The 115,343-nt window shown below is 37.7% G+C and carries 98 protein-coding genes and 3 pseudogenes (2 of these 101 only partly in view); 68 read left to right on the top strand and 33 right to left on the bottom strand.

All coding sequences use genetic code 11. From position 1 onward, the window contains the following. The 3 genes from QLG01_RS14305 to QLG01_RS14295 form a co-directional block, all read left to right on the top strand. Window positions 1-1,604, top strand: partial view of a TIGR01244 family sulfur transferase gene (locus QLG01_RS14305; protein WP_348994506.1) — the 3' portion only. 52 nt of this gene lie to the left of the window's left edge; 1,604 of the gene's 1,656 nt are visible here — the last part of the coding sequence; its start codon lies beyond the left edge, outside the window; its stop codon occupies window positions 1,602-1,604. A 175-nt stretch (window positions 1,605-1,779) separates the two neighbouring features. After that, the gene (locus QLG01_RS14300; RefSeq protein ID WP_162283263.1) at window positions 1,780-2,571 is read left to right on the top strand and encodes a sulfite exporter TauE/SafE family protein; all 792 of its coding nucleotides are present in this window, start codon (window positions 1,780-1,782) and stop codon (window positions 2,569-2,571) included. Between the two features lie 113 nt (window positions 2,572-2,684). Continuing rightward, complete coding sequence (locus tag QLG01_RS14295; RefSeq protein WP_282496791.1) at window positions 2,685-3,689, top strand: homoserine dehydrogenase; 1,005 nt, start codon at window positions 2,685-2,687, stop codon at window positions 3,687-3,689. A gap of 31 nt (window positions 3,690-3,720) precedes the next feature. Here the strand turns inward: QLG01_RS14295 and QLG01_RS14290 are convergent, their stop codons facing one another. After that, window positions 3,721-4,638 carry a DMT family transporter gene (locus tag QLG01_RS14290; RefSeq protein WP_282496790.1) on the bottom strand — a complete coding sequence of 306 codons (918 nt, stop codon included), beginning with the start codon at window positions 4,636-4,638 and terminating at the stop codon, window positions 3,721-3,723. A 166-nt stretch (window positions 4,639-4,804) separates the two neighbouring features. Here QLG01_RS14290 and QLG01_RS14285 point away from each other — a divergent pair, with 166 nt between their 5' ends. Continuing rightward, window positions 4,805-5,659 (top strand): AraC family transcriptional regulator, encoded by an 855-nt coding sequence (locus QLG01_RS14285; protein WP_199942115.1) that lies wholly within the window; start codon window positions 4,805-4,807, stop codon window positions 5,657-5,659. An 18-nt stretch (window positions 5,660-5,677) separates the two neighbouring features. Here QLG01_RS14285 and chrA read toward each other — a convergent pair whose 3' ends face one another. After that, the gene (gene chrA / locus QLG01_RS14280) at window positions 5,678-7,027 is read right to left on the bottom strand and encodes a chromate efflux transporter (protein ID WP_282496789.1); all 1,350 of its coding nucleotides are present in this window, start codon (window positions 7,025-7,027) and stop codon (window positions 5,678-5,680) included. A gap of 242 nt (window positions 7,028-7,269) precedes the next feature. Between chrA and QLG01_RS14275 the strand changes: the two genes are divergently transcribed. Genes QLG01_RS14275 through QLG01_RS14240 form a run of 8 tightly spaced genes read left to right on the top strand, consistent with a single transcriptional unit; the run spans window position 7,270 to window position 14,481 of the window. Continuing rightward, entirely contained in the window at window positions 7,270-8,013 is a 744-nt protein-coding gene (locus QLG01_RS14275; protein ID WP_192454293.1) for a GntR family transcriptional regulator, read from the top strand. Window positions 8,014-8,041: 28 nt separating this feature from the next. Further along, window positions 8,042-9,775 carry a fumarate reductase/succinate dehydrogenase flavoprotein subunit gene (locus tag QLG01_RS14270; RefSeq protein ID WP_282496787.1) on the top strand — a complete coding sequence of 578 codons (1,734 nt, stop codon included), beginning with the start codon at window positions 8,042-8,044 and terminating at the stop codon, window positions 9,773-9,775. Between the two features lie 20 nt (window positions 9,776-9,795). Then, the gene (locus QLG01_RS14265) at window positions 9,796-10,041 is read left to right on the top strand and encodes a ferredoxin family protein (RefSeq protein WP_002049790.1); all 246 of its coding nucleotides are present in this window, start codon (window positions 9,796-9,798) and stop codon (window positions 10,039-10,041) included. 19 nt (window positions 10,042-10,060) lie between these two features. Next, window positions 10,061-11,491 carry an ABC transporter substrate-binding protein gene (locus QLG01_RS14260; protein ID WP_282496786.1) on the top strand — a complete coding sequence of 477 codons (1,431 nt, stop codon included), beginning with the start codon at window positions 10,061-10,063 and terminating at the stop codon, window positions 11,489-11,491. A gap of 34 nt (window positions 11,492-11,525) precedes the next feature. Continuing rightward, a complete protein-coding gene (locus QLG01_RS14255) occupies window positions 11,526-12,380 on the top strand; it encodes an ABC transporter permease (protein ID WP_282496785.1) in 855 nt (284 codons plus the stop codon). A gap of 1 nt (window position 12,381) precedes the next feature. After that, window positions 12,382-13,221, top strand: a complete 840-nt coding sequence (locus QLG01_RS14250; RefSeq protein WP_013197983.1) for an ABC transporter ATP-binding protein — start codon at window positions 12,382-12,384, stop codon at window positions 13,219-13,221. After that, the gene (locus QLG01_RS14245; RefSeq protein ID WP_282496783.1) at window positions 13,218-14,216 is read left to right on the top strand and encodes a HEAT repeat domain-containing protein; all 999 of its coding nucleotides are present in this window, start codon (window positions 13,218-13,220) and stop codon (window positions 14,214-14,216) included. Before QLG01_RS14250 ends, QLG01_RS14245 begins: the two co-directional genes overlap by 4 nt. Beyond that, window positions 14,200-14,481: a gamma-butyrobetaine hydroxylase-like domain-containing protein gene (locus QLG01_RS14240; RefSeq protein ID WP_282496782.1), complete on the top strand. Its 282-nt coding sequence runs from the start codon at window positions 14,200-14,202 to the stop codon at window positions 14,479-14,481. Before QLG01_RS14245 ends, QLG01_RS14240 begins: the two co-directional genes overlap by 17 nt. Window positions 14,482-14,520: 39 nt before the next feature. Here QLG01_RS14240 and QLG01_RS14235 read toward each other — a convergent pair whose 3' ends face one another. Further along, on the bottom strand, window positions 14,521-15,807 hold the full coding sequence (locus QLG01_RS14235; protein ID WP_049836597.1) for an MFS transporter: 1,287 nt from the start codon (window positions 15,805-15,807) through the stop codon (window positions 14,521-14,523). A 526-nt stretch (window positions 15,808-16,333) separates the two neighbouring features. Between QLG01_RS14235 and QLG01_RS14230 the strand changes: the two are divergent. Next, window positions 16,334-18,539: pseudogene (locus QLG01_RS14230) on the top strand (TonB-dependent siderophore receptor). A gap of 55 nt (window positions 18,540-18,594) precedes the next feature. Here QLG01_RS14230 and QLG01_RS14225 read toward each other — a convergent pair. Next, complete coding sequence (locus QLG01_RS14225) at window positions 18,595-20,013, bottom strand: aspartate ammonia-lyase (protein ID WP_004792497.1); 1,419 nt, start codon at window positions 20,011-20,013, stop codon at window positions 18,595-18,597. 413 nt (window positions 20,014-20,426) lie between these two features. Here QLG01_RS14225 and QLG01_RS14220 point away from each other — a divergent pair, with 413 nt between their 5' ends. The 4 genes from QLG01_RS14220 to QLG01_RS14205 all read left to right on the top strand — a co-directional run bounded on the left by QLG01_RS14220 (window position 20,427) and on the right by QLG01_RS14205 (window position 23,518). After that, complete coding sequence (locus QLG01_RS14220; protein WP_005305057.1) at window positions 20,427-20,609, top strand: hypothetical protein; 183 nt, start codon at window positions 20,427-20,429, stop codon at window positions 20,607-20,609. Window positions 20,610-20,720: 111 nt separating this feature from the next. Next, window positions 20,721-20,942: a hypothetical protein gene (locus QLG01_RS14215; protein ID WP_080645707.1), complete on the top strand. Its 222-nt coding sequence runs from the start codon at window positions 20,721-20,723 to the stop codon at window positions 20,940-20,942. Between the two features lie 545 nt (window positions 20,943-21,487). Next, window positions 21,488-22,381: a LysR substrate-binding domain-containing protein gene (locus QLG01_RS14210; RefSeq protein WP_282496781.1), complete on the top strand. Its 894-nt coding sequence runs from the start codon at window positions 21,488-21,490 to the stop codon at window positions 22,379-22,381. Window positions 22,382-22,624: 243 nt separating this feature from the next. Further along, entirely contained in the window at window positions 22,625-23,518 is an 894-nt protein-coding gene (locus QLG01_RS14205) for a LysR family transcriptional regulator (protein WP_003651675.1), read from the top strand. A gap of 49 nt (window positions 23,519-23,567) precedes the next feature. Here QLG01_RS14205 and QLG01_RS14200 read toward each other — a convergent pair whose 3' ends face one another. From QLG01_RS14200 to QLG01_RS14180, 5 genes are all read right to left on the bottom strand, one after another. Continuing rightward, a complete protein-coding gene (locus QLG01_RS14200; protein ID WP_282496780.1) occupies window positions 23,568-24,740 on the bottom strand; it encodes a thiolase family protein in 1,173 nt (390 codons plus the stop codon). 65 nt (window positions 24,741-24,805) lie between these two features. Continuing rightward, window positions 24,806-26,215 carry a TIGR00366 family protein gene (locus tag QLG01_RS14195; protein WP_111853855.1) on the bottom strand — a complete coding sequence of 470 codons (1,410 nt, stop codon included), beginning with the start codon at window positions 26,213-26,215 and terminating at the stop codon, window positions 24,806-24,808. A gap of 114 nt (window positions 26,216-26,329) precedes the next feature. After that, window positions 26,330-26,971, bottom strand: a complete 642-nt coding sequence (locus QLG01_RS14190; RefSeq protein ID WP_282496779.1) for a 3-oxoacid CoA-transferase subunit B — start codon at window positions 26,969-26,971, stop codon at window positions 26,330-26,332. A 1-nt stretch (window position 26,972) separates the two neighbouring features. Beyond that, complete coding sequence (locus QLG01_RS14185) at window positions 26,973-27,677, bottom strand: CoA transferase subunit A (protein WP_282496778.1); 705 nt, start codon at window positions 27,675-27,677, stop codon at window positions 26,973-26,975. A gap of 245 nt (window positions 27,678-27,922) precedes the next feature. Further along, window positions 27,923-28,804 (bottom strand): LysR substrate-binding domain-containing protein, encoded by an 882-nt coding sequence (locus QLG01_RS14180; RefSeq protein ID WP_005305071.1) that lies wholly within the window; start codon window positions 28,802-28,804, stop codon window positions 27,923-27,925. Between the two features lie 276 nt (window positions 28,805-29,080). Between QLG01_RS14180 and QLG01_RS14175 the strand changes: the two genes are divergently transcribed. Then, entirely contained in the window at window positions 29,081-29,482 is a 402-nt protein-coding gene (locus QLG01_RS14175) for a J517_1871 family lipoprotein (protein ID WP_282496777.1), read from the top strand. 452 nt (window positions 29,483-29,934) lie between these two features. After that, the gene (locus QLG01_RS14170; RefSeq protein WP_282496776.1) at window positions 29,935-30,273 is read left to right on the top strand and encodes a hypothetical protein; all 339 of its coding nucleotides are present in this window, start codon (window positions 29,935-29,937) and stop codon (window positions 30,271-30,273) included. 179 nt (window positions 30,274-30,452) lie between these two features. On the opposite strand, the gene QLG01_RS14165 is transcribed toward QLG01_RS14170, so the two are convergent. Continuing rightward, window positions 30,453-30,716, bottom strand: coding sequence for a hypothetical protein (locus QLG01_RS14165; RefSeq protein WP_282496775.1), 264 nt, complete (start codon window positions 30,714-30,716; stop codon window positions 30,453-30,455). Between the two features lie 230 nt (window positions 30,717-30,946). On the opposite strand from QLG01_RS14165, the gene QLG01_RS14160 reads away from it, so the two are divergent. The 8 genes and pseudogenes from QLG01_RS14160 to QLG01_RS14125 all read left to right on the top strand — a co-directional run bounded on the left by QLG01_RS14160 (window position 30,947) and on the right by QLG01_RS14125 (window position 38,098). After that, window positions 30,947-31,390: a BLUF domain-containing protein gene (locus QLG01_RS14160; RefSeq protein WP_198496392.1), complete on the top strand. Its 444-nt coding sequence runs from the start codon at window positions 30,947-30,949 to the stop codon at window positions 31,388-31,390. Between the two features lie 77 nt (window positions 31,391-31,467). Beyond that, window positions 31,468-31,745, top strand: a pseudogene (locus tag QLG01_RS14155) (glutamate 5-kinase); the annotation flags it as partial. A gap of 1 nt (window position 31,746) precedes the next feature. Further along, window positions 31,747-32,259, top strand: coding sequence for a hypothetical protein (locus tag QLG01_RS14150; RefSeq protein ID WP_282496774.1), 513 nt, complete (start codon window positions 31,747-31,749; stop codon window positions 32,257-32,259). A 111-nt stretch (window positions 32,260-32,370) separates the two neighbouring features. Next, complete coding sequence (locus tag QLG01_RS14145; RefSeq protein WP_282496773.1) at window positions 32,371-33,207, top strand: DUF4882 family protein; 837 nt, start codon at window positions 32,371-32,373, stop codon at window positions 33,205-33,207. Between the two features lie 359 nt (window positions 33,208-33,566). Beyond that, window positions 33,567-33,989, top strand: a complete 423-nt coding sequence (locus QLG01_RS14140; protein WP_033852369.1) for a hypothetical protein — start codon at window positions 33,567-33,569, stop codon at window positions 33,987-33,989. A gap of 555 nt (window positions 33,990-34,544) precedes the next feature. Then, on the top strand, window positions 34,545-35,966 hold the full coding sequence (locus tag QLG01_RS14135) for a GntP family permease (RefSeq protein WP_216070188.1): 1,422 nt from the start codon (window positions 34,545-34,547) through the stop codon (window positions 35,964-35,966). A gap of 33 nt (window positions 35,967-35,999) precedes the next feature. Further along, window positions 36,000-36,785 carry a 3-hydroxybutyrate dehydrogenase gene (locus QLG01_RS14130; RefSeq protein WP_282496772.1) on the top strand — a complete coding sequence of 262 codons (786 nt, stop codon included), beginning with the start codon at window positions 36,000-36,002 and terminating at the stop codon, window positions 36,783-36,785. A gap of 326 nt (window positions 36,786-37,111) precedes the next feature. Further along, entirely contained in the window at window positions 37,112-38,098 is a 987-nt protein-coding gene (locus QLG01_RS14125; RefSeq protein ID WP_282496771.1) for an AraC family transcriptional regulator, read from the top strand. 66 nt (window positions 38,099-38,164) lie between these two features. Here the strand turns inward: QLG01_RS14125 and QLG01_RS14120 are convergent, their stop codons facing one another. Beyond that, entirely contained in the window at window positions 38,165-39,508 is a 1,344-nt protein-coding gene (locus QLG01_RS14120; protein ID WP_282496770.1) for an aromatic acid/H+ symport family MFS transporter, read from the bottom strand. Window positions 39,509-39,524: 16 nt separating this feature from the next. After that, a complete protein-coding gene (locus QLG01_RS14115) occupies window positions 39,525-40,778 on the bottom strand; it encodes an OprD family outer membrane porin (RefSeq protein WP_282496769.1) in 1,254 nt (417 codons plus the stop codon). Window positions 40,779-41,103: 325 nt separating this feature from the next. Here QLG01_RS14115 and QLG01_RS14110 point away from each other — a divergent pair, with 325 nt between their 5' ends. Genes QLG01_RS14110 through QLG01_RS14090 form a run of 5 tightly spaced genes read left to right on the top strand, consistent with a single transcriptional unit; the run spans window position 41,104 to window position 45,994 of the window. Then, window positions 41,104-42,354, top strand: a complete 1,251-nt coding sequence (locus tag QLG01_RS14110) for a dienelactone hydrolase family protein (RefSeq protein ID WP_282496768.1) — start codon at window positions 41,104-41,106, stop codon at window positions 42,352-42,354. A 12-nt stretch (window positions 42,355-42,366) separates the two neighbouring features. After that, the gene (locus tag QLG01_RS14105) at window positions 42,367-43,152 is read left to right on the top strand and encodes an SDR family oxidoreductase (protein WP_282496767.1); all 786 of its coding nucleotides are present in this window, start codon (window positions 42,367-42,369) and stop codon (window positions 43,150-43,152) included. 43 nt (window positions 43,153-43,195) lie between these two features. Further along, entirely contained in the window at window positions 43,196-44,434 is a 1,239-nt protein-coding gene (locus QLG01_RS14100) for a styrene monooxygenase/indole monooxygenase family protein (RefSeq protein WP_282496766.1), read from the top strand. A 28-nt stretch (window positions 44,435-44,462) separates the two neighbouring features. Then, window positions 44,463-44,993, top strand: coding sequence for a flavin reductase family protein (locus tag QLG01_RS14095; protein ID WP_282496765.1), 531 nt, complete (start codon window positions 44,463-44,465; stop codon window positions 44,991-44,993). 53 nt (window positions 44,994-45,046) lie between these two features. Further along, window positions 45,047-45,994 (top strand): transporter, encoded by a 948-nt coding sequence (locus QLG01_RS14090; RefSeq protein ID WP_282496764.1) that lies wholly within the window; start codon window positions 45,047-45,049, stop codon window positions 45,992-45,994. Window positions 45,995-46,048: 54 nt separating this feature from the next. On the opposite strand, the gene QLG01_RS14085 is transcribed toward QLG01_RS14090, so the two are convergent. The 4 genes from QLG01_RS14085 to antA all read right to left on the bottom strand — a co-directional run bounded on the left by QLG01_RS14085 (window position 46,049) and on the right by antA (window position 50,506). After that, on the bottom strand, window positions 46,049-47,107 hold the full coding sequence (locus QLG01_RS14085; RefSeq protein ID WP_282496763.1) for an AraC family transcriptional regulator: 1,059 nt from the start codon (window positions 47,105-47,107) through the stop codon (window positions 46,049-46,051). Window positions 47,108-47,556: 449 nt separating this feature from the next. Further along, the gene (gene antC, locus QLG01_RS14080; protein WP_282496762.1) at window positions 47,557-48,591 is read right to left on the bottom strand and encodes an anthranilate 1,2-dioxygenase electron transfer component AntC; all 1,035 of its coding nucleotides are present in this window, start codon (window positions 48,589-48,591) and stop codon (window positions 47,557-47,559) included. Window positions 48,592-48,596: 5 nt separating this feature from the next. Beyond that, window positions 48,597-49,088, bottom strand: coding sequence for an anthranilate 1,2-dioxygenase small subunit (gene antB, locus QLG01_RS14075; RefSeq protein ID WP_282496761.1), 492 nt, complete (start codon window positions 49,086-49,088; stop codon window positions 48,597-48,599). 2 nt (window positions 49,089-49,090) lie between these two features. Then, entirely contained in the window at window positions 49,091-50,506 is a 1,416-nt protein-coding gene (gene antA, locus QLG01_RS14070; protein WP_019459119.1) for an anthranilate 1,2-dioxygenase large subunit, read from the bottom strand. Window positions 50,507-50,724: 218 nt separating this feature from the next. On the opposite strand from antA, the gene QLG01_RS14065 reads away from it, so the two are divergent. The 4 genes from QLG01_RS14065 (at window position 50,725) to QLG01_RS14050 (ending at window position 53,357) form a co-directional block, all read left to right on the top strand. Next, window positions 50,725-51,075, top strand: a complete 351-nt coding sequence (locus tag QLG01_RS14065) for a LysR family transcriptional regulator (protein ID WP_282496760.1) — start codon at window positions 50,725-50,727, stop codon at window positions 51,073-51,075. Between the two features lie 182 nt (window positions 51,076-51,257). After that, window positions 51,258-52,043, top strand: coding sequence for a molybdate ABC transporter substrate-binding protein (gene modA, locus QLG01_RS14060; RefSeq protein ID WP_282496759.1), 786 nt, complete (start codon window positions 51,258-51,260; stop codon window positions 52,041-52,043). After that, window positions 52,040-52,732: a molybdate ABC transporter permease subunit gene (gene modB, locus QLG01_RS14055; RefSeq protein WP_000971585.1), complete on the top strand. Its 693-nt coding sequence runs from the start codon at window positions 52,040-52,042 to the stop codon at window positions 52,730-52,732. The genes modA and modB overlap by 4 nt, the downstream gene beginning before the upstream one ends. Before the next feature lie 4 nt (window positions 52,733-52,736). Then, on the top strand, window positions 52,737-53,357 hold the full coding sequence (locus QLG01_RS14050) for an ATP-binding cassette domain-containing protein (protein WP_282496758.1): 621 nt from the start codon (window positions 52,737-52,739) through the stop codon (window positions 53,355-53,357). Between the two features lie 46 nt (window positions 53,358-53,403). Here the strand turns inward: QLG01_RS14050 and QLG01_RS14045 are convergent, their stop codons facing one another. Together QLG01_RS14045 and QLG01_RS14040 are read right to left on the bottom strand one after the other, a co-directional pair. Next, a complete protein-coding gene (locus QLG01_RS14045; protein ID WP_282496756.1) occupies window positions 53,404-55,008 on the bottom strand; it encodes a PepSY-associated TM helix domain-containing protein in 1,605 nt (534 codons plus the stop codon). Continuing rightward, a complete protein-coding gene (locus tag QLG01_RS14040; protein WP_282496755.1) occupies window positions 55,005-55,301 on the bottom strand; it encodes a hypothetical protein in 297 nt (98 codons plus the stop codon). The genes QLG01_RS14045 and QLG01_RS14040 overlap by 4 nt, the downstream gene beginning before the upstream one ends. A gap of 413 nt (window positions 55,302-55,714) precedes the next feature. Here QLG01_RS14040 and QLG01_RS14035 point away from each other — a divergent pair, with 413 nt between their 5' ends. Next, window positions 55,715-56,446 (top strand): 4'-phosphopantetheinyl transferase superfamily protein, encoded by a 732-nt coding sequence (locus tag QLG01_RS14035; protein WP_282496754.1) that lies wholly within the window; start codon window positions 55,715-55,717, stop codon window positions 56,444-56,446. A gap of 42 nt (window positions 56,447-56,488) precedes the next feature. Here QLG01_RS14035 and entS read toward each other — a convergent pair whose 3' ends face one another. Genes entS through fes form a run of 4 tightly spaced genes read right to left on the bottom strand, consistent with a single transcriptional unit; the run spans window position 56,489 to window position 66,344 of the window. Next, window positions 56,489-57,739, bottom strand: coding sequence for an enterobactin transporter EntS (gene entS / locus QLG01_RS14030; protein ID WP_282496753.1), 1,251 nt, complete (start codon window positions 57,737-57,739; stop codon window positions 56,489-56,491). After that, a complete protein-coding gene (locus QLG01_RS14025) occupies window positions 57,736-64,887 on the bottom strand; it encodes a non-ribosomal peptide synthetase (protein ID WP_282496752.1) in 7,152 nt (2,383 codons plus the stop codon). The genes entS and QLG01_RS14025 overlap by 4 nt, the downstream gene beginning before the upstream one ends. Before the next feature lie 12 nt (window positions 64,888-64,899). Continuing rightward, window positions 64,900-65,115 (bottom strand): MbtH family protein, encoded by a 216-nt coding sequence (locus QLG01_RS14020; protein WP_005305165.1) that lies wholly within the window; start codon window positions 65,113-65,115, stop codon window positions 64,900-64,902. A 29-nt stretch (window positions 65,116-65,144) separates the two neighbouring features. Continuing rightward, window positions 65,145-66,344 (bottom strand): enterochelin esterase, encoded by a 1,200-nt coding sequence (gene fes / locus QLG01_RS14015; RefSeq protein WP_282496751.1) that lies wholly within the window; start codon window positions 66,342-66,344, stop codon window positions 65,145-65,147. 266 nt (window positions 66,345-66,610) lie between these two features. Between fes and QLG01_RS14010 the strand changes: the two genes are divergently transcribed. The 5 genes and pseudogenes from QLG01_RS14010 to QLG01_RS13990 all read left to right on the top strand — a co-directional run bounded on the left by QLG01_RS14010 (window position 66,611) and on the right by QLG01_RS13990 (window position 71,214). Then, window positions 66,611-67,381, top strand: a complete 771-nt coding sequence (locus tag QLG01_RS14010; RefSeq protein ID WP_174764941.1) for an SDR family oxidoreductase — start codon at window positions 66,611-66,613, stop codon at window positions 67,379-67,381. Between the two features lie 44 nt (window positions 67,382-67,425). Continuing rightward, window positions 67,426-68,664: an isochorismate synthase gene (locus tag QLG01_RS14005; RefSeq protein ID WP_282496750.1), complete on the top strand. Its 1,239-nt coding sequence runs from the start codon at window positions 67,426-67,428 to the stop codon at window positions 68,662-68,664. Then, window positions 68,661-70,325, top strand: coding sequence for an AMP-binding protein (locus QLG01_RS14000; RefSeq protein WP_282496749.1), 1,665 nt, complete (start codon window positions 68,661-68,663; stop codon window positions 70,323-70,325). Before QLG01_RS14005 ends, QLG01_RS14000 begins: the two co-directional genes overlap by 4 nt. 19 nt (window positions 70,326-70,344) lie before the next feature. Further along, window positions 70,345-70,962: pseudogene (locus tag QLG01_RS13995) on the top strand (isochorismatase family protein); the annotation flags it as partial. Then, window positions 70,945-71,214, top strand: coding sequence for a phosphopantetheine-binding protein (locus QLG01_RS13990; RefSeq protein WP_227556311.1), 270 nt, complete (start codon window positions 70,945-70,947; stop codon window positions 71,212-71,214). The pseudogene QLG01_RS13995 and the gene QLG01_RS13990, both read left to right, overlap by 18 nt. A 55-nt stretch (window positions 71,215-71,269) precedes the next feature. Here QLG01_RS13990 and QLG01_RS13985 read toward each other — a convergent pair whose 3' ends face one another. Beyond that, complete coding sequence (locus tag QLG01_RS13985; protein WP_282496748.1) at window positions 71,270-74,431, bottom strand: multidrug efflux RND transporter permease subunit; 3,162 nt, start codon at window positions 74,429-74,431, stop codon at window positions 71,270-71,272. 217 nt (window positions 74,432-74,648) lie between these two features. Between QLG01_RS13985 and QLG01_RS13980 the strand changes: the two genes are divergently transcribed. Both QLG01_RS13980 and QLG01_RS13975 read left to right on the top strand, forming a co-directional pair. Continuing rightward, window positions 74,649-76,610, top strand: coding sequence for a TonB-dependent receptor (locus tag QLG01_RS13980; RefSeq protein WP_282496747.1), 1,962 nt, complete (start codon window positions 74,649-74,651; stop codon window positions 76,608-76,610). 138 nt (window positions 76,611-76,748) lie between these two features. Beyond that, on the top strand, window positions 76,749-77,150 hold the full coding sequence (locus QLG01_RS13975; protein WP_005305185.1) for a transcriptional repressor: 402 nt from the start codon (window positions 76,749-76,751) through the stop codon (window positions 77,148-77,150). A 54-nt stretch (window positions 77,151-77,204) separates the two neighbouring features. Here QLG01_RS13975 and QLG01_RS13970 read toward each other — a convergent pair whose 3' ends face one another. Next, window positions 77,205-78,986: a bifunctional metallophosphatase/5'-nucleotidase gene (locus QLG01_RS13970; protein WP_282496746.1), complete on the bottom strand. Its 1,782-nt coding sequence runs from the start codon at window positions 78,984-78,986 to the stop codon at window positions 77,205-77,207. A 248-nt stretch (window positions 78,987-79,234) separates the two neighbouring features. On the opposite strand from QLG01_RS13970, the gene pqqA reads away from it, so the two are divergent. The 9 genes from pqqA (at window position 79,235) to QLG01_RS13925 (ending at window position 85,571) form a co-directional block, all read left to right on the top strand. Beyond that, entirely contained in the window at window positions 79,235-79,309 is a 75-nt protein-coding gene (pqqA, locus tag QLG01_RS13965; protein ID WP_001982218.1) for a pyrroloquinoline quinone precursor peptide PqqA, read from the top strand. 76 nt (window positions 79,310-79,385) lie between these two features. Further along, window positions 79,386-80,297, top strand: coding sequence for a pyrroloquinoline quinone biosynthesis protein PqqB (gene pqqB / locus QLG01_RS13960; RefSeq protein ID WP_262729799.1), 912 nt, complete (start codon window positions 79,386-79,388; stop codon window positions 80,295-80,297). A gap of 8 nt (window positions 80,298-80,305) precedes the next feature. Next, window positions 80,306-81,064: a pyrroloquinoline-quinone synthase PqqC gene (gene pqqC, locus QLG01_RS13955; RefSeq protein WP_032006186.1), complete on the top strand. Its 759-nt coding sequence runs from the start codon at window positions 80,306-80,308 to the stop codon at window positions 81,062-81,064. Then, window positions 81,061-81,345, top strand: a complete 285-nt coding sequence (gene pqqD / locus QLG01_RS13950) for a pyrroloquinoline quinone biosynthesis peptide chaperone PqqD (protein WP_004792407.1) — start codon at window positions 81,061-81,063, stop codon at window positions 81,343-81,345. The genes pqqC and pqqD overlap by 4 nt, the downstream gene beginning before the upstream one ends. After that, window positions 81,342-82,496: a pyrroloquinoline quinone biosynthesis protein PqqE gene (gene pqqE, locus QLG01_RS13945; RefSeq protein WP_282496744.1), complete on the top strand. Its 1,155-nt coding sequence runs from the start codon at window positions 81,342-81,344 to the stop codon at window positions 82,494-82,496. Before pqqD ends, pqqE begins: the two co-directional genes overlap by 4 nt. A 15-nt stretch (window positions 82,497-82,511) precedes the next feature. Continuing rightward, complete coding sequence (locus tag QLG01_RS13940) at window positions 82,512-83,561, top strand: dipeptidase (protein ID WP_282496742.1); 1,050 nt, start codon at window positions 82,512-82,514, stop codon at window positions 83,559-83,561. 578 nt (window positions 83,562-84,139) lie between these two features. Continuing rightward, entirely contained in the window at window positions 84,140-84,316 is a 177-nt protein-coding gene (locus QLG01_RS13935; RefSeq protein ID WP_004792403.1) for a hypothetical protein, read from the top strand. 233 nt (window positions 84,317-84,549) lie between these two features. Continuing rightward, window positions 84,550-84,786 (top strand): hypothetical protein, encoded by a 237-nt coding sequence (locus tag QLG01_RS13930; RefSeq protein ID WP_004792401.1) that lies wholly within the window; start codon window positions 84,550-84,552, stop codon window positions 84,784-84,786. 197 nt (window positions 84,787-84,983) lie between these two features. Further along, window positions 84,984-85,571, top strand: a complete 588-nt coding sequence (locus QLG01_RS13925) for a uracil-DNA glycosylase family protein (protein WP_087088664.1) — start codon at window positions 84,984-84,986, stop codon at window positions 85,569-85,571. Between the two features lie 17 nt (window positions 85,572-85,588). On the opposite strand, the gene QLG01_RS13920 is transcribed toward QLG01_RS13925, so the two are convergent. Continuing rightward, a complete protein-coding gene (locus QLG01_RS13920) occupies window positions 85,589-87,154 on the bottom strand; it encodes a phospholipase D family protein (protein WP_282496741.1) in 1,566 nt (521 codons plus the stop codon). A 223-nt stretch (window positions 87,155-87,377) separates the two neighbouring features. On the opposite strand from QLG01_RS13920, the gene QLG01_RS13915 reads away from it, so the two are divergent. The 3 genes from QLG01_RS13915 (at window position 87,378) to QLG01_RS13905 (ending at window position 89,108) form a co-directional block, all read left to right on the top strand. Beyond that, entirely contained in the window at window positions 87,378-87,812 is a 435-nt protein-coding gene (locus tag QLG01_RS13915) for a GFA family protein (RefSeq protein ID WP_282496740.1), read from the top strand. Window positions 87,813-88,004: 192 nt separating this feature from the next. Further along, the gene (locus QLG01_RS13910) at window positions 88,005-88,460 is read left to right on the top strand and encodes a hypothetical protein (RefSeq protein WP_151826613.1); all 456 of its coding nucleotides are present in this window, start codon (window positions 88,005-88,007) and stop codon (window positions 88,458-88,460) included. Window positions 88,461-88,802: 342 nt separating this feature from the next. Next, window positions 88,803-89,108, top strand: a complete 306-nt coding sequence (locus QLG01_RS13905) for a hypothetical protein (RefSeq protein WP_282496739.1) — start codon at window positions 88,803-88,805, stop codon at window positions 89,106-89,108. 38 nt (window positions 89,109-89,146) lie between these two features. Here QLG01_RS13905 and QLG01_RS13900 read toward each other — a convergent pair whose 3' ends face one another. Then, on the bottom strand, window positions 89,147-90,304 hold the full coding sequence (locus QLG01_RS13900) for a catalase family protein (protein ID WP_282496738.1): 1,158 nt from the start codon (window positions 90,302-90,304) through the stop codon (window positions 89,147-89,149). A 183-nt stretch (window positions 90,305-90,487) separates the two neighbouring features. Between QLG01_RS13900 and QLG01_RS13895 the strand changes: the two genes are divergently transcribed. Beyond that, window positions 90,488-92,359 (top strand): phage capsid protein, encoded by a 1,872-nt coding sequence (locus tag QLG01_RS13895; RefSeq protein WP_282496737.1) that lies wholly within the window; start codon window positions 90,488-90,490, stop codon window positions 92,357-92,359. A 230-nt stretch (window positions 92,360-92,589) separates the two neighbouring features. Continuing rightward, window positions 92,590-93,699, top strand: a complete 1,110-nt coding sequence (locus QLG01_RS13890; protein WP_033850079.1) for an S-(hydroxymethyl)glutathione dehydrogenase/class III alcohol dehydrogenase — start codon at window positions 92,590-92,592, stop codon at window positions 93,697-93,699. 57 nt (window positions 93,700-93,756) lie between these two features. On the opposite strand, the gene QLG01_RS13885 is transcribed toward QLG01_RS13890, so the two are convergent. From QLG01_RS13885 to QLG01_RS13860, 6 genes are all read right to left on the bottom strand, one after another. Beyond that, on the bottom strand, window positions 93,757-94,725 hold the full coding sequence (locus QLG01_RS13885; protein WP_282496736.1) for a DUF4882 family protein: 969 nt from the start codon (window positions 94,723-94,725) through the stop codon (window positions 93,757-93,759). A gap of 113 nt (window positions 94,726-94,838) precedes the next feature. Continuing rightward, complete coding sequence (locus tag QLG01_RS13880; RefSeq protein ID WP_151988163.1) at window positions 94,839-95,849, bottom strand: fimbrial protein; 1,011 nt, start codon at window positions 95,847-95,849, stop codon at window positions 94,839-94,841. Continuing rightward, window positions 95,846-98,404: a fimbria/pilus outer membrane usher protein gene (locus QLG01_RS13875; RefSeq protein ID WP_282496735.1), complete on the bottom strand. Its 2,559-nt coding sequence runs from the start codon at window positions 98,402-98,404 to the stop codon at window positions 95,846-95,848. The genes QLG01_RS13880 and QLG01_RS13875 overlap by 4 nt, the downstream gene beginning before the upstream one ends. 58 nt (window positions 98,405-98,462) lie before the next feature. Next, window positions 98,463-99,197 (bottom strand): fimbria/pilus periplasmic chaperone, encoded by a 735-nt coding sequence (locus QLG01_RS13870; RefSeq protein WP_004792379.1) that lies wholly within the window; start codon window positions 99,195-99,197, stop codon window positions 98,463-98,465. A gap of 87 nt (window positions 99,198-99,284) precedes the next feature. Next, complete coding sequence (locus QLG01_RS13865) at window positions 99,285-99,818, bottom strand: fimbrial protein (RefSeq protein ID WP_000731817.1); 534 nt, start codon at window positions 99,816-99,818, stop codon at window positions 99,285-99,287. Between the two features lie 495 nt (window positions 99,819-100,313). After that, the gene (locus tag QLG01_RS13860; RefSeq protein WP_049836651.1) at window positions 100,314-100,604 is read right to left on the bottom strand and encodes a hypothetical protein; all 291 of its coding nucleotides are present in this window, start codon (window positions 100,602-100,604) and stop codon (window positions 100,314-100,316) included. A gap of 1,047 nt (window positions 100,605-101,651) precedes the next feature. Between QLG01_RS13860 and QLG01_RS13855 the strand changes: the two genes are divergently transcribed. The 8 genes from QLG01_RS13855 to QLG01_RS13820 are packed head-to-tail and all read left to right on the top strand — an operon-like array spanning window position 101,652 to window position 111,364. Beyond that, on the top strand, window positions 101,652-102,710 hold the full coding sequence (locus QLG01_RS13855; protein ID WP_282496734.1) for an ABC transporter substrate-binding protein: 1,059 nt from the start codon (window positions 101,652-101,654) through the stop codon (window positions 102,708-102,710). A 13-nt stretch (window positions 102,711-102,723) separates the two neighbouring features. Next, window positions 102,724-103,434 (top strand): class II aldolase/adducin family protein, encoded by a 711-nt coding sequence (locus QLG01_RS13850; RefSeq protein WP_212511373.1) that lies wholly within the window; start codon window positions 102,724-102,726, stop codon window positions 103,432-103,434. Window positions 103,435-103,467: 33 nt separating this feature from the next. Next, on the top strand, window positions 103,468-104,661 hold the full coding sequence (locus tag QLG01_RS13845; RefSeq protein WP_282496733.1) for an LLM class flavin-dependent oxidoreductase: 1,194 nt from the start codon (window positions 103,468-103,470) through the stop codon (window positions 104,659-104,661). A 10-nt stretch (window positions 104,662-104,671) separates the two neighbouring features. Then, window positions 104,672-106,246 (top strand): ABC transporter substrate-binding protein, encoded by a 1,575-nt coding sequence (locus QLG01_RS13840; protein ID WP_282496732.1) that lies wholly within the window; start codon window positions 104,672-104,674, stop codon window positions 106,244-106,246. A gap of 5 nt (window positions 106,247-106,251) precedes the next feature. Next, window positions 106,252-107,403 carry an ABC transporter permease gene (locus tag QLG01_RS13835; protein WP_013197911.1) on the top strand — a complete coding sequence of 384 codons (1,152 nt, stop codon included), beginning with the start codon at window positions 106,252-106,254 and terminating at the stop codon, window positions 107,401-107,403. Continuing rightward, a complete protein-coding gene (locus QLG01_RS13830) occupies window positions 107,400-108,248 on the top strand; it encodes an ABC transporter permease (RefSeq protein WP_282496731.1) in 849 nt (282 codons plus the stop codon). Before QLG01_RS13835 ends, QLG01_RS13830 begins: the two co-directional genes overlap by 4 nt. 2 nt (window positions 108,249-108,250) lie before the next feature. Further along, window positions 108,251-110,068, top strand: a complete 1,818-nt coding sequence (locus tag QLG01_RS13825; RefSeq protein ID WP_282496730.1) for an ABC transporter ATP-binding protein — start codon at window positions 108,251-108,253, stop codon at window positions 110,066-110,068. A 27-nt stretch (window positions 110,069-110,095) separates the two neighbouring features. Continuing rightward, the gene (locus QLG01_RS13820; protein WP_151768289.1) at window positions 110,096-111,364 is read left to right on the top strand and encodes an acyl-CoA dehydrogenase family protein; all 1,269 of its coding nucleotides are present in this window, start codon (window positions 110,096-110,098) and stop codon (window positions 111,362-111,364) included. Between the two features lie 338 nt (window positions 111,365-111,702). On the opposite strand, the gene QLG01_RS13815 is transcribed toward QLG01_RS13820, so the two are convergent. After that, a complete protein-coding gene (locus QLG01_RS13815; protein WP_282496729.1) occupies window positions 111,703-112,755 on the bottom strand; it encodes an ABC transporter substrate-binding protein in 1,053 nt (350 codons plus the stop codon). 283 nt (window positions 112,756-113,038) lie between these two features. Here QLG01_RS13815 and QLG01_RS13810 point away from each other — a divergent pair, with 283 nt between their 5' ends. Both QLG01_RS13810 and QLG01_RS13805 read left to right on the top strand, forming a co-directional pair. Further along, window positions 113,039-114,850, top strand: a complete 1,812-nt coding sequence (locus QLG01_RS13810) for an ABC transporter ATP-binding protein (RefSeq protein ID WP_282496917.1) — start codon at window positions 113,039-113,041, stop codon at window positions 114,848-114,850. Further along, window positions 114,847-115,343 carry the beginning of an ABC transporter ATP-binding protein gene (locus tag QLG01_RS13805; protein ID WP_282496728.1) on the top strand. The gene runs 1,336 nt beyond the window's last position, so the window shows 497 of its 1,833 coding nt (coding positions 1-497); it begins with the start codon at window positions 114,847-114,849; its stop codon lies off the right edge, out of view. The genes QLG01_RS13810 and QLG01_RS13805 overlap by 4 nt, the downstream gene beginning before the upstream one ends.

The following is a 115,343-nucleotide window of genomic DNA, read 5'->3' as shown; positions in this document are numbered from 1 at the left end:
CCGACGATATTGCGAAAATTGCTGATCAAGGGGTAAAAACTCTGATATGTAACCGTCCAGATGGAGAAGGTGCAGACCAACCCAATGTGATTGAAATTGAAGAAGCAGCTCAACAATATGGTCTAAACGTAATTTATCAGCCTGTTATCAGTGGTAAAATTACCGATCAACAAGTTACCGAGTTTAAGCAGCTTTATCAGAATGCTCAGAAGCCCGTTTTAGCATATTGTCGCTCTGGTATGCGTGCAATCAGTTTGTGGGCTTTGGCTGAAGTTGCTCCACAAGATGCAGCACTGTTAGTTGAGTCGGGTAATAAGCTTGGGTTTAACTTAAAAGGCTTGGTGCCACGTATTTTAAAACGTGATCATGAACCAGCCGCAATTCCTTGTTATAGCGTTGTGATTGTTGGCGCTGGGGCAGCAGGAATTTCTGTAGCGTCGAGTCTTTTATGTCGTGAACCTCATTTAGATATTGTCATTATTGATCCCGCAGATACACATTATTATCAACCGGGCTGGACCATGGTTGGTGGCGGTATTTTCAAACCACAAGTAACCGCACGCTCAATGACAAGTGTGATACCTTCAAAAGTAAAATGGATGAAAGCTGCGGTTGCTGGATTCGACCCTGATCATAATCAGGTTATTTTGGAAGGATGCCAACCTATTCAATATAAAGCTTTGGTCGTGTGTCCTGGTTTAAAACTGAATTGGCATGGAATTGAAGGTTTAGTCGAAACCTTGGGAAAAAATGGGGTGACGTCTAACTATCGTTATGATCTAGCGCCATATACATGGGAACTGGTGCAACAGTTAAATAGTGGAACGGCAATCTTTACCCAGCCGCCTATGCCGATTAAATGTGCTGGTGCTCCTCAAAAAGCGATGTACCTTTCAGCCGACTACTGGTTAAAGCAAGGCAAACTTAAAGATATCTCTATCCATTTTTATAACACTGGTGCTGTTTTATTTGGTGTGAAGGAATATGTACCTGCACTAATGCAATATGTCGAAAAATATGGCTCTGAACTGCACTTTAACCATCAACTTGTCAAAGTAGACGGCCCTGCAAAAAAAGCATGGTTTAAGGTAGTGAACGATGAAAATGCAGCATTGGTCGAGACTGATTTCGATATGTTGCATGTTGTTCCACCGCAACAAGCGCCTGATTTTATTCGTGCCAGCACACTCACTGATGAAGCAGGCTGGGTGAGCGTGAATCCTCAAACCCTACAACATACACAGCATGCCAATATTTTTGCTTTAGGTGATGTGATGAATGCACCTAATGCCAAGACTGCTGCTGCGGCACGGGCACAAGCTCCTATCGTTGCTGTGAATATTTTAGCACAACTGAACGGTGAGCAAAACTTCTGCGAGTACAACGGCTATGGTTCATGTCCACTCACGGTAGAGCGTGGAAAAATCGTTCTAGCTGAGTTTGGTTATGGCGGTAAATTACTTCCTAGTTTTCCGAAATGGGTCATTGATGGGCAAAAGCCATCTCGTTTGGCTTGGTTACTTAAAGAACAGATTTTACCGCCGATTTACTGGCAAGGCATGCTCAAGGGCCGCGAGTGGATGGTCAAACCTGAGCGAGGTTAAGCAAAGCAACGCTTTGTACGAGCGCAAGACGAGAACTATGTTCGAGTTAAGAAGATAAACAAAGCAAAGCTTTGTCCTGAGAAGCGGCTGAAGCTTCGCAAGAAGACAAGAATTTATGTCCTCATTAACCAGCAGTCTACTGCAAATGATGTAAATGCAATTTTAGGCTTTTGATATGTTATTACTTGTCGTTGAAGGCATCGTGATTGGCTTTTTACTTGGTCTTACCGGTGCAGGTGGCGGTATTCTTGCTGTACCCGCTCTCATGACCAGTCAAGGCTGGAGCGTGGCTCAAGCTGCGCCGATTGGGTTATTGGCAGTTGCGCTGTCTACACTCATTGGAACCATTGAAGGCTTATTTAAAAAGATAGTTCGTTATCGCGCTGCTATTTGGATTGCCTTAATTGGTGCCCCTATGGCACATATCGGCATTTTAATAGCCAACGCGATTTCACCTGTTTGGCTCATGTTAATGTTTAGCTTGGTCATGTTTACAGTAGGTTATCGACTTATTAGTAACCGAGTATCAGACTTTCATAACCCGCCGTGTCAGGTCAACCCAAGTACGGGGCGCTTTATCTGGAATTTTAAAACTGGTGGTGTACTTGCCGGCATTGGAATTATTGCGGGGCTTTTAACTGGCATGCTAGGGGTGGGTGGCGGCTTTGTAATTGTACCAGCGCTTAGAAAAGTCACCAATTTGGATATGCATAGTATTGTTGCAACCTCACTTATGATTATTTTTCTCATTAGTGGCATAAGTATTGTGATGCATATTGCAGAGGGTTTCCATTATCCAGTCGCCATTACTAGTGCGTTTGCTCTTGCATGTGTAGCAGGCATGCTATTAGGTCGTCGAGCTATTCGCTTTATTCCACCTGCGATTGTACAAAAAGTCTTTGCTTTAATGGTTTTTGCTGTTGCAATTTATATGGTCATTAAGATTGTTAATCTAACTAATATTTAAGAAATATAGTATTTTAACTTATCTATATAAATACAAAGTTTCCAGAGATGATGCATTGACATTGTCTATGGAAACTTTTTGATTTAAATCATATAAATTTTTGAGAAAGCGAAATGAAGCGAGTTAACGTGGCAATTTGTGGTTTTGGACGGATTGGGCAACAAATTGCAGAGCTTCTTTTAAATCGATCAACATACTATAAACAAAAATATCAAATTGATGCCCATTTAGTGGGTGTCTGTAAATCATCATCAGGCTTAATTGATCAAGAAGGCTTACAAGCTGCAAAGTGGTTAGATAAAACACAATATCAAGCAGGCTTAACTGAGCAAAAGTTTTTAGAACAGGTGCAAGCAGATGTCATTATTGAGACCGGACCAAGTGACTATGTGACAGGTGGAAAGGGTTTATTTTATTTAAATTATGCGTTAACACATAGCATGAATGCGATTGCAGTGTCTAAAGGTGCGTTAGTCGTCGAAGGCAAAAAATTAATTAACTTGGCACATCAACATAATAAAAAACTATTTTTTAGCGGTGCAACGGCTGCGGCCTTACCGACTGTTGATTTGTTTGAATATAACTTGGCTGGCTGCCAAATTTTAGAAATAGAAGGTGTGTTTACAGGCACCACGAATTTTATTTTGAATGATATGTTGCAACATGAATGTGTGTTTGCAGAATCTCTTGAAAAAGCTCAAGCAAAAGGTATTGCGGAACCTGACAGTTCTTTCGATGTAGATGGATGGGATACTGCTGCTAAAATTACCATACTGGCAAATACTGTTTTAGGAGCTGATGTAAAAATTCAGGATATTCCAAAACAAGGAATCAGTCATGTTACTGCCGATGATATACGTGATTGGAAAAAAGAAGATCTAATTCCTCGTCTGGTCGGTTTTATTCATCTGAAAAATCAGCAAATTCAAACAGGTGTTGAATTAAGATTAGTTCCAGCAAATCATTCTTTTGCTCATCTGCAAGGTTCTAATAAATGCATTCGGGTGTTAACTCAAGAAATGGGTGAATTTGTAGTTAGTGGAGGAGCATCTGCACCTTTGGCTACAGCAGCCGCGGCTTTAAAAGATTTTGAGCTGATGCTAAAAACGTACTGCTGAAATTAATTATGATTTATAAAAAAGCAGGCTATTAAGCCTGCTTCTCACAATTTTTTTGACTATTAAATAACTTCTTTCCAATTTCAAATTTACTAAACATTAAGTAGTTACCAAGTAAGATTAGTAAAATTCCAAATACAGCATTTAAAGTCCACTCATATCCCTCAAAGAAAGTAGAAACTGTTAGAGCAACTAAAGGGAAGAGTAATGTGCTATAGGCTGCTTTGGCTGCACCAATTCGCCCAACCAAAGAAAAATAAGCTGAGAACCCAATAACCGTACCAAATACAGCTAAGTAAAGTACCGAACTTAAAAATGGGAAATTCATTGGAGGCATTAGATCCTGGCCTGTAAATAAAGCTAGACTTAACATTACCAATGCACCATAAGTCATGGCATAACAATTTGTTGAAAAGATATTTAGGCCACGTTTTTGGTGTCTAACACTAATCATATTCCCTAAAGAAAAACCGTAAGTACCTATTGCACATAACCCAATTCCCATCAATAACTGTGTATTAAACTGGCTATTAATGAGGTCATGCCAAAACAGTAAAACAATACCACCTAGTCCTAAAAGTGCAGCTGGAGCAAAGTTTGGGGAAGGTTTTTGCTTAAAAAAGATAAGCGCATTAATGGCATTAAAGAAAACAGCCATCGAAAAAATAACGGACTCTAAACCGCTATTTACATATTTAACGGCGGTATAAAAACAAATAAAGTTTAGGCCGAAAACACAAAGGCCTTGCAGCATACAAAACAAGTGATCTTTTAAAGCAATTCGCTGTAATTTTCCTGAAAATAGTAGAACAACCCAAAGTAATAAGGCTGAAATAGCAAAACGCCATAAAATTGCGACGACGGGTGTTGCATAATGGCTCTGAACGGCAATTCCAATCCATGTTGTTCCCCAAATCAACACCACCGCAACATAGAGAAAAATATTCATAAGTTCATCCTCGATTACCAAACTTAAGTATCTAGGAATGCTTCATTTTTCACGTATATATTCTTGTGTTATACATGCAAGATCTTGCGCTTTTTATATAACTGAACTAGCTGAATTTTGCTGAATATGGTTAACTTAAGCTCAATGATATTCGTTTTAATTTTGCATGGCCTATCAAACTTTAGAACAGCTACAGCAATCTAAAGCCAAGCTTCACGAAACTGTGGTGCTTGATGAAAATATGCAACTTGCATTTTGGTCTAATGAGCAAGATCGTGTAAGTGTCTGTAGCGATCACCATACTTTAAGTCTTTATATTCAAGATGGCTATGAAAGCTATCAAAAAACACCTGCTGGCTGGAAAAATGGCGGTGGGCCAGGTCGTTTTTGCTTATTGCCTGAACATCAGGAGTCGACTTGGGATATACGAGGCGGACTTAAATTTGTTCACTTGTATTATACCGACCAACATTTGCGTGATGTCGCCGAAAAAATATGGGACAAAGAGCCCAATCAAATTGAACTAAACGAAGTTGTCTTTAATGATGACGAAAAGATTCGTGCGCTATATCAGTTTTTCCTACTTGATTGTGATTGGAATGATTCATCAAACCATTTACAAATGAGTACAACTGCCAGTTTATTGTTGAATCATTTAATTCGAAGATATAGCAATGTTAAGTGGCAGCAGCCTGTCATTAAAGGTGGCCTTGCTCCTCATAAACTCAAATATATTCAAGACTGGATTGAAGGGCATTTAGACCAAGCACTCACTTTGTCAGACTTGGCAAATGTTGTGAATTTAAGTGAATACCATTTTGCTCATATGTTTAAGCAATCCATGAATATGGCGCCTCATCAATATGTTATGCAAAGACGTTTAACTAAGGCAAAGGGTTTAATTCAGTCATCTCATCTTTCTTTACAAGATATCTCTTTGGTATGTGGTTTTAGTTCAGCAAGCCATTTAAGCCATCGTTTTAAACAGTTTTATGGAATGAGCCCTTCGCAGTTACGTTAAAGGACTCATGGCTCATTTTTATAAAAGATAAATACCTAAACCAATTAGTGCTGATGCAAAAATGACATAGAGTACATTAATGTTAAAGTGGAATAAGGCAATAAATGCAGCCACAGTAATGATCGCCGAGATAACATCAAAGTGACCGGAAAAACCGTGCGGCCATAGCACGTGATAACTAAAAAATAATGCTAGATTTAAAATGACACCGACCACAGCCGCGGTAATCGCAGTGAGTGGTGCTGTAAACTTAATTTCATTGTGTGTAGATTCAATAAAAGGACCACCTGCAAAAATAAATACAAATGAAAAGAGAAAGGTAAACCAAGTCACAATGACAGCACCGAGCGCTCCAGCAAAAAATAGATGTTCAGGCCCAAGTAATGAATGATTAACACCTCCTAAAAAACCAACAAAGGCAACCACCATAATCAGTGGACCGGGTGTAGTTTCACCTAAAGCTAAACCATCAATCATTTGCGTAGGTGAAAGCCATCCAAAATGATTTACAGCGCCTTGATAGACATAAGGTAAAACTGCATATGCACCCCCAAAAGTCAGCAATGCAGCTTTAGTAAAAAACCACGCCATTTGGGTATAAGAATGATGCCATCCAAAATATGCGCCTAAAGCTAAAATTGGCAATAACCATAGAACGATTGCCACAAAAATAAGTTTAGCTAACCGCGACCAATGGAATTTAGCATGCTCTGGGGGCGGTGTATCATCATCAATAAATGCCGGACCATAATCCTTTTGACTGGCTTTATGACCAGCTGCTGAGGAAAATAGTTGAGGGTACCTTTTACTGGCTAAATAGCCAGCAATACCAGCTGATAGCACAATAAGAGGGAAAGGAAGCTTTAAGACAAAAATGGCAAGAAATGCTGCAATTGCGACGAACCATAAAAATTTATTTTTAAGTGAGCGGCTTCCTATACGGTACGTTGCATGAAAGACAATTGCTGTAACCGCTGGTTTAATCCCGTAAAAAATACCTGCAATTACGGGAACATCTCCAAATTTTATGTAAACCCAAGACAGCCCAATTAAAATAAATAAGGAGGGTAATACAAATAGAATACCTGCAACCAATCCTCCCGCAGTTCTATGCATAAGCCAACCAATGTAGGTTGCTAATTGCTGTGCTTCAGGGCCGGGTAACAACATGCAGTAGTTCAGGGCATGCAAAAATCTTTTTTCAGATATCCAGCGCTTTTGTTCAACGAGTTCCTGATGCATTACAGCGATTTGTCCAGCTGGCCCCCCAAAGCTAATAAAGCCGAGCTTCAGCCAAAATAAAAAGGCTTGCCAGAAGGTGACCTTTCCCACTGAATCATCAGGGGTATTTTGTTGTTTTTGTTGCATATTATCCCCTAAAAAAATAATAGTAATTTTTACGTTTATGGCATAACGGAGTATGTTTTATAGCATAACAAATACAAATGTATTTTTTATGATAATAATTCAAATTTTATAGATAACCATTTACTAATTTATTGATATTCATTGAAATTATTTTTTTAACTAAAGTTATCGCTTTAAATTATTTCCAAAGCTGAAACATTTTAAACATTATTTGCTCAAGTTGTTATAACAGGTTGTAAGCCGTGAGCCAGCTACCCCACGATCCCAAAAATCACAAGCCTCTTTATGATCAGTTAAGGGAACTCATCCTTAACAAAATTGTAAATGGTGAATATGCCGTGTTGAGTCAAATTCCATCTGAAAACGAGTTTGCTGAACAGTTCGGTGTAAGCCGAATCACAGTTCGCCAAGCACTCAACCAATTACAGTTGGAAGGCTATATTTTTAAGGTGCCAGGTAAAGGGACCTTTGTAAGTAAGCCAAAAACGTTCCAGAACATTTCAAATTTGCAGGGTTTTGCAGAAGCAATGTCATCTGCTGGTCACGAAATTTTAAACCGTGTCATCTCGGCCGAGCTTAAACAGATCCCGATGCACGTTGTGCCCAAATTAAAGTTACCTGTTAAAGCCAATGTATATGAAATTCAACGTGTTCGTTTGCTCAACCGTCAACCAGTGTCTTATGAGTTGACTTATTTGCCAGAACATATTGGTTTGAGACTCAAAGAGAAAGCGATTGATTTACGTACAACCGATATTTTCAAGGCATTAGAACAAGAGTGTGACATCCCTTTGGGACATGCGGATTTAAGCATTGATGCCACTGTTGCGGATGAAGAATTAGCGGCTTTGCTGCAAGTTGAAATCGGAACTCCTGTATTACGGGTCGAACGTTTGACTCATGACGCAAATGGTCAACCGATTGACTATGAATATCTCTATTTTTCAGGCGATACCTTCCAGTACCGTTTACGTATTCATCGTTAATAACTCAGATAAAAATAAGGATTTTACAATGGAAACTAAATATCTTGAGTTCGATATTGTGGTGATTGGTGGTGGAACTGCTGGACCAATGGCTGCGATTAAAGCAAAACAAGAAAACCCGAATTTAAAAGTCTTGCTCATTGAAAAAGCGAATGTAAAACGCAGTGGGGCGATTTCAATGGGAATGGATGGGCTGAATAATGCTGTCATTCCGGGCTACGCAACACCCGAGCAATACACCAAAGAAATTACGATTGCCAATGATGGAGTGGTTAACCAAACCACTGTATATGCATATGCGAAGCATAGTTTCACAACCATTCAACAGCTCGACCAATGGGGCATTAAGTTTGAAAAAGATGAGACAGGTGAATTTGCAGTAAAAAAAGTACATCACATGGGGGCATATGTTTTACCAATGCCCGAAGGCCATGACGTTAAAAAAGTTTTATATCGTCAGTTAAAGCGTGCTCAAGTCAAAATTAATAATCGGATTGTCACCACAAAGCTTTTAAAAAATGAGCAAGGTGCAATCAATGGTGTACTTGGTTTTGACTGTCGTAGTGGTGACTTTTATGTCATTAAAACGAAAGCTGCCATTTTATGTTGTGGTGCCGCAGGGCGTTTAGGTTTGCCAGCTTCTGGCTATTTGATGGGCACTTATGAAAACCCAACCAATGCAGGTGATGGCTATGCAATGGCATACCATGCAGGTGCTGAACTTGCCAACTTAGAATGTTTCCAGATTAATCCGTTGATTAAAGATTATAACGGCCCAGCTTGTGCCTATGTGACCGGACCTTTAGGAGGTTATACGGCCAACAGTAAAGGTGAACGTTTCATTGAATGTGACTACTGGAGTGGTCAAATGATGTGGGAGTTTTACCAAGAGCTGGAAAGTGGTAATGGCCCTGTTTATTTAAAAGTAGATCATCTGGCCGAAGAAACGATTCAAACCATCGAAGAGATCTTGCATACCAATGAGCGCCCAAGCCGTGGACGTTTTCATGAGGGGCGAGGAACCAATTACCGTCAAGATATGGTGGAAATGCATATTTCAGAAATTGGTTTTTGTAGCGGACATAGTGCTTCTGGTGTATGGGTCAATGAAAAAGCTGAGACTTCGGTTAAGGGATTATATAGCGCTGGCGATATGGCGGCTGTACCTCATAACTATATGCTTGGTGCATTTACCTACGGATGGTTTGCGGGTGTAAATGCTGCGCAATACGTGAATGCAATTGAAGATAGCGAATTAAACCAAAGCGAAATAGAAGCAGAAAAAGCTCGAATATTTGCACCACTGGATTGTTCTGAAGGTTTACCAGCCGAACAAGTGGAATATAAGCTGCGCCGTTTTGTAAATGACTATTTGCAGCCTCCTAAAACGCGGCAAAAAATGGAAATTGGGCTCAAACGTTTTGAAGAAATCAAACAGGATATTAAGCGAATCTCTGCAAGAAACCCGCATGAACTGATGCGTGCTGCTGAAGTTTCTTTTATTCGAGACTGTGCGGAAATGGCAGCCAGAGCCTCATTGTTTAGGGAAGAAAGCCGTTGGGGACTGTACCACTATAGAGCAGATTTCCCTCAAAAAAATAACTCGGATTGGTTCTGCCACGCGCATTTGAAAAAAGATGAACAAGGCAACATGGTCAGTTTCAAAAAACAAATCGAGCCTTATGTGGTTCCGATTAATCAAGATGAAGCTGTGTCTTATGACCGTTTACGCATTCAAAAAGACGTTGCTCTTGCAGACTAAATAAATCAGGAACTCAAATCATGGCTTTTATTTTTAAAGAAGTACAGCACCGTACTGTCGCACCCGTCATTATCGATGAAGATAAATGTATTGCTGATAAAGGATGCACAGTCTGTGTCGATGTTTGTCCAATGGACTTATTGGCAATCGATCCAATAACTCAAAAAGCTTTCATGCAGTTTGATGAATGTTGGTATTGCATGCCTTGTGAAAAGGACTGCCCAACGGATGCGGTCAAAGTAAATATCCCATACCTACTCAAATAATTAATTTGGAATACTCAATATGAGACAAAATAAATTGATCAATAAAAAACTATTACTCAGTAGCTTAATTGGTGCCATTGTACTTGGCACTTTGGGGTGCGGCAGTAAAACAGAAACTGTTCGTGTAGCTATTGGTACACAAGATACCACCATTAACTGTGCAACAGGTGGGTTGCTCATTCGTGAATTGAATTTATTACCAAAATATTTACCTAAAGATGGTGAATACAAGAATGTTAAATATGACATTCAATGGAAAAACTTTACCTCTGGTGCACCACTGACCAGTGAGATGGTGGCTGGGCGTCTAGATTTGGGAGCAATGGCTGACTTTCCTGCTGTTAATAATTTAGCGGCTTTTAAAAAAGCTGGAAAAGAAAGCATATTTTTAGCGCCATTGTCAGGCAGTATCAATGGCAGCGGTAATGCGATTGTTGTTCCAATTGACTCAAAAGTAACATCACTCAAAGAACTAAAAGGACAAACCATTTCTGTACCTTTTGCCTCAACTGCTCACGGACTATTATTGCGAGCAATTCAAGCTGAAGGCTGGCAACTTGATAAAGATATTAAAGTGATTGCTCAGGCGCCAGAAGTGGCGGGACCTGCATTAAAAAGTCATAAGATTGCTGCGCATGCTGATTTCGTACCATTTGGAGAGTTATTTGCTTACCAAGGGTTTGCTAAAAAAATCTATGATGGTTCACAAGCAAAATCACCTACATTTCATGGTTCACTTGCCAGCAAGGATTATGCACAGCAGCATCCAGAAGTCATAAAAGCTTATTTACAGGCAACCATTGAAGCGAATCGCCTGATTCGAGAACAACCTGAAAAATATAGTGAATTTATTGCTGAAAAAACAGGTATTCCTGCCGAAGTGGTCTATCTGTTTCATGGTCCATTAGGTCTGCAAACTCGTGACTTAACGTGGAAACCTGAATATCGAAAAGCGACTCAAATTGCGATAGACACCTTAAAAGTTTTAGGTAAAAACGACGGTACGCTTGATGTAAATAAATTTATTGATGATCAATATATTAAGGATGCATTTCAGGCATCTGGACTTAATTACAGCCAGCAACTAGCCGACTATGCAAAATCACCTTTGGTTGCCAATGACGCTTTAACGGGCCAACCCATCAAAACATTTGATCGGGTGACTCAAATTTGGGTAAAGGGTGAAGAAAAAGTGCGTAGCTATGAAACGCCTGAGCATGCTTTTTCTGATTTAAAGAAAATTCAAGCCGATGGAAAAACGGTGCGTGTGGTTTATAGCCAAGATCATCAGTCCGATATTAAGTTACTTGCCAATCTGGCATGGTATGCCACAGATAAAGCAGGACAAATTCAGGCCTTTTTATTAAAAGATGATGCTGAAAAATGGGCTAAACAACAGGGCGGAAAAGTATATGACTTTAAAGCTATTCAGCTTGTAACACAGAGCTGATGTGTTGTCTTACCTAATGAGCAGGAGGTGACGAATGAGTAGTTTAGTCCAAACAAAACCTAAAAACCAAAGTACATTTTTGGTTAAATTTTTCCAACAATTGAGGTTATATCCGGCGCATTTAAAAAACTATGCCATTGCTTTTACATCTATAGCTTTCTGGATAGTCATTTGGCAAGGACTTGCTCAGTTTAAAATAAATTTAGGCATTGTGAACTTTAGAAATGTCCCGACACCTTTAGATGTCATTCATGCGCTATGGGCTTTCTTTCAACTCAGCACTGCATTTGAACATGTTGAATCTAGTGTCTTTCGCGTAGTGGTTGGTTTTGTGCTCGCGGCTTTAATTGGTGTAGGTATTGGTTTGTTGGCAGGACGTTATCAAAAACTTGCTGCATTTCTGATGCCGCCATTAGAAGTATTACGTCCAATTCCAGCAGTTGCATGGATTCCTTTAGCGATTCTGATTTTTCCATCCTCAGAAGCTTCTATGATTTTTATTACCTTTATTGGGGCTTTATTTCCAATTTTATTAAACACGGTACATGGCGTTGGTGCAGTTGATCCAAGACTCGTTGCGTCAGCGAAAAGTCTAGGTGCTTCTGATCTAGCTATCATTTATGAAGTCATTATTCCGGGTGCATTACCGAACATTACTACGGGTTTATCTATTGGAATGGGTACTTGTTGGTTCTGTTTAGTGACTGCCGAAATGATTTCAGGCCAACATGGAATTGGATACTTCACATGGGAATCGTTCACCTTGCAAAACTATAGCAATATCGTGGTTGGTATGGTGCTGATAGGAGCGTTAGGTATGTTTAGCAGTACATTGGTACGTGTGATTGGAAACCGATTTACCCCATGGTATCAACTGAGGAAATCATAAAATGTCAATTACACAAGGCCATGTGCGTATACAAAATCTATCGCTACATTTAGGGCAAGCTAAAAATCGTTTTCAGGCATTAGATCGGGTTAATTTTGAAATACAACCGGGCGAGTTTATATGTCTACTTGGCCCATCTGGTTGCGGTAAATCAACATTATTAGGTGCTTTGGCAGGGCACTTACCCATTAGTTCTGGGACTTTAACGGTCGATAATGAATCTATACTTGAACCGCATCCAGACAGAGGTTTGGTGTTCCAGCAACATACCTTATTTCCATGGAAAAGCGTGCTTGAAAATATTGCCTTTGGTTTAAAAATGAAAGGCATCGCCAAACAAAAGCGTATTGAACAAGCTCAGAAAATGATTGATCTGGTCGGGCTTAAAGGTTTTGAGCATAAATTTCCAGCCGAACTTTCTGGTGGCATGCAGCAACGAGTTGAAATTGCGAGAGTACTGATTAATCAACCGCGCATTTTATTAATGGATGAGCCTTTTGGTGCGTTAGATGCGCAAACTCGTTTAAAAATGCAAATGCTATTACTCGAAATTTGGCAAGAAATCCAAACGTCGGTTTTATTTATTACCCACGATATTGATGAGGCACTTTTTTTAGCTGATCGAGTATTGATTATGAGCCATCGACCGGGGCGAATTATTGAGGAAATTCCGCTTAAGTTTGAACGTCCACGAGACGTTGAGCTTGTAACAAGTAGTGAATTTACAGCCATTAAAAAACATTGCATCCAGACTTTAAAAGAAGCTACTCAACAAGAAGAGTTAAGCCGCTTAAATCCATTAGGGCTTGGAAAGAAATCACAAATTAAGGAATACGAATGAGTTTTTATTATCAAGCTTTAGATGACCTCGATGAATATAATCAGGAATTTCTTGCACAGCTTAATCACGAAGATGAAAAGATTCGCTTTGTTGCTTTAATGAATATTGGCGATGAAGAAAATCCGGATTTACTTCCTTGGTTGCATGCGGCACTGCAACACGACTCTTCAGCTTTAGTTCGTCAAGAGGCGGCAAAAAAGTTAGAAAGCTGGGAAGATCCAACCAGTTTACAAGTATTAGCTCAAGCTTTATTTGATACTGATCTGAATGTGAAACAAGCTGCCAGTCAAAGTTTAAGTGAAATAAAAAATGCGGCATCAGCCCAGATTCTTGCGCCTTATTTAAAGCATACGGATACTTTTGCTCTTAGTGCAATTTTACGTGCTTTAAAACCTTTACGACCAAAGCAATTATTCACAGAGATATCTGCTTTGGTACACCATGAAGATGCTCTAGTACGCCGTGAGGCAGTCAGTGCATTAAGTTGGTTACAGCAAGACCAAGCGATTACGATATTGGCAAAAACTGCTGAAACAGATTTGGATGATGAGGTTCGCCGCATTGCAACAGGTGGTTTGGCTTATAGTCAGAGCATATCAGTTGAGGTGATCCAAGCACTTCAACACTCTTTAACCTCGGAAAGTTGGCAATTAAGAGTCGAAGCTGCACTTACGATTGGAAAATTACATATCGTTCAGCTCGAAACTCCCTTAATTCATGCTTTATCTGACTTATATTGGCAAGTACGTATTGCCACAGTTCGAAGCTTAGGGTTACTCAAGTCGCGTCTAGCAGTTAGTCATCTATTTGATAACTTTAATCATGAAATTAGCAATTTACGTAAAGAGGTCGCTTTAGCACTCGGTGAAATTGGCACATCAGAAGCTCAGAATCTATTAGAACAACATCAAAATGACTCCGACCCAGAAGTACGAAAAGCGATTCGTATTGGATTAAATCAAATTGGTGAGGTGAAATATGCAAGCCAGACCTGATATTCGTGTTGATACTACAAATAAACGGGTTCACTTTATATGGACTGATGATTTAAGTGTATCTCTGAGCTATCAAAATTTAAGAGAAATTTGCCCATGTGGCTTTTGCCGAGCGAAGCGAATTAAGCAAATTAAAATTGAAGAACAAAATGTTGAAGTAACAGCTATGTTCGATCAAGGTTACGGTGCCCAAATTTGTTTTAACGATGGGCATGATAAAGGGATTTTTCCGTGGGCTTTTTTAAAAGAATTTGCTAAGTGCTAAAAAATGCCTTCTGCTTGGGACAGAAGGCATTTCATTTATTTAATGATCATGTTCTAAATAATCTGGTTTTTTCGGAAGCGCAAGGCTACACAAGAAACAGATAATCAGCATGACAATGACATAAATAAAGAAGGTATTTTCAATTCCAGCAGCTTTGAATTGCAAAGCAACCGAAGGTGCAGAACCACCAAAAATAGCATTACCTACCGCATATGAAAATCCTACCCCGAGTGCACGTACGTGAGGTGGGAACATCTCAGCTTTTACTAAACCACTAATAGATGTATAGAAACTCAAAATCATCATCATAAAAATGAGTAGCAAGGTAATGATGATCGGTGAATCTATATAATTAGGCATGCCAATTGCCATTACTGGATAGATAAAAATTGCAGATAATAAGCTAAATGCCAGCATTGAAGAACGTCGCCCAATACGATCTGAAATGGAACCAAATACAGGTTGAGCACACATATAGACAAATAGTGCGAAGGTCATGATATAACCAACGGTTTTGCCATCCATACCTAAATTAGTTAAATAGGTTTTTGAATAAACAGTTTCTACATAAAACGTTAATGAACCAGCAGAAGTGTATCCGACCACCAATAAAAAGGTTTTCCAATGCTTTTTAAAGAGCTCTCTTAAGCTACCAGACTCTTTACGTTCACTATCTTGATGAGAAAGCGTTTCTTCTAAACGACTACGTGCAAGCAAAGATAGAATGGCAGCAATACCACCAATAATGAACGGAATACGCCAACCGCCATCAAGTAATTGTTGTTCACTTAAAAACGTTAATAAGATTACACCAAGTAGGCTGGCAAGTAACTGGCCACCAGAAAGGGTGACATATTGGAAAGATGAATAAAAACCACGTTGACCCTTTAAGCCTAATTCACTCATATATGTTGCTACTGCACCATATTCACCACCCACCGATAGACCTTGAAGTAAACGTACTACCAGTAAAAGGAAAGGGGCAAATAAACCAACTTGTTCATAAGTGGGTAGGGCTGCAAATAGAAAAGAGCTCAAAGCCATTAAGCAAATTGAGACAATCATTGATTTTTTTCGACCATGGCGGTCTGCAATGCGTCCAAATATCCAGCTACCAATAGGACGCATAAAAAAGCTTGCTGCAAATACACCCCAAACATAAATCGATTTGGTCGTACTATCCATGTCTGGTGCAGTTAGAGCCTGAGTAAAATAAGCAGCAAATACTGCATAGATATAAAAGTCGAACCATTCGACCAAATTACCTGAAGCTGCGCCTACAATCCCTCGTATTCTGCTGCTCTTTTCTTCCTTAGTATATGTCATAGATATTCCGTCAGTTAGCAGAAAAAAATAGAAATTTTCAGATGTACTGAACAGGAAATAGAATGAATCTTTAGATATCACTCAATCCTGAGTACTTTCTTAGAATTCCTCTCCATTTATTTTTTATAATTTTAAACTTCCATTCTAGTGATTCTATGATCTTTTGTTCGATTTAAAGATATTTTTACCGATTATCGAACAATTCCTTAATTTAGTGAGTTGATCAATCCACCATAAACTTTATTTAAAATCAAACATCTAATTTATCAAGCATATTGATTATTGTATTCCTCCTTAGTCTAGACCTATTTCTGAGCTTAGTTTTATTTTGACTATTTGGTAATACTTAAAAAGTTATAGTCTCAATTTCAAAGAAAATAAATGAAATTTATATAATGATGATGCTTTATTACACAAAATTTACTTAATCTAAAAACTATATAATTTGTTGTTTATGGCTATTTGTAGCTGTATTCTTGCGTGGCTAAAAATATGGAAACTTTCCGATTTTTAACACACTTATATTATGCACGGTATGGGCAGGTAGTTATTCAATGGACAGACACACGCTAAATCTTCACTTCATGACATGCTCTAAAACAGCATTGGCTTCATCTATTGCACTGATGACATCGGTCGTCTATGCAAATGAAGCGGAGGTTTCGCAGCTCCCAACCATTACTGTGAACGCTACACAAAATAGTGATGCGCTATATACATCAAAGAAAGTTAATTTATCTGGTTTTCAAACAGGCGATGTAAAGAAAGTTCCTGCATCTATTACCACCATTACCTCTGAGCGCATAGCAGATCAACATGCAAAAACGCTAACTGATGTTATTAAAAATGATTCATCGTTAGGAGATGGCTACGCTGCTATTGGCTACTATCCAAACTTTGTAGCGCGTGGTTTTGCCCTCGATTTAGGCTCTAGTTATCTCATTAACGGCCATACCATACGTGGCGAGCAAAATGTAGCTTTAGAAAATAAAGAGCAAGTTGAGATTTTAAAAGGCATTTCTGCGATTCAAAGTGGAATGTCGACACCAGGTGGTGTGGTTAACTATGTAACCAAAAGACCTGCCGATGTTAAAACTATTACGGTCGATGCAAATTCAGAAGGTGGTTATACACTTGCAACGGATGTAGGCGGCTTTTTAAATGATAATTTTGGTTATCGAATAAATTTAGCGCATGAAAGTATTCATCCAAATGTCGATCATGCAAATGGTAAGCGTGAGTTTGGTTCTGTTGCTTTAGACTGGAAAATTAATGATCGCTCTAAATTACTGTTTGATATTGAAGCACAGCATCAAAGCCAACGTTCAGTACCAGGTTATCAACTACTTGATGGGCAAGAAGTACCAACAAATGTAGATCAAGACCGTTTATTGGGTTATCAGTCTTGGAGTAAACCGGTTGTAAATAACAATGTAAATACGAGTTTAAAATATCAATACGCATTTAACGATCAATGGAATGGTAGCTTAAGTGCATCACAAAGCCGTGTTGTGATTGATGATAATAGTGCTTTCCCATGGGGATGTTATAACGATAATTGTGAAGTTACTGGTTTAGGTAATACTTTTGATAAACACGGTAATTATGATATTTACGATTTCCGTAGCCCAGATGATACGCGTATTACCAACCAGTTTGCCGCTGGGTTAAATGGACAATTCAACACTGGCAACATTCAGCATCAAGTAGCTTTCGAATTACAACGTACTTATAAAACCTTAAAACACCATACACCACTGAATGTAGCGGTAGGAACAGGCAATATCTATGAAGATACGATTGACTACAGTCCATCATCAGAAAGTCCAGGTGATCGTTACAAAGCTCTAGAGAGTGATCAAACTGCATTTACTGTATCTGACCGAGTTCAATTTAACGATCAATGGTCAACTTTATTGGGTGGAAAACTTATTCATCTTGATGAGCAAGCTTATAAGCCAGATGGTCAGCAAAGCCGAGACACAGATTTAAATAAGTTTTTACCGCAATTAGCGCTCCTATATAGCCCAACTGCTAAGACTAATCTTTATGCTTCATATGCAAAAGGTTTATCGGATGGTGGTGAAGCACCTTGGTTTGCTAATAATGCTCTAGAAGTTTTATCACCTAGAAATTCTGAACAATATGAAATTGGTGTTAAGCAACAAATTCGGAACTTCTTAGTAACAGCAGCTATTTTTGATTTAAAACAAGACAATCAATATAGCAAAGTAAATGCAGAAGGAACTTTCGATTTTGTTTCACAAGGTGAACAACACAATCAAGGTATTGAGTTAGGTTTAACTGGCGCTTTAACAGATACAGTTGACGTAAGCTCTGGCATTACCTACACCAAATCTCGTCTAGTTGATATTGATAGTGACAGCTATAAAGGTCATCAAACTCAAAATGTACCAAAAGTCCGTGCAACTGCGCAGTTATCTTATAAAGTACCTTCAGTTGAGGGGTTAAGATTACTCAGTGGTATGCAATACAGTAGCAGTAAATATGCAAATAAAGAGGGAACGGCAAAAGTAGGTGGCTATAGCGTCTTTAATATTGGGGCTGCCTATAAAACAAATTTTGCTGGGCATGACACGACATTCAGATTCAATATTGATAACTTATTTAATAAGAAGTATTGGCGTGATGTGGGGGCATTTATGGGGGATGACTACCTATTCTTAGGTAATCCACGTACAGCCCAGTTCTCTACAACTTTCAGTTTTTAAAATATAGAACAAATAAAAAAGGAGCTTATAAAAGCTCCTTTTTTATTTTCAGGAATTAAGCCGACATTTTTGGTTTAACCATATTATTAATCGACAAGATATCATCAAGCACTTGTGCTGATAATAAGCCTTCGTTCTGAACGAGTGCTAGTACACTTTGTCCAGTTTCATTTGCAGTTTTAGCAATACGAGTTGTAGTTTCATAACCCAAATATGGGTTAAGTGCGGTCACAATACCAATTGAGTTTTCAACTAAAGCTTTACAGTGCTCAGGGTTCGCCGTAATCGTATCAATACATTTACTTTGGAACATTGCCATCGCGTTACCAAGCAAATCCATAGATTCAAATAGTTTGAATGCAATAAGTGGTTCCATTGCATTTAACTGTAATTGACCAGCTTCAGCAGCTAAAGTTACAGCCAAATCATTTGCAATAATCTGGAAGCAAGCAAGGTTCATTGCTTCAGGAATAACTGGGTTTACTTTACCCGGCATGATCGAACTACCTGGTTGACGTGCTTCTAAGTTAATTTCATTAATACCAGTACGTGGACCACTTGAAAGTAAACGCAAGTCATTGGCAATTTTTGAAAGTTTAGTTGCGGTACGCTTTAATAAACCAGATAAAAGAACAAAGTCACCCATATCTGAAGTTGCTTCGATTAGATCAGGAGCAGACTTAATTTTCTTACCAGAAATTTTTCCAAGCGCTTGAATCGCAAGTTCACGGTAACTATATTCAGTGGTAATTCCCGTACCAATCGCCGTACCACCAAGGTTCATATAAGCTAGGACATTTGGAATAAGCGTATTAATTTGTTCAAGATCTTTTTGTAGAGTTACTGCAAAAGCACCAAACTCTTGACCTAATGTCATAGGCACAGCATCTTGTAACTGAGTACGACCCATTTTTAAGATGTGAGCAAACTCTTGAGATTTATTACGGAAACTTAAAATTAAGTTATTAAAAGGAAGATTTAGTTCATCTAAGCTTAATAACAAACCTAAGCGAATCGCAGTAGGGTACACGTCATTTGTTGACTGTGACATGTTAATGTCGTTATTTGGATGTAGATATTGATATTGACCTTTAGAATGTCCCATATATTCTAAAGCAACATTCGCCAATACTTCATTTGCATTCATATTGGTTGAAGTACCAGCACCGCCTTGCATCATATCAATCGGGAACTGGTCGTGAAAATTACCGCGAATAAGTTGATTACAACTGTATTCAATCGCTTCAAATTTAGTTTGATCTAAGCTTTTAAGATTATAGTTCGCTTCAGCACAAGCAAGTTTTACCATTGCTAATGCTTTAATTAAATGTGGGAAATTTCCAACTTTGCTTTGTGTTAAGTTAAAGTTTTCTAGAGCACGTAATGTTTGAACTCCGTAATAATCATTATTATTGATTTCTCTATAACCAATAAGATCCTTCTCAATACGGGTGGTAATTTCAGCGTTCATCATTAAACTTCGAATTAGTAGAGTAGATAATTCATATTAGATTTCGAAATGCTTCACTTCTAATGCATTTATCAAGTTAATTATGCATTTTTTGCATATCAGTTTTTTCCTTTTCTAAACCTAAAAATAAAAAAACTTTTTTCTTCACAAATTATATCGAAATTTTATTTTATAAATTAATGGTTTACTTTTTAGATAAATTAAAAATAAAAAGTTCGATGATGAACTAAATGAAGATGTAATTTGAAAAAGAGTGGCATGCAAAATTTTAGACTTGTTAATTTAAGTGAAATATCAACCAATTTAATCAGGGTAATTAAATCAGAAGTGTAGCTTGTCTAACAAATTTATATAAAAATGTGATGCATTTCACATAAAAGACACTATAATACGAAAAAATCTTAGTTTTTAAGTTTATGTTAAAAGTCACAGCCGCATTAATCATTTTGGGTAGTTTTACATACTATGTACTTTTTCATGGTGAAGAGAAAAGTGAGTCTAAAACTTCCCGTTTACTTAAAGATGCGGAGCAATCGATTGCTTCTGCTGAAAGTTCAGTAAACAAAGCCAATAGTATTGTACCAATATCTTATAAATAGCCACGGTTATTCAGCCTAACTATTTTATATTAACCATCAAAATATTGTTTTATCTAAATTTTCTTAAAATTTTGATAAAAGACTGTATGTATAGAGACAAAATTCATGAGAATGAAGTTTATCGCCTATGATCCCAATTCTGGGGAAAAAGTAAGCTTAAAAGAGCATATCCATCACATGGATAAATACACCACTTATATCTTTTTTAGTGATGAAAAAGATAATATGGTATTCAATCCGCAGAAAAAGCAAGTTTTTGAAATTACTCAATATACAGCGAATATGATGGTTGAAATTTCAAGAAAGCTATATTATCTGATTGGTGAATATTAAAAATTTATTTCAGGTCAATCTCGGATAGATACTTTAGTAGAATAGTCAGGTTTATTTAGTTGAACTATACTGCAAATATATCTTCTGATTTGAACTAGTTGATTAGGTCAGAAAGCTTAAATCCTGAAATAATCAAATTAGCAAAATTTTAGTTTTACAGTCCGTATTCTTCCCCAAGGTGCGGACTTTTTTTTATTAAAATTAAGACATGATAAAACGATGAGGGTATTTTTGGTTTTTATTAAAGCTTAAATGGTTATTTACTTGATTTATATCAACCTTACTTTTTGATTTAAAATAATTTTTAGAATAATAATTTTATATTTGTATGAGTTGTTGCGCTAAATGAAAGTCTTTTATTCTCTTACACTCTTTTCTATGTCAGAATTATTAAATACTTACTTTTATCGTTTGGCTTTGCCATCCTTCCATCGCATTTTTGCAGGTACTCCCATGTTTTATATTTTTCATTCATCTATTCAGCTATTTATTCAGCTTCCCAAGCAGACAAATTAAGGACATAACTATAAAAAGGGAATGCAAAAATGAACTTAGAAGTACGTTGGGTAGAAGACCTTTTGACACTTGAACGAGAGCGTTCTATTTCAAAAGCAGCCGAAAAACGATTTATTAGCCAATCTGCTTTTACGCGTAGAATTCAGCAAATAGAAGAGATGATTGGAGCTGAAGTTATTATTAGAAATAATAAAAATAATATTGAGTTTACAGACATCGGCCGAATTATGCTGGTCATGTCTAAAAATATTGAGAAGCAGGTAGAAGAAACAGCCAAGCTGATTAAAAACATCAAAAATGAAACCGAATCTACGATGCGTTTCTGTGTTGTTCACTCATTAGCATCTGGTTTTTTAACGACTTTTTTAAAAAAATTCCCAACGTTTATGCGTGATTTAAAAATCGAAATTGTCGCAACGAACAGTGGTGAGGGCTTATCTCTTTTAAAAGAAGGTGCCTGCGATTTTATGATTTGTTATGCAGATCGATCTAATATTAATCGTGTTGGTGATGATATTTTAAGCGGGATCAAGATTGCTGAAACAGAGATTGTTCCTGTGTCGGCTACGGAGGCCGACCATACGCCTAAGCATACGATTCAGAATAATTTTTCATTGCTTGCCTATAGTAAACACGCTTATTTACGAAAATTGGTAGATCAACTGATCGAAGGCAAGTTGAATTATAAAACCTTATACGAGACTGATAATGCAACGAATTTGAAAGAGCTTGTATTACAAGGTCTAGGTGTGGCATGGATTCCAAAAATTAATGTTGAGGAAGATCTTGCGAACGGAAAACTGGTCATGTTAGATCATCAAGAGTATTGCCTTCCTCAAGATATTTATATTTTTAAAAATAATTTGAGTGATAACAAATCAGTCCAGCAAATCTGGAAAGGTTTTCAAATTCAGCATGACTAAATTTTAAAAAATTTATAACAGTATGAGCTGTATTCACTAGATTTATATACAAAGTAACCAAATAAAGAGGCAATGCTTTTGTCTTTATGATGAATGGCTTTAAAAGCATTGCCCATGGTCTAGATTCTTTGTTAATTTAGGCGATATATCAATAATCTAAAAACAGGTTTAGCATTTTTATTTAAGTTATATCTGTTTTCAGTCCTTTTTTGAATGGGTTATTTGATCCAGACGGAGACAATTTTGTTTGATCTAGATAGTAGATTACTAAATATTTTTTATCATATTTATCGGTTTAAAAGCGTTTCAATGGCTGCCGATGCTATTGGCCTTACACAACCGAGCGTTAGTAATGGACTGAACAAAATCCGTCAGCATTTTAATGATCCACTTTTTATTCGTGTTGGAAATGAAATGATTCCAACCGAATTGGCTAAAGAAATCTTTCCTCTTATTAGTGAAGTGATTGATAAAGTTGAAAGCATTAATAACTTTAGTGTGAACTTTGATCCGCTAACTTCTGATCAGCTTTTTACAATTGCGATGACAGATGTGTCTCATCTGGTCTTATTACCGCAACTAACCAACTATTTAAAGGAGAAAGCTCCTTTAATTCGCTTGAATATTCGGCCGATTACACCAGAAACTAGCTATCAAATGGCAAATGGTGAAATTGACCTTGCAATTGGCTTTTTACCTCAATTAGAAGAAGGCTTTTATCAACAAAAGTTTTTTAAACAGCATTATGTTGTAATTAGCTCTAAGAGCCACCCTCGTTTAGACCCAAATAATTTCACTTTAGATGATTATATGCGTGAATATCATATCGATATTGATGCGGGAATCGGACATTACCATATTAAGAATGAATTACAGAACAAAGGATTAGATAGAAATATTTTAATTCGCTTACCGAGCTATCTTGGAGTGGGGTTAGTCGTTCAAGAAACAGATGCAATCGCAACGGTGCCGTATTATTTAAGCCAAGTCTTATTGGTGAGAGAAAATTTACAGATTTTACCAGCACCTCTAGACTTCCCAACGTATGATGTTAAACAGCATTGGCATATGTCTTGCCATCATAAAAGTAGCCATAAATGGTTCCGCCAAACCTGTTATGAACTTTTTAAAGTCTAAAAAAAGAAGGTGTAAGAAAAACTCTTACACCTTCTGCGCTGTTTGATTCTTAGATTTCAATTGCAACAGCTGTAGCTTCACCACCACCAATACATAACGCAGCAACACCTTTCTTTTTACCAAGGCGTTTTAAAGCATAGATAAGAGAAAGAATAATTCTTGAGCCAGTTGCGCCAATTGGATGTCCTAAAGCACAAGCGCCGCCATGTACGTTGACTTTTGCTTCATCGATACCTAAATCATGAATTGGTGCCATTGCCACCATTGCAAAAGCTTCATTAATTTCCCAAGCATCTACCTCGTCAACAGACCAGCCAGCGCGCTCAAGCACTTTTTGAATTGCACTAATGGGAGCAATGGTAAATTCGCTTGGGTGCTGTGAGTGAGTAGAGGTTGCAACTATTTTCGCCAAAGTATTTAAGCCATGGCTTTGAGCATATTCTTCAGTGGTAAGTACTAACGCAGCAGCGCCGTCAGAAATTGAGCTTGAGTTTGCAGCTGTAATTGTTCCGTCTTTACTAAAAGCTGGGCGTAATGTTGGAATCTTCTCAAGATTAGCTTTTAATGGCTGCTCATCTTGATCAATAACTTCAACACCTTTACGTGTTTTGACTTCAACAGGAACAATTTCTTCTTTGAAGTAACCTTTTGTAATGGCAGTTTGCGCTTTTTTCAAAGACGAAATCGCAAAGTTATCCATTTGCTCACGTGTAAAACCTTTGGTATTTGCCATGTCTTGAGCAAATGAACCCATTAAACGGCCTGTTTCTGCATCTTCAAGGCCATCTAAAAACATATGGTCCTTAATTTCGCCGTGGCCCATACGGTAACCACCGCGAGCTTTCGGCAAAATATAAGGTGCATTGGTCATAGATTCCATACCACCTGCAACAATAATATTGGCACTACCTGCTTTTAAGGTGTCTGAAGCCATTAACACCGCTTTCATAGCAGAACCACACAGTTTATTAATGGTGACTGCACCCACATGATCTGGTACACCAGCTTTACGCATCGCCTGACGAGCGGGGCCTTGACCTATGCCTGCACTCAATACGCAACCAAAAATAACTTCATCTACTTGGTCAGGTGCAACACCTGCACGTTGGATAGATTCACGAATTACAGCCGCGCCAAGTTCTGGTGCAGTTAAAACGGATAGGCTGCCTTGAAAACCGCCCATTGCAGTACGGCTACCTGAAACTATAACAATTGAACTCATCTTAATATCTCTTATTGATGTATTTGTTAAATTTGCCTTTAGCTGAAACTAAAGACTCCAGTAAATTAAAAAGTGGGTGGGGTGTAGCTAAGCGTTCTTCCAAAGAACCACAATAAAAATAAAACTAATGGAAAATGCACAACAAGCTGAGTGACTGTAAAACCAATCACATCTTTTGCTTTTAGTTTTAAAATACCTAACATTGGTAGCATAAAGAATGGATTGATTAAATTTGGTAAAGCTTCGGCTGCATTATAAATTTGTACAGACCAGCCTAAATGAACTTTTAAATCATTTGCTGCTTGCATGACATATGGTGCTTCGATAATCCATTTTCCACCACCTGAAGGTACAAAGAACCCAAGGATGGCAGAGTAAATTCCCATCACAATTGCAAAGGTTTCTTTTGATGCAATTGAAACGAAAAACTCGGCAACATAGTGCGACAGAGATAAATCCTGACTGTTTAAAGCTTGCGTCATAATGAAAGCGATGCTTCCGTAAAGTGGGAACTGAATCAAGATTCCTGATACGGCTGGAACTGCTTTTGCAACGGCATTTAAGAAGTTTCGTGGTGTTCCATGCAATGCTAGACCAAGCATTAAGAACACAAAGTTGTATGTGTTTAAGCTTGAAATAGCAATGATTGGATTACTTTTTGAAAATTCAAAAAACATCCAAATTACACCTAAGGCCACCACAATAATCGTTAAAATAGGCGAGTTTTCTAACCAATCGCCCGGACGCGTTGATTTCTCCTCATGTGGTTTGTCTTCTTCAAATTGCACATCAAAACTATCAATCGTTTTAACATTATTGCCTTTTGGAGCTGAAAAATATGCAATCGCGATTGAAACAATCACCAAAATAATGGTCATCGCAATTGATTGCCAAAGGAAAATCGTTTCGGTAAATGGAATAACACCTGTCAGATTGTAAATCGATTCAGGTAAGCTACTTTTATTAGCTTGAAGCTGGGCTGCTGAAGAACTGATTCCTAGTGCCCAAGTTGCACCCATACCAATAATGGCCGCTGCCGCAGCAGCGCGGTAATCCATGTTCAGCTCTTTACGTTTCGCTAATGCGATCACTAAAAGAGCAGTAAGAATCGTGCTTACTGCCCAATTGACCAGTGAAATTAACAAACTAACCGTTGCAACTAAAACAATAGCACCACGTCCAGAATTTGGAATACGTGCCATTTTTTGAATCAGAAATTTTACGGGCTTAGAAACAGAAACGACATAACCTACAATAATGAGCATCGTCATTTGCAGGGTAAAGGGAATAAGACTCCAGAAACCATTCCCAAAAGAAGTCGCGACATCGTGAATTGGCGCACCGATACCTAAAGCGGCAACTGACACGATAATGACGCCGAGTAATGCAAAAATATATGAATCAGGAAACCATTTTTCAGACCAGTCACTAATCCGAAGAGCAAATCTTTCAAAAATTCCTTGCTGTTTTTCCATAGCTGAAAAATCCTTCTCATTCTTATTTATAGACAGCACATCCGGTGCTTAAAAGGGTTAAGACTCAAGCTCACTTTCTAACTTAAGTCTTTATTTCTTACTAAAAATTTAATTTTATGCGACTAAGGTTTTATAAAATTCGACGCCTGTAACAGCTTGAATCTGTTCAAGCGTGACATCTTTAGCAAGTTCAATCAGCTCTAAGCCTTGTGGAGTAATGTCCATTACACCTAGGTCAGTAATTACGCGATGAACCACACCTTTACCTGTTAAAGGCAAACTACAATTTTTCACAATTTTTGGCGTACCATCTTTTGCGCAGTGTTCCATAAGCACTACAACTTTTTGGACACCAACAACCAAGTCCATTGCGCCGCCCATACCTTTAACTTTCTTACCTGGAATCATCCAGTTAGCCAAGTCACCATTTTTAGAAACTTCCATTGCACCTAAAATGGCAATGTTGACATGGCCACCACGGATCATGGCAAAAGATTCTGAGCTTGAGAAAAAAGCAGCACCAGGGCGAGCAGTAACTGTTTGTTTACCAGCATTAATCAAATCAGCATCTACAGTTTCTTCAGTTGGAAACTCGCCAATACCTAATAAACCGTTTTCAGATTGAAGCCAAACATTAATATTTTCAGGGATATAGTTGGCAACTAGAGTAGGTAAGCCAATACCTAAATTGACATAAAAACCGTCTTCAAGTTCTTTTGCAGCACGTTGTGCCATTTCATTACGTGACCAAGCCATTTTATACTGCCTCCGTGCTTAAAGTTTTATGCTCAATGCGTTTTTCAGGTGATGCATTCAGTACAATACGGTTTACATAAATTCCCGCTAAATGGATTTCATCTGGATCCAATTCACCAATTTCAACAACCTGTTCAACTTCTGCGATTGTAATTTTTCCAGCCATCGCACATTCAGGATTAAAATTTTGAGCAGTTTTACGAAATACTAAATTACCCGCTTTATCTGCTTTATAGGCCTTAACAAGAGCAACATCTGCTGTTAAAGATTCTTCTAAAATGTAGTTTTTGCCATGAAAAGTACGTTCTTCTTTACCTTCGGCAATGAGTGTACCGACGCCAGTCTGAGTATAAAATGCTGGAATTCCTGCACCGCCAGCACGTAACTTTTCAGCTAAAGTACCTTGTGGTGTAAGTTCTACATCAAGTTCACCATTTAAATATTGGCGCTCAAACTCTTTGTTTTCACCAACATATGAAGAAATCATTTTTTTGATCTGTTTGGTTTGAAGTAAAATACCTAAACCAAAATCATCTACGCCTGCATTATTCGAAATACAAGTAAGACCACTCACACCACTTTGTTTAACTGCAACAATCAGTTTTTCAGGAATTCCGCATAAACCAAAACCGCCAACGGCAAGTGTTTGATTATCTGCAATAACGTCTTTCAGTGCTGCCTCTGCATTGGCATAAACTTTATTCATTCTATTGTTATCCTATATCCCTTAGTGATCTTAGTTTTAGCATCTCAATTCGTGTTATAGAAGTTAATTTTTTTAAATGATTAATAAGTATAATCAATGAATACTATCAAATTACCTACAAAAGATCAGACGAACATAAAGCAAAATACTTTAAAAAATCATCTCATAGCATTGAAAATTATAATAATTAGTAAATTTAGCTTAAGCATCTGCTTAGCTCATCCTAAAATGCAGTCTTTAATTTTTTAAAATTTATATTGAACTAAAGCCTCAATAAATTGAGTCGAAATATTTGAAATTTCAAAGTTCTTTTTATAAACAATTCCTACAGTCTTATGAATAGATTCATCCTTTAATTCAATCAACACATTATGTTCTTTATCAATATGTTTAGCGAAGTGCCTTGGAATCGCACTTACTCCAATTCCGTAAGCAACGAAACTTGAAAGTGATGAAATTTGATGACATTCAACTTTCAAATCGAGCGTTATATTATTTCGCAAACAATTTTGCTCAACTAAATATCGGACAATTGAAGGTTTTTGTAAGGTCACGAATGGATTTGAACAAAGCTCATGCCATGTAATAGAGGACGATTGAGCAAGTGGATGAGTCTTAGGTAATAAAGCTAAGAAATCCTCTTCAAACAGAGGCTTGAATTCTAAGCCCTCGGTGAGATCAGGTTCAAAGCAAATACCAAGTTCAAAAATACCGTCTTGTACTTTTTCTATAATGGTTTCATTTGGAATATCTTGAATTGAAAAGTTCAGGTTGGGATGAAGTTCTAAAAATTGATGAATTACCTCAGGTAAAATTGCATGAGTCACAAAGGGCATTGAGGCGATACTTAAGGTTCCACGATTAAGCTTAAAACGTTGTTTGACATCATTTTCCATTTCATCCCAATTGGCGAGTAATTTTTTAGCATAGGGAATGAGAGATTTACCTTCTTGGGTAAGCTCAACACGACGTGTATTACGGTTAAACAATTTACCGCCTAACTCTTCTTCTAAACTCTTGATGGTGAGACTTAAAGCAGACTGGCTTAGATGTAGCTCTAAAGATGCATTAGCATAGTTGAGTGTACGCGCAAGTGCTAAAAAAGCTTTTAATTGTTTAAGCGTCATTTCATTCCTTTAGATTGCTCAGCTCATCTAGAAGGGTAATTTATACGAAAATTTATCTAATATGATGTTTTTTGACAAAAATTATGAAAAAGATGTAGAGAACAATGATACAGATTAACTCATAAAACATAAAACCGAACTTTCACCGCTAGTACCTACATTAAAAACTGAAATGTAAGATTAATAAATATTAAATACATTACTTAAACTACCTTCGTGTGGTTTTTCATTTTCTGAACTGTTAAATTTTATTCATAATTAAAATGGATAATTATCATGCAAAAGATCATTGCATTAAGCTTAGTTTTTTTATTAAGTGGGTGTGTAAGCCCAACTGCTCAAATGGTTAATAATAAATTTAACGAAGAGCAGCCTTCAACACCTTCAATATCAGGTATATGGACGATTTCAATTGGCCCAAGCATATCAACCATAAAACTTGATTCAGATGGCAATGGAGTACTTTGTGACGATACTAAAGGACATGTTGTATTCAACAAAGTTAAGTATGCAAATAATATGATTTACATTGAAAATGGTATGATTCTAGACGTTAAGACTCTTAACAAAGATATAATTGAAGCTAGAACAATTTTAAGCGCCTCTAGTTCAAATATGATCTACAAAGCTGATAATGACTTAAAGGTAGCTTCATTAAAGTGCGCTAAAGAAATATAGATAATGACCTTCGTAAACCTGAAATGGTTTTTTATTGCCTTGAGAAAAATAAAGTTGGCATAAGGATCCTGTCCGGCCATTGTTGTTGATCCTTAAGTTATATTGCCATTAAAAGATCTAAGAAAGGTTATTAAGTCTTACAAACAGCTTTTGTAATAAATTGTGGTAGATTCTTAACAGTTAAGGTTTTGATAGTATTTTCATGTACCATTGCGACATTAAAAAAATAAAATCTCAAAGGTAAAATGAAATGAATAAGATAACCCTAGTTTTGCTAGCAGCTCTTCTTTTTTGTATTTTAGCTAACTATGAAAGTTTCAACTTATTAAAACTTCATGAAACTGCCAGTAGTGAAATTAACAAAACTCTTCCTAAAAACTAATCTACCTAATGATGTTTTTTTTATATCTTAAGCTCTTAAATTTTAATTATTAATAATAAAGGGTAATTTTATGAGAAAAACTTTAATTGGAGCTTTATTCTTGACGTTTGGAGCCTCGGTAGGTGCAGCATCAAAAATTGAAAAAGAGGAAACAAAAAAATTCTCAACTATGAAGCAGTGTATTGAATGGTTAGATTCTAAATATCCAAATAGTAAATGGCATAAAGATGGAGGCACGTCTTGGAGTTTAGAAAATGATAATTCAAATTTTTTATCTGGGATTACTCATGTGCCTAGTGAAGAAAATAAAAAGCTGATACATCCGATTGCGATTTATTGCAAATTAAAAGAAACAAGTACAGATGGTGTCTTTTATGAAGGAAAATATATTGTCATAGAGGCTATTTAGTCTCAAAATTTAATTGAAAAAAACCACTCAATGAGTGGTTTTTCCATAACTGAAAAAAATTCAACAAACTCATTACCAAAAACAATTTCTATATGATTGGCTTGCTAATCCAGTAGTGATTTAAAAACTTTAAGGAATGACTATTTCCTAAGCTTTTATCTTATTCGTACAGCTATATGTTATGACGGCCTGACTTTAGTTTTCTTTGTCAAAATCTTGATAATTTTAAAAACTTGATTATCTAGCTTTATCTTTTGATGAACAGTTGCATTGTCGAGCTGATCCCACAACTCAAATGGGAAAAACTCTGAACTATGATCAAATACCCATAACCATTGATAACTATTGTTAAGGGTATTTACATCAAAACGTACATCCTGAACTTTGACAATCTTAAGTTGTTTATGATGTTCGTTTTGAAGAATAATTTCATGGTTCTCCATTAGACATCCACAAATTAAAGACAATTCTTGATTTTACTAATATTAAAAGTTTCTGATGAGTTGATTAGGTTGGTATTCATTTACAAAAGATTTCTGGTTGTTAAAGTTTGTCATTTTCAAAACGATAATAATCTTTACTCTTGAAATACAAGGTTTTAAATAGGTCAGGTTGTAAGCGTGGTGTGTAGCTGTCAGAATGCCCAACTGACATATATCTTCGAGTTATCGCTATGAGTTTAATAGGCTTTATGTATGCAAGTAAAACCAATAGTGAACATAGTCAAGTAAAACAAGATTTAATTGATATCCTCACAGAAGCAGTCAAATTCAACTCTTATAATGATATTACGGGAGTACTTTACTATGGTAATGGGTATTTCTTACAGTATTTAGAGGGTGAGAAAGAACAGGTTGAATCACTGTTTTATAATTCAATTTTGAAAGATTCGCGGCATCAGAACTGTGAAATAATCTTTTCAGAACCTTCCGAACAGCGGTTATTTAAGCATTGGAGTATGAAATTTGCTCCTATAAATACGAAAATAAAAGATTTCTTTTTTCATCATCATGTCGATGAATTTAACCCGTATTTGCTTAACACTACATCAATTCCTTCTTTTATTGAATTGCTTGTAGATCAACCAAATCTTAAAGCTGATCAATATCAAATTTAATCAACGATAGGATATGGATTAGAGTAGTTTTTCTACTTAAAAAGCCCTCTTTAGAGGGCTTTTTAAAGCGCTGGATGAAAAAAATAGCTAAAAAAACAACAAATGGGGACTCTAAAAATGAAGTTAACGAAAATTACTCAAATGTGTAATTCTATTTTGCTCATACAATCAATATAAAATCTAAACCCTTTTGAACTTGGCTACAGATAAAAAAGCAACTGTGATGCAGAATGAATTGACTATAATTCCAAAACTTGATGATGAATGGGTAACTATTACAGGTTCATTTCGAATTATTCATCTTCAACACGACCTAGTAAGTACAATCTGGAAATGTCAGTTGAGGAAGGTTTAGGTTGCCAATTATTATTAATCTAATAAAATCTGGTTTTTTATTTTCTAATAATATTATGTCTTATACAACAGTACATATGCGGCATACGAGTAGTGGGTCCAGTAGTTCTAGAGATGCTAAAGATGTCTTTATATCTGGTTGTCGTAATGATTTTGATTTTAGTCAAATTACTTCTGAAAAAATTACTAAATTAAGTAAAGAAAAACAGACGTATTTTTATAAATGTGATGATGCGATCAATAACAAATTTTCAGTAGATTCAGTGATTTATTACTCATCATTTATTTTGCCTATTATTTGTATTCTTATATTTATAAGAATGGGTAAAAAGCATTATCGAATTGCTGAAGAGAAAATTAAGAATGCAAAATATCCTGCGATTTTTGCTAGAAAACCAGAAAACAATCCTTCTAATTCCATGGAGATAGCTCTAGTAATCGGCGGTGTATTAGCAGTGCTAATCTATATATTAATTTATATCGTTCATATTATTGTAGTAGAAATTAAATATTGACATTACATAAGAGAAATTTTTTAAAGAATTAAAAGTTACCGCTTATCAGTTTTTGATTAATTTTTTTATATGCTTAGCTATACTGTTTGCTCAAATAAAAAGGAAGATTACATGAATAAAATTATTTTGGGTTTATTAATTAGTAGTGGAATTTCAGTAAATACTTATGCTGCCTGTACTTATAATTTTGATGTAACTCAGGCTCAAGTCGATGCAAAAAATGCTGCAGCTGGAAGACAGATTAAATTAATGTCTCCAATTAATATTGCTGAGCAAAAAGGAACTGCAACAGTTACTTATATTGGAAATATTCCTGTAGATCAGGTAGCAACATCTAACAAAATGATCAGTTCACCGTCTATACAAACTCCTCTAATTGATAAATCGGTTGTAGGAAATAACATAGTTGCTGCAGAATTTATTTTTGATGCTTCAAATCTAAAAAATATTGTACTTGGTAACAGTTACGAAGTTCAGCAAATGGCTTTTCAAATATTAGGAGCTTCTAATTTAAAAAATGAAATTAGTTTAGATCTGGGTTATGGATTAATAAATAAAGATACTAGTCTTGCTGATGGAAACTATGTGACACTAACTGGAGTTACAACAAAAAGAGATACTTCAGGGGTGGTTGTTGCCAAAGAAGTTGATCGAAAAGTAATCCCTGTTTCTATGCCAACAGATGGCAAATTTAGAGTTGGGCTTTACTTTAATCAGGTCAGTAAACAAATCGGGTATATCATCAACGGCACAAATTATGGATATCTTAATTTAGTTGCTGAAAATGCCCTTAAAAATATTGGCTTTAATGGTGTGGCTATACAATCACCAAATCCTAATTCTAAATTTTTAGGTAAAACTGTTTCAGTTCAGTTAGTAACTGATAAGTCAAATATGCAGTTCACATATCCAACTGGTTCCACTGATATTTGTGGAAGTACTATTTAAGAACTTTATTTGATTAAAAACCACTCATTTGAGTGGTTTTTAATTTGAGAAATCTATGAGATGGAAATAAAAAAACTGACTGATTTTAGTTTTGATGCAGATAGAACAACAGGGGATAAGATAAAAAATTACCATGAAGTTCGAGCAGTCTTTGATGTATTCAAGGCTAACTGATATAAGAACTTACGAGCTTCCCATATTTTTTCTGTTGGATCTACTGTACTGTATTTAACTTTAATTTAACACTAACTAAGTTTTTACTCTCACTACTAAAATATCATTAAGATTTAAGCCACCTTTGGGTGGTTTTCCGTTTTCTGAACTGTTAAATTTAACTCATTATTAAAGTGGGTAATATCATGAAAAAAATACTTTTATTGGGTTTTGTCGTTTCTTTGGTTGGGTGTGCCACAACGCCTATTTCGACAACTATGGCAAAGCAATCACCCAAAGAACGTTTATTAGCTTATCAAGAAAATAAAGATGGTTATGCTGAAGTTGAAATCACTAGAGATACTGGCTTTCTAGGTAGCGCTTGTTATTTAAGTGTTCTCTTTCGTAATGAAACTATTGGACGTTTTGATACAGGTGAGAAAGCAACATTTTATTTACCAGTAGGGCAATGGAGTATGGCAGTGGCACCTGATCCTGAAGGAAAAGGACTGTGTGCTGGATCAAGCTTTAACCCTGCCTTTGAGAAACAAAATATCAAACCAAATGTTAAAAATATTTTTCGCATAAGTTCTGGTCCATATCGTAGACCTAGATTGTTACCATTATAAATCAGATATAAGTATTGAATTTTATTGGATTACATTTATGCAGAATCAAAATAACCCAATTGTTAATAATATAGACTGATAAGTGTAAATCTGAACGTTCAATGCTAGCTGACTTTGCTACTGTAAAGCTCTTAAGTGAAATACTTTACAATTAATAAAACTAATATTTTGATAAAAGCCCTTATTAGGGGGCTTTTGTTTTTTATTTGATAAAGAATATTTTAAAAAATATATTATTTAATTGTATTTATTAAATAATATAGAAATATTAATTTAATTTATTCAATAATTAATAAGTTTTATTAAAAAATAAAAGCTTTTAAATGATAGTGTTTTACCATCTAAATAAAATAAGTAATTGTATTTTAATGATATTTTAAAATTTAAATAAATTACATTGTTTTTAAATATTTTAGTGATATTTTATTTTTAAGCTCATTTACCTATTATCACGCATAGATACTGTGATTTTTATCATTTTAGGTTTGGGATAACCTAAATATCTTTTGGTAATTTTATTGAACCTAATATTTATTCTTTAGGGAGAAGGAATATATGTGGGAATTATTTGTAATTCTACTTTCACTTGGGCTGTTAATGTATACAGCTTACAAGGGCTTTTCTGTCATTCTTATGGCACCAATTTGTGCCTTACTTGCTGTTCTACTTATTAACCCAGCTAATGTTTTACCATTTTATTCGGGTGTCTTTATGCCGAAAATGGTGAACTTTATTAAAGATTACTTTCTTGTATTCTTGCTTGGCGCAATTTTCGGTAAAGTCGTTGAAATGTCAGGAATTGCTGAGTCTATTGCTCGAACCATTGTGAGATGGATTGGGGCGAAAAAGGCAATTTTAACCGTTGTACTTTTAGGTGCAATTTTGACCTACAGTGGAGTAAGTTTATTTGTTGCTGTATTCGCAATTTATCCTTTTGCAAACCAGCTATTTAGACAAGCCAATATTCCAAAACGTTTAATTCCGGGAACCATCGCGCTAGGCGCATTTACATTTACCATGGATGCATTGCCGGGTACGCCACAAATTCAAAACGTAATTCCAACTACATTCTTTGGCACCAATATTTATGCCGCACCATTTCTAGGAATTATTGGTGCTATTTTTGTTCTATGCATGGGTTTGAGCTACTTAGAATGGCGTCGTCGTGCTGCTGCAAAAGCTGGAGAAGGGTTCTCTGGGTTTGGTGTAAACGATACACCATCTCAAGAAATTGAAGCCGATATGAACTTGCAAACCAATGGAAGTACGGCTCGTCAGTTTTTAGCGTTTGTACCTCTTATTCTTGTTGCAGTAATGAACAAATATTTGTCTAAAGCAATCAAAGAGTGGTACCCAAATGGCTTTGATTTTGCCACTGTTGGTTTAGCTGACTACACCGTAGATGTAGCAAAAACTGGTGCGATCTGGGCGGTTGGTCTTGCGCTCATTGTCGGGATTATTTCTGCAATTTTATTTGATTATCAACGTGTCGTGACGAATTTTAAAGAAGGTATTAATGCCAGTATTGGTGGCTCACTTTTAGCAGTGATGAATACGGCTTCTGAGTATGGCTTTGGTGCAATTATTGCGTCATTACCAGGCTTTGCCATGATTAGTCATGCAATGAGCAGTACTTTTACAAACCCTTTAGTGAATGGGGCTGTGACCACAACAGTATTAGCAGGTATTACCGGTTCGGCTTCTGGTGGTATGAGTATCGCTTTAAGTGCGATGGCTGAACACTATAATGCCGCGATTTTAGCTGCTGGTATTCCACCAGAAGTCATGCACCGTGTGGTTGCGATGGCGTCGGGTGGTATGGATACCTTACCGCATAATGGTGCTGTTATCACTTTACTCGCTGTTACAGGGTTAACCCATAAACAATCGTATAAAGATATTTTTGCAGTTACGGTAATTAAAACATTAGCGGTATTTGTGGTGATTACGGTCTTTACCGTAACGGGTATTGTTTAAATCAGCACGTTATAAGTATTAAGGAGTAAATAGATGACTAAACTTTTAGACGGTAAAGTTGCTTTTATTACAGGTTCTGCAAGCGGTATCGGTCTAGAGATTGCTAAGAAATTTGCTCAAGAAGGTGCCAAAGTTGTTATTTCTGACATGAATGCTGAAAAGTGCCAAGAAACGGCGAACTCACTTAAAGAGCAAGGTTTTGATGCGCTATCTGCACCATGTGATGTAACTGATGAAGATGCTTATAAACAAGCCATTGAGCTGACTCAAAAGACCTTTGGAACCGTTGATATATTAATTAATAATGCTGGTTTCCAACATGTTGCACCTATTGAAGAGTTTCCAACGGCAGTTTTTCAAAAGCTAGTTCAGGTTATGTTAACAGGGGCATTTATTGGTATTAAGCATGTTTTTCCAATTATGAAAGCTAAAAAATATGGTCGTATTATTAATATGGCTTCAATTAATGGCCTAATTGGTTTCGCTGGAAAGGCAGGTTATAACAGTGCTAAACATGGCGTGATTGGCCTAACAAAAGTTGCGGCATTAGAATGTGCACGTGATGGTATTACGGTAAATGCTCTATGTCCGGGTTATGTAGATACACCATTGGTTCGTGGGCAAATTGCAGATTTGGCTAAAACCCGTAATGTAAGTTTAGACAGTGCGCTTGAAGATGTAATTTTGGCAATGGTTCCTCAAAAACGGTTGCTCTCTGTTGAAGAAATTGCTGACTATGCAATTTTCCTTGCGAGTAGCAAAGCAGGTGGGGTAACAGGCCAAGCTGTCGTGATGGATGGTGGTTACACCGCTCAATAATTTAAGTATTTTATAAAAGCCGCTTATTTTAAATGGGCGGTTTTTTATTCGTTAAAATTTACGATAGTCTACTATTCGAAATAATGATTTATCTCTACTCTAGTTGCTTATAAAAAATCTAATAAAATAAGTTTGTTAAAGTATGAAATTATACTTTAAAGGTATTTAACTTATTTCCATTTTTAAAATCTAATAGAGTATGAGAAAGTAATCTTTACTCTCTTTCTTGATTCGATATTTTTCAGGAAAACTCGTCAATTAAAGGATATTAATTGGCATACAAGTTGCTTTTTAAGCAATAAGTTATTTAGCTAGGTGAAAAGGATATGAAATCACTCAGCCAACAGACGGAACTCAATCATTATTCACGCAAAGCTGAATTTGCGCAGAATTTGATGTCCACAATTTGTGGGGAACACCGTCTAGACACCATTTACAAAGATACTCTCGATTTTCACTATGACGGAATGCGTTTGCCTAATAAAAAAATGGCAATCGGTACAATCAGTTATGGTGCAAACGTTGCCATTAACATCTCAAATTTAAAAGCGTATAGCATTAGCTTACCTATACAAGGGCGACAAGCCCTCAACATTCGTGGTGCTCATTATCAATCTGATGAAAACAGGGGCCTTATTGTTTCAAACAACGATCAGCAAGATTTGATTATCGATAAAGATTGCAGAAAATTTCAGGTGGTTATTCCTGAACGAAGTATGCAGATTGTCCTTGCGGATCTACTGAATAAACCTATAGAAGCTCCCATTATTTTTAATCCTGAAATGCATTTAGACTCTGAGCAACTTATTGGTGCATGGTGGAAGAACATTCAAAATTTTGTACAGTTAAAATCGCAATATAGCAATTTTTATGGTTTGCAGATGTTGTCTGAAGACTATGAAAATTTTGTAATTAAAGCGTTATTGTTGTCTCAAGAAAATAACTACTCTGAAGCCTTAAAGTTACTCTCACATCAGGATGAGCCAGCGTATATTCGTAAGGTTCGTAATTTTATTATTGAACATGCGCACGAAGAAATCTGTGCAGAAGACCTACAACGTCTGGCTGGGGTTTCAAAATCAAAATTGTATGATGAATTTCAACAGTACTACGGCACCAGCCCAATGTCGTACTTGAAGAAATATCGTCTCCAACAAATTTATAAAATCCTGAGCACCACAGGAGCAGATAGAAAAGTTTCTATTTCAAAGCTTGCTTATGACTGGGGCTTTAACCATTTAAGTCGTTTTTCTCAAGAATATCGTGAAGAGTTTGGAGAAAATCCAAGTGAGACCAAAGGCAAAATTTTCTGATATTTAACTTTCGCAATAAAAAACTGATTTAGGCAACTAAATCAGCTTTTATTTATCGCTTAATATTTATAGACTTTCTTCTAGCTTTAACACTTGTTTGCTTTTAGATTTTTCATAGATCACTTTGAGGCTAAGTGCAATAAATGAGACGAAGGTTGGTAGTGCGAGAATAAAGAAAATACCGCTTAAGCTTAGGTTGAAAGTAAAAATAAGCGAGCCAAAGAAAGCACCTAAAATTGCACCGATACGACCAATACCATGCATCCATGAAACACCAACCGCGCGGCACACTGCTGGATAGAACATAGCTGCAAGTGGTAGTAATGAAGACTGAGCGCCAGCGAGTAATGCACCAATTAAGAAAATAGTAAGACCTAACAAGAAAATATTTGAGCTCACCAGACCAGCAACAATGAATAGGCCGAAAGCGATGAGATATGAATATTTAATCACTGTAGTTGGATTAAGTTTATCCATGTACCATCCCATAATGGTTGCACCAATCACACCACCAAAAGGGAAAATCGCTGCAATTAAACTAAACTGTTGAGTACTAAAACCTGCTGTTTTTAAAATCGTTGGCATCCAGCTTGTTAAAAGATAAAACACCAATAGACTGGTAAAGCAGCAGAGCCAAAGCATGCTTGAACCCCAAAGGTATTTTCCTAAAACCACTTTAACCGGATTTTCATCTGAGGCATTTTCTGCTTGAGTTAAAACAAGTTTTACCGGTTCTTGGAACGAATGGCCTTGAATGTTTTCTAAAATACGCTGAGCTTTATCTTGTTGATGACGTGTAATTAAGTATTGTGTTGATTCAGGCAATTTAAGTAATAAAACAACCACTAAAATTAGGGGAATACTTCCGCCAATAATAATCACTTTCGCCCAGCCATAACTTTCTAATAGATAAGCTGATAGCACACCGCCGCAAGAAATACCCAACATAAAACCACAGCCAGCAAGACCAGTTAGGAATGCTTTACGTTTTACAGGCATATATTCAGAGACAATGGTACTGATGTTTGGCATGGCTGCGCCTAAACCAACACCTGTAATAAAGCGATAAATCATTAAGTCTTGGGTTGAATTGGCAAAGCCACACAAAATTGTAAATATTGAAAATAAAAGGCTTGTAAAAACAATGACACCTTTACGTCCAAACTTATCGGACAAAGGCCCAGAAATGATTGCACCGATCGACATGCCGACTAACGCAGCACTTAAAACAGGAGCAAGTTGAGGCTTGGTAATACCCCAATCATCCAGTAAGGCTGGAGCAATAAAACCAATAATTCCCGTGTCTAGACCATCACAGAAAAAGACGAAAAAGCCTAGGATAAAAACTATCCACTGGAGTGGAGACAGTTTTTCGCGGTTGATAATCGTGTTTGCATCTATCGTTTTCATACGTATTCCTTATTCATTAAAATTTTTTGCTGTAATTGACGAAGAAACGGTTTTCAGAGAAATCGTTTCCATGCTTAACGTCGTAATTGATGAAGATGTACTGAAGAGCTAAGCCTTTGAGGAATGGCTGTTGAAGGGCATAATTCACAATAACGTTTGCTTCACTTTCTTTATTTTTTAAGCCATCTGCTGTTTTGAAGTGATCGCCATATACATATTTGAAAGTGGTATTTAAACCAGGCACATAATCTTTAAAGTCATAGCCATAGATGAAGTGATAAGACTTTTCATCTTGTTTGAAGAAACCAGTGGTGTTCCAGTTAATGAAATAAGTTTCAGGCAAGAAACCATCTGGTAACGGGTAAGCAGACTCACCAATAATTTGCTGATAACCCAAACCAAAGCTATGATTTTTTACTTTAAGCGTTTCTAGTAACCCTACATTTTGTGCATCGATGTCAAAAAGATTTCCATTATCTTTGGCATTGAAATATTTGAATTTTGAATTAACTGAAAAATTAGATTTTTTCCATAGGTGGTCAACGCCGACATAATGTTTGTTATATAAATCCTCCATATTTCCAAAGTAATATTCACCCTTCAACGTAGGCGTAAATTGATAGCGAAGATCTATGTAGTTAAGTCCATCGGAGTAGCCAGTCACACCTTTTGAAGTAAAAGAAAATCGATGAAAATCTTCTTCATTTCGCGGCGATACTTTTTCAATACGACCAATTTCTGCAAAAAGCTTATCGTTTAGCTGACTCTTAAGATTAGTTCCCAAATAAGACGTCAGAAGTTGTCGGCTTGCATCTACAGTTGTTACGGGTAAATCCAGCCATAATTCACCAATGCTTAGTAGTGTCTTGTTATAGCCTAACTTTAAAGTCGCGCCATATTTTAGATAATCAGGTGCTTGGGACTGCGTGGCTTTATCAAAAGGTAATACCGTATCTGCAACATGTTTATCTTGGCTTAAACGAACCGCATATTGTGCTGAAGCATTTGCGCCAATTTGAATCGGGGTTCCTCCAATTTCTAACGGCGTATCATGCATATTTGAGTTGAAAAATAGAGAAACTGATTGTGACCAGCTACCTGTATCTTTTACATCTGGATTGTCATAGTTTCTGTCTATATATGCATTTTTTGATGTAAATTTCCATTCTTCATCCGCTGAATAAGCCTGAGTAGAAAATGCACTACAACATAAAATATTGATGAGCATTAACGTTTTTTGTTGTCCATAAATTGGCCATGGTCGATGCATAAATAAACGCCTTAATTTAGAAAATGACTGGGCTTTTTTATGTAATCAAATTAATTACATGACTTGATTGAACTATTTTTAGCCAATCGTCACTATCCAATAAGTCCTAATCTTCATCCATTTTTTCCAAATTAGATAAAAAGTATTAATTTAATTTTTTAATTTAAAGTTATGAAATTTATTAGTTTTCTTATTTTTAGTGTTTTATCCATTTTTATTGATTTTGATAATTGCGCAGAGATTGGATAGTGCTTGCAGCTTTTGGACAGCCTAAAAAAATATTCGGATAGAAGATAAAGCCATAACAATGTCAGGAGTTGACACTATGGCTGGTCAAATCGTTCAAATTAAAACAGCATCTGGAAAGCAGTTCAGTGCATATCTAGCAACACCAGAAACAGGAAAAGGACCTGGAGTTGTGCTTTGTCAGGAAATCTTTGGGGTGAATGCAGCCATGCGAGAAAAAGCAGAATTTCTTGCAGAAGAAGGCTATACCGTTTTAGTTCCTGATTTATTTTGGCGTGTAGCACCTAATATAGAACTGGGTTACACACCAGAAGATTTTCAAAAAGCTTTCGAGCTTTATCAGCAATATGATGAAAATCTTGGGGTTGAAGATATTCAGGATAGCTTAGCTTTTTTAAAGACTCGACCAGAATGTGACTCCTCTACAGGCCTCGGTGTGGTGGGGTACTGTTTGGGTGGAAAGCTAGCTTACTTGGCAGGTTGTCGACTTTCGGAAGTGGCATGTGCTGTAGGTTATTACGGTGTAGGCATTGAAAAAGAGTTAGATGAGTTAGCTAACGTAAAGGGTCGTTTGGTTTTACATATTGCAGAACTGGACCAATTTACACCGCCAGATGCGAGACAAGCGATTGTTGATGCGGTCAACCAATATTCAAATGTACAAACTTATGTTTATGAAGGTGTTGATCATGCTTTTGCACGCCCTAAAAGCAATCATTATCACAAACCGTCAGCACGTTTTGCCCACGAGCGTACAGTAACCGCTCTACATGACACGATTGGACCAAAATATGACTTAGTTGCGCTATGGGAAGAGCATATTCGTCATGAGTTTGATACGCGTGATGTGCCAGCAACCATGGCAACGATGGTCGCAGAACCTTATGTCAACCATATTCCAACTTTAACTGGTGGTGTAGGCCAAAGCCAGCTTGCTCGTTTTTATCAATATCATTTTGTTCACCAAAACCCGAAAGATATGAAGATTACTTCGATCTCTCGTACGGTTGGCTCAACACAAGTGGTCGATGAGTTCATTATGAGCTTTACCCACGACGCTGAAATTGACTGGTTATTACCGGGTGTAAAACCGACTGGTAAATATGTCGAGATTCCAATGTTGGGTGTAATTCAGTTCAGAGGTTCAAAGCTGTGTCATGAGCATATTTACTGGGATCAAGCATCGGTGCTTGTTCAAATTGGTTTATTAGACCCGGCAGGTTTACCCGTTGCAGGTGTAGAGACCGCGCGAAAACTTCTTGATGAAGATCTTCCTTCAAATACGTTGATGCCATCTTGGTCAAGTAGTGAAGGCAAACCAGTCAATTAAGGAGTATCTACAATGAATATAGATTTAAAAGGAAAAGTCGCTGTGGTAAGTGGCGGTGCAACACTGATTGGTAAAGCTGTTGTACAAGCTTTGGTAAGTGCAGGTGCTCATGTCGCTATTTTAGATATTGATGCCAAAGGCAAAGTGATTGCAGAAAGCTTTAACCATGACGTGATGTTTATCCAAACCGATTTAACCAGTGATGCAGCTATTCAACAAGCTGTGGCAGATATTCACCAACATTTAGGTGAAGTGAGTTACTTAGTCAATCTGGCATGTACATATTTAGATGACGGTTTTAAATCCTCACGTCAGGATTGGTTACAAGCACTCGATATTAATTTGGTCTCTACCGTTGAGCTGAGCCGTGCTTTTTACAATGACCTAAAAAAGCAGCAAGGTTCAATCGTTAATTTTACTTCAATCTCGGCCAAAGTGGCACAAACAGGGCGCTGGTTATATCCAGTGTCTAAAGCCGCGATATGTCAACTCACACAAAGCATGGCAATGGATTTTGCTGCCGATGGTATTCGCGTCAACTCAGTTTCACCGGGTTGGACATGGTCTCGTGTTATTGCAGAAGTCAGCGGTAATAACCGCGAAAAGGCCGATAGCGTGGCAGCCGATTATCACTTGTTAGGTCGATTGGGTCATCCCGAAGAAGTTGCCAATGTTGTTTTGTTTTTATTGTCACCCGCTGCGAGCTTTGTGACCGGAGCAGATTACGCAGTCGACGGTGGCTATTCAGTAATGGGCCCTGAAGGATCACAGCCCGCTATTCCACGTTTAGCCGAATAGCACAGCGTTTTAAAAGCACATTTAGAAAATTATGGAGAATATTATGCGCCGTATTGCAATTGTTGGAGCAGGACAGTCTGGTTTACAGCTTGGTTTAGGCTTATTAGATATAGGCTATGACGTGACAATGATCACCAACCGAACTGCCGATGAAATCCGCCAAGGCAAAGTCATGTCAAGCCAGTGTATGTTTCATACCGCTTTACAAACTGAACGTGACTTGGGACTGAATTTTTGGGAAGAGCAATGTCCAGCGGTAGAAGGTATTGGGCTGGCTTTAGTTACTCCTGAAAATGGTGGTAAAGCATTTGAATGGAGTGCTCGTCTTGAGCGCTACGCTCAATCGGTCGATCAACGTGTCAAAATGCCATATTGGATGGAAGAATTTGAACGCCGTGGCGGTCGATTAGTAATTCAGGATGTGGGTATAGAAGAGTTAGAACAACTCGCAAATGACTACGAGCTTGTATTACTCGCGGCTGGTAAAGGTGAAGTCGTTAAACAGTTTGAGCGTGATGATGCACGCAGTGTCTTTGATAAACCTCAGCGCGCTTTGGCTTTGACCTATGTCAAAAACATGAAGCCAATTTCCCCATACTCTCGTGTGACTTTTAACATTATTCCTGAAGTCGGTGAGTACTTTTCATTTCCAGCACTTACCGTGAATGGTCCTTGCGACATTATGGTGTTTGAAGGAATTCCAAATGGACCAATGGATTGCTGGCAAGATGTGAAAACACCTGAACAGCATCTGCAATGTAGTTTGGACTTACTCAAGAAATTTGTACCTTGGGAATATGAACGCTGCGCAAATGTTGAGTTAACCGATGCTGGTGGATATTTAGCAGGGCGTTTCCCACCGACAGTACGCAAACCCGTTTTAACCTTACCGTCTGGCAAGAAAATTTTTGGTATGGCAGATGCCTTGGTGGTGAATGACCCGATTACTGGTCAAGGCTCAAACAACGCTGCTAAGTGTAGCAAAATCTATTTCGATGCCATTTTAGCCAATGATAATCAAAACTTTAGCGAACAATGGATGGTTCAAACTTTTGAACGTTATTGGGCTTATGCAGAAAAAGTGGTGGCTTGGACCAATAGCCTGTTAGTACCGCCGCAACCCCATGTTGTTGAGCTATTAGCAGCCGCAAGCCAAAACCAGAGCATTGCTTCCATTATGGCCAATAACTTTGATGACCCTCGTGCCTTTGCTCCTTGGTGGTTTGATGCAAATCAGGCTCAAGCATTCATGGCCTCAAAAACCGCAGCAAAAGTGGCTTAATAGCAAAACAGCAAAGGGAGATATGAAAATGGACACAATTGAAACTTTAGCTTTACAAGCAATTAATGCAGAAAACACAAGAGAAATCCGTAATTTGCTTGGACAGTTTGCAACTGGCGTTACCGTGATTACAACTCGTGGTAAAAATGGTCGAAAAATAGGAATGACAGCCAATTCCTTTTCATCACTGTCTTTAGATCCGCCATTAATTTTGTGGAGTCTTTCAAAAACAGCGCCAAGTTTGTCTGATTTTGTTGAAGCTGAATATTTTGCCATTCACATGTTGGCACAAGAGCATCATCAGCTTTCAGGACATTTTGCTCGAGGTGCTGAAGATAAATTTGCAGGCATTGCCCATCAGCAATGCAATGCAGGCATTCCAATTTTATCCGATGCACTCGCAACCTTGGTTTGCCGCAATGTAAATCAGTATGAAGGCGGCGATCACCTGATTTTCATTGGTCAGATTGAACAATACCAACAACGCCAAGGTGAACCTTTGGTATTCCATGCAGGAAAGTATCGGATTGCCGCAGAGCATCCAGAATTAGCACATTAATTCACCACAATCACGATCAATCCGGTCGTGATTTTTTTATAGGAAATAAGAAGATGAAAAGCACTTTAATTAAACATGGCTTTTTAGCAGGGACATTGTTGGGTTTGCCATTAGTTTCTCATGCCTACGATTTACCGACCGTAAACTTAGGTATGACCAGCTTTCTCGATGGAGGTTTACCCGCAGGGCCTGGCTGGTATGCTCAAACTTACTTTCAAAATTACGATAGTAATAAACTGGTCGATGCCAATGGACAAAAATTAGGTTTACCTAAAACAGATTTAAATTATCAAGTACTGGTTGAACAGATTAGTTATTTATCGAATGTCCGAGTAAAAGATAAAGCTAGCCTAGGCATGAATTTTTTAATTCCTTTTGTCAGCAAAATGGATGTGGATGATGGCTTGAATAATGCTGCAATTAAGGCCCAAAGTGGCTTTGGGGACATTATGATTGGACCTTTTATTCAGTTCGATCCAGTCATGGGCGCGCAAGGACCGAAGTTTGTACATCGTTTTGAGTTTCAGGTGAATTTACCTACTGGCGAATACGATCAACAAAAAGATATTAACCCCAGTAATAATGCTGTTTCATTTGACCCTTATTGGGCTGCAACGTATTGGTTTAATCCTAAATGGACTGCATCCACACGTATTCATTATCTCTATAACTTTAAGAATAATGACCCAAGCTATGCTTTTGCTGGAGCAAATGATATGCAAGCTGGGCAAGCAATTCATGCAAACTTTGCAACAGACTATGCCATTACTGAACAGTTCCGTTTAGGACTAAATGGCTATTGGCTAAAACAAGTCACTGATACCGAAGTCGATGGTGAAAAAGTTAAAGGCCGACGTGAACAAGTTTGGGCTATTGGCCCAGGCGCAATGTATAGTTTTTCTAAAAATGATCACTTGGTTGCAAATGCTTATTTTGAGCAAGATGCTGAAAACCGCCCAGAAGGTACGCGACTACAAGTTCGTTATGTTCATCATTTTTAAGTCATAAAAAAAGCCTTTTATATCTAAAATATAAAAGGCTTTTATCTATTTGTTTTAAGAAAAAATTGAAGTAATTAAACCCGAGCCGTCGACTTGCCCTGAACGGCGTGTAGAAGAGGGTAACTCACCATAACGGCGTTTGTACTCTTGAGAAAAACGGCCTAAATGGGTAAATCCCCACTTAAATGCAACGTCTGTGACTGATAGATTTTCATTGTGCATGAGCTCTAAATGAGCTTGTTCAAAACGTAATTCTTTAAGATAAGACATTGGGGTAGTCCCCAAATAATTTTTAAAGCCAGTAAATAGTGTTCTCACACTCACGCCCGCATGTTCAGCTAAAATTTCGACATTAAGTGGCTCATGTAAATGTTCTTTAATATAGGCTTCTGTGCGCTTCACGAAATAAGGAGAGACTGTTTTTTCTTTATGCTGATCTATTTTATGTAATGCATTATTGGGTTGACCATAAATGAGAGCATTAAACAAATTTGACTCAAATTGTTTAAAGGCTAAAGGATGATGGAGTGGATGTTGATCACATGCTAAAGCATCCATCAGTGTTCTAACGAGCTGTAAAAAGTAGCTTCCACTTTGTGTAGCAAAGTCTAATTTTGGGTCGAAAACAAGTAAGTTATTTTCTGAATCAGCAATGTGTTGACGGCAATGGTAGGTAAAATCATCCTTTGAAACTTTTAGAATAAGCTGTGGTGAGTTCGCATGCCAGCACATACGTAAAGATTGCTGAGGAGAAATAAGAGAAGCAACTTGAGAATAAGAAATAAACTTTTGTGAACCGAATTCGATTTCTGCGTAGCCTTGAGTTGGAATTTGAATTAAGTAAAAGCTATCAAGGTGATCTGGTTCAATAATGACATCCGCACCATATTCCAAGCGACTAATAGATAGTGCGCCTGTTTTAACATGGTGCATGGTTGCACTGAAATCTCGCTTCTGCTGAGAGATTTTAAGATCATGCGGTTTAAAAATTTGGCCTACATTTCGGCAAGTTTCGCTTAAATCGTGGTGATCGAACACCAGATTATGATTGGTAAAGATAGACTCATTTTGAAAATGACGCCCACTGAGTTCTGGGGAGTTGGCTTGGTTCATATTTATCCCTTTTGGCTCACTCCTGTATTTACTTGTATTGCAAGAGCTTTAAAACTTCGCTGCACAGCAAGTAAATACGGCACTTAAAAAATTAAGTTACTCGCAAATTACAATGAGATATAAGCAAAATACAGACCAATTTAACCGCTAGTTAATGTGATTTTCTCAAATTTTTACATCGGATTTTGTCCATCAATTTAATACATTTGAGAAATAGAATAGAGGGATACAAAAGGTGCTATAAGTTAATCTCATCATGATCTTATTCCTTAAGATCTATCAAAATTTATAGCAAATCCGAGTGAGCTGGTCAATTTATTTTGTCGGAATTTGTTATTTTATGTTGTTGATATATAAAAACTTTTAATTTAAATGCAAAAATTCAATATACCCCCTACAGAGTATATTGAATCATTTCAGGTTTTAGTGGTTTTTAAATTATTTATACTTCAACGTGAGGTATTACTCTGTAAAAACTTCTCGCTGTAAATACGGTAGTTTTGCAAAGATTGTTCATCTAACCAATTTTTAACAGCTTCAATCATTGGTGGTGGACCACATAAATACATATCAAAAGCCTGCTCGGCCAATTGATCTTTATTTAAGTGCTCATGAATATAGCCTGCTTTGCCTTGCCATGTTTCAGTTGCTTTAGTCACAATCGGGTGATAACTAAAGTTTGGTAGCTGCTCCGCGTAGGCATGTAAACGTTGTTGTTCACACAAGTCAGTTTCATTATTTACGCCGTAATACAACTGAACGGCAGGTGAGTTAGGCTGCTCGACCAAGTTATCAAGCATTCCTAAAAATGCGGATAAACCTGTTCCACCCGCCACAAAAACTAGTGGTCGTTCTACTTCACGTAAGTAGAAACTACCAAGCGGCGCTTCGATGAATAGGGGCTGTCCAACCTGACAACGATCACGCAAATAATTACTCATCACACCATCAGGCAAGAGACGAATTAAAAACTGTAATTGATTGGTTGCGTTTGGTCTATTTGCAAAAGAATAAGAGCGCCAGTCTTCAGTATCTGGAATTTGCAAACGAGCATATTGACCCGGCAAAAACTGAAGTTGTGCGGTATGACTGCTCGCATCAAGATGTAAAATTGCTGTTGTTTCAGAAACCAGCTCAACCGCAGTCACTTTGGTTTCAATTTTTAAGGTATCACCAGCATTACAGATAGCAGAATCATGATCGAAATAAAAAGCTGCATCGGATTTCACACGTGTCTGGCAAGCTAACATTTTACGCTCAGCCAAATCACGCTCACTTAATGCATCTTCATCAACATATTCTTGTTCATAAATACCAGTTTCACACTGACCCTGACAGGTACCACAAACACCTTCACGGCAGTCTAGCGGTAGGTTAATTCCTTGGCGAACTGCTGCATCAAGCAACAATTCGTCGTTATTTACTGAAATGAAAAAGGTTTTGCCATCGGCAAAGTTAAGTGCAACTGAATGTCCCATTTTCATTCCCCTTAAACGTGATAGAAGTCTAAAACGGAATCAATTTTGTCATTAAGCAAAATGCTGTGCTGAAGACGAATACGGAAACCATCTGCAGTTTGGCGTAAAAGATAAGTGGCATGTCCGTAAAAACATCCTTCTAAACCTTGACGGTTATAAAGCGTTTGCCATGCAACTTTTGCTTCAATTAATCCATCATCCAGTGTTTTAACTCGAATGTTGTTTATGCTGTGCAAAGTACGTGGTAACGGTGTTGCAGACGCCGCTTTTCCGGTACGAATACGGAATACACGATCTTCAAGTCCCGTACGGTCCGCATAATAAATATAAGACAAGCCCTGATTTGGATCTTGAACATAGTTATGGTCATCAATCCACTGTGGAATATGATATTCACTATCTTCATCGTAAAGCTCTAGGTAGGCATCCCAGTCATAAGCGTCACAAAGTTCTGCTTTTTTGTACAAAAACTGAGATACAGCAAAATATAGTTCTTGTGACATGGTTACACCTCATCCATTACGGCATTGTTTTCAAAAGTAATATCCTGCATTTTCAAGGCTTTCTTATTTAAGCCATCGAGCATTAGACGTTGCCAGTGTCCATGTTGGTTTACATAGAGTCCTTCATGGGTAAACTCTCGGCCAGTAATAACGGGTTGAATACCTAAATCTTGTGAGTTTTTAGTTGCGCCGTATTCCCAAGACTGACAACCACGAGAAATATCGCTCCAACGTTCAAGACGTGCCTGAAAACCTTTTTGCTGCTCACGGAATTCAACTAAATCATCTGGTGTACCAAGGCCCGACACATTAAAGAAATCTTCAAACTGGCGAATACGGTTACGGCGTGCTTCTGCAGATTCACCTTTAACGCCAATACACTGACTAATGACTTCGGTTTTATTCCATGCCACAGGGCGAACAATACGAAGCTGAGAACTAATTTGGTCCATAAAAAATAGGCTAGGGTACAAGTTCAAGTTTCTTAAACGGTGCATTGCCCACTCAGCATATTTGTCGCCATATTTTTCGACCATATACGGCATAACTGTGCTGTAGCCCGGACGAACAGTTGGGTTCGGCATGTCACTAAACAGCACGCTATGACCATTTTTGAAACTAAACCAGCCATCGTCAGTTTCTGAATCACCAGCACCTAACTTGCTATAGTCAAGCGTATCGAGTTCTTCACCTTTTGATGCATTGACTTGTTGGCGGTGTTGGACTGTAGAAACATAGTTATAGTGAACAGTACTTACATGGTAACCATCTAGGCCATTTTCATTTTGTAGCTTCCAGTTACCTGCAAAGGTATAAGACGACTTGCCTTGAAGTACTTCCAGTTCACCTGTTGGCGACTGATTAACCATTAAATCAAGGAACAGTTTTGCATCACCTAAAAAGTCTTCTAGAGAATCTGTTGCTTGAGTATCAAGGCTTACAAATACAAATCCACGGTAGCTGGCAATACGGCCTTGTTTTAAGCCACGGCTTGATTTATCAAAATCTTCACAATATTCACCAGGTGCTTTGACTTTCACCAAACGGCCATCTGACTTATAGCACCATGCGTGGAATGGACAAGTAAATGTAGATTGGTTGCCTTTAGCAACCCGTGTTAAGGTCGCTCCACGATGCTCGCAAGCATTGACCATGGCATGTAGTTCGCCTTTACCATCACGGCTCACAATAATCGGTTGACGACCAATTTGAACTGTTAGGAAATCATGATTGTTTGGAATCTCACTTTCGTGACATGCATAAATCCAAACCTTTTCAAAAATAAGTTCCATTTCCAAGTCAAATAGTTCAGGCTCAGTAAACATATTACGTGCAATACGAAACACGCCATCGTTAGGACGGAAGTCGATACATCCATCTACAAAATCATTCCATTGTTTTAAATTAGATGAGGTCATTTGCTCAATCCTATTCATTCAGCTTTTACCTGATTGAACCGCGATTAGGCTTTGGCCTCTATCCGTTTTTTCCAGATCTTTATCCACTTTGTGCAGTTTTGATTTTTAATAAGACTATTTTTAAGAGTTAATCGAGATTTAAATTTGTATATGTCTTAGCTTGTTAAACTTCCCTATAATGTTAGCGAGCATAAAATAAACTTTTGTGAACTAAGTCTATGAAAGAACAAAACTTAAAATTACAGATTAGAATTCTTTTAGAGCAGAACATTGCGTTTGGTCCGGGTAAGGCAGACTTACTTGAAGCAATTGAGAAAACTGGTTCGATCTCACAAGCTGCAAAATCTATGAATATGAGTTACCGCCGTGCATGGCAGCTGGTAGACACTATGAACCAGTGCTTTGAAACAGCTTTAGTTGAAACTCAAACAGGCGGAACACATGGTGGTGGGGCAGCTGTTACAGCTTTAGGCGAGAAAGTCTTACAGCATTATCGCCAAATGGAAATCAATGCTCGACAAGCCTTAGAACATGATTATCAAATTATGAGTAGCTATTTAAAGAAATAAGATGAGAATTATTTTATAAATCAAAGAATTTAAGCGAGAATCAGTTTTGCTTAACTATAGGTTTTTAGTTGCTCAGAAAAAATATCCATCTTTATAAATAATTTCTACTTTTCATCGTCTATGGTTATCGCTATATTCTTGGGTATATATCGCTGCAAAAAACGACAAAAAGGTAAAATATAATGGTAAGTGATACGAAGATAAAAAAGTTGGTTTTAGTCTGTTCAGTCCTCAGCATAGGATTGGTCTTTAATGTTGCAGCCAAAGCTGAATCGGTTACCGTTTATGCAGCAGCGAGCTTAACCAATGCGATTAACGATTTAGAAAAAATTTATGAAAAACAAAATAAAGTAGAAGTTAAAACTTCATATGCAGGCTCATCGACATTAGCCAAACAAATTGAAGCTGGGGCGCCAGCTGATGTATTTATTTCAGCAGATACCCAGTGGATGGATTATCTGCAAAATAAAAAATTAGTTGCAACAAATGACCGTATAAATCTATTAGGCAACCGTCTGGTTCTAATTACCCCTAAAGGGCAGTTACTAAATATAAAACTAGATAAAACGACCGATCCCAATAAAGTATTTACAGGCAAGATTTGTACAGGGGATACCAAAAGTGTGCCTGTCGGCAAATATGCTAAACAAGCTTTTAATAATTTAGGTTGGTGGAGCCGTATTGAGCCAAAGTTAGTTGAAACAGAAGATGTTAGAGCGGCATTAAACTTTGTTGCGCGAGGTGAATGTCAGGTTGGCATTGTCTATGCAACTGATGCAGCGATTAGTAAAGATGTAACAGTAGTTGGTGTATTTCCAGAAAATACCCATTCGCCAATTACTTACCCTGTAGGGATAGTTAAAAAGAATCCAAACTCAACAAAGTTATATCAATTTTTACAAAGCAACCAAGCCAAAGCTGTTTTTAAAAAATATGGCTTTAGCGTATTGGCTCCAGCAAAACCATGATGTTCTCTTTAACCCCAGAAGAACTCAGCGTGCTACAACTTTCTTGTAAGGTAGCGGCAAGTTGTCTTGTGGTCAGCATTATTCCTGCAATTTGTGTGGGATGGTTTTTGGCACGTAAAGAGTTCTGGGGGAAGTCATTCATTGAAACATTGGTGTTCTTACCTTTGGTGTTACCGCCAGTTGTTCCAGGTTATTTGTTATTACAAGTTTTTGGGAGTCGCGGCATTATTGGGCAATATTTGGCACCGCTCGGAATTGATTTTGCATTTAACTGGAAAGGCGCCGTTCTTGCCTCGGCAGTGATGGGTTTCCCGCTATTGGTTCAATCTATTCGATTAGCAATTGAACTGGTCGATCAGCGTTTAGAAATGGCAGCCAAGACATTAGGTGCCTCATCTTTAGGTGCCTTTTTTCATGTCACGTTGCCACTTGCCAGCAGTGGTATTTTAATTGGTGCTATTTTATGTTTTTGCCGTAGTTTAGGTGAGTTTGGTGCGACCATTACCTTTGTGGGTAATATTTCAAATGAAACGCGTACTTTGCCTTTGGCTATGTATAGCTTAATGCAACAGCCCGATACAGAAGCAGCTATTCAAAGGCTTATTGTTTTATCATTAAGTGTGGCTTTTTTAGCCTTATGGTTTGCACAGTGGTTTCATCGTTATCAAAAGAAGCGTTTAGGACGGTAAGGTTATGTTGATTGATTGCCGTTTTCAGCTACAGATGGGTCAATTTCATATTGAGCCTAGTTTCCAGTCAGATGCTTCTGTTATTGGGCTATTTGGTGCCTCTGGGTCAGGTAAAACATCAATTTTACATGCCATTGCAGGGCTGAACACTCCGCATAGTGGACTCATTAAAATACAGAATCAAACATGGTTTGATTCAGATCAAAACATTAACTTAAGTACTCAAAAGCGGCATGTTGGATTGGTTTTTCAAGATGCTCAGCTTTTTCCGCATAAAACGGTAAAGCAAAACTTATTATTTGGTCTTAAGCACTTGTCCCAACAAGAACGTCACTTTGAAGCAGATTATATTATTGAATTATTAAAGTTAAGGCATTTATTAGAACGTATGCCCATCAAACTCTCAGGTGGTGAAAAACAACGCGTAGCACTTGGTCGAGCATTGTTATATTCACCTAAGCTGTTACTACTTGATGAGCCATTATCAGCACTAGATGCGAATCATAAAGCTGAAATTATTCCTTTTTTTCAGAAGGTAAAAGAGGAAATAAAAATTCCGATGATTTATGTGAGTCATGATATTCAAGAAATTAAACAACTGACCGAAACAATGTGGATTTTATAATTTTTCATATTTCGCACATTATTTCAGTCTAGTTTGTTCATGGTTGTTAGCTAGCCCATAAACTGCCAGCTGGAGCCGATTTTAGGCGATCTTGGGCTTGTTGATAAAAACGCCAGAAAGCGAAAGCAAAAATGATAGCTAAGAAATCAACTACTAAGATTTCTCCACCATGTACCCATAAGCCACTTTGAGGAATAAAGTAGGCTAAAAGGGATGTAAGCGGAATTGCAAATAACACCAAAACCAAGGTTAACAGGAGTTGTGGGAGAGCTTTTGCATAGCCAATCACAAAGGTATAAATCAAACTCAGTAGGAAAATCGCATAATAACCATACATAAAGAGGTTATTCATGCTTTCAATGTTAAGCGCTGCGAAAAGCCAACGACTGGCCAACATTGTACCTACGACAGCTAAAACACACCCTAAACATGCACCTATCGTTAAGTTCGCAAGGAACACTACATCTTTACGTTGAACAGGAACAGGATCTTCAGCACGCTTTTGCTTACGTGCTCGAGTTTCAACCCAAAGGATGTTACCTGTATAAAATAAGAAAGCGCCACCGACACCTAACACAAAATAAATCCAACGTACGCCCGTACCACCAAAACTTCCAAAATGTAGACTAAACATGGCGTTGATTAACTTATTCCCAGCATCAGTCTGTGTGTTAATGCCTTTATGATTAAAGTGCTCAACTGCATATGGATTCATACGCATAAAGTCATGATTTGCACCACGCAACATCTGATCTGAGCTATAGAGAGCAATACGTGCATTGGCTTTTTCAGGTTTATCTAGGCCACTGAACTGGATGTAGTCAACTGAATATTCAGGTGCTACTTTTTTAGCTTGAGCTAGTATTTGCTGCACATCAATCTGTGTTTGTTTAGGCTGAATAAGAGCTGGGGGGGAACGCTGAAAAACAGGCTGGCCTTTGAGTGCAAGTTGTCCAATCGCATCATAAAAAAAGTCATGAAAAGCAAAGACAATAACGCTAATACTAATAATGATGTGAAACGGTAAACTGGTAATTCCAATTACATTATGCGCATCTAACCAAAAGCGCTTTTTATTTTTACCAGGCCGAATGACAAAGTAGTCCTTTACCAAGGTTGGTAAAAGAATAATGACTCCTGAAAGCAAGGCAAGAAAATATAAAATTGAAACCACGCCCATCACATAGAGACCTAATCCGTGATGACCTGACATGCCTGGTATGCCTGCTGTTTCATGTAACTGTTCGATTAGCCAGCCAGCTTTAGATAAGTTTTCTTGAGCAACAATTAACTGACCTTTATCATCTAAGCTTGCCATCCACGTAGACTGAGCCGCATTAAAGCCATCTCCACGTTCATGTTCACTCCAAGTAATGGGTGCATAGTGAAATTCATTGGACGATAAATTGAGTGTGAAGTTCTTTTGCACAGCAGGATAGGCAGTCTGTACTTTTTGAATAAGCTCATTATATTGATCGGGTGAGACTTTCGGTAAAACTTGCTGTGTTGGCGTAGCCCACTTACTAATATGGTGCTGAAACATGCTGAGCCCACCAGCAAAGAAACAGATAAAAAGCAAAATCCCAGCACATACACCCACCCAAGTATGCATGCTTTTTGCTAATTTCATGATGTCTGAACGTACTTTCATGTTGAACCCCGTAATACAAAAATACAGCTATACGCTAGGGCATTAGCAATGGATAAATAGATAAGCGCTTTTCGTCCAGTCGTAAAAAAATAACTGCCAAACATAATAGGCATCCAAACCCAAGGAACACTCCACATACCAACTTGCACCAATAAATCCATGGCAACATAAGGCTGGCCTAATAAAACAATTAAATTACCAATCGCGATAGAAAAACTTAGACCTAAAACACCACCTGCAAAAGTTTTACTCCACCAGTCTGGCTGGATCGGAGACTGAATTTTAGCTTTCATGAAACCAGTTTCCGTTTAAAAAGCGCCATAAAAGGGAGGAAGGACCACGCAAAAATGATGAGCATGAACCAGCAAAAAGCGGCAACCACTTTCGGTAAGCTTGCAAAGAGCGTAATAAATCCAATGCCTAATAGCACTAGACCCAAATACTTAAAGAAAGTAGGAAGATGTTGAGACAACAGATTTTGGTTGCTATGACTACAATAGATACTGACGGCTCCCAACAGGGTCAAAAAAAGTCCTATAAGTTTCATAATCGATGTTTATAAGTAAATTAAAGTCAAAATTTACCCAATAGTATAAGTAAATAATAATTATTATCAAATGATAAGTATAATTATTTATGAATTTACAGTAAGTAAGTTAAGATAGGAGATAAGTCATTAAAAATATTTATTTTGAAGTCGAATCCAGTGAGTCATTATCTATATATTCCTGAACAAATCAGTAAATCAATTTATGAAATTTCGAGTCCTATTTTTCTTGCATCAGAGCTATTTTGTTATGGGCTGGATTTATCGCAAACAAAGCATTTGCATATAGACCAAAGATTAGAGCATCCCCTAAAAATTGCTCAAGCGCGTGTCGAACGTAAAAATGAGTACTTATGTGGCAGGGTCTTAGCTCAAGCTGTTTTAAATCATCATTTTGGTTTAGATCAGCCAATAACCTCTATGCACGAACCTTTGCCCATCTGGCCAAATCATGTTTTGGGGAGTATTAGTCATTCACAAAATAAGTTAATTGTTGCGTTATCTAACAATGCGGTTTGTTTGGGAATTGATATTGAGCACTGGGTGACCTCTGAATTTGCTCAAGAGAGTGCACATCTTGTTTTAACACCATCTGAGTTTGATTTATGGAAAACTAAAGCCTGCGAGTTTTTTGATTTTGCCCACTATGTAAGTTTAATTTTCTCTGTAAAGGAAAGCCTTTATAAAGCGGTTTATCCTACTGCAAAGCAATATATCGATTTCTTAGAAGCATCTATCGTTGATATTAATTTTGAAAATCAAACATTAACGCTAACTTTTCTGCCAGAAATTCAGCAGCGCTATCAACTCTTAGAACAATATCAAGGTGGCTGGACCATAGAACAAGACGATATTATGACTTGGGTTTTTCAGGCACGTCATTCTGCTTAAAACAAAAGAAGGCAAATAATTGCCTTCTTTTTTATTTAGAGTTTAATTTTCTTGTAATTTGGGATCTTGGAATCCTGTTTCACGTATATCTTGAGAGTTGAATAAGAACATAAATCCTACTGCAAAGCTTAATATGCCAAAGAAGAGGATACTTCCTGAGATTGGTAAAAAACGAGTTAAGAGACCCAAAGTTGTGGTTGCAATCGAGTCGCCTAACGCATCTTGTGCGAGCCAGATTGCATTAATACGCCCTAGATATTCGTCAGGTGTATGTCCTTGCACAATGCTGTATTGAAGCAAGTTGGCAATCGACATCAAATATCCAAACACACATAAAATTGGTAAAGTCACGATGAGCCACGGTGAAAGTCCAATCATAATCATGCAACTAAAAACACCTAAGCACGTATAGAGCATGACTAAGCCGGGTTTGAGTAACTTTGTTGTCCATCCACTCAATAATGCACCTAAAGTTGAGCCTAAAGGCACGGCCGAATACATAAGTCCGAGTTCAAATGCGCCGCCGTGAAAAATTTCATCTGCCATTTGCGGAAAAATAATACGAATAGCGCTGCTAAAACTGAGCAGCGTTCCAATTAAAATGGTGCTACCGACCACTTTATTTTTAAAAACAAACTTAAACCCTTGAACTAATTGGCGAAGAGGACTCTCACCATTTGATGCATGTTGCGGTTTAAGCGCAGGTAGCCCCATCAATAAAAACACAGTGAGTAAAGTACCCACCGTTGAGACCCAATATACGGTTGCAACACCACTAGCAGCAATTAAAATACCGCCGATTGCTGGTGAAATAACGGTTGCAAGCCGTACGGATACCATACTAATGGCACGGGCTTGTACAATATTTTCGCGCCCTACAATCACAGGCATGATCGCCATCATTGCCGTTACACCCAGTGCACCAAAGAAACCATCCCATGCCGATAAAAAATAAATCGCATAGAGCGAAGGGTGCTCAAACATGGCATTGATGGCGAGGCCAGCAAAGCCTAAGCCACACACACCACGTGCCAATAAAATCAGCCATTTCCGATCTTTGCGATCTGACAGCAAACCACCAAGTAACAAGCCAATAAACATAGCAATGCCTTCAAAAGCCATTGCGACAGCAACGTTAAGCGAGTTACCCGTAATGTCATAGACTTGTTTTGGAATAGCCACGACCAACATGCCAATTGTTAATAATGACAATGTGCGGGCAATAAATACATGTCGGAAATGTGCATTACGTTTTAAAAGACTAAAATCGGTCAATATAGATTTGAAACTCATGGCGTGTGCTCCTCTAAAGCGCGCGCCTGACAAATCATGCGGTTTAAAATTGGACCCAGTGTTTCAAGCTGCTGCGGAGACAATATATCGGTATGGTCCGCTTCGCTTAGTCGAACAATATTAAGTTTTTTAACTAAAGGTGACCATTGTTGTTCTGGTTGGATATACGGTAGCAAGTCTTTTTCAGCGACAACTAAGTGTAGTTCACCATCAAAGTGCGGCATCTTATAAGGTTTTAATAAACGTACCGCATCGCGATAGTTTGCGAAAATATCCTCTTGTAAACGGCGGGTTTCTTCACTTAAAGCCGTATCTGCATCGGCTAAAATATTATTGAAGAATTGAAGCTGTTCTTGTTCAGCTTCAGCATTCATTTCCTCTACGGATAAATCTAACCACTGATGAATTTCAGCAGGGTAAGTGTCTAATAAGCCGAGATAATCAACTTTTTCACCTTGTTCAGTTAACTTCGCTGCAACTGCATAAGCCACAGTGCCGCCAAGTGAATAACCTAATAAAGTATAAGGTCCGGTTGGTTGTTGCTTACGCATAATCTCAAGTTGTTTTTCAACCAGTTCGTCCATATCAGTACTATTTGCCAATAGGCCATCTGGTCGAGGTGACTGCAATCCAATAATGGGTAAATCAGAATGCAGATAACGATTCAGAACCGTATATTGCCATGCCGAACCAGAACCAGGGAAGAAACAGAACAATGGATGCCCTGAGCCAGAACGGATTGGTAAAATAGGTTGCATACCAGTTTGTTCAACTTCTGCTAAACGTTCTTGTGTAAGCAATAAAGCTGCTAAACGTTGAATCGTGACATGACTCATTAACTGGCCAATTGGAATGGTCCGTTTAAATACTTTTCGGATTTCAATTGCAAGCTTCATCACCAAAATGGAATGCCCACCAATGGCAAAGAAATCTTCGTTAACACCAATATTCTGATCTGTATTTAAAATTTGCTGGAAAATACGTGTCAGTTCATGTTCAAAAGCAGTGGTGGCGTACTGTTTTTCTGTATTTGAAGAGTTAAGTTGTGGTTGCGGCAGTGCTTTACGGTCCAGCTTACCATTATGACTTAATGGGAATTGCTCGACCAACATATAGTGTGTCGGCACCATATATACAGGAAGCTGTTTCGCCAATTGTTTCTTTAATTGCTCAATGTCCACAGGTGCTGTTGTTTGTAAGTAAGCGACCAATTGAACATCAGCTTTATTTTGTTCAGAAGAAATAGGGTGTACAACCACATCAAGACTACTAATTAAGCGTAATTGCTGTTCAATTTCACCTAGTTCAATACGTTGTCCACGTATCTTTAACTGGTCATCAGCACGGCCTACATATTGAATACTGCCGTCTGCATGCCATCGGGCAATATCACCAGTACGGTACATGCGTTGACCTGCTGCGAATGGATTTGCCACAAAACGAGTTGCCGTTAAGTCTGCTCGATGCAAATAACCCATGGCGAGTTGGTGGCCTGCTAAATAAAGCTCACCGTCCACTCCAACAGGAACAGGGCGTAAGTATTGATCTAAGATATAAAGCTGGGTATTCCAGACTGGATATCCAATTGCAACGCTACTTTCTTCTGGGTGTAATCCCAGTGTTGCATCCATATAACTCACATCTACCGCAGCTTCCGTTGGGCCATATAAGTTATGTAGCTCACAGCTAAAGTGCTCGGTAAATGATTTTGCTAAAGCCGTTGGTAACGCCTCACCACTACAGAACACTTGGCGGATTGGCAAACTTTGACGCTGAGCAAGAGATAAAATTTCGGTAGCAGCATTTTCAAAAACAGCCAACATTGACGGTACAAAATGTAATGTTGTTACCTGATATTTTTGAATGAGGCTTAATAATGCCAATGGATCACGGTGTGCATCTACAGGTGCCATAACCAATCGTGCACCCACTAAATATGACCAGAAAAACTCCCATACAGAAACATCAAAAGTACATGGCGTTTTTTGTAAAATTGTATCGGTTGCTGATAGTGGATACTTTGATTGCATCCATAAAATACGGTTCACAATGGCTTGGTGAGAAACCATAACACCTTTTGGCTGGCCTGTTGTACCCGATGTATAGATTAAATATGCCGGATGCTGTGGCGTAATGACTGTTGTTTTATAGCTGCTTAAATCAACCTTTGTTTCATGAAACAATTCATTAAAAGCAAAGGTGGCTATAGATGGAAAAGCAATAGCAGCTAGATCTTTTTGTTCGCCAATCACAAGTTTAGATTTGGCATCCTGCAACATAAATTTGATGCGTTCAGATGGATGTTGTAAATCAATAGGTAAATAAGCTGCACCTGCTTCAATCACCGCTAAAATAGCAATACTCAGTTTGATTGATCTTGGTAGAGCAACCGCAACAATATCTCCAGCCTGTACACCGGCGCTTTGTAATTGCTGTGCTAAAGCACAAACTTGCAAACGCACTTCACTGAAACTGAGCTGATGATTTTCATCTGATAACGCCGTTTGTTCAGGCGTAATTCGAGCTTGTTCTCTGAGTAATTGCTGTAATGTGCTCTGGCGAACATAGTATTGGGTTTGATTCGTTTTCTGGATTAAATCGCGCTCTTCAGCCAGCTGCAAGCGATAGTGAGCTAGAGACGTCTCTGGTTCATTTAATGCAATTTCAATCAATTGAACCATTCGCTCAAGGAAGTGTTCAGGCTGATCAATTACACCACGCTGTTCGAGTAATAGCTCAATTTGATGATCAGGAATAACCAGCAAAGCAAGCGGGTAATGGCTATAACCACGATTTGTGAGTTTTGAAATCGCAGCATCACCAAGTTTTTGCTGTAAATACTGGTTATCAGGGTAGTTTTCTACGACTAACAAACTATCGAAAAGATTGCCTTGCCCCACTAATTGCTGAATTGCGCCCAGACCCAAACCATCATGTTCTAAATGTTCAACATGTAATTGCTGTAATTGAGTCAATTGCTCCCAAAATGTTTGCTGCATGTTGAGCTTTACACGTACTGGAATCGTATTTAAAAACAATCCAATCTGTTGCTCTAAGCCATTGATAGGTGCTGAACGTCCAGAAACAGGTGTGCCAAACACAATATCTTCACGGTGAGCATAAATATTTAAAGTCATTGCCCAAATCATTTGCATGAAGACATTGAGCGTGATGCCTTGCTGGCGTAATTTGTGTTGAAGTTTCGCGCCCAACTCAGCACTTAAACGATATGAAGTTTCCTGTACAGCTTGCTGTGCTTGATTAAATAAAATAAGTGGCTGTAAATCTGCTAAATCACGTTGCCATATTACTTTTGATGTTTCATGGTCACGTGCAGATAAAGCTTTAATTACTGTTTCATAACTATATTCAAGCACTGGCAATTGTTGATTAGTTTGCTGATAAGCCTTAATAAAGTCTTGTAAAAACAGCGGAGTTGACCAACCATCTGTTAACAGATGATGCACCATAATCAATAATTCTGAATGTTCTGGAGCATGTTGAATTAAGGTTGCCCGAATTAAACCATAGGGTTGGTCGAAGTGAATCGTTTGCTGCAATGCTTCTTGAATGGTTTGCTCAAGCAGATCGGGAGTGACTGAGGAAAACTGAACTGGCCAAGCTTGAGTAGGATGTAATGAATAGATAAAAACAGGTTCTTCAGTTAATTCACTATCGAAATGTCCGCCTAATTGAGGGTGACGTTTTAATACGGTAATCAACGCTTGCTGCAAACGTACTGGATCAATATCTCCATTTAAACTAAGACGAGTAAAGGCATTATAGTTCGATTGATTTTCTACTTGAGATAAGAACAGCATGCCTTTTTGCAAAGGAAGCAAAGGTAAAATAGTGCTGTTTTTTCCATATTTTTCTTGAACTTTTTGTTCTAGCTCTGCTGAAAATAAAGGTTTTGAAACGGCTACTTGTTGTTCATCTAAGCGAGTGAGTTGCGGTGCCATAGCCGCGACTGTTTTAAATTGGAATACATCACTTGGTCTTAAGCCGTAACCACGTTGGCGTAATTGAGTACAAACCATAATGGCCGAAATACTATCGCCACCTGTCATAAAGAAGTCGTCATCAATTCCAATTGCGTCAAGCTTAAGAACAGATGCAGTAATTTGACATAAAAGCTGTTGTTCAGGCGTTTCGGCCATTCGGCTATGTGTACGAATTTGAGGTTTTGGTAGTGCTTTTTTATCAACTTTACCACTTACATTTCGTGGAAATTCGGACATAACAGTCAGGGCAGAAGGCACCATATATTCAGGCAGGTTTTGACGTAACTGACTTAAATATTGTTGACTTAATTGCTCACTGGTTTTTTCATCAAGTTCAATGTCTTTGACCACACAATAACCGAGTAAACGATGACTGTTATTAATCGGTTCTGCAATCACGACTGCGCTTTCAACATTGGCTAAAATCGAAAGTGCATTTTCAACTTCACCAATTTCAACTCGATAACCACGAATTTTAATCTGGTCATCACAGCGCCCCATAAATTCAAGTTTACCCGAACTATTCCAGCGGACTAAATCACCCGTACGGTACATGCGCTGTCCATGTTCAAATGGATTCGCTACAAAACGGGCAGCACTTAAATCAGCTCGACCTAAATAACCATTGGCAATACCAAAGCCAGAAATATAAAGTTCACCAATCACGCCTGTAGGGCATCGTTGTAAATGACGATCTAGTACATAGGCCTGTGTATTACCAATAGGGTTACCAATTACAGGGCGAACTGTCTGTTTTAATTCTGCTCGGAAAGTATCAACCGTATATTCGGTTGGGCCATACAGATTATGAGCAAAAAGAGCTGGCTGAGCATTGAGCTGTTGCCATAAAGCTAACGGTGCAGCTTCACCACCAATCAAAATAAGACTTGGATGATGCTGATTTTCAGCAAATAAACCATTCGTCATCATTTGCGCACAAAAAGATGGCGGTAAATCAAGTGTATCGATTTGTCGTTGCTGAATTTCTTGCACTAAACCAAATGCATCACGACGCATGTTTTCATCAAAAATATGTAGCTCTTGGCCCCATAACATCCAAAAAACTTGCAACCAAGATGAGTCAAACGAGAAAGAGTGTGTATGCGCTGCACGTAACGGACGTTCAGGGAAACGCTCCTTTACAGCTTCTAATACAGGCCAGTAAATGGTTGGTTTATGTGACAAAATGAGGTTGAGTAAAGAACCATGTGTGTTCATTACTCCCTTAGGACGGCCAGTACTACCTGAGGTAAAAATGACATAAGCAACATCTTGGAAATCAAATTTGCGATTTTCGGCGGGAATATCACTCGCATCTTGCTTTCGAATTTGTGTTTGAACATCTTCATGATCAAGATATAACTGCTGAATATTTTCTGGTAGTTGCTGTGCGAGTGCTTGTGTGGTTAATACAAATAATGGATTTGCATCTTCACACATCATTTGCATACGATCGATTGGATAATCTAAATCGAGAGGTAAGAAACTTGCACCAGAATTGAGTATAGATAACATCACCACAACTGAGTCAATCGAACGAGGAATAGCTCCAGCAATGACCGTTTGCTTTTTGGCCCCATTTTCTTGTAAAAAACGAGTGAGTTGATTTACTTGTACTGCAAGCTCAGCAAAACTAAGATGCTGAAGGTTTGGACGTTCACCACTCACAATTGCGGTACGTTCGGGATACTTCTTAATTTGCTCATAAAAAATATCTAGAACATTATTATATTGTTCAGGATGGCTAACATGTGGACCAATACCACTTTGAGTTAGGGCAGCAAGCTCTTGTGGTGTCGTAACATTAAAATTGCTACATGCCTGTTCTGGACGAATTAGAGCTTGTTCAAGCAATAAAGTTAAGCGTTGACCATGGTTAAATAGTTCATCTTGTGTATAACGCTGCGAATCTGCACGTAGTTCAATAATGAGTTCATGATCTTGAACAATAAAAGAAAACTCAAAATCATCAATTGGTCCTGTAGAAATATGGTGTGTTTTGACCTTTTCACCATCTAACATCAAGTCTTGATCAAAAGCTTTATAGTTTAAAATAGGGCCGTACATTCGTTCATGAATATCGATACTATTTAAATCTCTTAAAATTTGTTCGGCATCATATTTCTGATGTGGACGAATTTGTCGTAATTGCTCTTGTACATGTTGAGCCAAGCTCACCCAACTGTCTTTTTCAGCAACTTTAAACTTCACAGGCAACACATTTACCGTCGGTAAGGTTGAGCGAATCGCTTTTGAACCTAAACGGCGCATAAATGGAATACCGTTAACCAAATCGGCTTTATCTGTCATTTTGTAAATATAATGTAATGACAATGACATCATCATGTCATTCAAGGCTAATTTAGATTGTGCAGCTAAAGCCTGAATTTGCTCTAAAATTCCTGTCGAAAAACGGAGTTGATGCTTAATAAATGTCGCTGTAGTTTTTGCCGCTAAATGATGAGTACTTAAACTAACTGGACTAGGTAAGTCTTCACAATATGCCTTCCAGAAAGCTTGGTCTATTTTAAATTGATGGCTATTTTCATAAGCCTGACGTTCCGAAATAACATCATTAACGCCAATGAACGGAGAAATCGAAAGGTCTTTTTCTTCTTGTAATTGTTGATAGAGTTCAACAATACGTTTGGTCAGGTTAATCATGCTAAAGCCATCCAGCATGATGTGGTGATAACGTTGATACCAATACACTTTATCATGCGTCGTAAATAACACCTGACGAAACAGTTGAGATTCACCAGCTTTAAGTGATTTAGCACATTGACGATCTGATGGCATCCAGTCCCATAAACGTTGCTGAGCTTTTTTAGGCGTTAAATGACAAAAATCAAATTCTTCAATTTGAAACTGAACTAGGTTATTAAGCTCAATAAACGGTTGAGACGGGTCGGATGAATATGTAGCAATGACCGTATCGGCTTCATTTAAGCCGATCTGAATCGCTTTTTTAAACGTTGGGATATCGACAGTTTTTGGTAGTTCCAAACAATGCGCAATGGTATATAAATCTTCAATTGAACTTAAATGATCGGCAAGGAAAATACCGAGCTGAGTAGATGCCAATTCAAAACGAGCTGGTTGAGAAAGGTCCGGAGTAAATTCATTGTTTAATGCTTGATTCATGACAATACTCCTTTACGCTTGTTGAAAGGGGTTAATTGCAAGCCAGTGCTTTTCTACATATGCAATACATGAAGCTCGTGTATCTGGTCCATGCTGAATATCCCACCCCGATGGCACCTGATGTTGAGCAGGCCATAAACTGAACTCACCTTGTTGATTTTTTAAAACCTGAAAAGACAAACTTTCGTTATCGAAAGGATTGATATAATTTTCCTGTAAGTTGCTCATGATATTGTTATCCTTGATGAAACAAATGGTTATAGTGAAAGAGTTTGTTGCAATGCCTTAAGCAAGTCGGTACGCCAGTTCACAGCATCATGTCCGCCTGAAAAACTGTGAAAACTTACTTGATTGAATGATTGCAATTGTTGATAAAGCTGAAGGGCATCGTCCCGCATATCGGTTTCATACGTGCCAGCACTGATATAAATTCGAGTTGTTTTTGATAATTGATGAGATACGTTTTGAAGCAGTTCTAAAAGATTACCTTTGTGTTTTTGCCCTAAAATACTGTTTGAAAAATCTGACCACCAATAAGATCCAGATTGCAAAATCAGGGAAGTAAAAATGGTCGGGAACAACAAAGTACTATGTAAAGCACATACACCACCTAAACTTTGACCACATAACGTAATGTCTGTTTTAGAAATAAAAGAATGTTCTTTTATAAGTATTTCAATGAGTTCATTAACCAATGCCTGACTAAACGAATCATGACAACCATAATCTTGTTGGCGTTGTTGACTATTTAAACTATGAACAAAAACATAAACTGCTGGGCGAATCTTGTTTGAAATAGTTAAATGTTGAATTTCGGGCAGAATTGAAAGCTCTCGACTCCATATTTGGCCATCAAGCAATATGACGAGTGGCAAGACTTCTTGAACCAATTGATGACTAATAAAAATGTCAACTAAATAGTCCTGTTGGCATAAGCGACTTGACCATTGAAATGTCTTTGTAATTGGGCAATCGTCTATGAAAGATTTTGTGTTTTCGAGTTGAATTTGATTGATGTATCGGGCCAGATGTCCCGTATAAAACTCATGATGATTGAATGAGTCAATTTGAGCATTTTGTTTAAGCTGTGTTTGCCACCATAAGCGTCGTGTTGCCGCACAATCTGTTTCTGGCGCTTCTTCACTAGCAGTCACTACAACATAACTACCAGTCCAAGCTAGGGGCAGCTCTATTTCAAAGAAATACACATTTGTTCCAGCTATATGGCTAAAACGATTCCACTTTTGATAGATAGAAGGACTCTGTGAATAAATATCAATATAGACAAAGATACTTTCTTTAGGCTCAGGACTACGCCATACAAAGGTACAGAGCGCTTTATTTTTTTGTAGGTTAACTAGCGGACTACCTAATTTTTTAACGGTATTCCACCAGACCTCACTCCCAACATTGAGTTGTTGAAATAGGGGATGTAAGGGATGAGAAAATGGCTTCATTTTGAGTCCATCTCGACAAGAAAGCGCGGTCAAATTAACAAAATGATTCTCATTAGTAAATGAAAACAATTATCATTATAATCAATAAAAAAAGAAGCGTTTTATTAAAATTTTTAAAAATCAATAAAATAGATCGAATTCTTGGTTAATAAATAACTTGATTTAGATTGTAATCTTATGTTTGATATTTATCGCACTTGATAATAATGATAATTATTTGCAATTATGTGGCGGAATTTACTATTCGAGTCAAACTGGAGTAAAACATGAGCTCTACCATCGTAGTCACAGGTGCTGCAAGAGGTATTGGAGCTGCTATTACAAAAAAATTATTGCAGCAAGGGTATCAAGTGATCGGCATCGACCGACAGGAAAATCCCGAACAATGGGAAATCACACAAAAGATAGAAAGCAGTGAAATATCGCGTTGGCATGGCTTTCAGCAAGATATTACTGATCAAGAAACAACAGCGAAGCTCATTACAGATATTTTAAACAAACATAGCGTAACGGGTTTAGTGAATGCGGCGGGCGTATTGATTATGCGTTCTATGCTTGAGGCAAAAACAGAAGACTGGCAAACACTTTTCGCTGTAAATGTCATGGCACCCATCGCAATAAGTCAACAACTTGCCAAGCACTTTTGTGAAAAAAAGCAGGGAAGTATTGTCACGATTAGCTCGAACAGTTCACGTATGCCACGTATACAACTTGGCATGTATGCAACGAGTAAAGCTGCACTGAGCCATTACTGCCGTAATCTTGCACTTGAAATCGCACCCCACCAAGTAAGGCTTAATATTGTTTCACCAGGCTCTACGCTAACTCAAATGCAGCAGCAGCTTTGGACAGATAATTCACCTCCGCCTGCGGTAATCGATGGAGATTTAAGCCAATACCGTACAGGCATTCCCTTAAGAAAATTAGCCCAGCCTGAAGATATTGCGAATACGGTCAGCTTTTTACTTTCTGATCAAGCTGCACAAATTACCATGCAAGAAATTGTGGTTGATGGAGGAGCCACTTTAGGCGTTTAAACATTCATTCATTACAACAAAATAACTGTATAAGGAGTTGCGAGATGTCGGCACAGCATCCGTATTTTATCCAACGAGAAAATTTTACTGAAAGCCGCGTTGCATTAGCCCAAGAAATTTTAAATTGTGGAAATGACGCAGGTTTTATTTTTACCACGCCAGAATACACCATCAATAGTCATCAAAAATTACGAGATATTCAAGTTGCTAAAAATAGCCTTTTAAAAGATTGGTTAGATGAAGCACGAGCTCAATTAGAACTTGCAATGAATGACGGTTATAAAGACGTCAAGATTATGGGTGGACTACCATTTTGTTCGGCAGCCGATGTCAATTTAATGCTGATGCAAAATGCAAAAATCTATCAGAAAGTACTCTATGCACAATCTGATATTGATTTTGGTTCTTTATCTTTAAAAAAGGCTGATTATTTCCCTTTAGGTGAACATTACCAACAGCAAGTTGAGTATTTAGTTCAGCAAATGCAAGCAAAAAAACTCGATAAAGCCGTACTTGCTCGTATTTTACAACTTGAATTTGAAAAAAATATTCCCGTCTCGGACCTATTTTATAACTTAGCTAAGCATAATCCCGAAGGCTATAACTATGCAGTCGCGAGGCATCCTCAAAGTGAAGGGTGGTTTGTCGGTGCAAGCCCCGAACTTTTAATTGCAAAGCAAAATACAAAAATCTGGAGTAAACCGGTTGCTGGCACATTGGCTCGTGATGACGATCCAACCCTAGACCAAAACAACGCCAGAGCATTACTTGCTTCACAAAAAGATCAACATGAGCATGCACTCGTCATCGAAATGATTGCCGATGAGCTCACACCTTTTTGTAAGGAATTAAAAGTACCTAAGCAACCATCCCTGATTCGTACTAAACGCCTTTGGCACTTGGCATCACATATTACGGGCGAACTTAAGAAAGCCGATACACATGTTTTTGACTTAATTGAACGCTTGCACCCAACACCTGCAATTTGTGGGGAGCCTAGTCCAATTGCGAAAGAACTAATTCAGCAACTTGAACCATTTAACCGTGAATTATTTGCAGGAACTATGGGTTGGGCAGATGAACAAGGTAATGGTGAATGGTCGGTGACTGTTCGCTGTGCCCGAATTTATCAGAACATTGCCCGTTTATTTGCCGGTGCAGGCATTGTTGAAGCTTCTCGACCACAAGCTGAACACGCTGAAACTGCCGCTAAATTTCGTACTGTACTGGACGGATTCCAGATTTCACCAAATCAATTGCCAATACAAGGACCAAACACATGACAACACAGGTTTATCTGGATGGTGCCGTGCCATATCCAGCAGAATTTGCAGAGATTTACCGTAAAAAAGGTTATTGGCTTGGACAAAACTTGAGTGATTTCTTGCGTGAAAGTGCTCAAAAATACCCGCAAAACATAGCAGTATATGATGGTGATAAAGCCGTTAGTTACGCTGAGTTTGATCATTTAGTTGATTACTGTACAAGCCACTTATATCAACACGGACTAAGAGCCGGTGATAAAGCAGTTGTACAAATGCCGAATCACTATCAGTTCTATGTTTTATTTTTTGCACTGATTCGGCTTGGTGCTTTACCTGTTATGTCTTTACCTGCACATCGCTTTGCAGAACTCAGTAGTTTTTTCAAGCAAACTCAAGCAAAAGCTTATTTCTGCGCTGATTTTGGTGCACAAAAATTTGATTACCGAGAGCTTGCCGAAAAGCTTCAGCAAACTGCTCCTTGCTTAGAGCATGTATTTGTACTTGGAAATGCCGACAAATTTGTAGCGATTCAAAATCTCTTAAAAGAAACCCATATTTCAGATGAGGCGATTTCGCCAACTACAGCAGATCAGGTTGCTTTCTTACAACTTTCAGGTGGAAGTACTGGTGTTCCTAAACTGATTCCACGTACCCATGACGACTATCTATATAGCGTACGTGAGAGCGCGAAAATCTGCCGTCTTAATCAGTCATCACGTTTACTCATGGTTTTACCTGCGGCACATAACTTTTCAATGAGCTCGGCAGGTTCTTTAGGTATTTTTTATTCCGGTGGAGCTGTGGTTTTAGGCACTGACCCAAGCCCTGAAACTGCTTTTTCATTGATCAAAAAACATGGTGTGACAGATGCTTGTTTAGTTCCTGCATTGGTTCGACCGTGGATGGATAAAGCAGCCAAAGATCAAGATCCAATATTGTCGACTCTACGTTGCTTACAAGTCGGAGGAGCACGTTTACCCGATGCAGTTGCCACACGCTTGATTGATGAGTTCCATGTCAATTTACAACAAGTTTTTGGCATGGCTGAAGGGCTGGTAAATTACACCCATTTTGACATGACGAAAGAGCAAATTATCCATACCCAAGGTTTAAAAATCTCACTAGATGATGAAATTTTAGTACTGGATGATAATGATCAGCCCGTAGAAGCGGGAGAAGTGGGGCATTTGCTGACTCGCGGTCCCTATACTATTCGCGGCTATTACCAAGCACCAGAGCACAACGCTCGTTCTTTTACACCAGATGGTTTTTATCGTACAGGCGACCTAGTTCGTATTCGTGAAGATGGCTGCATTGTTGTGGAAGGGCGTTCAAAAGAACAAATCAATCGTGCTGGTGAAAAAATTGCGACTGAAGAAGTGGAGCAAGCTTTATTAACTCATCCACAAATTCGCCTTGCAGCGCTGGTTGCTATGCCTGATGAGATTATGGGTGAAAAAAGCTGTGCCTTTATTGCATGGCAATCACAAACAGATGATCCAAGTCCAATTCGCCTTGCGATGTCAGTTCGTCAACATCTGAAAGACTATGGGCTTGCTACCTACAAAATTCCCGATAGTGTCAAATTTATCGAGCAGTTTCCATATACAGCCTTTGGAAAAATCGACAAAAAAAAACTACGTCAACAATTTGAAACCAACCCCAATATTCTTGCTTAAAGATAAAAGGAAAAATTTGATGAGTATTCCTAAAATTGCCAGTTACAACATGCCACAAGCGCACGAATTTACCGCGAATAAAACACATTGGCAGTTGCATACCGATCGCGCCGTTTTATTGGTACATGATATGCAGCAATATTTTTTAGATTTTTATGATCAAACTCAAGCGCCTATTCCAGAGCTTATTAAAAATACCAAAGAACTGATTGAAACTGCGCGTAAGTTTAATATCCCTGTCGTCTATACCGCACAGCCCGGTAACCAGACACCTGAACATCGCCAGTTATTAACGGACTTTTGGGGAACTGGTCTAAAAGATGACCCATATATTACCCAAATTTTGCCGGAAATTACGCCTGATAAAAATGATACTGTCTTAACAAAATGGCGTTATAGCGCTTTTAAATTTTCTCCACTCGAACAACTTATGCGTGAATCAAACCGCGATCAACTCATCATTTGTGGTGTTTATGCCCATATTGGTTGCCTCATGAGTGCGGCAGAAGCCTTTATGCTAAACATTCAGCCGTTTTTATGTGGAGATGCACTTGCTGACTTTAGCCGTGAAGAACATGATATGGCTTTAAAGTATACAAGTACTCGTTGTGGGCAAGTCATGACAACTCAGCAAGTCACACGAGCTTGGGCGCTTGAACAAGCAGTCTCACCACTCACTGAAGAAGGTATTGTTTTGGCAGTGAGTGAACAGCTTCAGATTCCAGCTTCAGACATTCAGTTAAATGATGATTTACTCATGCTTGGACTTGATTCTGTACGACTCATGACATTAGTCGGTAAATGGCAAGCTTACGGCGCACAGGTAAGCTTTGAAGATTTAGCTGAACAACCAACACTAGAAGTTTGGATTGATAAGCTAGTCGCTTAAATTGAAAGAATAAAAAATGGCAGATTTAATATCTGCCATTTTTTTATTCTAACTTTTAAAAGGATGTATTATCCTTTTTGATACGGCTGTTAAATCTCAAAGTTCGACTCAACCATGGTTTGCTCATTGACCACTGAAAACTCGGTAAACTATGAACCACAACAAAGAAGAACACAGTAAATAGCGGTACCAGTAAAGTACCAAACACGACACTACCAAATACGCTCATTCCAATTTCATATCTGCTCGCAGCACCTGCACCAGTTGCAAAAATTAAAGGAACCACACCCGCACCAAAGGCAAGAGATGTCATTAAAATCGGACGTAAACGTAGTTTTAATGCTTCACTTGCTGCATCGATTTTACTTTTTCCTTGTTTGAGTGCTTGAGTCGCAAACTCAACAATTAGAATTGCATTTTTACAAGATAAGCCAATACCTGTTAATAGGGCAATTTGAAAGTAAACATCGTTAGGTAACTTAAAAATCCAAGCAAAAATAATAGTGCCTGTAATGCCTAGAGGAAGCCCTAATAAAATAATAAAAGGAACTTTCCAGCTTTCATATAAGGCAGCCAAACATAAGAAAATAAACAAAATAGAAATGAGATATAAATAAATTGCTTGGCGGCTAGATTGTTGCTCTTGTAAAGAAAGACCGCTCCATGCGACATCTATACCAGACTGTTTACTGACCATATCACTTAACTGTTGCATTGCCTGACCTGAGCTAAAGCCAGAACTTACATTTGCTTCAAGTTGAATAGCAGCTAGCCCCATAAATCGGGTAAGAGCTTCTGGGCCACCAGTCCACTGACTTTGTGCAAAATGGGCGAGGGAAAGCATTCCACCTGTATTATTTCGTACATGCCAATACGCTAAGTCTTCGGGTTTAGAACGAAACTCTGAATCACCTTGCATAATGATTCTCTTAATTCGACCTCGCTCAACAAAATCACCAATATAGTTTCCACCCCAAGCAGTCGATAGTGTTGAACGAATTGCTTGTTGGTCAATTCCTAACATTTTGGCTTTATTTTGATCGAGTTGAATAAATACTTCAGCTTTATCTTCACTCACAAGAGGACTTAGATTTTCAAAGGCTGAATAATTTCGAGATTCTTTTTCTAAGGCTTTATATTGTTTAATTAATTCATCGCGCCCTTGACCATTTACATCTCTAAGCCAAAGTTCTAAAGCATCAGATTGACCTAACCCAGATACACTTGGTGGCATTCCTACCATGACTTTAGCTGGCAAGTTTTTTTGTAAATATGCTTGGGCACGTTCACGAATAGCACTCGCCGTATTGGCTTCTCCTTTACGCTCATTCCAATGTTTAAGCGAAACAAAGGCCATACCTAAATTTGGACCGCTCCCTGAAAAGTTTTGTCCATTCACGACCAGTACGGTATTAATATTTTTACCTTCATGTTCAAAGAAATAATTATTGACGAGTCTTCCAATTTCTTCGGTTTGGCTCATTGAAGCACTGTTATGCAAACTATAGGGAACAGCAAGTAATCCTTGATCTTCATTTGGAATAAAGCTTGTAGGTAAACTGCGGTAAATCATAAATAGAATAACCGCGATGCCCACAACCAATAGACTGGAAAATACTTTAAACTGGATTAAACGAACTGATAAAAAACTAAAAGCTGATCTGACTTTTTGAAGAGCAAGCTCAAGCATTTGTCCCCATTTTGGTTTTTTATTATATTTTTTTAATAGAACTGCGCACATTGCAGGTGTAATGGTCATGGCTACAAATAGCGATAACAACATGGCTGCTGCTAATGTAATAGAAAACTGACGGTAAATCATACCCGTCGAACCACTAAAAAAAGCCATTGGAATAAATACCGCGGTTAAGACCAGCGTAATACCCACCAATGCACCGCTAATCTCTTGCATCGACATTAAACAAGCTTCACGTACACTTAGCTGTTGTTCGTGCATAAGCCGTTCAACATTTTCTACGACTACAATCGTATCATCAACCAATAACCCAATCGCTAAAACTAGAGCAAATAGCGTAAGTGTGTTAATGCTCATTCCAAACAAATACAACACCACAAATGTGCCACTAATGACGATGGGAACCGTAATAGTTGGAATAAGAGTTGCACGCCAATTTTGTAAAAAGAGATACATCACAATAACAACAAGCACGATTGCTTCAAGCAAAGTGATTATGACCTGCTTAATTGACTCTTCAATAAATGGTGTATTGTCTCGAGGATAAACGACTTTATATCCAGCTGGTAAATGCTGGCTAAGCTGAGCCATTTTTTCTTTAATAAGGGCGGAAGTCTCGATTGCATTGGCATCAGGGCTTAGCGAAATCCCTAAACCTGCCGATGGATAGCCATTAAGTGTGTTAATACTTTCGTAATTTTCTGCCCCTAATTCGACTCTCGCGACATCTTTTAAATAAACAAGGCTACCGTCAACATTTGCTTTAACCACCACCGACTTAAAGTCATCTATTGTTTTTAAACGTGAACCTGCTTTTACTTTTGCATAAATATTTTGGTCAGAAGCAGAGGGCATTGCACCAATCGAACCCGCAGCAATCTGGGTATTATAATCTTCTAGGGCTTTTTCAATATCACTCGGCACAAGTTGGTAATTTCTAAGCTGATTTGGATTTAACCAAATGCGCATGGCATAGCTTGAACCAAAAACATTCACCTCACCAATGCCTTGCAACTGACTTAAAGGTTGTTCAAAGTGATTCACCATATAATCAGACAAATCAATATTGCTGGTTTTACCTGTTTCATCATATAGCCCCACAATAAGTAGCATATCGCCCGTGGTTTTCCATATGTTTACACCTTGTCTTTGAACTTCCTCAGGTAAACGGTTTAATGCACCATTAATTCGGTTTTGTACTTGGAGCTGTGCTTTATCAATATCTGTGCCAATTTTAAAATGAATATCAAGGCTGCTCGTTCCGGACGATTCACTATAGGACGTAAAGTAAAGCAAATTATCCAGACCTTTTATTTGTTGTTCTAAAATTTGGGTCACACTTTCTTCGACTGTGTCAGCAGCTGCACCACGATAGTTAGCAACAACCGTAACACCCGGTGGAGCAAGGTTAGGATAGCGTTCGACAGGCATTGCTAAAGTGGCAAGAAAACCAAAAATAAGAATAGTGATTGCAACGACAGAAACAAAGATAGGGTGATAGATAAAAAATCGAGAGAGCATTGTTATGTCTACTTTAAGATTGTTTTAAATAGGTTTTTAGGCACACGAAAGTGTAATGGTAACGCTTTTTTACAGCACAAACAATAATGATTATCATTATATAACTAATAATTATTTTTATCTTGATCAGTAAAAGTCATGCGTATATGATGCTCGGCACATCATAAATGATAATAATTATCATGTGGTAATCATTATCCAGAATAAGGGCCGAGAAATGACGTTAACGAAAAAGGCGCTGGTGGTCGCCATCTCAACACTGCTTCCTTTCGCCGTTCAAGCAAATACAGATAGTGAACAGCAGGGTAATAGTGAACCAGTTCAAAAACTTAAAACTATTGTGGTTTCTGCTGCATTAAAAGAACAAGACGTAGATAAAGCACCCGCATCCATTAGTGTGATCACGAGTGAAGAGATTGAACGCAGTGCGGCGCTGAGCCTCGCAGATGTTTTACAAAAACAGGCTGGGGTTTATAACTATAACAGCGGTCAAGATAAAATCGTTATACGGGGAATGCTAAATACATCAGGTAACTACACTCTCATTCTACTTAATGGCAAACGCATGTCATCTAATGGTGCCATGTGGCGAGGTAATGACTTTGACTGGAGTGCAATTCCTTTAAATAGTATTGAACGTGTTGAAGTTATTCGAGGACCTATGTCATCTCTCTATGGAGCAGATGCCATGGGTGGTGTAATCAATATTATTACTAAAAAAGCCGAAGACGGGCAGCTTCATGGTTCGGTCTTTGGGCAATATAACCGAGCAGATCGTGGGAATGGTAAAGATCAATTCCGTTACGGATTTAACCTATACGGCGGTTTAACCGACAATGTAAGTTTTACTTTGGCTGGAGATGCTTATAATCGCGATGCATGGTATCGAAATGGCAAACCAGATCCAGATGGCGCTTACTTTGTAGAAAAAGATACCAAAAATGTAAATGGTACATTAAGTTGGAATATTAATGACCAACAAACTTTAGACCTAGATTTAGGCTATAACAATGATAAGCGCCCACTTACTCAAGACGCTGCGACCTCAATTCAAGAATCGGAAATGAAGCGTACCAATGTAGGAATTGCTCACCGCGGGAAATGGGCTTGGGGGAAAACAGAAGCTTATATTGGAAAAGAAACCGCTAAAATTTATGACTACGACAGCGAATATGATGCACCACAAAGTCGTAATTATAAGCAAGAAAATTTAATTGGCCGTGCTTTCGCGAATTTTGACTGGATGATGAATAACACTACAGCTGGTTTTGATTATAAAGATCAAAAAATTACAGACGTTGTGAGTTATATCGGTACTGGGAAAAACCAGCAAAAAAGTTACGGTGTATTTGTTCAAAACGATACCCATATTAATGATGCACTGACCTTAACTCTAGGTGGCCGTTACGACGACTTTGATGATTTTGATGGCAAATCGACTGGTAAAGCTTATTTAGCTTATCAGCTCGCTGAAGGTGTTGTTTTAAAAGGTGGTGTAGGCCAAGCTTATAAAGTTCCAGCTCCTGCTCAGTTAGACATTAACTACTCAATGATTTCATGTGGTGGTAGTTGCCACATTCGAGGCAATCCAAACTTAGAACCAGAAGAAAGCACCAACTATGAAGCATCTTTAATTGTAACCCGTCCAAACTGGAATGCCGGTGTTACCGTTTTCCAAAATGACGTGAAGAACTTGATTGAAGCCATTACCTTAAGTGATGGTGACCCACGTTTAGTGGGTGATTTTAGAAAAATCTGGACCAATGTAAGCCGTGCAGAACTCAAAGGAGTTGAGCTTACAGGTGGTTATGACTTTACGGATAATTTAGGTGTTAAAGCAAATGCCACTTACCTTGATGCAAAAAATAAAACTACAGGTAAAGACTTAACTGAACGACCAGAATGGCTGGCTAATGGTTCAGTTTCTTGGGCACCCGTTGAAGACTTCCGTGTAAATGCAGGTGTAAGCTACGTGGGTAAGCAAATGTACTCCGCAACTAAAGAGTTACCGGCCTATACCACTTATGATGTGACATTTACGTCACCACTTTCACCACGTTTAACATTGGACTATGGCGTAAAAAACCTGACCGATGTTGATCTCGAGAATGAAGATGCATCATTTAATACCAAACTTTATGGACGTAACTACTTTGTAAAAGCGACTTATAGTTTCTAAGTTAAAACTAAGCACAAAGCCTATTCGTAGGGGAATAGGCTTTGTTTTTTATTAAACAAATATCCATAATTTTCAAACCAGTATAGACAAAATAATTTTAAGAATTTCTATACTTTTCAACATTAAGGCTAATTAATCATGACGGCAACTTCAAAATCATTATTAAATGGACTACCAATAAAAAAATCGAGAATACAGGTTTTTGAAATTTTAAATCAAAATCCACAAGGCTTAAGCGCGGTGAGCATTTATGCACAAATTAAAAATGAACATAAAATTACGCTCGGAACAATTTATCGAATCTTATCTGAATTTGAAAATCGGAAGCTCATCAAAAGGGTGTTCTTAGGAAAAAGTAAAAGTATTTATAAGATCAGAAAAGATAAAATGAGCTGTAACTTGATTTGTCTAAAAACCGCAGAAGCAACTAGCTATGAACATGAAAAAGTAAAAGAACTACTGCATGAAGTCATAGATGTTATTTTTGCGAATACAGGAACTAATATCAGTAGTATTGAACTTAATCTCTATACAGAATAAAAAGTTCAGATAGAAAAAAGGACAGCCTAAACTGTCCTTTTTTTATTAAATTTGCTATTTGATGACTTTAATTCGAGTAGTCGCTGGAATAATTAACGGTGAATTCTTAGCGACATAGCTTTCAAGGGCATCAATATCTTGACCACCACCTACACGGTTTTGGCCTTCTTTTAATACCGTAAAGTTGTCACCACCATCTGCCAAGAAGCTATTTACTGTCACGCGGTATACCTTGGTGTCAACCAATGGTGAACCAGCAACCATGATGTTACTTGCTCTTGGCGAAACAGATGTATTTGCCGCATATTGATAAGTTAATTCTTTAGACGGCTGTAAAATTCTAGCTGAGTTTGCATTTGCACCAGACCACTGCTGCTCAATTACATCTCTAATTTGTTTGCCAGTTAAGCTTAGAGTCACAATAGAGTTACCAAAAGGTTGCACCGCAAAAACATCACCGAAGGTAATCTGGTTATTACTATTAATGAGTAGATCGGCACGAACACCACCTGGGTTCATTAACGTAAAGTCAGAGCCTTGGTTACTTGCCTTTAACGCAGCCGCTTGCTGAGCATCTGCAATCATAATACCCAATGGGCTTTCACCACTTTCAACTTGAGTACGACTGACTACAGCTGTTGCAGTTCCAACCACACGACTTGAAATGGTGGTCACCGCTTGGCGGTATTTATCTAAAATGGCTTCAATGCTTGGGGTTTTACTAAATTTTTGATAGAGATCGGTAAGGCTTACCGTGGTTGTACCAGACGTATAGGCCTCACTTTGTATAGGAACTTGTTTAGCATCCTTCTTAATCACATCACCAGTTTTACCATCTAGCTCAACCTTGATGTCAGTAATGAGCGTGCCATATTGTCCAGCTGAAGTAAGTAAGAACGGTTTTGCAGGATTTTTGGTTGCATAGTCACAAATATAAGATTGATGCGTGTGGCCTGAAACAACAATATCAACTGCCGGATTAAGCTTATCCAAAATTCCTAAAATTGGGCCGCTTAAACCATCACATGTTTTCTCATTAAACTTAGTACTTGGCGCTGCACCTTCATGTACCACCACTACAATTGCTTCAATTCCTTGTTTTTGTAACTCAGGAATCAATGCATTTACCGTATCGGCTTCATCACGAAACTCAACGTCTTTAATGCCAGCAGCAGAAACAATACTTGGCGTTGCTTTAAGGGTTAAACCAATAAATGCAACCGGAATTCCACCATAAGTTTTGACTTTATATGCAGGAAAGATCGTTTTACTGGCATCATTTTTCATTGCTACGTTAGCCGCAAGGAAATCAAATTTTGCACCACTAAAGTTTTTATTAATTTGGCAAGGCGCAGTGCTTGTATATTGCTGACATCCACCGTTCTTTAAACGGCGTAATTCATCTGTACCACGGTCAAATTCATGGTTACCGACAGCATTAAAGTCAATTTGAATATCATTCATGACTTCAATGGTCGGTTCATCTAAAAATAAAGAAGAGGTTAGAGGAGAAGCGCTAATTAAGTCGCCCGCCGAAACCACAGCATTATTTGGATTTTCTGCTTTAAGTTTTTTAATTGCATCGGCGAAGTAACTCACTCCACCCACAGGAATACGAACAGATTGAGCAGCATCATTTGGATTTGGTGCTTCGACGTAACGCTTCGGTGGCTCAAGATTTCCGTGAAAGTCATTAAAAGCTAAAATATTTACGGTTTGATTGCTTCTTTGAGCAGGTGGCGCGGTGTCATTATCATCATCGTCATTACATCCAGCCAATAACGTTACTGCCAGAGAAAGTGTTGTTACTCTAAAAAGTGTTGTTAAATTTTTCATTTTTTTATCATTTGATCAATTAAGACGGATAAAAAATACGCTTTTAGTATGAATGTTTGATGAAACCTTCAATGAGCAAATATGTTCGAAATATTAAAATTTGGACAAAAAACACAATTATCGAACAATATCTTGGCTAGGGGTGGTCTACAAACCCAAATTTTTTATTTAGAATAAATTTTTAATGACCTTATAAGATTTAATCAAGTGATTCATTTCACAAGATTAATATGAACCGGAGATAATTTATGCAATGGACTAAACCAGCTTTTACTGATTTACGCATTGGTTTTGAAGTTACTATGTACTTCGAAGCACGTTAATTCAGTTTCATCCAAATATGTCATAAGCCCTAGTCTTGTTCTAGGGCTTATCTCTTTCTAATAAGATATTAATTTTATGTATATTTATGTTTTAGGTTCAGCTGCCGGAGGCGGGTTCCCGCAGTGGAATTGTAATTGCCCGAACTGTCATGGTGTGCGCACGGGTTCAATCCAAGCCAAAGCTCGTACTCAATCATCAATTGCTGTTTCTGAAAATGGAACAGACTGGGTTTTATTAAATGCATCACCTGATATCCGCCAGCAACTTTTCGAATTTAAAGCAGCTCAACCAGCGCGTAAATTGCGTGATACCGGAATAACAAGCGTTATTTTAATGGACAGTCAGTTAGATCATACGACTGGGCTTTTAACCTTACGTGAAGGTTGTCCAATGAATGTATGGTGTACAGAAATGGTCCACCAAGATTTAACAAGCGGCTTTCCAGTATTTAATATGCTCAAACACTGGAATGGTGGTCTTCAATACAATGAAATTAATCCTAAACAAGCCTTTAAAATTGATGGTTTCGAAAATTTAGAATTTTTACCTTTAATTATTAAAAGTGCTGCGCCACCATATTCACCGCATCGAAATGACCCACATGACGGTGACAATATCGCTTTAATTATCAATGATCATAAGACACAAAAACAGTTGTTCTATGCACCGGGTCTTGGAAAAATTGACGATCAAATCATGCAGATTATGCAGAGTTCAGACTGCGTCATGATTGATGGTACGCTTTGGACAGACGATGAAATGCAACAAACAGGGGTTGGAACTAAAACTGGCCGTGAAATGGGGCATTTATATATTAGTGGCGAAGGTGGTTCACTGTCTTATTTAAATCAGCTAAGTACGCCTAAAAAAGTGCTGATTCATATTAACAATACCAATCCAATTTTAAATGAAAACTCTAGCCAGTTTGCTGAGCTTAAAGCAAATGGTGTAGAAGTTGCCTATGACGGCATGCAGATTGAACTCTAAGGTGAAACATGACTCAAACACCTGAAGCTTTAACGACTGAACAATTCAAACAAGCCATTATTGATAAAGGCCAGTATTATCATATCTATCATCCATTTCATGTGATGATGTATGAAGGTAAAGCCACCCAGCAACAAATTCAGGCTTGGGTTGCAAACCGCTATTACTATCAAATTAATATTCCGCTTAAAGATGCGGCCATTATGGCAAATTGCCCCGACCAACGAGTCCGTCAAGAATGGATTCAACGCATGATCGATCAAGATGGTGAATATCCAGATGGCGGTGGTCGAGAAGCATGGCTACGCTTAGCCGAAGCTGTGGGCTTGAGTCGTGAACAAGTTATTTCTGAAGAGCTGGTATTACCGGGTGTGCGCTTTGCCGTAGATGCCTATGTAAACTTTGCACGCCGTGCTTCATGGCGTGAAGCAGCAAGCAGCTCTTTAACTGAACTTTTTGCCCCACAAATTCATCAGTCGCGACTTGATTCATGGCCGCAGCACTATCCATGGATTGATGATAAAGGTTATGAGTATTTCCGTTCTCGTTTAAGTCAAGCACGCCGTGACGTTGAACATGGTTTAACAATCACACTTGATTCATTTACAACTCATGAGCAACAAGAGCGAATGCTTGAAATATTGCAGTTTAAGCTGGATATTTTATGGAGCATTTTAGATGCTTTAACACTTGCACATGTTCACAATGAAGCGCCATATCACACTGTGACGAGCAAACGAGTTTGGCACAAAGGACTATTTAAATGAATAAAGAACAGTTTGATTTAAACCTTGTGCCGACATGGCGACAAGGTTACCGTTTTCAGTTCGAGCCAGCTCAAAATGGTTTTGTGATTTTATATCCTGAAGGCATGATCAAGTTAAATGAAAGTGCAGGGGCAATTGGGCAATATATTGATGGGCAGCAAAATGTTTCTGCAATTATTGCTCAGTTAAAGCAAAAGTTTGGTGATATTGCTGAGATTGATCAGGATGTAGTGGATTACATGCTGGTCGCAAAGCAGCAACACTGGATTGATTTAGTATGACAGAAGGTGTTGGCCTACCTTTATGGTTATTAGCGGAACTCACTTATCGATGTCCGCTACAATGCCCATATTGCTCAAACCCCTTGGACTATGCTCAGCATAAAAATGAGCTGACCACTCAAGAGTGGTTTGATGTTTTTGATCAAGCACGTCAGATGGGTGCTGTTCAACTCGGTTTCTCTGGTGGTGAACCACTGGTACGTCAAGATTTAGAACAACTCGTTGCACATGCTCATCAACAAGGGTTTTATACCAACTTAATTACATCGGGTATGGGGCTTACCGAACAACGTATTGCTGATCTAAAACAAGCGGGTTTAGACCACATTCAAGTGAGCTTTCAAGCGAGTGATCCTGTGGTAAATGATGCCTTGGCAGGTTCAAAGCATGCTTTTGAACAAAAGTATGAAATGTGCCGACTGGTTAAGAAATACGATTATCCGATGGTGCTTAACTTTGTTATTCATCGACATAACATTGACCAGATTGAACAAATCATTGAACTTTGCCTAGAGCTGAATGCAGACACAGTTGAGCTAGCAATTTGTCAGTTTTATGGTTGGGCTTTTTTAAACCGCCAAGGTTTATTACCCACACAAGAGCAACTGATACGTGCAGAACGGATTACCAATGAATATCGAGAAAAATTAAAAGCGCAAAATCATCCTTGCAAACTCATTTTTGTAGTGCCTGATTATTATGAAGAGCGACCAAAAGCCTGTATGAATGGCTGGGGTAAAATCTTCTTTACAGTTGCTCCAGATGGTATGGCGCTACCTTGCCATGCAGCACGACAATTGCCAATTTCATTTCCAAACGTCCGCGAACATAAATTGTCAGATATTTGGTATAAATCAACTGGATTTAATCATTTCCGTGGTGATGCATGGATGCCAGAAGGTTGCCGTAGTTGCCCAGATAAAGATCGAGATTTTGGCGGATGTCGTTGTCAGGCCTATATGTTGACTGGAGATGCAGCTAATGCCGATCCTGTATGTGGGAAATCGCCGTATCATCAAATGATTGAACAAGCACGTACAGAAAGTCAGTTGGCTGCACCACTGCAAAACTTAGTATTCCGTAATAGTAGAAACTCTAAATCTTTAAGCCCCACACAAAATATTCCAGTCCACACAATTACAGACATATAGCAAGTAGGAATGCTCATGAAGTGTAGCCATATTCCAGTTTTTGATGGGCATAATGATGCTTTAACACGCTTATGGCTAAGTGATCATCCAGATCCTGTACATGCTTTTATTCATGAATGTTTAGCAGGCCATCTTGACCTAAACCGCTGTCAACAAGCTGGTTTTACTGGAGGAATGTTTGCGATTTTTTTACCTCCGTATGGCTATGTTCAACAAAACCATCCTAATAAGCTATTTGATCAAAATGCTTTTGATTTTACCCAACAGCAAATTGAACAAATTTGCTTGGAACAACTCGATTTAGCTCATCAACTTGCTCAGCGCTCTGAAAATATTAAAATTTGCACATCAGTTCAAAATATTCAAGATTGCTTAGCAGAGCAAAAGCTAGCAATTATGTTGCATATGGAAGGTGCCGAAGCTTTACAACATAACCCTGATTTACTCGATGTATTTTATGAAAGAGGCCTGCGTAGTATTGGCCCACTTTGGAATAGACCGAGCCGCTTTGGACATGGTTTAAACGCAAAATTTCCTCATTCGCCTGACACTGGAGCAGGTCTTACCAGCGATGGCAAAGACTTTATAAAACGCTGTGCTGATAAAAAGATGGTGATTGATGTTTCACACATGAATGAACAAGCTTTTTGGAATACGGTAGATATATTGCAACAGCCTATTGTAGCAACGCACTCAAATGCACACGCTTTATGTGCTCAAGCACGCAACTTAACTGACTCGCAGCTTAAAGCAATCCGAGAAAGTAAAGGTATGGTAGGCGTAAATTTTGATGTCGCGTTTTTACGATCGGATGGGCAGCGCAATGCGGATACACCCATCGATGTAATTTTAGAACATTTAGAATATTTAATGGATCATTTGGGCGAGGAACATGTGGGCTTTGGCTCTGATTTTGACGGTGCACTTATTGGTACTGAACTTGAAGATGTGACAGGGCTACATCGCTTAATTGAGCGTATGCAACAGCGTGGTTATTCTAAAACACTGATTGAAAATATATGCCTTAATAATTGGGTGAGGATGTTTGATAGAATTTTGGGTTAACAATGAATGACTAAACAGAGTTAATCTACAGAATCATAACAGTTTTTTTATTGGCCGAAATGACTAAAAAAAATACAAATAGTTTAATTGTCAACCATTCGGTATATTCACTACACTCAACCTTACTGAATGTAAGAACATTTGGTATTTCAGGTTTTTTGTGGTTTTCACATTACCCATTTCTTCATGAGAAGTAGAAATGGGTTTTTCTTATCTCAAGCAAATAAACGTGATATCCATCACAATAACTACTGATTATTGGTATAACCACTCAACTCCATCTTGACTAAAACTTCAGCATTAAATACATTTGTAGTGTATTCAAAGATAATAAGATTGCTTAAAGCAATTCATAATACTGCTTAATCCTGAAATACAGTAAGAAGCCTATTCAAAATATAGAATAGGCTTTTTGCTTTGTATCAAAATTTATTTTTTAACTATTACACTATTCAATTAACATAAAAATTAAATACCTTACAAAAGCGGAGCAAATGAAAGCCGCTAAATAACAAATTATGTGCTATTAATTAAAGCTGATTTTTCAAAAGTTACTCCATCAATCGAAGAGGTGCAAAATGTTAAAGTCAATTTTAGTGATAGGAACAGGTATTGCGATTGGGATGTGTGTCTACAAGAAGAAGCAAAAGAACAGTAAGAGTTTTAACACAGATCACGATAGCGACTCAGTGACCAGTAAAGATAGAGTCCAAAATCAAGATGACGGCTCAATTGATAACGCTGTACAAGTTTAAAATTAAATAAAAAGGGGTTCAAATAATGAACCCTTTAATTTTATTAAAACTCATAATTATTTTAAATAGATTAACTTAAAGATAATAATTAAATTAATAATTACTCAACTATTCATTTAATTATTACAAAAGTATGATTAAAACAAAAAAAACACTTTCATTATTAAAAATTACATATTGTATCAGTGGAGTCTTTATTATTAGCGATGCGGATAATAAAAAAGGAGACTAGAATGTCAAAGCGCCATATTTTAAAAGAAGTAAATGCCAAAAGTATGTGTGGTATGGAAATTGTAGTTGAACAAATTTATGAAAATATTTATGAAAAAAATTTTGTCCAAGCTGAGCAAGAGCAAAGCTGGTTGCCACTCTCTAAAATTGTGATTTCGGATAAAGTCATTAATTTAGATCCAGATAACAGTTTTGCTCATCCAAGAACAGGTAAAGTTTTTAAAGTCTTGAACTCTTAATAAATTTGAGTCCACCAGCACACTACACGTTAAATGATTGAGGTGATTCCTACAGAGGTATCACCTGAATGTTTTTCAGTAAGAGCTGATTCTTCCCATTAACGCTTTAATTAAGAGAAATTGCATTTCATGACTCGTGATTAACTAAAAAATAGGTTAATTTGTTTATAAAGTTTTTAAGTAAACACTGATTTTTTATGATAATTGAGATAGAAACACATCCACTAGAACCCTTTTTACCTGAAAATGCGCGTTTACTCATGTTAGGTAGCTTTCCACCACCGCGTAATAAATGGAAGATGGATTTTTACTATCCAAATTTCCAAAATGATATGTGGCGAATTTTTGGTTTAATTTTTTTCCAAGACAAAACTTACTTTTTAAGTGAAAACCAAAAAAATTTTAATGAAGAACGTATCCGAAATTTCTTAATTGAAACAGGTATTGCAATCTTTGACACGGCTTATCAAATTAAGCGGTTGAAGGGGAATGCCGCAGATAAATTTCTTGAAATCGTAACGCCAACAGATCTTACTGTTTTGCTTCAGCAGATTCCTCTATGTCAGACCATCATGACCACTGGTGATAAAGCAACTGATACCTTAATTTCAGTTTTACCCGAGAACACTGAAAAACCGCTTATAGGGACATCTACATCGACTTACTTTGCAGGAAGAGATATTAATTTATATCGCTTACCATCTTCGTCTCGAGCTTATCCATTAGCGCTAGAGAAAAAAGCTGAGGCTTATCAGAAATTTTTTAAAGAAATTGGGATTTTATAAGTCAAGTTGAAGTGTTATTACATCATCCATTCAACGGGTAAATATGAAACGGCTTTAATCATTGTACGTTGGAAAAGGCTCGTATCTGGGTCTTTTTCATATTCAACAACTTGTCCATTTGACTGATAATCTAACCAAATAATTTTACCTTCACTGTTTAACTTAAGCTGATAAGCGACTTGAGGTAAATGCTGATCTAGCATGACCGAAATTTGTGCTTGTAATTGACTTGACTCAATAACAAGACCAACCTCAGTATTTAAGTAAGTCGAACGTGGATCAAAGTTAAAAGAACCAATAAATACTTTACCGTCCACATCAAAAAATTTGGCATGCAAGCTCGATTTATTTTTACCTTTTGCTGGAATCACACTTCCAGTTACCACTTCATACCAAGTTCTACGTCTGCGTTCTAAAAATGGCTTAAACTCAAATAGTTCTACACCGCTTTTAAGCATTTCGACCCGATATTGACTATAAAAAGCATGCACAATTGCTACATCATTTGCAGCAAAAGAGTTCGTTAAAACCCTAACTTTAACACCTTGAACTTTTAACTGTTTTAAATAGTAAGCGCCTTGTTGTGTAGGAACAAAATAAGCTGAAGCCAATTCGATGTGCTGTTTTGGTTCGCCCATAATGGCCATAACTTGCTCATAAAGCATCTCTTCTTTAGAGGCTGTTCCTAAGATCTTTTTCGGTGAATCTGCAACAAAATATGCTTTTGACCATTGAATTGGATAGTGCTCTAGAAGCTCTTTTAAATAAGTTTGAGCATCATAAAGCTTATCTTCGGTTTGGGTATGATTTTCACTTTCATGAAGCAAATCATGATAATGCTGTCGTAAAGATTGCAAGTGGTGGACAGCGCAAGTTCCGACCAGCTTGGTCGCATCTTGGCTTAACTCACTTTGCCAAAAATCATTAAAAACTGCTTGGGCATGCTGTACTGTATGCCCATAAAATAGGATATCTAGATCTGTAAACTGAAACTTACTGCTTGCATCAAAATACTCACTACTGATGTTACGACCGCCTGTTACAGCAATCACGCTATCTGCAATAATTAATTTATTATGCATACGATGATTTACTTTCTTGAACCGAAAAATATAGTCCAAGATTCTTATATATCTAAATTTGTATGGATTAAATAAACGAATTTCAAAGTTAGGATGGTGTAGAAGGCTTCTTAGAATACCATCAAGTTTTACTCCATTTTGATCGTCAATGAGTAACCGAACTTTTACACCACGATCTGCCGCCGTTAATAACTCGTGCAGCATCAAGTTTCCAACAAAATCATTTGTCCAAATATAGTATTGTAAATCGATTTTTTCTTTTGCATTTCTAATCAGATACATACGAGAGGCGATACTGATAAAAGCATCATCCAATGCAACAAAAGCAGTTAATCCTTGTTTAGTTTTTTCTGTAGCTTGTTCATCATTCAACCAATTAAAGCTATTTGTCACTGTACCATTCTCATCAGGGTCGTATGTACTGTCATACGAAGGTGTATGTGTAAAGCCCCAGGCATTTAATGCCATATTACTGTACTGCTGATAGAACTGATTAATCATGTAAGCTTTTAAGTCGCATCCAAGATAAGCACATCACAGCATTTTTATATTCAATTTATATGTCAAAATTCATATTAAACGGTATAAATGCATTCTGCCAAGCCTCAACTCTAGCAATTCCTTATATTTATAGGCACTTCTAAGAGAGCATATCCATTTAAACATATAAAGTTAAATTTAACCTTTTTAAGGCTAATGCTATATTCAATATTATTTTCTAAGGATGCTCGAGATGAGTCATGTAGGTTCTTGTCTATGCAATGAAGTCAAATTTTCTGTCACTAACGAAATCAAGACTGTGTACCATTGTCACTGTAGTCTCTGTCGTAAACAAACTGGAACAGGAGCGAATGCAGCAACTTTAGTGAGTAAGGATAAATTTGAATGGCTCTCAGGTTTTGAGCTTATCCATACTTATAAAAAAGAAACAGGCTTCACATCTTCATTTTGTAGTAAATGTGGATCGCCTGTACCTAATTTGGTAGGAACTACTCATTTTATGTGGATTCCATTAGGTCTATTAGAAAAAGACATTCAGGTTCTAAAGAAGCTTAATTTTTGTATAGTTTCAAAGACAAACTGGGCAAATACCATAATTGCAGATCAATCTTATAATCAGCTTCCAACTTTAGATGAGCTAAAAATATTTTTTGATTAGAATAAATTTTTATCTAAAAACGAGACTCAGTTTACATTAACTTTGTTTTTTTCGGATGGCTATGCTTGCAGGTTTCACAAAAACACACTAATTACAATTGGAAGCACAACAATTACATTAGAAAACATGATATCTATCATACTTCCTTAAAGGGCTGAGTGAGTAGCCTGACAATAAAAGGGAGAAAATAAAATGCCACAATATTTAATCATTGCTGAGAATGTGTATAAAAAAATTGAGGACAAAAATTTATTTTCTGAAAGCTCAGCAGAGAACTTAAATCAGTTGGTTGGTGTAATCCGCAAAGAAATTAAAGGAACCAAGTTTAAACTTAAATATAATTTTATAGATTTTGAAGAGTGCTTAACCAAGCCATTAGAAGAGTGTTCAATTAAGTTGGATATGAGCCTCATGCCCAACCATAAAAATAAAGATGAATATATACTTTGGCTCGCGGGTTTTATTGAAAGAATTACAACGGGAGGAGAGGCCAAGCTTCCACCAATCTCGAAATTTATTCCTCCAGACTTTAAGTTTAACTATGACGAACCTCCTAAAATGTCATCATCGACAAGTGATGATGGGGAGATGATTATTAATTATTTCAAATCAGATGCCTTTACTAAAATTATAAAAGAAGAAAAATAAGTTCAAAAAATATAGAAGTGATCGTCCACTACACTTCTATATGTCGCTGTAAATTCAGCAACCGCCTTCTGGGGCGGTTTTTTAATGGTGTTTTTTAAATATATTAAGCCTATTTAGTATAAATTTTAAAGCCGAGTGTTTTAGTCGATATTAATACCTACTAATTTAATCAGAATAAAAAGTCAAAAATAAATCACATTTTTAAACAATATGTTGTTATTATCGGCACAACTGATCAATTAAAATTAAAAATGCAGAAACAATTTAATAAAAATTAAAAACTTATTTTTATAACTTTGAAATTATACTTATATTTTATAAATAATTAATAAGGAGATAGAAATGCCAAAATACTTACTATTAGCAGAAAAAATTAATAAAAATATTAAATATAAATGCTCTAACAATCATTTTAAAAATTTAAATAATCTCATCATAGAAATCAAAAAAGCCATTGCAGGTACCGAATTAAAATTTTTATATAACTTTGTGAATTTCGAGGGTGCAGTTATTAGCTGTCAAAATGAAGTACCTATTACATTAGATATGAGTTTGATTCCAAAGCATAAAAATGAAGATGACTTTGTTTTATGGTTAGCAGATTTTATTGATCGTATCACCATAGATACAAGCAAAGGAATTGACTAAAGATAGTTAGCTTAGACAAACCATCAGGGATAAAATATTTAAGGTTCCTGTCTAGGGGCTGAATTCATATCATGTCGAACTCTGCTTATATTTTCATAAATGACCTTACGCATTCTGTTTACTGCACCTAATGGCTTATGTTCAGGTAAAGCATGCCACGGCGTAAAAGAAAGATTTTCACAGAACTGGTTTTGTTCAGGTGTATCAAAGTTTTGCTTTGGAATGTGAATAGTTGCTACTTGATAAAAGGGAGCTGCTTTTTCATCCCATTCTGTCATCGCATCTTCTACTAACATTTTACTTGAAGTTCTCGGCTGAATAAGGAACTCCATACAGGCATCATTATTTTGCAAAGTATTTTTTAAAGCTTCTCTTAAAAAATCATGACTAGGGTTTTTAGGTAAATTATCTGGTGTTACCGAACAAGCACGTACTGAATATTTAACTGCTTGCCGATCTTTGCCAAGTCCCAACTGATAGGGAACCATAGACCAGTAACGTGCATAGAGTGGATTTGCAATTTGTGAGTTACGTGCTCCCAGTGCATTCATGGTTCCCTTAAAACCTAAGACAAAAGGAATATGAAGTTTTCTGATCATATTATGGCTATTCACATCGTTCATAAAAGAAAGATATCTTTTTGCATCATTGGCAAAAAAGACAGGGTGATTAATCATAATAAAATCTTGAGTGGTCGCTTGTTTTTCACTTTCTAAAATTTTGTCTCCAGATACACCTAAAAGTTTTATGGCTATCCCTCGCGCATCTTTGTCAATGTCGGCACTCGTGGCGTCATTAGATGCATTCGAAAAACGAATCCATGCTTGATAACTTTGATCTGGGATAAAAACCCCTTTAGCAAACTGAGCAGGTATATTTTTTGAGACATTAAACTCGGCTCGAACACAACCATGCGCTTTTGGATGTGCATCACGCAAAGCATTTCCCACCGTGTATTGTTCACGAATTGACTTTTCAATGACTTGAGCTATGTTTTGAGCTAGCACTTCCTCATTAGGCTGTAACTTTTCTCCTAAAAATGGATCGATCTTCGGATAAATAACATTTTCGGAAGGAGTCTTTACTGGTGTGGTTCTTTGAGAATATAAAGCGTCACTACAACCTGTTAGTGCAAAAACAAGAGGAGTAAATACAAACAATATCCTAAAATGAGTAGGCTGCATAAAATTTGACATTTATTATCTCCTCGGTGCAAAAATATTTTAGGATAATGTTAAGTTTAATTGTTTAACTATATTTTGAGCTTTATAAAAAATATTAACTGTAAATAATTTAAACGTCATTGTTACTTATCTGAACAATAAAATAAAAATTATTATTTAATATAAAACCTCTTAATACATTAAGAGAATGTAGACATGATAACTAACTCACAAAATGTACAAAATAATTCTAATTCATCACCACATCCAATCACTCAAAATACACTTATTGATCGGTTTAGTCCTATCTATTGGAGAATAGACGGTCCACAAACAATGTCTTTTGCCATTACTAATTATGGAAATGGTTTTGAAGCATCTTTTAGAGCGCGAATGGCAAATGATCTAGTAGGAATTACGTGGGATTCTAATGATACTAAAGATCATAAATTTTTAGCGTATCAAACCAAATATAGCTATGCAGGGGTGGTTTGGGACTTTGATATTGAGTTATCTGCCACGATGCCTGTGCTTAATAATCCAAGTTTAACGCCCACTTTAACGGTGTACTATAATGAAAATGGCGTAGATAAAGTTGCCTATGTGGTCTTATTTAACTATGCAAATAATCCTTCATCGCGAACGGCACATATTCATATTAACTGGGATACAGTAAAAGCTGGCTTTTCTGCTACAGATAGCTTCCCGGTAACTAACATTCGACAGATTTCATTTTCAGGTTTCACGAGCCATTATAATAGCCAATCAGCCTTACCTTTAAGCCAGCCTGAAGATGGCTACATTCGTCTGACCAATTCAGTCGTAACTGGTACAAATGCAAAGTTAAATTTGAGCCGTGTGGTTGTTCCTCAGCACAATTATGGTATCTGTACGAGCTATGACGACCACTATGATTTAAACCCGCAGCGCTTAGTCAACAATATGGTGACTTTGGGATATAAGGGTTTGGTTAACCACTATTGTGGAATGTCACATTATCCTGAAATGACATGGAAAAGTGATATTAATAAATGGCAAATACCAGATACGCTGGTAACAGGTGAAGCGGTCGTTAACTCATGTACGCGTAAATGGCATGAGAAATATGCGCAGGCTTTACATAGCGCCAGTCTGCAACCCATCTTTGGGATAAGCTTTGAAATGTATTCCTTGGGGGCTAATGAATATTGGGCTCAACGTGACTGGAACAGTAATTTGGGTAAAACAGGCTATCAACCACCGAGCTATTTTTTTAGTTTAAGTCATCAGAATGCTTTGGCATATCTACGTAAAGTCTTTATTGAATTTGCAGATGCAATGGTAGTAGGGGGATGTGATGTAAACATGCAGATTGGTGAACCTTGGTGGTGGTATAACACCGATACGAATCTACCTTGTGTATATGACTATCCAACAAAACTAGCCTTTAATGCAGATACAGGTTTATATGCACCAGATTTGGGTACAATTTATGAAGCAATGAATAAGACAGGAACGCCATATGATGAGTTTAAAACATGGCTCAGAAATAAATTAGGTCAAACCTGTCAAGACATTCGTACCGTTATCAAAGCAAAATATTCAACTGCCAAAGTTAGCCCACTTATTTTCTTTCCTTCGATTCAATCGCCAATTCAGACACTAGCAACTTATATTAACTATCCAAGCACGCACTATTCATATCCTAATTTTGATTACATGATGACAGAAGCTTATGACTGGCTATTAGAAGCCCGCTTAGACTTAGCACATCAGGCCGTTTCGCAAATACCTATACAAGGGCTAGGCTATCCTGCAAATAAAGTCATTTATTTATCAGGATTCGTTCCTGATGCATCTATTGCTTACATTTATGGGTTTGATAAAACCAAACCATATCGGACGCCCATTTGGCAACGAATTTTTGGTGATATGAAAAACAATGTTTCTTTAGGTTTAATGAAACAATTTATCTGGGCATATCCACAAGTCATGTTTGATTCAATTACGATCGATACCACTCAAGCCCCAAATGGCTTCTTTGTTGAAAATACGCTTTATTCGCCAATTAGTGATAACACACCATATCCACCAGATATTTACCTATAAGTAAACATAAACCGTTTATAAGATAAGTGATTTGATAGAAAACCTCTTCAAGTAAGAGGTTTTCTTCTTTTTGAAACATAGGCTTGCTTAGACTTACCTGACTGGCTATGCTGTGATGGATTGTCATGAAAGCCAATTTTAATTTAAGCAAAATTAATCTCTTGTATTACTGTTTACATAATCTATTTTGCTCGACTATAAATACCGAATGATTTAAAGGAAACCCAAAGATGAAATCTCGTGCAGCTGTCGCCTTTGCCCCAGGAAAACCTTTAGAGATTGTTGAAGTTGATGTTGCACCACCTCAAGCAGGTGAAGTTTTAATAAAAATTACCCATACAGGGGTATGTCATACCGATGCTTTTACATTATCTGGCGATGATCCAGAAGGTGTTTTTCCTGCCATTTTAGGTCATGAAGGTGCAGGTGTTGTGGTTGAAGTAGGTGAGGGCGTAACAAGCGTTAAACCTGGTGACCACGTGATTCCACTTTATACAGCTGAATGTAAAGAATGCTTATTCTGTAAATCTGGAAAAACCAACTTGTGTGTTGCAGTACGTGCGACTCAAGGTAAAGGTGTAATGCCAGATGGAACCACGCGTTTTTCTTATAATGGTGAACCGATTTATCATTACATGGGTTGTTCAACATTTAGTGAATATACGGTAGTTGCAGAAGTATCTTTAGCTAAAATCAATCCTGAAGCGAATCACGAACAAGTATGTTTACTTGGATGTGGTGTGACGACTGGTATTGGCGCCGTGCATAACACAGCGAAAGTACAAGAAGGTGATTCTGTTGCTGTATTTGGCTTAGGTGGTATTGGTTTAGCTGTTGTACAAGGTGCACGTCAAGCGAAAGCTGGGCAAATTATTGTGGTAGACACAAACCCAGATAAATTTGAACTTGCTAAGCAATTTGGCGCTACAGATTTCTTAAATCCTAAAGATTACGATAAACCTATTCAGCAAGTTATTGTAGAAATGACAGGCTGGGGTGTTGACCACTCATTTGAATGTATTGGTAACGTCAATGTTATGCGCTCGGCTCTAGAGTGTGCACATCGTGGTTGGGGACAATCCGTCATTATTGGTGTTGCGGGTGCCGGCCAAGAAATTTCGACTCGTCCATTTCAGCTAGTTACTGGCCGTAAATGGTTAGGTACTGCGTTTGGTGGGGTAAAAGGCCGCTCACAACTTCCAAAAATGGTCGAAGATGCAATGAAAGGTGAGATTCAACTTGAACCATTTGTAACGCATACTATGCCTTTACAAGACATTAATACTGCTTTTGATTTAATGCACGAAGGCAAATCAATCCGTACAGTCATTCATTTCTAAATGAAATAAAAAAAGGGCTGTGATTCAGCCCTTTTTTACGACTTATAGTTTTATATCTTAAATAGCATTACCGCACATGTCAGTTGTACCCTGAGGATAGTTAAACTGTAGCGCATTACGGTCAGTGATAAGCTCATTAAACAATTCTTGTCCAAATAATTGATTAGAATATACTGATATACTGCTTGCTACAGAAAAACTTATATTTTCAAGAGGCGCAGGTAAAGAAGATTGATAACCTTGATCAACACCATTAAAAATGAAACCGACTTGTCTAGTATTCTGATTAATATATATTCCTAAACGTTGGTATTCCTGTGTATTATTTGTCATGTTTTGACTCTTGTAGTAGGAGTGATCAGGTCCACTATTATCGCTAACTCGATAAGCCACTGAATAACTTAATCTAGGAGGGTTTTCACCAAAATCTGGATCATAAGTTCCCATTTCAAACCCATAGCTTGATCTAACTGAATAACCGTTATTTGTTACGCCAGTAAAATAAATACTAGACATATAAGCATTGTTTTCAAAACCTGAGTTAACAAGCGTTATTGTTGGAATTTTAAACTCCATTTCAAATGCAATAATACCTGTGTGAGGTATCGTTAAATCTCCAATGTCATTAGACGAATTAAGACTCGCTTTACTTTTAGCTACATAATCTATGTAGCCATACTCACTTTCCGGCCTAGGCTCTACTTTTAGACTAAATTTTTGACCTGTTATCGATGGAAATATACTCAGAGGAACATATCCAGGATTTTCATTACTCCAAACATCATAGTCTTGTTGTGTGGCATCAAAATTGTATTGACAGACAGGGGCAGAATTAAGGGAATTCGTTTGAGCTAATAGCATCTGTGGTGCTAATTTTTCATTCTTTACAGATGATGAACTGCTTTTAGATCCGACTTTTCGGTTAGCTTCATTACGCGGTCTGGTACTCGTATTGTCAGAAGATACCTCATACATGGCCCAACATAATGTAATTGTACTAACAGCCACTAAACCTATTTTTTTCATAAAATATTCCTATCGAGTTAAGTATTAAATTTTTAGAAAGTAGCGATAAAGTAAAATTTATTATTAATTTTTAAATATTTGAAATTATTAGGTTTATAAACTATTGAATATGATTAATCATATTCAATAGTTACAGTAGCCATTGCACGTACTTTACCAGCAGTCACATTTGCTGCTGTTTGATAGTAGCGAGCAGTCATCGGTATGTTATATTGAAGTGTCTGGTTAGAAGACAATGTACCTAAAGCGAGCTTATCGCCTTTTTTGATGACCTGATTCTTATTTTGATAATTCCACAATAGCTGTACACCCACACCATTGGCTTTTTCAGATGCAGCAGCTGTATTTGTTAAAACCTGATTGTTTGTGCCGTCTTGGGTAAAGTCGTAAGTTAAACTAATGAGGTTTTTCTCTTCATAACCCGTTGGGTTAATACCACCATTACAAAGAATGTTCATATCAAAAGTTTGTTCGCCTTGAGTAGAACCAACGCCTTTGAATCCAGCCTTTGTAACTGTAGGAAGCTGTACTACCTTGTTAATATTCCCTTGAATTTCACATGAAGAGGATGCAATGGTAATCGCATTAGCATTAACAGTACTTGTTAAGAATGGTTGATTTGGAAAACCGCGGACATAATAGCTACTATATCTACCCGGTACTAACGTTCCAGAGCCAGTTTGTGGAGCAATTTTAATAATTTCCACCACAAAATAACCAGATCCTAAATAACGAGTACCAGATATTCCACCACGTACATAAGGATAATAGCCCGAGAAATTCGTATTATTGTCTGCTTCACGATAGAGGCGAATACCAATACCCGGAATGTTCGTGGTATAGATGCTATTGCCTAAAGAACTTAAAGGGTAAGATTGGGTTAATTCAGCAATTACTGTATCGTAATTATCGCATAGGCGCGCTTCAGTGGAAGTACGGTTAATAGGAAAAGTCGCTTTTCTTAAAACTGCCCCGACTTGGTCACTAGGGCGTACAACAACACGCCCTACAGACATAAGGACATCATTTGCCTCATAATTATATATACGACATGCAGCATTAGCCTCACCATACACACCAAGGCCAGCCGTAAATAAGAAACCTGTTAATAATATTCTTTTCATTTGCAGACAGCCTCAGTCATTACCATGCTTTGTTGCTTATTTTGCAACTGATTACTAATATTGTACTCAACTGAACAACGTTCATTGCTTTCGTCACCCCATTTCACATAGAGACGGTCTTGAGCAAGTGGAGTACGTAAGTAAATCATACTACCTTGTGCAACAATACCAACAGCTTCATCTTTTTGGTTAAAGACTTGAGCTGCAAACGGTAAGCTGTTGCCATCTACAGTTTTACTATTAATGTAAACTGCATAACCAGTTTTAGTTGCAAAATCTACTTTAGCAATTGCGCCAGCAAAAGGTGCAATACGTTGACTTGTTTCTTCAAGTTCTACTTCGCTCGACATTTCTTGTGGGTCAAGGGTAATGTCATTAAGACGGTACGGAGTAACATAAGGAACTACCGCATAACCAGCCTTGTTCACGCTTAAACCAACAGCATTATTAACTTTTGCTCCAGTAGCTTCTGGCGCATGCACAAGTACCATCGTTTGGCCTTGTTCAGGTCCAAATAAAATACCTTCCGAGTGCGCAACCACACTACCAGTTAAGCTTACCATCGCTTGTTGGTAAGAGTCAGCCACACTATAAGAACCACCCACAGTTGTATAGTTAGTACGATAACGACCATTTACGTTAAATGATGGATTCGCATAGTCCTGATGTGACATTGAAGCGCCATAACTAAAGCGATCTCCAACCATTCCACTTGCACCAACAGTGCGGCTGTCTTCAGAAGCAGTAACGTTGACGTTAACTGAATTCTTTTTGAAATCAATCGGGAACGATAATGTCATTAAATATTCAGTATCGTGTGTTTGATTCGTTGAGCCATATTCAACTTTACGGTTAATTGCAGATAAACCATAAGTTAAGCCATGGAAATTATTACTATAACCAAGCTGATATTGTTTAGTACTTTCGCTACGGTTCCAATAGTCAACCCACGAACCCACTACATAGAAGTTACCCCAACCTTCAGGTAAACCTTGGTTCAAGGTAATTTGGAATTCGCTACGTTGACGACCAGCAGAGTAGGTATTAATACCTTTTTCTTCAAAATCACGGATAAGTAGAGCATCACGTAATTTGTAGAAGTTTTCTGTTGAGTAACGATAGGCTGCTAATGTTAAGTTTGTGTTGGTCGGAGTAATTAGCTTGCTATAACTTAAACGGAAACTTTGCCCCGATTGTGAAGACTGCTTTTCAAAGTCAGCTTCAGAATGTGTAACATCAAGTGCAATCGCACCAATTGGCGTAGCAAAAGCAGCACCCAACAATACAGCGGCATAATTTTCTGTAGCTTGTATGCCCGTATAACCTGTTAGGTAGTTGTTAATACCTTGCTGGTATTTACCTTGAACTACCCAAGGATCGAGATCAATATCCTGATCGCGGAACTGACCTACAGTTAATGAATAACGATTCATGCCAGGACGTAGCATCTGCACAACAGATGCGTAAGGCACAGCAAACTTTTGTATTTCACCATTTGCTTCAATAACAGTAACTTCAATTTCGCCACCAAAACCAGTAGGGTAAAGGTCATTAATTTCAAAGTTACCTGGTGCTACAGTTGTTTGATAAATAAGTTGACCTTGTTGACGAACTTCAATTTTTGCATTGGTTTTGGCATTACCACGAATACGCGGAGCATAACCAAGCATACTATTTGGTAACATTCGATCATCACTTGAGAAATCGATACCACGATAACCATATGAGTCAAATATTTCGCCGTTTGTAAAGCTATCACCTAAGGTTAAAACACCACGGTATTTAGGGAATGCGCGCTGTAAGTAAGTACTTGTTTCTTCGTAACTTGATTTAGATTGATTTTCGGCAGGGGTGTCTTGCCATTGCCATTGGCCATTATGACGTAATTGCCAACCGCCTAAATTTAGTCCAGCAGTCACGCCCATAAACGCGTTTGTTGTTTCGCTTTGGTCATTAGACTGAGTAAATGTTTTGTAAGCACTGCCGTTATAAGATAAAAAGGCAGCATTAATCCCTCGATCCCATAGACTTGGGTCGACATAGCCTTGCGCATTTTTTTGCAAAGCAACTTGTGGAATCGAGATATCTACACGTAAGCGAGAGTTATCAAACTCATAAAATGCATTTTCAACCCACTCTTCAATTTTGTAACAACTACTATTTTCTTTTTGAAGAGAAGCGTGTTGCGCTAAAATCTCTTGTTTTACACCATATTCAGCAAGAGTATTTCCTGTAAAGCAGGTTACAGCATTTTTATTTGATTCTAATGCTTTAAAGAACATACGACGTTTGCCAAACCATTGGCCATTTACATAAACGTCAACATTATATTCGCCTGGTAAAACAGGGTTCCCGTATTTAAAACGAGAAATATCAACTTTTTGAGCATCGCCAATTAAAAAAGCAGAATCAAATTCAGCTTCTACAGGAGCACTCGCGACTGTTTCTTCAGCGTGCACGAATACAGGCATTGTCATTGTGACAACACCAGAAGCCAAGTAGTAACAAATATGGCGTTTTAATAATTTATAAGATTCTTGCCTTTTTTTTGGCATAGCTAAGTCCGCCTACTCACATAATAGGTGCTTAAATTTATTAAAAAGATAAATCTGATTACTGAAGTTTTATTTGGTGTTCGACTCGACCACCATAGTCATTGACATTCATAAAACTCATATCTTGAAGATTGCCATTCTTAAGCTGAACAGACTCTTCAGAAAAAGGTTTAATCATTAAACCTTGAGGTAATAAATCAACTTTTTTATCACCTGCCTTTTGGTAAACAGAAGTCATCGTGATATGAAAAGGAGTTGGATTTTTTACCGTTAAATTTTGACCAGATTTAACCCATTGAAGCTTATCAGCTGCTAAATTCGCATCGTCTTTAATCGAAGCTGGTCGATAAAAGAATTTAATACGTGAGCGAATTGCTAATTGCAGGAAATTATCAGGCGTCGTATTTTCAGTTTTTGAAGTTGGTCTTGGAGGAATATCCAAAACGTTTAACCACAAAACTGTTTCTTGCTTCTGATTTAGCTGAGAAGCTGTTGGCAGAGCAGTAATACGAAGGGTCTGACTTTTTGTAGCCTCAACACGAGAAATAGGAGGAGCAATCATAAAAGGTACTTTTGATTGGTCCGGAGTGCTTTTTGAGTCGCCTTCATCAAGCCATGCTTGAACAAGTGCTGGTTTTGAACCGTTATTACTAACTTGTAGTGTAACTTCGCGAGCATCCGAAGGATAAATCACACGAGTGCCATGAATTACAATTTCTGCTTGAGTAGCAGGTGCAACAACTGCTGAAGCAAATGCCAAACCTAACAAAAAATTATAACTGTTCAATTTCATTTTTCGAGTTCTCAACCAACAAAGATTCGGGAAAGCGTCACAAAAAGAGGGTTTCCATGTAAACATAGAAACCCTCTCATCCATCAATTATTGATAGATAATTGTGTATTGAACAGAAGTGTTTACTTTACCAGCAGTAGAAGCGCCAGTTGCATAGTATTCAGCATAGTAGTTAAGGTCTGCGCTACCAGCTGCAGCTACGTCAACCCATTGAGAGTTAGCTTGAGCACCGTTTGCACCAGCAGCAAGAACTGGGATGAAGTTGTTGTTGCTACCTAAAAGTTGAACGTTAACGTTTTTAGCACCAGTAGCGTCTTTGTTAAGTAAACGACCAGTATTAAAGTCAACGTTAGCACCTGGTTCGAAGTAAGTAGCTACTTTACCTTCAGAACAGTTAGCTAATTTAATTTGGAAAGGAGTACGACCAGCAACATCCCCAGCAACAGCTAAAGTTTGCTTAGAAACAGTTGGAAGAGTAACTGTGAAGTCTTTACCAGCTGGAGTAACGATGTCACAAGTTTTGTCTGTAACTAAACCATTAATTGTAATTGTACCATCAGCAGCTTGAGCATTCGCAATCCCTACAACCGAAAGAGCAGCGATCAAAGCAAGTTTTTTCATAGTGTTTTCTCAAAAGTCTGGATAAAAGTTTATTTCCTTACTTTTCCAGTGTTTGACATCTTGAAAAGTAATGCGGCGATATTAACACTTCTTAAACAAAATGCAAACTAGATCACATTATTTTTTCATAATAAAAATTAAATCACACTAAAAATAAATACTTCAAGACTGCCTTTTACAGGCTATATAGCTGTTTATAAATAATTTTTGTTTTTTCGAAAAAAGAAAAGATACAGAGATAAGCAAGTTACATAAGAACACTATGTAAATAAGAAAGAATTGAACAAATTATGTGAAAAATAAGCTTAAATTCTTACAATACAATTATATAGAATAATTTATGCATATGTATATAGAAAAAACATACAAATAGTCATTTTTTATGAAAAAAGAGCGACTCATCATTTAATTCATCAAAATGTGCGATGAATTCGACAAATCACTCTTAAATCATACTTATTGTATGAGTAGCCTCGAAAGTTACGCCTTAGTAAGTTAGTGATAGTTGATAACCACCACTTTGCGATTAGAACCTATACTTTCAATGCTAGTGTCCATTTTCTCAGTATGTTGAGCTAAATTAGAAAGACTATTTTTATTTAAATATTCACTATCAAGCTTAATATTTAAATTGTTTACCTCAACACATTCTATCTCGCTATGTTGTGTTGAGCATGTATCTTCAACAATATTTCCTCTTATCATTATTGTATTATTTGCATAACAAAATAATGGGGAAGTGGAAAGCACCATCAGAATAAGAAGTTTAAAAATATTATTTTTCATTTTATATACCTATTTATAAAATAGTTTATATATATTTGATACAATATTTTTAATTTAAAAACAATCATTAATTTTAAATCAAGAAAAATTATTAATTTTCATGTGATATGAATCACATTAACTATTTTAAATAATGTAATAGTTAAAATTCTTAAATTATATTAATCCATGTAATTATCTAAAGATAAAACAATTAATTTAAATTATTGATATTTATATAATTTTAAAAATTAAAGATTAACAAATAAACAGAGCAATATAAAAACATAACATGATATATGATTAAATATTTAATAAATATGTAATTTATTATTTTACCTCTAATATTTATATTGCAAAATTACTACAGAGGAATAAGATACCAATTTTATTTAAAATGTGACTAATTTAACTTTATCAGAAATAAATTAAAAATTAATTACGCTTTATTTATTAAAAATTATTACGCAACGCAAATATATTGAAATCCGTCACACTTTTTCAATATATTGAGGCGTAAAATATATTTTTCTAACTACAATTTAAATATGCACGATTTTTTAAGACTGAACAATATCTATTAGAAATATGAACTAGAGAAAAGAGTAGCAATGTTTAAACGCGACATCTTTAAAAATTATTTAAAAGAAGTGCACTATTTGAGATAGAAGCATAATGAATATACATCTAGCTTTAGAGTTAAAGAAGTTTGGTCGTAGACTTATTTGCAGGCAGATAATATTTAGTTAAGTTCTATAAGTACTATCTGAATAAAGAAATATTTATTTTAGCGACATCGTCATCAAGCTTATTTCTGTCATGTACTAAAGCTTTAAGCTGGATTCCAGCGAGTACTAAGATAGCTGATCGTATATTTTTGCATTTTGGAAGTTATGTTTGCCTGAAGTAAATGTTGATAAAACAACAGTGGGATTGAAAAATGATGAAATATAAACATTTCCAATCCCACTATATTTGAATAAATAATTGAAAATAAATAATAAATTAAATTGGCACAAAAGCTGCTCAATGTAAGTGATGAAAGTGGAATTATCCTAAGGAATCCGTATGTCACTTGTAGTAGATAAAAAAGAAAATTCTAAAGAATTTGTAAAAAACATCCTGTCTGAAATTTGGGTCACTCGATGTCCAGTACCTACAGCAACAGGTATTTCATTAAAACGCGGTACTTTAGTTAAAAAGTTTGAAAAGCACGGCATTGATGTTGCCGTCTTGCAAGATGCGCGTAAAGGTTTATCGGTTCATCATTTTGATCATCAATTGCCAGCTCTGTTCCGAGAAGGCGGAAATGTACCTGCATTAGCTGCACGGTCTGAAGGAGCACCCAGCCGACTCATTGGATTGACCTGGATTGATGAGTGGCAAGTTATTATTGTGCGACCTGATTCTGATATTAGCCAGCCAGAGCATTTAAAAAATGCGAAAGTTGCTTTACCGGAATATGCTGACAAACGTGCTGGTAGTATTTTTAGAGCCATGTCATTGCAAGGTATTCGTGGTGCTTTACAACTTGCCAGTCTGACTTTCAGAGATGTGAATTTTATTGAAGTACCTGAGCGTGCAGGATCTAAAGAGAATCGTGATGCGAGCACGTATTGGTCAGGTCTAGACGCATTAATTACAGGTGAAGTTGATGCTGTGTATGTAAAAGGAGCATCTGCTGTTGAAGCTGCAACTAAACGCGGTCTTAAAGTTGGAATTGATTTAGATAAATTTGAAGATGTGACTTCTCGTGTTAATAACGGCACACCTCGCCCAATTACCGTCCATGAAGATCTATTAGAAGATCATTTTGATGTGGTCGTCGATTTTCTTGAAGAATTGTTTGATACCGCAGATTGGGCACAAGATCACTTAGATGAGGTCTTGGTCATTTTAGAAGATGAAACGATTGCAGGAGCAGAGAGTGTTGCTACAGCCTATCGAAATAATTTTCATAAGTCTTTACATCCGTCATTAAGTGAAGAGCGTTTAGAGCTCTTAAAACAACAAAAAGATTTTCTGTGGTTGCATGGCTTCTTAGAGCGCGATGTCGATATTGAAACATGGGTTGATCATCGTCCTTTACTCGAAGTTTTAAAACGCCGTCAAAATAAAAATTTTTAAAGAGGATTTGACCATGACAACACTTATTCAAACGCCATTGTCTCGTGAACTCAATGACTTTATCGAATTGAACCGTGAAAAAGCTGAATTTGCTTTTGAAGTATTCCGTGAAACAAGAACAATTACTGCAAATGGAACCGTTAATTTTGTTGAACGTGGACCTGAAAATACCTTAGTCACTTTTAACTATGCAGGACCGTGGTCTAAAGATAAAAAAAGCAAAGTATTGGTGGAGACAATTGATGGTGAAGTTTTACTGGGAAGAAAAAGTGCAGGTGGGCGCTATAACAAGCTTTTTAAAGAACATGCAGATGTCACCACAATATCTCATGTACACGCGCCGAATTTAGGTGCTTGGGCTCAGACCCATCGTACTTTACCGATCCGTTATGTGCCTGTTCAGCGCTTTCATTTGTTTAAAGAGTTGCCGATTTACATTGATCGCCGTCAAGCTGAAGTGGATTTTATTTTAGATCAGCTCAAAGTTGATATTGAACATCGGGCCATCTTAGAAGCCAATGGCGGAGCAACTGTATGGGGACGCCAAGGACTACAGGAAACTGCTGAATTTATTTTATTGCTTGAAGAAGGTGCTCAAATTCAACTGCTCGCTGAATTAGTCGGTGGCAGCAGAGAATACGGGCAAGGGGTTTTACATCAGCAATGGAAAATGAGCGGATTGACTGAAAAAGCAAAATCGCTGGGCTTACTTCCTCAGAATTAGATAAAGATTTAAAAAATAAAGATCGAGAATACTATGGCTGTAAAACTTTTATGGTATCTCACTTCTCCAGATGGACCATACCCATGGTTGGAATCTGGGCGATGGGATACCGATTATGAACACTTGCAACAGATTGCGATTACCGCAGATCGACTTGGTTTTTACGGTTCACTCATGGGTACAAGTGAGTATGAAACACTTGCTGTTGCTGCAAGTTTAATTCCATTTACTGAACGTTTAAAGTTTCTGGTTGCTCAACATCCCGGAGAAGTCCAGCCAGCAGTTTTGGCAAAATATGCGCAAACTTTTGATGCATTTTCTAAAGGGCGTTTGTTATTTAATGTCGTTAATGGAAATGATAAGGGTTTGGCAGCTTTAGGCATTCACTATACTCATGATGAACGTTATGACTTTAGTAAAGAATACTGGAATGCATTTCAACAAAACTACTTAGGTGATACCTCTGGATTTGAAGGCGAGTTTATTCAAATTGCTCCACGATTAGAGGGCGGATCTCCAATGTCCAAATGGCGTGGTCCAACTCAAAAACAAGGTGTTCCGTTGTGGGGAGCAGGAACTTCTGCCAAAGGCGTTCAGCATTCTATTGAATTATTAGATGTATATTTAAGTTTTGCGAATACACCGCCGCTACTTGGAGAAAAGTTTAACAAGGTTGCGGCTGAGGCAGCAAAAATTGGCCGAACTTTAGAATTTGGGACTCGATTACAAATTATTGTTCGGGAAACAGAAGAAGAGGCTTGGCAATATGCTCAGTCGTTACTTGACAAGATTGATGTAAATTATGCAATCGAAGCTGTTAAACGACAGCTTCCTCCAAATGAAAGTTTTGAGAGTTATCAAAGCAACAACCCATCTATTCAAAAGAACTTAGAACAATTACGTCGAGGTGTTTTGCCTCAAGCTAAAGATTTTGAAATTTATCCTAATGTTTGGACTGGCCCATCTTTATTTGGTTTCGATATTTTAAACCCAGCTGCGGGGACTGCATTAGTTGGTAGTGCTGAAAATATTGCCAAAAGGATTAAAGAATACGAAAGCTATGGTGTATCAGCCTTTATCTTGTCTGGTTTTCCGTTAATTGGAGAAGCCTATCGGGTAGCAGATTTATTGTTCCCATTATTAGAGCTAGATCATGGTTTTGAGTTACCTAAGCTAAATAAAAATTCATCCATTGATTCCCTCTTGAATCAAGAAGTCGTGGTTTAAGGGAGAAGGCATGAATAAAATTACACGTAGAGAACTCATTAAACAGACGGGATTAGGCGTTGGCGCTTTTGCTGCAATTAGCCTTATAGGATGTTCTAAACCCGACTCTTCATCGTCTGAAAGCGCTACTGCCGCTACCCCCCAAAATGATACGCCGAAAAAAGGTGGTGTTATCAAAATTGGAGTGATCAATGGGAACCAAGCAGGCAATTTAGATGCACATAAACCTATTGGTATGTCCAGTGCGTTTAGAGGCTGGCCTTTATATGCAAAGTTATGGGAATGGGGCAGAGATATTCAGCCAAAACTTGCCCTTGCTGAATTTGCTGAACCCAATAATGACGGAACGAAATGGACCATTCGCCTAAAAAAAGGACTCGAATTTCACCACGGTAAAACCATTACAGCCGATGATGTTATTTTCTCTTTACGGCGCTTAACCGACCCCAAACTTGCCTCACCATTTGCAGCTTATCTTTATTCTTTACAAAGAGATGCAATTAAAAAGCGCGATGAATACACCGTTGAAATTCCTTTTTCTCAAGGAAAGGGATTGGTTGCTTTACCAGAAGCATGGATGAGCTGGGGTGGCATTGTTCCTACAGATTATGACCCAGTTAAAAATGTAGTCGGCGCTGGCCCCTTTAAGCTTGAAAGTTTTACACCTGGTCAGCGTTCACGTTTCGTACGTTTTGAAAATTACTGGAAAGAAAATCAACCTTATGCTGATGCAATTGAAATTATTGATTTTAAGGATCAGACAGGGCGTCTTGCTGCTTTGCAATCTGGTCAAATTGACATTGCTTCAGGGGTAAGTGCTGAGCATATTGCTTTAATTCAATCTAATAAACGGCTAAATCTAGTTTCATCGGAAACCGATGCTTGGCAATCATTTGATATGAATACGTCTAAAGCACCGTTCAATGATCCTCGGGTACGACAAGCTTTTAGATTGATTGCTAATAGAGATGATTTAGTTAAACGGGCTTTAGCTGGGCAAGGACGAGTTGCAAATGACCTTTATTCTTTTAGCGATCCTGTATATGACCACAGTATTGCTCAGCGCAAGCAAGATTTAAATAAAGCAAAATCGCTACTCAAAGAAGCTGGTTTTAATAACAGTTTAACAGTCGATTTATATACAGGCCCAGATAGCAATGCCGCATTAGTTTTTGCTCAACATGCTGCTCAGGCTGGTGTCATTGTTAATGTTAAACAGGTTGAAGCTGCTACTTTTGCGGATGCTGTAAAACAAGATTGGGCATTTAGTACAGGCTCGAATGTTTCGCGTCCTTTCTTATTAACAGTCTTGCAAATTGATGGACCGGGTGCGGCAAATAATAAAACTCGTTTTAAAAATGAGCGTTTTACCGAACTAGTGCATGCAGCATTGCAACAACCCGATTTGGAAAAACGAAAAGTTCTTGTACATGAAGCACAGCATATTCAACATGAGCAAGGTGGTTTACTCATTTGGGGCTTTAATAATGTCCTGGATGCACATTCGAACCAAATTGGTGGTGTAACGCCCGATCGCACAGGCTTTGCTGCGTGGCGTACAGATGAATTCTGGCGTAGAGGGTAACCAATATGACAATTCAATCCAGCAAAATAGAAGCATCCATTCAACAACCAGCAATTGCCAAGTCATTTGAGTTTCCTGCATGGTTACCTTGGTTTTTGACACGTTTAGTGTCAGGGGTATTGGTTGTATTTGTTATTAGTCTCATTGTTTTTATTGCGACACAAGCACTTCCATCTGACCCGGCTCGTGTCATTTTAGGACCAGAAGCACCTGAAGCAACGGTACAAATACTTCGTGAACAATTGGGATTAAATGATCCGATATTGCTTCAATACTGGCATTGGTTGAGTCAATTATTACAAGGTAATTTTGGACGCTCGATTGATTCCAATGTGCCTGTTTTAGAAATTATTCAGAATTATTTTGGTAACACAGTTGCACTCACGAGCCTCGTGATTGTCGTTACTGTACCGCTTTCAGTCGTGTTAGGTGTGTGGCTCTCGCTTCATCGCGATAGCAAACTCGACCGTATTATTGTCTCTAGCTCTATTGTGTTTAAAGCGGTGCCAGGGTTTGTTATTGCAATTTGGTTAATGATGTTTTTCTCAACATCGGTTTTACACATATTGCCAGCCGCATCGTTGCTGATTCCTAATGAGTCGCCTTATAGCCAACTAGAGTTTTTAATTTTACCAATTTTAACTTTAGCTTTATCACTCATTCCATATCTGATGCGTTTAGTACGTGGTTCCATGATTGATGCTCTAGAGTCGGAATATGTAACCTCTGCGCGACTGCGAGGTATTCCTGAGCGCCGGATTATTTGGAAACATGTTTTACCAAATGCATTGGTTCCTGTGGTGCAGGGTACAGCATTGACCATACGAGTTTTGCTGAGTGGTGCTCTCATTATTGAGGTGGTTTTCAGTTACCCCGGTATTGGTAATGCACTTAATGCAGCAATCGAAATGAGGGATATCCCGACTATTCAAGCAATCGTTTTATTGCTCACCATTTGTGTGGTGGTTGTTAATTTAATTGCAGATTTAATCACGACTTTACTCACACCAAAAATACGAACTGCAAAAAGACATAAAGCACGTTCGCCAGGCCGACGTCAGGCATTACGTTTATGGAAATCTGGCCGACCAATTACTGTAAAACCTGTCGATCGTCGCAATGCTTTAAAGAATATTCAGCAAGGAGGTGGGAAATGAGCTCACTTCATTGGTACCAAAGAAACTTTTTTCAAACACTAATTCGTGAAAGACAAGTACGTTTTGGATTTGTAGTCACAGCCCTAGTTTTGATTTTCGCACTGGTTGGACCGTTATTTGTTGCATTTGAACCTACGGCATTGGTCGGCATGACTTATGGACCACCTGAAGGAAAATCATTTTTAGGTTATGACTATATTGGGCATGATGTTTGGTCACGTGTACTTGCTGGCGGTGCTTCAATTATCTGGATGACGCTGGCTGCCAGTTTGGTCGCATTAATTATTGGTTCTAGTTTAGGCATATTAGCTGCTTTTGCCCGAAATAAGATTGATCAGTTCGTGACTTGGCTGACTGATGTTTTTATGGCCTTTCCCGATCTTATTTTGGTCTTACTTATTGTTTCGATGTTAGGTCGACAGCCTTGGCTCATTGTTTTAACGGTTTCAATTGCTTTTATTCCTGGAGTCATACGTCTTGCGCGAAGCGTTGCACTTAATTTAGTGGAACAGGAATATATCGAAGCCGCCCGAATTCTTGGTTATTCAAAAACTTATATTTTATTTCGTGAAATTTTACCCAACATGTTGACGCCTTTACTCATTCATCTGGGTGTGATGCTGACATGGGCGGTGGGCATGTTATCAGGTTTGGCTTTTCTGGGTTATGGTGTGGCACCTCCAGCAGCAGATTGGGGACTCATGATTAATGAAAATCGCGCTGGTTTATTAGTTCAACCATGGGCCGTGTTTGCTCCTGTCATTTTAATTGCTTTGTTTGCACTTGGAACGAATGTATTGGCAGAGGGCGTTGGACGTGCAGCAGCTCGGATTGAGGAAAAATAAACATGGCAAATACATTTAAAAATACAGTATTGACCGTAACAGACTTAACCGTGGCATTGGTAAACACCGGCAATCATATCGTTTCTAATATTTCATTTAGCTTGCGAGAAGGTGAAGTTTTAGGGCTGGTCGGAGAGAGTGGTTCTGGTAAAACGACATTATCGAGTGCCTTATTGGGCTATGCACGACATGGTGCCAAGATTATTCAAGGCACAATTGAACTGGATGATGAAGATATTCTCAGTTTAGATGATCATGCTTTACGTCAGGTTCGTGGCTATAAAATTAGTCATGTCGCTCAAGATCCTGGAACGGCACTCAACCCAGCATTAAGTATTGGTCAACATTTATTTGAATTATTAGAAGTCCATCAGGCACAGCTATCGAACGCTGAAAAATACCAAAAAGTAGCCAAAATTTTAGATGAAGTGGGGTTACCTCATGATGAGCTATTTCTCAAGCGTTATCCCCATCAACTTTCAGGTGGACAGCAACAACGAATTTTATTGGCCTTGGCGTTTTTGCTACAGCCACGTTTAATTGTTTTAGATGAGCCAACTACCGCCTTAGATGTGACGACGCAGACTTTAGTATTGAACATCATTCGTAAATTATGCCGCGAATATAATGTTGCTGCTATTTATGTATCGCATGACTTAACGGTTGTAAAAGACATTGCAGATCGGGTGATTGTTTTATATTCAGGGCGAATTGCTGAAGATGCGGTATTAACCCAACTATTTGAAACCCCTAAACACCCTTATACGCAAGGTTTACTTAACGCCATTCCCGATGTGGCCATTCGTAAATATTTATCTCCAATTGAAGGACATGCACCTTCACCAAATGAGCGTCCAGAGGGATGTGCTTTTGCAGTACGTTGTACTTTCGCCACAGACATATGCCGTCAAAAACAACCTGAATTAACTCAATTAAAAGATGAGTTTGACCCGCATTTTGTTGCTTGTCACCATTCGGATCATGTTGGCGTGATTAATTTTAAAGAGATTGATCATCAGGTTATTGAACGAGGAACTGATCGAGAAGCACTGCTAAAAGTTGAACATATTAATGCATGGTATGGGCAGCAACAGGCTCTTTTTGATATCTCATTTCAACTCAAAAAAGGCGAATGTTTAGCATTGGTTGGTGAATCGGGTTCAGGAAAAACAACATTATCGCGTGTCATTGCTGGCTTGAATGAAAATGCAGATGGACAAATTACCTTAGCAGATGAAGTCTTGTCGTTGCGTGGGCAACAACGTCATTTGCAGCAACGACATAAACTGCAATATATCTTTCAAAACCCTTATAAAGCCTTGAATCCAGCGCATACGATTGGTCAGACCTTAATTAAAGTCGTGCAGCATTTCTTTGGAGCATCTCGACAAGAAGCCATAGAAAAAGTCACACAGGTCCTTAAACAAGTCTCTCTGCCTCTACAAGTTCAAGAACTCTATCCTAGAGATTTATCGGGTGGGGAGAGACAACGCGTAGCGATCGCGCGAGCTTTGCTGTGCCAACCTGATGTTTTGATTTGTGATGAGATTACCTCTGCTTTGGATGTTTCAGTTCAGGCATCTATTTTAAAACTGCTACAAGACCTTCAGCAGCAAGGTGTGACCTTACTATTTGTGACCCATAACCTAGGGGTTGTTCGCGCAATCGCAGATCGAGTCGCCGTATTAAAAAATGGACATATTGTTGAATACGGTGAAACAGATCAAGTGCTTAGTCATCCTCAACATATATATACCAAAACTTTGCTTACCCATGCGCCAAGCTTGTTTAAAAACAACGTGCTTGAAGTTAGCGCATAAAAAAGAACAGATTTTCCGGAGTTAAAAATGAACGATATTAACCAACGTAATTTTTTAGAATTAGGTAGTGTAAGACATATTCAAAGTGAGCAAGAAGCACTTGAGATTGCAAAAGAGGTGGCAAATCAACTGAATCAATTTGCTCGAGATCCAAGTTATAACAAGACAGTCCCTTATGATCAGGCGCGTTTAATTTCAGAAGCTGGTTTAACCGCGATTATTGTGCCTAAGCAATTTGGGGGCTTAGGCGCCAGTATTTCAACCTTGGTCAATGTGGTGAAAATTATTTCATCCGCAGATGGTGGTGTCGGGCAGTTATTACAGATTCACTTCACCATGTTCCGAGGCGTTTTAACGGGCTATGATGATGAAATTCGTGATCAGTTACTTGCCGATGTATTAAGTGGAAAACGTTTGGGCAATGCACTTGCAGAAGTGGGAGGCAAAGATAAGTTCCAGCATAAAACGCGCGTAGAACGAAATGCGGAAGGACAATTAATTCTAAACGGCAGTAAGTTTTATTCTACAGGCTCTTTACTCGCAGAATGGATTTCTTTATTTGCGGGTAGTGATGATGGACCAGTCTCGATTTTAATTCATCGAGATACACAGGGAGTAGAGTTGCTCGATGACTGGGATGCAATGGGACAAAATAATAGTGTCAGTGGCACTGTTAATTTTAAAGATGTGGTTGTTGATGAACGTTATGTTGCCAAGCGAAATACAGGTGGTTTAGGCACGGTTTTACGTACGGGTCTCACTTGGCCTCAAATTCTACACGCTGCAATGGACACAGGAATTGCCAAAGGGGCATTACAAGGCGGGATTGATTATTTACAACATCATGCTCGTCCATGGGTAGAAAGTGGCGTCGATTCACCTACACATGAACCTCATATCATTAAACAAATTGGTGAGTTTGCTGTTTTGGTCCGTTCGGCTGAGGCATTGTTAGATCGTTCAGCACAGATTTTTGAACAGCATTTGGCCAATGTAGAAGATGAAGAATTACAAACTGAACTGATTTTATCGGTTGCTGCTACACGAAGTCAGTCTGATCATGCATCTTTAAAAATTTCGAGTGAAATTTTTGGATTACTCGGCGCAAGTTCAACCTTATCGAAATGGAATCTAGACCGTTTTTGGCGTAACGCACGAACCCACACCACGCATGATCCAATTCGTTGGAGGCTATATCATGTTGGAAATTATTATTTAAATAATATTCCGCCAGGAGAATACAACTCAGTACTCCTGAAGAAACAGGCAGAAAATGTGACTAAATTTAGTAAATAACCCGAGTTCGAAAGTAAATATGATACTCGGAAACGTCATCTGCAACCTGCATGGTTTAAACAAGAGACTGTTTCTACGAGAGGTTTTAATAAATCCAAGAAAAGAACAGGTTTTGCAGATGACAATGCCTTTGGTTACTTTGGGCGAAACCAAAGTAACTCCAGCTGAAAGCTAATCCTAAAATTGGATGAAACTCGATAAGACTCCGTTAAAATAATTGTTATTAAAGAGATTAACATTACCGATGCCAACTACTACGATAGTTTACGGTTACTTGAATTTGGATGTTAAAAATAAAAAAGGTTGTCATCAAGACAACCTTTTTGCTTTTTGTATTGTTACGCTACTTGAGCTTGAATAGAAATATCCTGCGCCAGCCATTCACGAACATTAATCTGTGCAGGAATAAAGTTCCAGCGATAGAGAAAATCACTCAAGTCTTGTAAAGCAATAATAGAGATTTCATCAAAGTTAGTGTTCAGTTTCAGATGTGCATCTGCACCGTAAGCAGCATGAACCCATTGCTCACTACTATTACATTCTTTTGCCAAATAACGATGGGTTTCATCGGCATGGGCATGTGCCCATTGTTCTGCTTGTAAAACAGCATCGACAATTGATTGGGCTTGCTCTGGATATTGTGTTAGAAAATCTTCATCGACAGTGAGTGTTCTTGGTGTTCCATTATTCGAGCGTAGAATAGGGTCTGGATGTGAGCCAATATCAATAATGGTATGCAGGGCGAAATCATGAGCAATTTGCGCAGCGTGTGCACCTTTTAGAAAAATAGCATCAACATCACCTTTAATTAATGCCACGATCTCTGCACTTGCATTAATTTTGTTGCGATTACCATAAAAACTAGAATCATTTTCTTCAGGTTGTTGTTGCTGTGCGGCTAAAATATCTGCTCGTAAACAATCGACCAACTCAAGATCGCTTACTTTCAAATTCACTGTTTTTAAGGCATTCTCTAAACCACGGATGGCCTGTGCACGTGAGAAGTCAATAATTGCATCTTGATTCAGTGGAATACCAAAACGTTTGCCTTTTAAGTCTGCAACAGTTTTGATGTTTGAATCGTAGCGTGTTAATAACAATTGAACTTCATCCGCCCAAGATAAGCCAATCACTTTGGTTTTTTGACCCGATGAATATGCCCAGATAGCTGGAATACTACCGCCGTGTCGAACAGAGTTGGCAAGGGTATGATTAAAATGAGAGTTACGAATATCTTTGGAGTTTGATTCTCGAATTGATTTTATTTCAATCTGCTGCTCATTAAACTTTTCTTTGAGCCAACCTTTTTGAATTGAAATGCCTAGACCAGTTGGTACAGGGCAGCGTGTATACCAAAGTGTGTTTAATGGTTGAGTTTGAAGTGTTGTCATCATGACATCCTTTTGTGGTTTTCATGCTTTAAAGCAAAATTGATGCCATTCATTAATTTATTGATATTTATAAATTATTTTTAATATCTTTTTTTGTGATGTTGATATATCAAATTTTGTTGCGATTACAACACAAGAATTACGCTGGTGTTTTAAAAACAACACCCCCATAAATAGCGCCATATAAAAACAATATAAAACAATAATTTAAAATATTTTTTTAGGCCATTAATTTGGCATGAATCTCGCAATAAAACGGAATCTTAAATTTTTACTATCTTTTATGCTTAAAAATTATCCATTATTACGAAGTTTGGCTTTATATAGTTTTATGCCATTTCGTTTCTTATTGACGGCGACCTTATTTGTTATTGCAAATATAGGGTTAGCACTCCAACAGTATTCCATCGGTCATGCGATTGATACCTTAAAACATAGTGAACGAGAAACCCTATTTCAGCATGCTATCACTGATCCCTTAAATCCTTGGTTTTGGTTCATTTTACTTACGAGTATTGCCAGTATTAGAGCTGTTATTCAGTATCTGGCAGGGTTAAGTGCTTTAACCATTGGCCAGCAACTGCTAAGTATTTTAAGAGAAAGAATCTTTAGCCAAGTACAGCATTTAGATGTTTCATGGCACTGGAAACATGGGCTAGGAGAAGTATTATCTCGTACAACACGTGATTCAGATAAATTAAAAGAAGCGCTCATCAATTTTTGGCGTCAAGTGTTTGAGTCAAGCTTAGTTGTTACCGTAACCGTTGGGCTCTTGTGTTGGTATCATCCTTGGCTCGGCCTAGTTCCTTTATTATTTATTTTTTTAGGATTATGGGTTTTATTTAAACTCACCAATCAATTGGTGGTTCTGGACCATCAAGTTGCATCTGCATATGAAAAAGTCAGCGATACCTTGGCAGAGAGCGTGAATGGAATTCGGGTAGTTAAAGCTTTTCAACTCGAAGAGAAACTTTTACAACGTTTTAACCATGCTGTAGATCTATTTATTCATCATTCTATTCAGACCATCAAGACAAGTGCGAAAAGGTTGCCTATTCCACAAGTGATTATTGCAGGTTCTTATTTATGGGTCATTGCTTTTGGTGCTTATTTAATTGGTCAAAATCAGTTACAAGTAGGGCAATTTGTTGCTGCCATTCTCATGGCAAATTTATTGGTGTTTCGTATTGAAAGCATTGGTCAGGTCTTACATATTTTTGCTGATGCGCGTTCGTCTGCAACAAGAATCTGGCAAATGCTAGATGAGAAGTCTGCAATTGAAGATCAACAATATCCTCTAACATTGCAATGGCGTGATGAGTTAAGCATTAAATTAGAAAATGTCAGCTTTCAGGATAAAACAACAAAAAATTTTATTTTAAAGCAATGCAGTGTTGAATTTCGAGCAAGTGAAATCGTTACTGTTGTCGGTAAGACAGGCTCAGGTAAAACAACTTTGATGAATTTACTCAACCGGTTTATTGACCCAACGGAAGGGCAAGTTTTGATTGGTTCTGAGCAAATGGGATGGACGAATGTTAAAGATTTGAGCCTATTTGAATTACGACATTTGGTTCAGATCATTCCTCAAGAAAATTTCTTTTTTAGTGGCACATTGGCAGATAACTTAAGAGTTGCTAAGCAAGATGCAACGGAGCAAGAGATGAAAGAGGCTTTACATTTAGCTTCTGCATCTGAACTATTACAAAGACTTGATCATGGCTTAGACACATTGATTGGAGACAAGGGCGTTACTTTGTCTGGAGGACAAAAACAACGACTTGCCTTGGCCCGTTCTATTTTAAAAAATTCGCCAATTTTAGCGTTAGATGATTCTACAAGTGCCTTAGATGCGACTACAGAAAAACAAGTTTTACAGCGTCTATCAGGACTTTCTGATGATGGAAACCATTTTAAGAAAACAATCATTATTAACTCTAATAAACAAACCACGATTGCTTTATCTGATCGCGTTATTGTGCTTGACCAGGGTCATATTATTGCCCAAGGCACACATGCTGAATTGGTTCAAGATTGTTTGTTTTATCGAGAGTTGATGGGTTTTCAGTTAGAGCAGCAGGAGATTGATGCATGAATACCAGTGTTAAAAATTTCCGCCCATTTACAAAATCAGCTGATCTACAAATTGAAGAAAATTTGGCAAATGCCTCAATTCATAGAGGAATGCTAAAAAAACTTATTCCTTTAATTTATCCCATCCGTTACTTGCTGCTTGCTTTAATTGCAGTAGAAATTTTACAAGTGATGAGCGTTTTTGTTCGGCCTTGGGTGGTGAAATATATTTTAGATTCGGGCTTTCAACACATTGCTGGAAAAATGGTATTGAATCAGCCTGTTTTATTCATTGCGATTAGCATTTTAACCCTAAGTTGGATTTGTCGTTTTGCTTTAGCGGGCGTATCAAAATATCTCTCAGGCCGAGCAGCTTTGAAAGTAATTAATGGTTTAAGACGTTCGTTATTTCAGCATATCCAAAGTTTAAATATTGGCTATTTTGATCGTACCAAGGCTGGCAGGATTATTTCACGGGCCGATCGTGATGTCGAAACGCTAGAGCCTGTTTTAAT

The sequence above is a fragment of the Acinetobacter sp. V89_4 genome, assembly GCF_029967875.1.
In the GTDB taxonomy this organism is placed as follows: domain Bacteria; phylum Pseudomonadota; class Gammaproteobacteria; order Pseudomonadales; family Moraxellaceae; genus Acinetobacter; species Acinetobacter oleivorans.
The sequence above is the reverse complement of the archived record's forward strand: the minus strand, read 5'-3'. Positions and strand labels throughout refer to the sequence as shown.

Bases quoted from the DNA above. Each gene is read 5' to 3' on its own strand.
- antB (WP_282496761.1), bottom strand. From the start codon at position 49,088: ATGTCACAAGAACTATATTTTGCTGTATCTCAGTTTTTGTACAAAAAA.
- QLG01_RS13835 (WP_013197911.1), top strand. From the start codon at position 106,252: ATGACAATTCAATCCAGCAAAATAGAAGCATCCATTCAACAACCAGCA.
- QLG01_RS14175 (WP_282496777.1), top strand. From the start codon at position 29,081: ATGCAAAAGATCATTGCATTAAGCTTAGTTTTTTTATTAAGTGGGTGT.
- QLG01_RS14135 (WP_216070188.1), top strand. From the start codon at position 34,545: ATGTGGGAATTATTTGTAATTCTACTTTCACTTGGGCTGTTAATGTAT.
- QLG01_RS14130 (WP_282496772.1), top strand. From the start codon at position 36,000: ATGACTAAACTTTTAGACGGTAAAGTTGCTTTTATTACAGGTTCTGCA.
- QLG01_RS13865 (WP_000731817.1), bottom strand. From the start codon at position 99,818: ATGAAAAAACTTGCTTTGATCGCTGCTCTTTCGGTTGTAGGGATTGCG.
- QLG01_RS14065 (WP_282496760.1), top strand. From the start codon at position 50,725: ATGAAAGAACAAAACTTAAAATTACAGATTAGAATTCTTTTAGAGCAG.
- QLG01_RS14245 (WP_282496783.1), top strand. From the start codon at position 13,218: ATGAGTTTTTATTATCAAGCTTTAGATGACCTCGATGAATATAATCAG.
- QLG01_RS14190 (WP_282496779.1), bottom strand. From the start codon at position 26,971: ATGGCTTGGTCACGTAATGAAATGGCACAACGTGCTGCAAAAGAACTT.
- QLG01_RS13905 (WP_282496739.1), top strand. From the start codon at position 88,803: ATGCCAAAATACTTACTATTAGCAGAAAAAATTAATAAAAATATTAAA.
- QLG01_RS14270 (WP_282496787.1), top strand. From the start codon at position 8,042: ATGGAAACTAAATATCTTGAGTTCGATATTGTGGTGATTGGTGGTGGA.
- modA (WP_282496759.1), top strand. From the start codon at position 51,258: ATGGTAAGTGATACGAAGATAAAAAAGTTGGTTTTAGTCTGTTCAGTC.
- QLG01_RS14020 (WP_005305165.1), bottom strand. From the start codon at position 65,115: ATGAGCAACTTACAGGAAAATTATATCAATCCTTTCGATAACGAAAGT.
- QLG01_RS14045 (WP_282496756.1), bottom strand. From the start codon at position 55,008: ATGAAAGTACGTTCAGACATCATGAAATTAGCAAAAAGCATGCATACT.
- QLG01_RS13980 (WP_282496747.1), top strand. From the start codon at position 74,649: ATGACGTTAACGAAAAAGGCGCTGGTGGTCGCCATCTCAACACTGCTT.
- QLG01_RS13855 (WP_282496734.1), top strand. From the start codon at position 101,652: ATGTCACTTGTAGTAGATAAAAAAGAAAATTCTAAAGAATTTGTAAAA.
- pqqC (WP_032006186.1), top strand. From the start codon at position 80,306: ATGACTCAAACACCTGAAGCTTTAACGACTGAACAATTCAAACAAGCC.
- QLG01_RS14095 (WP_282496765.1), top strand. From the start codon at position 44,463: ATGGACACAATTGAAACTTTAGCTTTACAAGCAATTAATGCAGAAAAC.
- QLG01_RS14120 (WP_282496770.1), bottom strand. From the start codon at position 39,508: ATGAAAACGATAGATGCAAACACGATTATCAACCGCGAAAAACTGTCT.
- QLG01_RS14195 (WP_111853855.1), bottom strand. From the start codon at position 26,215: ATGGAAAAACAGCAAGGAATTTTTGAAAGATTTGCTCTTCGGATTAGT.
- QLG01_RS14210 (WP_282496781.1), top strand. From the start codon at position 21,488: ATGAACTTAGAAGTACGTTGGGTAGAAGACCTTTTGACACTTGAACGA.
- QLG01_RS14235 (WP_049836597.1), bottom strand. From the start codon at position 15,807: ATGACATATACTAAGGAAGAAAAGAGCAGCAGAATACGAGGGATTGTA.
- QLG01_RS14200 (WP_282496780.1), bottom strand. From the start codon at position 24,740: ATGAGTTCAATTGTTATAGTTTCAGGTAGCCGTACTGCAATGGGCGGT.
- QLG01_RS14180 (WP_005305071.1), bottom strand. From the start codon at position 28,804: ATGACGCTTAAACAATTAAAAGCTTTTTTAGCACTTGCGCGTACACTC.
- QLG01_RS14185 (WP_282496778.1), bottom strand. From the start codon at position 27,677: ATGAATAAAGTTTATGCCAATGCAGAGGCAGCACTGAAAGACGTTATT.
- pqqB (WP_262729799.1), top strand. From the start codon at position 79,386: ATGTATATTTATGTTTTAGGTTCAGCTGCCGGAGGCGGGTTCCCGCAG.
- QLG01_RS13840 (WP_282496732.1), top strand. From the start codon at position 104,672: ATGAATAAAATTACACGTAGAGAACTCATTAAACAGACGGGATTAGGC.
- QLG01_RS14215 (WP_080645707.1), top strand. From the start codon at position 20,721: ATGAAGTTTATCGCCTATGATCCCAATTCTGGGGAAAAAGTAAGCTTA.
- antC (WP_282496762.1), bottom strand. From the start codon at position 48,591: ATGAAAATGGGACATTCAGTTGCACTTAACTTTGCCGATGGCAAAACC.
- QLG01_RS14105 (WP_282496767.1), top strand. From the start codon at position 42,367: ATGAATATAGATTTAAAAGGAAAAGTCGCTGTGGTAAGTGGCGGTGCA.
- QLG01_RS14125 (WP_282496771.1), top strand. From the start codon at position 37,112: ATGAAATCACTCAGCCAACAGACGGAACTCAATCATTATTCACGCAAA.
- QLG01_RS13850 (WP_212511373.1), top strand. From the start codon at position 102,724: ATGACAACACTTATTCAAACGCCATTGTCTCGTGAACTCAATGACTTT.
- QLG01_RS14145 (WP_282496773.1), top strand. From the start codon at position 32,371: ATGAATAAAATTATTTTGGGTTTATTAATTAGTAGTGGAATTTCAGTA.
- QLG01_RS14250 (WP_013197983.1), top strand. From the start codon at position 12,382: ATGTCAATTACACAAGGCCATGTGCGTATACAAAATCTATCGCTACAT.
- QLG01_RS14255 (WP_282496785.1), top strand. From the start codon at position 11,526: ATGAGTAGTTTAGTCCAAACAAAACCTAAAAACCAAAGTACATTTTTG.
- QLG01_RS14170 (WP_282496776.1), top strand. From the start codon at position 29,935: ATGAGAAAAACTTTAATTGGAGCTTTATTCTTGACGTTTGGAGCCTCG.
- QLG01_RS13870 (WP_004792379.1), bottom strand. From the start codon at position 99,197: ATGAAATTGAACAGTTATAATTTTTTGTTAGGTTTGGCATTTGCTTCA.
- modB (WP_000971585.1), top strand. From the start codon at position 52,040: ATGATGTTCTCTTTAACCCCAGAAGAACTCAGCGTGCTACAACTTTCT.
- QLG01_RS13890 (WP_033850079.1), top strand. From the start codon at position 92,590: ATGAAATCTCGTGCAGCTGTCGCCTTTGCCCCAGGAAAACCTTTAGAG.
- QLG01_RS13940 (WP_282496742.1), top strand. From the start codon at position 82,512: ATGAAGTGTAGCCATATTCCAGTTTTTGATGGGCATAATGATGCTTTA.
- QLG01_RS13975 (WP_005305185.1), top strand. From the start codon at position 76,749: ATGACGGCAACTTCAAAATCATTATTAAATGGACTACCAATAAAAAAA.
- pqqE (WP_282496744.1), top strand. From the start codon at position 81,342: ATGACAGAAGGTGTTGGCCTACCTTTATGGTTATTAGCGGAACTCACT.
- QLG01_RS13930 (WP_004792401.1), top strand. From the start codon at position 84,550: ATGTCAAAGCGCCATATTTTAAAAGAAGTAAATGCCAAAAGTATGTGT.
- QLG01_RS14090 (WP_282496764.1), top strand. From the start codon at position 45,047: ATGAAAAGCACTTTAATTAAACATGGCTTTTTAGCAGGGACATTGTTG.
- pqqD (WP_004792407.1), top strand. From the start codon at position 81,061: ATGAATAAAGAACAGTTTGATTTAAACCTTGTGCCGACATGGCGACAA.
- QLG01_RS14025 (WP_282496752.1), bottom strand. From the start codon at position 64,887: ATGAATCAAGCATTAAACAATGAATTTACTCCGGACCTTTCTCAACCA.
- QLG01_RS14225 (WP_004792497.1), bottom strand. From the start codon at position 20,013: ATGATGAACGCTGAAATTACCACCCGTATTGAGAAGGATCTTATTGGT.
- QLG01_RS14000 (WP_282496749.1), top strand. From the start codon at position 68,661: ATGACAACACAGGTTTATCTGGATGGTGCCGTGCCATATCCAGCAGAA.
- QLG01_RS14160 (WP_198496392.1), top strand. From the start codon at position 30,947: ATGAGTTTAATAGGCTTTATGTATGCAAGTAAAACCAATAGTGAACAT.
- QLG01_RS14165 (WP_282496775.1), bottom strand. From the start codon at position 30,716: ATGGAGAACCATGAAATTATTCTTCAAAACGAACATCATAAACAACTT.
- QLG01_RS13875 (WP_282496735.1), bottom strand. From the start codon at position 98,404: ATGCCAAAAAAAAGGCAAGAATCTTATAAATTATTAAAACGCCATATT.
- QLG01_RS14295 (WP_282496791.1), top strand. From the start codon at position 2,685: ATGAAGCGAGTTAACGTGGCAATTTGTGGTTTTGGACGGATTGGGCAA.
- QLG01_RS13920 (WP_282496741.1), bottom strand. From the start codon at position 87,154: ATGATTAATCAGTTCTATCAGCAGTACAGTAATATGGCATTAAATGCC.
- QLG01_RS13925 (WP_087088664.1), top strand. From the start codon at position 84,984: ATGATAATTGAGATAGAAACACATCCACTAGAACCCTTTTTACCTGAA.
- QLG01_RS13815 (WP_282496729.1), bottom strand. From the start codon at position 112,755: ATGACAACACTTCAAACTCAACCATTAAACACACTTTGGTATACACGC.
- QLG01_RS14110 (WP_282496768.1), top strand. From the start codon at position 41,104: ATGGCTGGTCAAATCGTTCAAATTAAAACAGCATCTGGAAAGCAGTTC.
- QLG01_RS13915 (WP_282496740.1), top strand. From the start codon at position 87,378: ATGCTCGAGATGAGTCATGTAGGTTCTTGTCTATGCAATGAAGTCAAA.
- chrA (WP_282496789.1), bottom strand. From the start codon at position 7,027: ATGCAACAAAAACAACAAAATACCCCTGATGATTCAGTGGGAAAGGTC.
- QLG01_RS13845 (WP_282496733.1), top strand. From the start codon at position 103,468: ATGGCTGTAAAACTTTTATGGTATCTCACTTCTCCAGATGGACCATAC.
- entS (WP_282496753.1), bottom strand. From the start codon at position 57,739: ATGAGTTTCAAATCTATATTGACCGATTTTAGTCTTTTAAAACGTAAT.
- QLG01_RS14010 (WP_174764941.1), top strand. From the start codon at position 66,611: ATGAGCTCTACCATCGTAGTCACAGGTGCTGCAAGAGGTATTGGAGCT.
- QLG01_RS14040 (WP_282496755.1), bottom strand. From the start codon at position 55,301: ATGAAAGCTAAAATTCAGTCTCCGATCCAGCCAGACTGGTGGAGTAAA.
- QLG01_RS14115 (WP_282496769.1), bottom strand. From the start codon at position 40,778: ATGCATCGACCATGGCCAATTTATGGACAACAAAAAACGTTAATGCTC.
- QLG01_RS14140 (WP_033852369.1), top strand. From the start codon at position 33,567: ATGAAAAAAATACTTTTATTGGGTTTTGTCGTTTCTTTGGTTGGGTGT.
- QLG01_RS14290 (WP_282496790.1), bottom strand. From the start codon at position 4,638: ATGAATATTTTTCTCTATGTTGCGGTGGTGTTGATTTGGGGAACAACA.
- QLG01_RS14005 (WP_282496750.1), top strand. From the start codon at position 67,426: ATGTCGGCACAGCATCCGTATTTTATCCAACGAGAAAATTTTACTGAA.
- QLG01_RS13825 (WP_282496730.1), top strand. From the start codon at position 108,251: ATGGCAAATACATTTAAAAATACAGTATTGACCGTAACAGACTTAACC.
- QLG01_RS13985 (WP_282496748.1), bottom strand. From the start codon at position 74,431: ATGCTCTCTCGATTTTTTATCTATCACCCTATCTTTGTTTCTGTCGTT.
- QLG01_RS13910 (WP_151826613.1), top strand. From the start codon at position 88,005: ATGCCACAATATTTAATCATTGCTGAGAATGTGTATAAAAAAATTGAG.
- QLG01_RS14220 (WP_005305057.1), top strand. From the start codon at position 20,427: ATGTTAAAAGTCACAGCCGCATTAATCATTTTGGGTAGTTTTACATAC.
- QLG01_RS14050 (WP_282496758.1), top strand. From the start codon at position 52,737: ATGTTGATTGATTGCCGTTTTCAGCTACAGATGGGTCAATTTCATATT.
- QLG01_RS14085 (WP_282496763.1), bottom strand. From the start codon at position 47,107: ATGAACCAAGCCAACTCCCCAGAACTCAGTGGGCGTCATTTTCAAAAT.
- QLG01_RS13885 (WP_282496736.1), bottom strand. From the start codon at position 94,725: ATGAAAAAAATAGGTTTAGTGGCTGTTAGTACAATTACATTATGTTGG.
- QLG01_RS13830 (WP_282496731.1), top strand. From the start codon at position 107,400: ATGAGCTCACTTCATTGGTACCAAAGAAACTTTTTTCAAACACTAATT.
- QLG01_RS13935 (WP_004792403.1), top strand. From the start codon at position 84,140: ATGTTAAAGTCAATTTTAGTGATAGGAACAGGTATTGCGATTGGGATG.
- QLG01_RS13895 (WP_282496737.1), top strand. From the start codon at position 90,488: ATGATAACTAACTCACAAAATGTACAAAATAATTCTAATTCATCACCA.
- QLG01_RS14240 (WP_282496782.1), top strand. From the start codon at position 14,200: ATGCAAGCCAGACCTGATATTCGTGTTGATACTACAAATAAACGGGTT.
- QLG01_RS14265 (WP_002049790.1), top strand. From the start codon at position 9,796: ATGGCTTTTATTTTTAAAGAAGTACAGCACCGTACTGTCGCACCCGTC.
- QLG01_RS13860 (WP_049836651.1), bottom strand. From the start codon at position 100,604: ATGAAAAATAATATTTTTAAACTTCTTATTCTGATGGTGCTTTCCACT.
- QLG01_RS14100 (WP_282496766.1), top strand. From the start codon at position 43,196: ATGCGCCGTATTGCAATTGTTGGAGCAGGACAGTCTGGTTTACAGCTT.
- QLG01_RS13820 (WP_151768289.1), top strand. From the start codon at position 110,096: ATGAACGATATTAACCAACGTAATTTTTTAGAATTAGGTAGTGTAAGA.
- antA (WP_019459119.1), bottom strand. From the start codon at position 50,506: ATGACCTCATCTAATTTAAAACAATGGAATGATTTTGTAGATGGATGT.
- QLG01_RS14300 (WP_162283263.1), top strand. From the start codon at position 1,780: ATGTTATTACTTGTCGTTGAAGGCATCGTGATTGGCTTTTTACTTGGT.
- QLG01_RS14260 (WP_282496786.1), top strand. From the start codon at position 10,061: ATGAGACAAAATAAATTGATCAATAAAAAACTATTACTCAGTAGCTTA.
- QLG01_RS13990 (WP_227556311.1), top strand. From the start codon at position 70,945: ATGACAACTCAGCAAGTCACACGAGCTTGGGCGCTTGAACAAGCAGTC.
- QLG01_RS13900 (WP_282496738.1), bottom strand. From the start codon at position 90,304: ATGTCAAATTTTATGCAGCCTACTCATTTTAGGATATTGTTTGTATTT.
- QLG01_RS14285 (WP_199942115.1), top strand. From the start codon at position 4,805: ATGGCCTATCAAACTTTAGAACAGCTACAGCAATCTAAAGCCAAGCTT.
- QLG01_RS13970 (WP_282496746.1), bottom strand. From the start codon at position 78,986: ATGAAAAATTTAACAACACTTTTTAGAGTAACAACACTTTCTCTGGCA.
- QLG01_RS13810 (WP_282496917.1), top strand. From the start codon at position 113,039: ATGCTTAAAAATTATCCATTATTACGAAGTTTGGCTTTATATAGTTTT.
- fes (WP_282496751.1), bottom strand. From the start codon at position 66,344: ATGAAGCCATTTTCTCATCCCTTACATCCCCTATTTCAACAACTCAAT.
- QLG01_RS13880 (WP_151988163.1), bottom strand. From the start codon at position 95,849: ATGAAAAGAATATTATTAACAGGTTTCTTATTTACGGCTGGCCTTGGT.